We start from the raw sequence: 115,343 nt of genomic DNA on the forward strand, positions 1-115,343 counted from the left end.
CGGGCCAATATTTAGGTGGATCAACTGTTACGGTAACCCAATTAGGTAACGATTTCGTTTCATGGGAGGAAGAAGAAGCAATCAATATTGGTATTGATTACTCTTTACTTAATAACAGATTATTCGGTAATGTAGATTTCTGGAGAACTAACAACAGAGATTTATTATTTGCTGTGCCATTCTTCCAAAATGCAGGTGTTGGTAATAACTCTATTTTTGATAACGTAGGAGCATTAAGAAACCAAGGTATAGATATTGAGATTGGTGGTATAGTGGTTGATCAAGGAGGATTTAGATTTGATTCAAGATTTAATATTTCCTTCTTACAAAATGAAGTGACGGAATTAGTTGGTGGTCAAGATACTATTTTTGATTCAGGTACTGGGGTACCAGAATTAATTGTAGGTGAACCTGCTAGTTTTTTCTATCTTGCTGAATCTGCTGGTGTGAATCCTGCTAATGGTCGCCAAATGTTTAAAGACAAAGACGGAAATTTATCATATACTGAAGACTTTGAAGATGGATATATTGCTGGAAGTGCAATTCCAACACACTTTGGTGGATGGAGTAATACTTTCTCTTATAAAGGTTTATCATTGGACGTTTTCTTCCAGTACCAATATGGTAATAAAGCCTTAAATGGGGATTTATATAATTTGCTTGGGCCAGGTGGAGTCGGAAATAAAAGACAAGACATCATGAATAGATGGCAAGAACCTGGTGATGTAACCAACTATCCTCAAGTAACACCTAATCAGACTATAGCTGGAGTTTCTCAAACTAGTAACAATTTGGATACTGATAGATTCTTATCTGATGCTTCCTACATTAGGTTGAAAACTTTAACATTGTCATATGATCTTCCAAAATCTATTTTGGATAGAGTTAAAATGAGACAAGCTAGAGTATTTGTTCAAGGAGTTAATATTTTAACTTGGACAAAATATGATGGTATAGATCCTGAAGTAGTAGCCAATAATAATGGTACTGGTGTTTCTTCTTTCGGAGCATATCCTTTGGGAAGACAATTCTCTGCAGGTATTAATATCGGATTATAATTTTTAAACAAGAGATAATCATGAAGAAATTATTATATATATTTTTAATAGGAGGAGTCCTTTTCACATCTTGTACAGATTTAGATGTTGAAAATAAAGCGGCACTTCCTCAAGAGGTGGTATTAGCCGATCTAGGCGGCTTTGAGGCAGTTTTATTTTCTGCTTATGAAAGTGTTAATGATTTTGGGTATTATGGTCAAACCATGATGATAGGACCTGAGATTTTAGCCGATAACATGCAATTAGTTCAGTTTACGGGTAGATATGAGGCAGACTATGTGAATGCAGTGAATTCAGGTATCGACATCTGGTTTAATAGATATGTTGGTATAAACGAATGTAACATTGTAATTAACCTAATTGATGGTGAAGAAGTAGCTGGAGATCAGGCAGCAAAAGATGTGTTAAAAGCTGAAGCTAAATTTTTAAGAGCTTTATTTTATCATGATTTAGCCAGAACTTTAGGTTATGAGCCAGGTCAAGAGGTAAATGGTTTCAATTTGTCCGCAATTTTAAGAACAGAACCAACGGTAGGTTCTGCTGATGCAGATGATAGGCCAAGAGCTACTAATGTTCAAGTATACGAACAAATTGAGCAAGATTTATTAGAAGCAATTGCTGCTTTACCAGAAGCAGGTGCAGGAACATCTGCAGTTGCTAGAGCTAATAAAACTGCTGCTCGTTTATTGTTAGCAAGGGTTTATTTATACTGGGGTAGAAATGCAGATGCAGCTAATTATGCTCAACAAGCAATTGCTGGTGATGGTTCAGATTTAGTAGCTGCTCCTGATTATGTGGCTTCTTGGGACGATGCTAGCTTTGTATTCCATCCAGAAGCAGTGTTTTCATCTGATTTGCAAGTTCCAGATTGGAATTCGGTAGACGGTGCTAATAACAGTTTACATTCATTATTGATGAATGATACTGGTGGTAGTCAGTTTATCATTACTGCAAGTGACGAGTTAATAGCGGAAATAGAATCTCAAGCTGGAGATGTTAGAAGAGGTCTATTTAATACTGAAGCCTTAGGTGAGGAATTTGCTAAATGGCAAGGGAATAAAGGAACAGTTCCTTTTCAGGAAAATCTTCCAATCCTTAGATTGTCTGAAGGTTATTTAATCGCTGCTGAGGCTTTAGGTTCAGGTGCTGGAGATCCTTTTCTTAATGCATTTAGAGCTGCTCGTGGTTTAGCGGGTGGTGTTTCAGCTACGGTTGATAATGTGCTTAGAGAAAGAAGAATCGAGTTTATGGCAGAAGGTCATAGATGGTTTGATTTAAAAAGGTTAGGTAGAGATATCACTAAGCCTGCAGATGCTGGTACTGGTACTTTAGATTATGAAGATTTCAGAATCCTTCCAAGAATACCTCAAGCTGAGATTAGTTTAAGTGAGGACATTTTGGTAAACAACCCTGGTTATAATTAATAAATACTTTAGATATGAAGAAAATATTATATATAGTATATATAGCGGTTCTTACACCATTCCTAACGGGATGTTTTGAAGAACCTGGAACTGCAAAATTAATGGATGGACAGGATGATGCTTTTGTGGAATTAGCAGATGTATCTTTACCTGGTGGTTTAAATAAACAGTTCAATGTTGTGTTAGATGGTGAGACAACTACTGGCGAAATAATGGTTGCATTTGGGGGTGCTGTTCAAACATCTGATGTAACGGTAGACTATGAATTTGATGCAGAAAATTCAACAGCTATTGAAGGTGTTGATTTCACTTTTACTTCAACAGGTTCAGTTACAATACCTGCTGGTGAATATTCTGCACCAATAGTTTTCGAGGTAAATGATGATATTTTGGATCCTTCTTTAGAACCTAAAACTATTGCTATTAGAATTACCAATGCTCCAGTGGAGATTAATCAGAATTATGCAGAAGGTACTTTTAACCTTGTAGGACTATGTCCAATCAATGCTGATTTTACTGGTGACTATCTTATCGAAGACGTAACAGGTAGTCCTGCCGGAGGCGGAGGTTCTGTATTTGGTAATGTTGTAGTAGAAGTTGAATCAACAGGAGATGCTTCAAGAGTAATAAAAGGAGTAACATATCTTCCTGGAGCAGGTATAGGTCAACCAGCAATTGATTTTGAATTTGAATTGTTCTGTTCGCAGGCCACTGCTTTAGGAGAACAAGAATCTGCTCTTGCTTGTGATGCTGGTATTCTTTTTGGGCCAGCTGAGGAAGGTGGTATTTTTGACCCTAATGACGATTCATCATTTGAAATTACATTTATAGAAGATGTAAATGACGATTGCGGTGGTGGAGCTAATCCAGTTACAATACGTTTAGTTAAACAATAGATATAAATTTTAATTATTATAAAAAGAGGGGTTTTGCTCCTCTTTTTTTTGCGTATATTTTCAATTTAGTTTAAATGTTAAAGTGAACTATTTATCTGGTATAGAAGTTATATTTTGGCATTATAGAAATCACTACAATTATGAAGAAAATAATTACTACTCTGTGGATGATAATGATTGCAATTAACCTTTTATTTGCTCAAACATTCAACCCCCAGAAATTACAAGAGATAGCCTCAAATGAAAAACAAAATTTAATTGAGCGTAAAGAACGAGTATTAGAATTTTTAAAAACCTCTAATTACAAAAAATCAATCCAATTTGATGATGGAACGAAAGCAATTTTAGTAGATGTCATAGACGGATATCCTCAATATGTGACCACTCATAATCTTCAAGCACGTTACACAACTGGGGTAGAATTTGTACAATCAGAATCAGGCTTAAACTTACCTTTTTATGGTAAAAATATGACAATTGGAGTATGGGATGGAGGTCTTGTACTGAATAGTCATCAAGAATTTGAAAAGAGAATAAAAAATAAATTAGGATCAGAATATAGTAATCACGCAACACATGTTTCGGGTACTATTGCAGCTTCTGGGGTAAATCCTGAGGCAAAAGGGATGTTACCTGAAGTAACTATTCATTCATATTATGCCTTTGAAGATGATTTAGGGCCTATGGCCGAGGAAGCTGCAAATGGATTAATCTTATCAAATCACTCTTATGGGCTTATTTTAGGTTGGCGATATAATGGTGATGCTTGGCAATGGTACGGTCAAGAAAATGGAAAAGATAATCGTTTTGGTTCTTATACAAATGATAGTAGATCTATTGATAATATCGCTTACAATGCACCTTTGTATACCATTGTATGGTCAGCTGGAAATGATAGAAGCGATGTAGGTGATGGAACAAGACCTCCAGATGGTCCCTTTAATATTGTCGGGCCAGCAGCTTCTGCAAAAAATATTATTACAGTAGGTGCAATTACTGGCTTTGAAGAGTATGAAGGACCAAGTTCAGCAGAGATAAGTGGCTTTAGTTCTTGGGCCCTACTAATGATGGTAGAATAAAACCAGATATTGTTGCAGATGGTGTAGGATTACTGTCAGCTGCATCATCTGGTGATGATGAATATGCAACACTGAGTGGAACTTCCATGTCAGCACCTAATGTAACAGGATCTTTAGGGATGATACAAGAGTTTTACAGGCAATCTGCAGACACATTCATGACTGCTGCACAATTAAAATCTTTAGCCATTCATACAGCTAGAGAAGCTGGAAATTCAGATGGCCCAGATTATAAATTTGGATGGGGGATTTTGAATACTATAGATGCTATAAAATTATTGCAAGGAAGAAATAATAAGGACACTCTTTTAACAGAAGCTACTTTAAATAGTGGCGAAGTTCATGAATATGAATTAATTCCTGATAATAAAACTAAACTTACTGCCACTGTTGTTTGGACTGATGTACCTGGTCAAGTAACAGATTTAGGATCATCTACTCCACATTTAGTAAATGATTTAGATCTCCATCTGGAAGATGATGCAGGGAATATATATTATCCATGGAAAATGGATCCTGAAAATTTTGGAGGCTCTGCTAAAAAAGGCGTTAATAGCTTAGATAATGTAGAAAAATTAGAATTTAATGTTCCTGATGTTAGAAAGTATAAATTAGTAGTAAGTCATAAGGGTGAGTTAGAGAATGGTTCTCAAACTTATGCCTTAGCATTGACATACAATAGTACTAATATTGATAATGATCTAGTTTATTGGGTTGATGGGAATGGTGATTATCAATCTGGTTCAAATTTCGCTAGTATTTCAGGAGGAAATAATGAATCATTGGATTTAGCCAATATTAAATCCCTAGCAATTGATGAAAATTCATTTGATGTGGATGGGGATTTAACCCTATCTAATGATTTGGAGCTCGATAATATTATATTTACATCTGATAATGTAATCAATTTTGATTTAGGAGGTAATACACTTATCGTAAATAACGCCATCCATTCAACGGGTCAAAACCTTAAAATTTCAAATGGCAAATTGATTGTAAAACCTATACAAAACAAAAGTATTTACTTAGATTTTGATGGTTCAAATAATTTGACTGTAGAATTGGATAATGAGGGAAGCTATTCAATTGAAAGTGATATCAATACAGCTCAATTAAATATAATTTCTGGAGAGTATGATTTCCGTAACAGATCATTATCCTTAGGAGGTATTAATTTATTTGAGAATTCTAAAGCTCTATTTGAGAAAAATATTATAAACTTGACAGGATTGTTATACAATTCTACAGAAAACACTGAATTTAATGAGAATAAGTGGTTTTTAAATGAAGCTATAATAACATCAGATTTTCCTCTTTCAACAACTGATACACTTGAAACAGCTGGTGATAATTCTGTTACAGGAGATTTAAAATTCAGTAAGATTATAGCTAATTCGAAAATTGAAATTTTCAATAAATTACAGGTAGATAGTATTGAATTTAATGATGGCTCGGATTTTGTAATTAATAATGAAGATTCATTGATTGTCCATAAAGGAATTTCCTTTAATGGTAGTCAGGCTAAACGTATTTCTGGTTCAAATACTAATCTTTTGGCTAATTTAGAATTTACTTTTAGGTCTAAACTTTGCGTAGATAACTTATCAGTTAGTAATATTCATTTCACATCACAATCAGTTTTGAATTTAGTTTCAAATGCATCTATAAGCAATTCTGTAAACGTATTAGAATTACCTTGTGAAGAATTGATTTTTCCAGATTTTAGAGTTTCATCTAATTGTGTAAATAGTCTGATTTATTTGGAAAACTTTTCTGATGGAGACATTGAAAATTTTGAGTGGGACTTTGGAAATGGTATAGAATATGAAGGAGTAAATAATGTAGAAAATCCAGTTGTTTGGTTTGAGGAAGCAGGAGAATATGAAATAAAGCTCACAGCATCTAACGAACTTCAAACAGCTGAATATGTAAGGAACATTAATGTTTCAGAAAATAGTGTGGATCCAGTTGAAATTATAGAAAACCAACAAGGTTTAGTTGCTACTGTTTCGGGAGCAGAATATCAATGGTTTAAAGACGGCATAGAAATTGATGGGGAAACTGAAAGAGTGTTAAGTATTGACTTTGAGTCTGGAATTTATAACGTAGCATATTTTAGTGATTCAGAGGATGGTTGTAAATCAAGGGTTTCTGATTCATTTGAATATATTGTTACTTCAAATACTGAGAAAATTGATGATAATGTTAAGCTTTATCCAAATCCAGTTAACAATACATTAACCGTAAAAAACTTTGAAAATTTCGAAAATTTTCGAATTTTTGAATTCCAAGGTAAAATGGTACATTCGGATTTTATAGAAAATGGATCTAATTTAATTGAAATAGATGTTAATGAATATAATTCTGGCTTATACTTTATTGAACTTTTAGGAAAAAATAAATCTATCAAACTTAAATTTATAATAGAATAAATATGAAATTATTAAAAACAGGTGTTTTACTAGTAACAGTTTTTTTATTTAGTCAGTATTCTTATTCCCAAATCAGTAATGTATCGGAAGTAGGAGGTAAACCTATTATGACTAAAAAATATAACAAAATTGAAGGTTCACCTTATTACTTCGGCACTGATACATGGATGGACGGTACATTACATACTGCAGATGGTAAAAAAATTGAGGATATTCCTATTCGTTATAATGGCTATGATAATGAAATAGAGTATAGAAAGGATGGTAACGTTTTAATTATCGATAATTACAATTTAAAAGGAGTTGATTTTTATCATAGTTCAGATAGTGATGGGAAAAAGACTAAATATGAATTTAGAAATGGGTTTCATGTAGCTGGTGAAATTGAAAAAACAGATTTCTATAATGTCATCTATCAAGGTGAAAACTTATCTTTAATAGAGGAGTTTAAGGTGATTGAAACCAGAGTGACCCCTGCATCTTATGGTGCCAGCGAGTACAAAAAATTTGTTAATGATAAGAGGACTTATTTAATCGTAAATGATAAATTAGATAAGTTTAAGAGTCGAAAAAGAGATTTTTATAATATTGCTCCAGATCAAAAATCAGAAATTAAGAAACAAATTAAAAAGAATGATCTAGACTTAAATAATGAAAATCACATTTACTTTTTATTGGAATATATCGACAATAATTTAATCCAATAATATAATTAGAACCCCAAAATTTTATCAGCCAACCTAAAATTATTTTCGTGAAGAATTTGAAATTATTGTTGAGCATTGTATTAATCGTACAATGTTCAACTACTTTTGCCCAAAAATTTTCTGCACAGGAAGTAGCAGATTCTATAAAAAATCATTTTGATGTTAATCCTATAGAAAAGGTTTATCTGGATTTAGACAAATCTAACTATGTTTCCGGAGAAACTATTTGGTTTAAAGGATATGTCACAGCTGGTTATTTCAATCAATTCTCTCCTTTAAGTAAAGTTGTTTATGTTGAATTAATCGATCCTAAAAATCAATTGGTTAAGAGAGTAAAATTTTATTCTGATAATGGAATAGGAGATGCTTTTATTGAACTCCCTAAAGATTTAGAAACAGGAAAGTATTTGCTAAGGGCTTATACGACCTGGATGAGAAATCGTCCCGAAGAGTACTTTTTTCTAAAAGAGGTAAATATTTTTAATTTATTTGAAGAAGAGACTGAAACTCAAGTTTCTAGTCAAAAGGAAAAGTCTCCAGAAGTTAGTTTTATGCCTGAAGGTGGAGAATTAATTGATGGAATACAATCAAGAGTCGCATTTAAAGCGTTAAATTCTGAAGGCTATGGAGAAGAGGTTTCAGGTACGTTATTCGATAAAAATGATGAAACAGTTACCAGTTTCAAAAGTATGCACCTCGGAATGGGTGAATTTTCTTTTTTACCTGATATAAATAATAGCTATTATGTTGTCTTGGATAACAATCCTGAAACAAAAATTCAATTTCCAGAGGTAAGAAAAGAAGGGCTATCCATTTATTTGATGAATTTACCACAATTAAAAGATGTCAGATTCAAACTATCATCTAAAGGTATTAATGAAGAGTGTTTTATCATTACCCATAGTAGGGGAGTGCCTACTTATGTTGCAAGTACAAAACTAAATGGTGCAGCAGTTTCTGGAATGATACCAAAAGACAATTTTTTACCAGGAGTAAACTACATGACCATATTTAATAAAGATGGTATCCCCTTAGCAGAAAGGTCTTTTTTCATTAATTCAGTTCCTTCTTTTGATTTACAAATTGAAAGTGATAGAGAGGTTTATAATAAAAGAGATAAGATAAAGTTAAAAATATTGGCGGATAATGCAGGTGAAGGAATTGAGAGCTATCTATCCTTATCCGCAACAAATAATAATGAAGTATTAATTGATAATGAGGAAGATAATATTAAATCATATTTTTATTTAACCAGTGATTTAAAAGGATACATTGAATCTCCAGCTACCTATTTTAACGAAACTTATGATAATAGCTGGAAAAGACTTGATTTATTAATGATGACCCAAGGTTATACTTCTTTTAATTGGGATAAGATTTTAAGAAATGATGCAAATCAATTAAAATTTAAAATAGAACAAGCACTTTCTGTAAGCGGTAATTTAAATACAGATATATTTAAAAAACCAGCAAAAGGTGGCTCAGTTAGCTATATCATCCAAGATAGTTCTAAAATTTTCAATAAAGTAGATGTAAACGATGACGGTAGTTTTGAAGTTAATGATTTGTTTTTCACTGGAGAAAAGGCCATTGTTTTAACTGGAAAAGATAAAAAAGGAAAACCTAATGTTGAAATTTCAATAGATTCGATTAAAAATTATCCTAATTTAGCAACAGCTCAACATCAAATTTCAGGTACTCTTTCTGAGTTCCAGAGGAAATCAATTCAAAAAACATTGGAAAGGAAAGAGATCGATGCTTCATACAATTTTGAAAATAATTTTGAGACCTTAGATGAGGTTACTGTAAAAGCAGATAAAATCACTAAAAAAGATGAGGTAAATAATATTTTTGGCCCAGGTGATAATTCTCTAGATCTTACAGAATTAGATATAAGCGAAACAGCTCAACACCCCTTAGAATTAATTAGGGGAAGAGTAGCGGGGGTTCGTATTTCGGGTAGTGTTGTAAATTGGCAAGTCGAAATAAGAGGTCCTGGTTCTATCAATTCAAGTACCACCCCTTTAATATTAGTTGATAATGTTCAGGTCCCTTTAGATTTTTTGAATACTATTCCTGCAAGACAAATTCAATCTGTTGAAGTTTATAAAGGTGCCTCTGCAGCTATATTTGGTGTGAATGGTGCCAATGGCGTATTATCATTTTACACTAAACCAGGTGGAGAAGATTTTAGTACTTATGAAGCTGGAAATGCTGCAACTACTATAATAACAGGATATCAGGAATTTAGGGAGTTTTATAGCCCTGATTATTCTGTGAAAAAGGATGAACATGCCAAGCCAGATAAAAGAGCAGTTTTGCATTGGGATCCTATGATAAAAACTAATGAAGATGGTGAGTATATGGTTGAATTCTACACCTCTGACGAAGAAATGGACATTACTGTCATGATAGAAGGGATGACGCAAGCTGGACAAGTAGGAATGGCTACTACCACCCTCAAAGTAAGAAATTCTTCAGAATAAATTATAACTCATAAAAAATGGAAGGCATTTATTGCCTTTCATTTCGCTATTTATCTATTATCTTAGAGTTGTGAATAGACTCAAACCCATTTTGTATTTGTTTGGAGGAGCTTTATTGCTTTATCTGATAAGCTTACTTTTTTCTGATATATTAATTTATATCATCATTTCTTTAATTATATCCACTATTCTGCGGCCACTTGTTGGTTATCTGAATAGCCTATATTTCTATGGCTACAAATTGCCAAAAATTGTAACGATTTTCTTGGCATTTTCAGTCCTAATAGGTTTTATCGTACTTTTTATCGGGCTTTTCATTCCTTTAGTGTCTGAGCAAATCCAGATTTTGAGTAAGCTGGATTATGACAATTTATACAGTAAAATCACCACCCCATTTCAGTCAGTAGAGGCTTTTTTAATATCTTCAATACCTAATATTGGCAACGAAGGTTTTATTATAGATAGACTTAAAGAAAGCATTGTCAAATTTGTGCAAACTGTAGATTTTAGTTACGTGATAAATAATTTTATTTCGATAACAGGAAGTATTTTTGTTGCTATTTTGGCTGTAGTTTTCATTTCCTTTTTTCTTTTGTATGAAAAGGGCTTAGCTAGAAGAAAATTTATTCAACTAATTCCAAATAAATATTTTGAAGTGTCAATTGGCGCTATTTATAAGATTGAAAAATTATTATCCAACTATTTATTAGGTCTGTTATTTCAGATGATTTCTATTTTTACAATTGCCTCTGTGGGCTTAAGTATTTTTGGGATAAAATATGCTGTTACGATAGCTGTTTTCGCTGCTGTAGCCAACCTGATTCCTTATGCAGGACCTATTTTAGGAGCAAGTTTTGGAATAATAGTAGGTGTAACTACAGGAGGGATTTTTGAATTTAGTAATGAACTGTTGTTTTTGGTAATAAAGATTGTCTCAGTTTTTGCCGTAGTGCAGATTACAGATAATATAGTTTTGCAGCCACTTATTTTTTCAAAAAGTGTAAAAGCACATCCTTTAGAAATATTTGTTATTATCTTTGCAGGTGCATCCTTGGCTGGGGTGATTGGTATGGTAGCGGCCATACCAGTTTATACAGTTATTAGAGTTGTTTTGATTGAGCTCTATCAAGGATACAAACAATATAAAATATTTCAGAATTAACTAAATTATTTTCATGGGATTACAATGCGGGATAGTAGGTTTACCAAATGTAGGTAAATCAACCTTATTTAATGCGCTTTCAAATGCAAAAGCAGAAGCGGCAAATTTTCCATTTTGTACGATAGATCCAAATGTTGGGGTTATTAGTGTTCCTGATGAAAGGTTAACAATTTTAGAGGAATTGGTTAATCCTGATAAGGTAGTGCCAACTATAATCGAATTTGTGGATATAGCAGGCTTGGTTGAAGGCGCTAGTAAAGGCGAAGGTCTAGGAAATAAGTTTTTGGGTAATATTAGAGAAGTAGATGCTATTGTTCATGTAGTGAGATGCTTCGAAGATGATAATATAACTCACGTTTCTGGCCGAGTGAATCCTGTGGCTGATAAAGATATTATTGATACTGAACTCCAATTGAAAGATTTGGATTCAGTTGAGAAGAAAATCCAAAAAACTGAGAAAATAGCTAGGTCTGGGGATGCTAATGCCAAAAAAGAAATGGCAATTCTAAATCAATATAAAACAGTTTTAGAGGATGGTAAAAATGCAAGGACTTTAAAGCTTACCAAGGAAGAAAAAGAACCTGTAAGAGATTTGATGCTGCTGACCGACAAACCGGTTATCTATGTCACGAATGTTGAAGAATCGGCTGCAGTTAGCGGGAATGAATGGGTTGAGAAGTTTAAAGAATATGTAAAAGATGAAGAAGCAGAAGTTATAGTAGTAAGTGCTGCTATTGAGGCCCAGATTGCAGAATTTGATGATCTTGATGAAAAAGCTATGTTTTTGGAAGAGTACGGCTTAAAAGAGTCAGGTTTAAATAAATTGATTAGAGCTTCTTATTCTATTTTGGACTTAATCACATATTTCACTGCAGGTAAACAAGAAGTTCGAGCATGGACCATCAAAAAAGGTTGGAAAGCTCCACAAGCTGCTGGAGTTATTCATACAGACTTCGAAAAAGGCTTTATCAAAGCGGAAGTAATTAAATTAGACGATTATCAAAAGTATAAAACGGAACAGGCTTGCAAAGAAGCTGGAAAGATATCAATAGAAGGTAAAGAATATGTGGTTAAAGATGGTGATATCATGCATTTTAGATTTAATGTGTAAATTTTCTTAGAAATTTTAAAACAATTTTATTTCACGGGTGGTCTTAAAAATAAAAGAAGGTCGTGAGAGTAAGATTAATTTTTAAAAATAAGGAGAAAGGTGCTACGGTTCCATTCCATCACCAATACTATTTGTTTAGATTTTTTAAAGGGCTGATTAAAAAATGTGGTAAGGAAGAATTTAATAACTTCAATCATTACAATTTTTCAGGACTGAAAGGTCAAACAACCGTTAGTAAATCAGGATTGCATTTTTACAGTTCTAAGATAACTGTGGTTTTTTCTTGCTCTAACCAAGATTTTATTGATTCCATAATTGAGGTATTATTTACTCTTCCAGAAATTAAACTAAATGGATTAACCATAATTCCTGATTCTGTTGAACTTGAAAATGAAATTGAATTTAAGGTAGAAACAAAATACATCTGCATTTCTCCTTTAATTTTGTTAACTCCAGAATTTTCAAGTGATGAAGGTAAAAAATTCATTCACCCAGATTCAAGTGAATTTGTAGATAAATTAAGAAAAGCCTTGTTAGACAAGAATGAATTAAATGATTTTGGAGGCTTTGATTTTTATCCTGATGGAAATTATTTGAAAAAGTTAGAAGATAGAGGTAAAAAATATTCAAGGGTATACCCCCTTTTTGATCAAGACATTCCATATGAGGTTAGGGGATATACTTTTCCCTTTACCTTAAAAGGATCTCCAGAGCTTCATAAATATCTGTTTGAGTGCGGACTAGGTTTGTTTAATGACAAAGGCTTTGGAATGTTAGATTTGGCTGAAGTAACCCCAGGAAGTAAAACTCAACCGTATTTCACTGGGCAGCTCGCGAATTAAATTTGGTATAACCAATTAATCTATCATATCTTAATTGAGAATTTTTATAATATATTAAAATGTCATAAGTGTTTTCAGTATTGAAATAACTACCATCTATAGCGTTAATATCTTTATTTTCAACATAGTAATTGTACTCGTAATAACCCTGTTTTAGAAGTAGACTATTTTGATACATACCAGTATTAGTGTTATATTTCATTCTATTAACATTCTCTAACTGCCAATTATTAAATTCACCAACAATATAGATGTCTCCAAAATCTTGAGAGGCATTTAGTTTAAACTCAGTTATGAAATAGTCTGAAACCAAAGCAGTGTTGGGTCTTTCTCTATTTCCAATTGCAAAAGTTCCATTTCTATCTTCCCATTCCCGATATGCTTCTGAAGCTCTCACTCCATCAGCTCTTAGCGTAATAGATATTGGTTTAGTCTCTTTATTGATATTAGCCACTCCATTACCTTTAAAATTAACAGTCGAGATATCGATAAATCTAAATTCATTATTTCCAGGGAAATTTAATTCTCCATTATAGAATTCATAAACCAAGCGCTTATTACCATCTGTAATCCGTAATGGCTCAGGAGCTTTTTTGGAATATAACCAATTGTTGTTTTGCCTGATTACTGGATAAATATCAGTTCCAGCATTTATTACATTTATGTTGTTGAGAAGAACTTCAAAATCAAGTTCTTGATGTGTTCTTCTTTTTGAAACCACATCTGAAGCCGAAATCTTATAATTTATACCTGCTTTGTTCTCATGAACCATAAAGCGTTCACTTAAGATGATATTTTCTTCATCATTATCTTGAAAAACTACTATAAGGTAATTTCCAGAAAGTTTTACCCTAGGAACCTCCCATTCATAATGGATATAACCTAATTTGGTATCAAAGGAGAATTCGAATTCGCGTATAGGAAATTGGTTGAATTCTTCAAGATAGTCCATGGATTGGATATTGCTTTTTGAGGTCCAATCCTTATTACAATGAATTATCTTAGCCGAATATTGCTGTTGTTGATCATTAATATCATCGAAAGTCAAGAGTAAACGATCATTCCCTCCTAACTCTATGACAGTGTTATTGGTTGATACCATTTGACTTCCTTTAAAATGCACAAGCTGAACAGTTTTAATTCTCTCCTTGTAATTTTTGTTCTCAAAAGACAAATCTGGATAATAATTTGTTCTAGGAGTATTAGTGCTGTTAGTAGATTGTACTGGTACACAGGCACTAAGCGAGCCAAAAATATATAAAACTGTAATTAAATTATAAAAATAATGTTTCATTCCAACCTTTAATTTGTAATTTGGGTCTAATATAAACAGAATCCTTAAGGTTTTGTCATGCCTAGAACCAAAGAACTTATAAAAGGTTGCCAAAATGGTGACAGAAAGAGTCAATACGAACTCTACCAGCAATTTTCCTCAGGGATGATGGCGGTAGCATTGCGTTATTCAAAATCAACTTTAGAAGCAGAAGATATTTTACAAGAAGGATTTATTAAGGTATTTGAAAACATTAAAAAATTCAGAGGTGATTCAAGCTTAGGTTATTGGATTAAAAGAATTATAATTAATACGGCCCTTAATCATCAAAGAAGTAAATTGTATCTATATCCGATGGTTGACGTAGAAGACGTAAAGGAAGGAATCAACTCACTTTCGGTAGATAATTTGGCAGTAGAAGATTTAATGGATTTAGTTCAATCTTTACCAACCGGTTGTCAAGTAATTTTTAATCTTTATGCAGTTGAAGGTTATCAACATAAAGAAATTGCAGAAATGCTTGAGATAAGTGTTGGGACTTCAAAGTCTCAATATGCAAGGGCAAGAAAAATATTAATGGAACAATTAGATAAGCAAAATAAGTGGGGGAATGAAAGATTTCAATAAAGATAAATTTAATGATTCTATTCGCAGAAAATTTTCTGAAGCTGAAGTTCAGCCAGGAAATAATGTATGGGAAGGTATAGAAGCTGAACTGCTGAAGCAGGATAATAAGATAATGAAGAGAAAAGCAATGTTCTACAGAAATGTGGCAGCAGCTGTTATTTTTATTGCTTTAATTTCTATTTATTTCAATTTACAGGATTTCACCTTTGCTAATACTCAAAATACTACTTTAACACCAGTTGAAATAGATTCAAAAAACGAACAAATATTTTTTAGTGAAAATGATGTGCTTCTAAGTAAACCAGAGGCTTTTGATAACTCAGAAGATGTTGGTAAAGAAATATATATACGAGAAAAGAGCTCAGAGAAATCTACTTTTGCTTCATTAGATAATGTTAATACTAATAATGATTTTTCAGGTCAAATAGTAGGGATTACTGATAATGAAAAAATAGTTTATGGTTCTTCAAATAACAATTTGATTGCCTCTATAGCTAAGGTTGAAAATATAACTCCTAGTGTTTTTGAATTACCTGAGTTAAAGGTTGAAGTAAAAGAGGTATCTTATTTTGCTGTTAGTAATTTGGATAAACCTAAAGACAAATCAGGAGTTTCTTGGAATACGAATGTAAATATTGGCTCAGGTAATTTTAATCCAAATTCGGAAATTACGGAATCACCATTGTTTCCTGCAGTAAATACTTTGAATAATCCGGGATCAAGTGCTCGTACAACAGGTGATGATGCTTCATATTCTAATCAAGAAAGGAATGCAGTTGAGGACTTAAGTTCGGCTCCTATGCAAGGAAATATTTCCTTTACTTTTGGATTGAATTTTGGAGTTGATTTAACTGAAAAATGGAATATTAAATCAGGCCTGCAATATGGAGCATATCGTACTTCTTCCTCAAGTAGCACTGTTTTAAGAGATAGAAATAGCGATGAGTTGTATCCTTTTCATGGCGCGAGTAGTTCAACAGCAATTTCAGACGGAAGAGTTGTTAACGTTACCTCAGAATACGATTTACAAAGTGATTTTCAGATATTAACCATTCCTTTAATGGCTTCCTATAAAGTTATTGATAGGAAATTTGATGTATCACTGGTTGCTGGCTTGTCAGCTGATTTTATTATTAAAAATACTTTAAAGGCAGGAAGTGATCAGATAAATGAAATTAAATTTCATCAAAATGATAAGCAGTCTTACAAAAATTTATTTGCAAGTAGCATGGCTGGAATTGAGATAAGTTATCCTTTTGCTGATAAATATGCAGTTAGTATAATGCCTACTTATAAAAGAGCGTTGTCAAATATTACAACTGATGAAGCTACTTTTAATAGTATGCCAGCATTTATAGGCTTAAATATGAGCTTGGCATACATGTTTTAATCAAATCAGAAAACAGAATTAGTTATTCATCAGATTCGCCTTTATTAGCTAAGTGGTTTTTGATTTCTTCAAAAGCCATATCCATTTCATTAAAGTCATAAGGAGACTTTATAAAACGAGCATATTTTGCTGAATCAATAATAGGGGTTTTGATGATTTGAGGATGATCTTTTATCATTTGTAAAAGATCATTATCATCAAAATCCTTACCTTCTAGTTCATCTTGGTAGTAATCATTATTTTCATCAATCAAATCTTTAACAGCTACCTTAAGTTTTTGAGCAAGTTCAGCCCATTGTCGTTCGGTTATAACTTCCTTGTCCAAGTCTATTGCATTAATGTAATGCTGATCTAGAGATTTTGCATAACCATAGGCTTCACGCTCCTTTATTTGAGTGCTGTTATATATAAATTTGATTTCCATATCTGATTTATTATTTGTTTCCATATTTATAAAACTGACTAAGTTGATGGAAGTTTCAATTTCCTATTGTTTATAAAAGTTTTAATAAAAAAAGCTCTATTAAATTGCTTAATAGAGCTTTTTCGATGATTGTGTATATAATAATTTATCTTATATTTATTCTACTAGCCAAATTGAAGCATTTATATCATTAGAACCACCAAGTTTATCCACAGCATCATTGTAATTGGCAGCATTTAAACTTTGTTCTTGCCCAGGGTATCTAAATCTCATGGGTAAATTATTATTATTAAGATTATCACAGGGAGCACTTAAAAATGGAATTCCATTAAAGCTCATTCCGCTTTCTACATACCATCTTCTTAGTTCGAAGAATGGTTCTAATCCTACAAAGTATAATGAAAGCCATTTTTGCTCCCATATATCTGTCACTTCATTGTAAGCTACTCCTGAGTTATTGTAATAGTCATTGAAATCAGTATATCCATAAGGAGTATAATTTACTTGATAATAATCCATTGAAGCCTGAATACCTGCCTGGTAATGGGTTTCTATATCATCACTGATCCATCCTTTTGCAGCTGCTTCAGCTAATAAAAATTCTACTTCTGAATAGCTGAGAATAATTCCATCTGCATTACCTATTCCTAAGCTTTCAGCCGTAGTTTGCGCATCATCATTATAATATGCTGCCCCAATTCTTGATCCTGACTTCCCGCATGATCCAGCTCCACTTACAGCTCCTGAAAATTCAGGATTGTCATAATTATCGTTGTCTGGTCTTGCATATCTGGACAATCTAGGGTCTCCATAATTTTCCATTACGGTTAATGATGTTTCGCTTAAAGCTACTGCATCAAAATCTCCTGTTTTTAATTGTATTAGTGGAAATTCATTAGGAAATGTATTTAAATATTCTAAAATAGCATTGTCTTCATTAGAGGTAAATATATTTCCTGCTGAAACAATGTTATTAAACTGATTGCCAGCATTGCTGATGTTCTCGCTTGCTGTCATCAATAATCTTAATCGTAGAGAGTTAGCAAATTTTTGCCACTTAGCAGCATCCCCACTGTATAGAATATCTCCTTCTATGCTTCCACTTCCATTTGCAAGAAGATTGCTAGCCCTTTCTAATTCAGACAGAATATCTGTGTAAATATCTTCTTGCGAATCGTAAGCAGGAGTTAAAGTATTATTATCTCCATCGATTGCCTCTGAATAAGGGATATCGCCATATGCATTTGTTAAGTTAGCAAATATCCAAGACCTCAATACTATGGCAGCACCTTCTTGCAGTTCATTTCCTGCTTCTATTGCTCCCATTTCTACTCCTTTAACATCGGTCAAACTGCCATACAAACCTTCCCAAACTGTAGGAAAAGCATTCCAATTATAGGTATCAGCCTCAGTACGCAAAGTTTTTGAAGTCAATTGACCAATGTTATTTCCCAATAGAAAGGATTCATTCACCATCGTATTAACGCTTTGACGAATTGCAGATGGCATAAGTACACTTGGAGCTACTTCAGTAGGCTCATTCGGGTTTTCATTAAATTCTTCAAATTTCTCGCATGAAGTGAAAATGAAAACCCCGAGAAATATTAAAATAATTTTATCGAGTTTCATATCTATAATGTTTTTAAAGTTTATCATAATGATTTAGAAGCTTAGGTTAATATTAACTCCATAACTTCTGGTAGAAGGCAACTGAGTACTTTCAAAACCATTAACAAAAATTCCATTTCGAATAGAATATGTTTCTGGATCAATTGTAGGGACTTTAGAAAATAATAAAAGATTTCTACCTATCAATGATACTCTAGCACTGCTTAAACCAAGATTTTTAATCATATCTGTGGGTAAATCATACCCTATTTTTAATTCTCTTAATTTAAAATAAGTAGCATCATGAGTTGCGGCTTCTATATTATCTCTATTGAAACCATTACCATAATAGTTGTAGAAATAACCTGTATAGTTAGCTCCACCTATTGGAACTACCACATCATTTTCTACTAAGTTTCCATCACCATCATATTTCCATCCTGGTTCCAACTATTCCTCCTTCTTGTTCTAATGTATAAATAGGATCTCCATTGGCATCATAGGATACTGAATAAACTGTTCTGCCATCTAAAGAAGATAATGGTAAATTAGGATCATTATTATTGGTGATGGTACCTCCTGTATTATAAAGAGCATGTGATCTATTGTATATTTTACCACCAATTTGTCCATCAAAAAGAAAGCTAAAATTCAATCTTTTATATTGGAATGAATTGTTGATTCCTAATCTTAAATCAGGTTGAAAACTACCTGCTGATACTTTCTCTTCCGTATTAAGAGGAAGACCGTTTTCATGAATTACTCTGCCATCAGGCCCTCTTTGGAAACCTAATCCGTAAAGTTGACCTAATAACTCACCTTCTTCTGCTACATACTCTAAGTCAGCTCCACCTTCGTCTCCGGGGAAAACATCCGCTACAATTGAATACCTTCCACTTTCAATTACATCTGGTAAAGATTCTACTATTGCTCGGTTTCTACCAGCATTTAAAGTAACATCCCAGCTAAAATCATTTGTTTCAAGTACTCGAGCGGCTAAAGTTAATTCTAAGCCTGAATTTCTGATTTCACCACCATTTGTTAAGTTGAAATCATATCCACTAGTTTTTGCTATTGGCAATCGAATAACTTGATTGAAACTCAACATATTATAATAAGTAAAATCTATTCTATATCTTCCTTTGGCCAATCGGGTATCTATACCCACTTCAGTAGCTCTGGTTCTTTCATTTCTAAGATTTGGATCAGCAATGGTTCTACTCGTTGTATAAGCTGCCTGTCCACCAAAGGCTGCTTGTGGAGTGTAAGTGTTACCAAAAGCATAAGGAGGAGCACCATTTCCTACTTCAGCATAAGAACCTTTAAGTTTTACAAATGAAAAAGGCTGTGGCATATCCAATAGATCAGATAAAATAGCACTCATGGCAACTGAAGGATAACCGAAACTATAATTGGAATCCTCTATACCCTTTATTGGACTAACTAAAGTACTGTTCCAGTCATTCCTGTAAGATGCATCCAAAAATAGACTGTTTAAATAGCTTAAAGTAAATGTTCCAAACAAGCTATTAATACCTGTTCTGGTTTTCTGGGATTCAACCAAAACTCCTGATCTGGCATTGGTTAAGGAATAAATACTAGGCCCTGTACCAAAAACTTCAAGCTGAGGATTGTTGGCAATTAAATTATCAGCTTCTTGTCTCATAATATTACCACCTAGTTTCACATCAAAATCAAAATCAGAGTAATTATCTGTATCAGTATGATAGCCCACTAAAAATTCAGCATTAGTTTCGTAGAAAGATATCTCATCTTCTCTATAGCTACCTAATAAAACTCCTTTAGTAGATGGAGCTCTTCTAAATTGTCTTCCTTCGTTTAAAACGTCAGCTCCGTATCTGAATCTTGCACTGAAGTTTTTATTGAATTCATATTCAATTTTAGCATTTGAAATAAATCTACTGCTTTGAAATGAATTGGTGTTTTCCTGGGCAATTAACCATGGATTATTTACCCAAAGATCTTCCACATATCGTTGCTGAATACCTTCTCTACCTGGTTGCCAATAATTTCGTAAGTCATCGATTTCAACTTGTCTTGGATACCAAAGCCATCCGTACATTACTGAAGAAGATTCATCATAACCCGCATTTGGGATATTTCCTGAGCCAGAATTAACATACATAGCATTAACACGAGCTTTTAGTTTATCATCTAAGAATCTTCTACCAATGCTTAATTGAATTGTATTTCTTTGTAAATTGGTGTTAGGAACAATCCCTTCATTACTTAAATTGGTATAAGAAATTCTTGAATCACCATCCTCAGTACTGTTGTTCAATGCAATATTATTTATTGAGGTAAAGCCAGTTCTAAAGAAATTCCTTACATTATTAGGAGCAGCTGTAAACGGCACTGCCTCACCATCTGAATTAAACTGTTTGATATTCTGACCATTCATCCTTGGCCTCCAGTTTTCTCCATAGGCTTCATAATATTCATTATCACCTATGTAATTGGAACCATCTAGGTAGCTATATTTACCACCTCCACCAAAGCCATATTCATTCTGGTAATCTGGTAATTTCAGAACGCTTTCAAACATATTACTGGAATTCACCTCTAATCCCCATTCACCTTCAGCATCTGCACCTGTCTTAGTTTCTATTAGAATAACACCATCGGCTGCTCTAGAACCATATAAAGCAGATGCTGCTGAACCTTTCAAAACATTTATAGATTGGATGTCATCAGAATTTACGATTTGAGAAGCATTTCCAAAGTCAATGGTAGTAGATCCATTTAAACCGTCATCAAAACTGTAAAGATCATTGGTAATTGGCATACCATTAACTACATATAGCGGTTGATTATTACCAAGTAAAGAAGAAGTACCTCTAATATTTACATTTGCGGAGGCTGTTGGGCCACTGCTACTCCCTGTAATATAAACGCCTGATAATTTACCTGCTAAAGCATTCATAGGATTATTAGCCTTCACATCAGATACTTGCCTACTATCCACTTGTTGTACAGAGTAACCCAATGCTTTTTCTTCTCTCTCCACGCCTAAAGCAGTCACTACAACTTCACCAAGTTGCTTTACATCTTCTTTAAGCATTACATTTATTTCAGATTTGGAGCCTACTTTAACTTGCTTCTTTTTATAACCGATAGCACTAAATACTAAAGTGTTTTGGTTTGAAGGAACTTCTATTTTGAAATTACCTTCAAAGTCGGTTACTGTTCCATCTTGTGTCCCCTTGATTAGAACTGTTGCTCCAGGAATTCCTGAGCCTGAAGCCTCTGTTACACTTCCGCTTACTACACGTCCTTGCGCTTGCAAGCTTTCATAAGTTAAAATTGAGAGGGTAAAACAGATAAGTAATACCCTTAAGTAAAATTTTCTCATAGTAATTAGCTTTTAGATTAAAAGATTAATTTTCTTGCTTATTGACTAATCGAAATACAAAGCTATTTAAAAAAATAGAGCATTAAAAAGAGTCTCGGGTTAGTAGTGATTTTGAAGTCACTTGGATATTCTTTTCAAAAGAATTAACCCGAAATTTGCCTTTTAGGTCTTAAAATTTAGCACCATAACTTATTAAAAGCAAAGATGTTTCAGTAAAACATGCTTTTAACAAGAGTTAGAGGGATTATTTATAGGGACGGTGTGATTAAAAAACAGGAATCCTAAATTTTACATATAAATTAAACTCAGGATTCAATTTGATATTAGTTCTACCATAACCTGGTATATTTTTCACTTCAAAATCATTGAAGGTATCATATTCTTGCAGTGATTTTAGTCGGAATTTAAAACCAATAGATAGAATATCAGGAATATCCATTTTTCGAATCTTTCTTACTTTTTTTTCAGAAGTTAATACAAACTCATACCAGGTGGTATTTAGGTTATTCCTGCTAATCTCTCCTCTATCATTTTCAAAAACAGGGTTGCCTATTTCGTAAACTATATTTTCGTTAAAAGAAGATTGGGCATATCTAATTCCTAAGAATAAAAAGTTGTTTGGGATGACTGTAAAATGATAATCTAGTCCAATTCGGAAATAGTTTCCTTCCGAGGTGTATTCTGAATTTTTATAGGCTTCCTCAGGGGTGAGTTCAGCTATCCCATATTCTCCAATTACCGAAACTTTATCTAAAATTCGAAAATTGACAGCTCCTTCCCATTTTTCGCTTTCATCTATTAATAATGTGTGAAGTTTTAAATAATCAAAAGCAATTCCTATGCTTAATTTTTGAGCTGTTTCAGTATTTTCAACTTCTTCAACTTCCTCAACTTCCCCTGTTTCTTCAGTTTCCTCTATTTCTTCCTCTACAGATACAGAATCTTGCGCAATTACTTGATTCATAAATATTGGAAATAAGAATAACAGGAATAGTAGTTTATATCTCAACATATATCTCAAGTTCATTACTAATGCATCTAGGTCTTGGCCTGCATCCAAAAGGGCCTCTTAAAGAATCAAATTGATGCTCTATCACTTTTAACTCTTTAGCAGATTTTGTGATTTTGCTATTTATAGTAGTATCAGTTAATTGATATTCTAATTTTAGATAATGTGTGGTATTCGAAAATTCAATCTGGAATTCATATTCTGATTCATTCTGAGTAGTTTTTAATGGTATCTTAAATCTCGTTAAACTATCGCCTCCATTTCTATTCTCAAATAAATTGGTCTCTCCATTGATTGATTGAATACTTATGGAGCCATTATTAGTTGTTGTAATCAAGGCATTTATCAATGCTAGAGAATCAGTTTTAACTACTTTTAAATTATTCAAAGAATCAGCAAGAGGTGCATTTTCCGGATTTTCTAATGCTGTATTTACGGCCTCTATTTCACTATTAATTCTTGTTTTGTATTGGTTTAAAGTATCTAATGAAGTTTTATTTAAAATACTTAAGTTGAAATAAGGGTATGCATTATCAGGCCCACAGTCATTACAAGGTTCACAAGCCCAAAAAAGGCTTAGACTTGTGATTATGACAAAAATATACTTAGTGGCAGTGTTAATCATAACTGCAAAATTAAACTTTCTAATTGATTTATAATATGCTTTTTTTCTAATCCTGAGTGAATGCAAAACTCACAATGTTTGCTCCCATTTTTAAAGCTTTCATTCTGACCTCTTCTGGATCCTTGTGGATACTTTGATCTTCCCAACCATTTCCTAAATCACTTTCATAGGAATAAAAACATACCACCCGCCCTTCATAAATAATGCCAAAACCTTGTGCTGGTTTTCCGTCATGTTCATGAATTTTTGGTAAACCATCCTCAAATTTAAATTTTTGATGATATATAGGGTGATCAAAAGGAATTTCTACAAAATCTGATTCTGGGAAGACCTTTTTCATTTCTAACCTGATAAACTGATCCAGTCCATAATTATCGTCAATATGAAGGAATCCGCCCGAAATCAGGTAATTTCTTAAGTTTTGTGCCTCATCATCCGAAAAAACTACATTTCCATGCCCTGTCATATAAATATAGGGGTACTGATAGATTTCTTTACTCCCTACTTCTACTACATAATCCTTATTATCTAAAGGGATATTTAATTCCTGTTCGCAAAAATCAATCAAATTGGGTAGAGCGGTTTTATTGGCATACCAATCTCCACCTCCATTATATTTTAACTTGGCAATTTTAACCTGCTGTGAGAAAGCAGTAAAAATCAATAAAAGTAGTGGCAGTATGAGTAAAACTCTTTTTTTCATTTCTTATACTTAATGAAAAGACCAATAATCTTTCCTTATTAGCTTACATTTAATTCGTGAAAATCTTTGATTTTCAATAGAAGCCCGTCAGGTAATTCTTCCTTTTTTAAGGATGTATATAATCCAATCACATCCATCCCTGCATTTTTAGCAGATTGAATACCAGCTAAGGCATCTTCCAATACAACGCAATTTACAGGAGAAATATTCAATTCTTCAGCAGCTTTTAAATAGATCTGAGGGTCAGGTTTTCCTTTTATGACCATTGTGCTGTCAATAACGGCATCAAAATAATTTCTGATATCTAATCCATCTAATGTGAAATCTGCATTGGCTGTGATGGCTGAAGTGGCAACGGCCATTTTTAATCCAGCTTTTTTTGCCAAAGGTAGAAATTCCATTAGCCCAGGAGTAGGAGCTAAATCAGCACTATATAAATCTCTGTATATTTTTTCTTTTTCTTCTGCTAATCGCATTACTTCCTCATGATCAGCCTTAGGCTTAAGCCCTAGGATCACCTCCTGTATAGTTCTGCCATTATAATGATTTTGGAATTCTTCATCGGTAATCTCTTTACCAAATTGTTTTAAAAACTGTTTAAGAGCTTCTATATGGTAAGAAATATTATCGATTATAACACCATCCATATCAAATATGATGGCTTTTTTATTAGAGAATATAGTATGCATGATCTAATTTTATATATGCGAAATACGGCAAAATCTTATTGATTACCTTATTAAGCTTTTGTTTTCTTGTGATTAAGGCAAGAATAACTTAGTTTAAGTATGTAAGATTACATAAATCGAAAAAGTAAAGAAAGAAGATTATTTTAAACAATTTTACTTTCCGAGTCTTACTTAAGTAGCATATTTTTTAATTCTAATAATCATATTATGAAAATTAGATTTTTTATTTTGCTCTTTTCTATTGCGTCATATTCTTTTGACGGAAATTCTCAGGCTCTAATAGATGATAAGGATACTACATTTATCGACATAGGTGGAGCAGTTAGGTTTAATACAATGTACACTATTTACGAAGGGGAGACTTCTCCCTTGCCAACTGAAAATAGAAATGGATTTTTCTGGGATACTTGGAGATTTGAGGCGCGAGGGCAAACCAAAAACATTGGAATTGATTTTGAATATCGCTTCTATCCAGGCTTTAACACTCATTTTGTAAAAAAAGCATTTTTATATCATGATTTTTCCGATAACCTTCAAATGCAATTGGGGGTTACGCAAGTCCCGTTTGGTAAACTGGAATTCTCAGGGAATTCATGGTGGTTTCATTTACCTTATTATTTTGGTTTGGAAGATGATTATGACACAGGAATTAAATTTAAATGGCAAAAAGAAAATTGGACTTATCATTTTGCTTATTTCCTGATGGCTGAACCAAGAGGTGTAAGTGAGCCTGGATATGGAAGTTTCCCATCAGCTCGGTATTCTTATGATGTTATTCCAGAAGATGGTTATAATGGTAATAAAGAAAGAAACCAGCTCAATGGACGAGCTGAATATGAAAAAGGTAAATTTTTAATGGGGTTATCTGCCCAATTTGGTGAAATATATAATTCTAATAATGACGATAGTTTCAATCAATGGGCAACAGCCTTCCACTCTCAATATGCTTTGAAAGAAGAAGCAAAAATTAAATTTCAGTTTACTCACTACGACTATCCTAATAGTTTAGATGATGATGGAAATCCTGTAAATCATGTCAACATGGGCGCTTATGGTTTTAATACTTATCAAGTAGCATCTAGTGCCAGTACTTTTTCTTTAGGCTTATCCTACGAGTATAATGTGGACTGGGGCCCATTTCTAGCCTGACTTTTTATGATGATTATTCTTATATGCATAAGTATGGTAGCATTGAAATTTTGGGCAGAGATTACAAATTCATAAATTCCCATCAAAACATATTGGGATTTATGGTTACAGCGGGCAATACTTTTACATTTTTTGATATCGCTTCTGGAATTAATCAGCCTTGGTTAAGCAGTGCTTTTGGAGGTAATGCCTTAAGTAGCGGAAGAGGAGAAAATGTAAGGGAAACAGTAGGAATAACAGAAGAAGGGGCATTAAATCCTCCTCTTCCAAATCCAACTATCAATACTCGTTTCAATATTAATATTGGTTATTATTTCTAAATAGAAGAAAATACTATGAAGAATTGGTTAAGTAAATATTTTGATGTGCATAAGCCTGTCTTTTGGCCAGCAACTATTTTGATTGTGGTTTTTATTGGCGTTACGCTCTATGTAGGCGAGCCAATGGAAAAGGTGTTTGCTGATATTCAGGGAGGGCTCTCTGATTATGCTGGTTGGTTTTTTGTGCTTGTTACTAATTTGTTTCTGATATTCTGTATCGTAATTGGCTTTAGTAAGCTGGGTAAAATCAAATTAGGCGGTAAAGATGCCAAGCCAGAATTTAGTCGAGGCTCTTGGTTTGCCATGCTTTTTAGTGCTGGTATGGGAATTGGAATCATTTTCTGGGGTGTGGCTGAACCCATGACACATTTTCTTACTACGCCTCAGGGTGTAGATACCCCTGGTGAGGCAGCCTCTCAAGCAATGCAATTTAGTTTTCTCCATTGGGGATTACATGCTTGGGCGATATACGCTTTAGTTGGATTATCTTTAGCCTTTTTTGCCTTTTCCAGAAAATTACCTCTTACTATTCGATCCGTTTTCTATCCAATTTTAGGCGATAAAATATATGGTTGGATAGGGGATGTGATTGATGTCATCGCAGTTTTAGCTACATTATTTGGTTTGGCAACTTCACTTGGATTAGGCGTGAAGCAAGTCAATGCTGGTTTAACTTACCTTTTTGATATTCCTGATACGGTCACTACCCAAGTTTTATTAATAGGTGGAATTACACTGGTGGCCACTATTTCGGTTTTTTCAGGAATTGATAAAGGAGTCAAAAATTTAAGTGAATTAAACATTAGAATAGGGGCGGTTTTCCTGATTTTCATAATCGCAGTAGGACCAACTTTATATATCTTCGATTCCTACATTCAAAACATAGGAAATTACATTCAAAACTTCTTTAGTATGAGCTTCTGGACAGAATCTTATGCACAAGAAGGAGAAGGGGGCTGGCAAAATGGTTGGACAGTTTTCTATTGGGCTTGGTGGATTAGTTGGTCGCCATTTGTAGGAATGTTTATTGCCAGAGTGTCCAAAGGAAGAACGGTAAAAGAATTTATTACGGGGGTTTTATTAGTGCCTACTTTATTGACTTTCTTATGGATGACTGCTTTTGGTGGAACTGGTATTTGGATTCAACTGAATGAAATAGCAGACATTGGGCCTGATATAGTAGCAGATGCTTCTACTAGTTTATTTGTATTACTAGAGCAATTTCCATTTACGGGTATTGCCTCTGGAATTGGAGTCATTTTGGTAATTAATTTCTTTGTTACCTCATCTGATAGCGGATCTTTAGTAATTGATAGTATTACTGCTGGAGGGAAATTAGATGCTCCAGTTGGACAAAGAATATTCTGGGCTGTATCCGAGGGTGCAGTAGCCGCTGTATTATTAATAGGTGGAGGATTAACTGCGCTGCGAACTGCAGCTATTACCACAGGCTTACCTTTTGCTCTCATTTTGATTTTAATGATGTTCAGTCTTTACAAAGGTCTTATGAAGGAACATGCACGCAATCTTGCAGAGGCTAAAGAAACAGATTTTGTCTCTTATCAAGAAAAGCTTAAAGATGTAATTGGGAAGAGAAGTTCAAAAACCGAGAAAACTAAAGAAGGATGAAGAATGTAATCGTATTTATGGATATGTCCAAAATGGACGAAATTGTATTGAAGCAAGTAAAGCAACTTGAAAAAGTATGGGGCTTTGATAAAATATGTCTAGCCCATTATATAGAGCTTCAGGAATTAACAGATGATTTTTCTTCTCAATTTCCGGATTTAGATAAACCTTTGGAAGAAATATTGGAGGAGGAGATTATTGAGAAGGCAGCTCAGGCAGGATGGGATGCTGAAAATTATACTGTGAAAATTCATAATAAAGGTGGGAAAGATGACTTGACCCAATGGGTGAATAATAGTGATTATAATCTTTGTGTTTTTGGTAAAAAGGTGATTAATCCGGGTTCCGGTATTTTTGCTTCTAAAATTGCCCGATTGATAGATAAATCTATTTTATTCACTACAGAAACATCTCGTCCTAATTTTGATAATGTGATGCTATGTGTAGATTTCTCTAATTATTCCAAGAAAGCAGTAAAATTCCTAAATCACTTTATTCCAGATTCAAGTTCTAATTTCAGCCTTTTTCACGTTTATAAAGTTCCTGCTATTTATTTCCCTTTTGTAAAGCAGAAATCTGAAAAATTGGTAGAGGAAGAACGAAAAAAGGCAGAGAAAGCTTTGGATCATTTTAGAGAGAAATATACCAAACAGCCAAAATCCAATGCCTGGGTGGAATACAATGATGACCAGCCTTCTGATAAAGTGATTTATAATTATGCCCGAACGCATCATGTAGATTTAATAGTGTTGGGCATAAAAGGAAAGTCAGATGATGATGATTTATTGATAGGCTCAGTGGCAGAAAAGCTTATTCAGCCTGATCGTTATGTGCCTGTTTTATTGGTTCAGTGAGTGTTATTTTAGAATGAAATACAAATACAAAGTTTTTATTATGGCTAATAAATAATGAAAGCCGATCATTATCAGCTTTCATTATGATGAGTAGTTAGTTCGTGTTTAAGCAAAACCTGCATCTAATATTGTAGCTCCACCATCCACATCCTGCCAGGCCATTCCTGGCTTTTCTTGAAATGATACTTTATTGCCGCCATCTTCATGCGGTTCGTTACTTATAATCCAAGTTGCACCATCTGGTGCAACGCTTATTTCCCTTGCAAAACCATCCCCCGTTAATTGCTCGTGTTTTCCATCTTTTTCAAGTTGGGCAATCATGCCATCAGTATTTATTATTAATGCTTTACCATCTGGAGTCCCTGTAATTTTAATGGCTCCCATTTCAGAAGGTACTTTAACCCATTGGTCATCTGTTAAATATTGGATATTCCCACCTCCATGGATGCCTTCTTGGCTTATCACCCAAACAGTGCCATCGGCACCAGCACTTATTTCCTTTGCAAAACCTTCTCCTGATAATTGAATTGGTTTTTCGCCTATCTCAAGTTGCCAAACTTCACCTCTATTGTTAATAATATAAGCTTTAGACCCTTTAGGTCCCCCATCAATTTTGATGGCTCCACCTGAATCTATTGAACTCCATTTTTTGGCAGAAGGCTCTTTATATTTCACCGGTCACTCCTCCTGAATCTTTTTCAGTGGCATTTTGATCTAATATAATGGCCCAAATAGTTCCATTAGCACTTATGCTCAAGTCTCTAATGGATTCGTCCATTGTTTTGCCAACTCCATCTGGGGTAATTTCCCTTACAGAATTATTGTTTGTAAGGCTTAAAATTTTGGACTTGTTTTTCATTGTAAGTAGTTGTTTTGGTTTAAAATATATAATGCTTATTTCCTTTATTACTTTAAATAAACAGGAATAGTAAAACTACAATTATTATATTTAATAACAAATATTGATTTAATAATTAAAAAGAAAGATGTAGTATATAATTTTACAAATATTTTTTTGATTATTTGATAATAGTGTTTAAGTTTAAATTTGTTAATGTTCTTTGTATTTTAATTCAGCCAAACCTACTAATTTGTGTGTTTACTAATAATTTAAAATTGGTGAAGTATAAGTGTTCTCCCATCATTTGATTATCGATCATTGTTAATGAATAATGTTTCTTCGTAATACACCTTTTTAATTTGTGAAGTTGAATTAATTCCATCGAACTAATTTTCACTTTAAACATTTTAAATTCAAAACCTTATGGAAGGAACAATTTCAGAAATCCGATATTTCGGACCAAATTGGGCACCTAGAAACTGGATGCCTTGTGACGGTAGATTATTACCTATTTCACAATACACCGCATTTTTCTCATTAATCGGGACACTTTATGGGGGAGATGGCAGAACAACTTTTGCAATCCCTGATTTGAGGGGGCGAGTACCAATTGGTATGGGAAATGGACCTGGCCTTACTCCCAGGTCAAATGGTCAAATGGGAGGTTTTCAAAGTGTTACTTTAAATGCGCTTGAAATGCCAGCTCACAATCATACAGCTCAAACGAGTAATCCTACAGTTAGTAGTGCGACAGCTACTATAAGAGCCAATACAAGTGCCTCTAGTGGGACAAATCCATCAGGGAATTACCCTGGTATTGATCAGGTAGGGCCTATTTATAATTCTACAGCTAATGGAACTATGGCGAGTGATGCTGTACAAATCAACAGTATTGACTTTAACCCTATTAATACCACAATCGGAATGGCAGGAGGCAATCAATCGCATGAAAATATGCAGCCATGGACATGCTTGAATCCAATCATTTGTTATATAGGGATTTATCCTTCAAGAAATTAATTTATTATTAATATTAACATTCAATAAGAAGCGAAAGAGGGGAGTAACCTCTTTTGCTTTTAATAACCAAAATGTTACAAAAAAAAGAAAGTAAAAATAAAATAAAGGTCGGGGTGTTTGTTCCTCAATCACCCGCATATCCAAGTGCAAGTCTAAATTTCGTAGATGGTATTAAGCTATATTTTACTCTTTTCGAAAATAGTTTTCCAAGAGGTGCTGTAGAATTGGAAATTATAGACATTGGTTCTGGAAGTGCATCCAAGGTAAAAGAAAAAGCACAAGCGCTTTTAATGAATTTTCGACCAGATTTTATTTTGGGTTATATGAATTCTTCTATTGGTATTGAATTGGCAAATATGGTGAATGCATTTGATATACCAGTACTGATTTCTAATTTGGGAGAAAATGCTGTTGAGCCATCCGAAATTCCAGAAAATTTATTCTTCAATACTTTCCAATTTTGGCAGTCCTACTTTCACTTAGGGCGATACCTTTCCTCTAAATTTGAATCTGATTGGTTAATCATTTCATCTTTGCACGATACAGGGTATGATCCGTTGAGAGCTTTCAGATTAGGGTTAAAATCTAACTATGCCAATATTGCACAGGAAATTTACCTTAATGCTCATACTGCTTCGGAGTTGATAGAGGAATTTAATAATCAATTTAAGGGGGTAAATAAATTAATTCCAGCAGTATTTTTTCCACCTAACTTATTAGAACCTGTAATAGAAGAATTAGGGAGCAAATTTGATAAAGTCATTTCAACTCCCTTCTTTAAGTCTGACAACGATACCATAAAATACTGGGCCATTCCACATGGTCAATTGAATGTAACAGAGCCAAAAATTGTAAAAGGAGCACAGGAGTACCTTGAAACTACACCGGACCTATTTCATATGTTAGGCTATCGGGCTGGAGGGATGCTTTATGAAGCGGCTAGTAAATTGGAAGATCCAGGATATGATTATCAGAACATCTTAAATGCTTGGAAAAACTTTGAATTTAAAGTAAGTAGTGAATTTTTTTCTGTTGATGCTAAAACGAGTGAATTGTGTGGGTTATCAAACGTCTTTAAAGGAACATCTCCTCAAGGATCCTATGAGTTGATTCACTCAGTCCACTCAAATAAAATAGATGATTCAGTTTGGGAAGAAATGACAGAACAAAGATCTGCATTTATAAATCCTTATATGTTTTATTAAGAATGAATAATATGAAATTTAAAGCTGTCATTTTTACGAATAGTTCTTGGGGTTTACCCCTTATAAATGAATTATACAAAATGGATATTCTATATGGGATAGTTATTCCAACAAAAGTACATTCAGAAAATGATCAGATCATACAATTTGCAAGACAAAATAGAATTTCTTTAATTTCGGTAGGTAAAGAACATCTCAATCATGAGTTAAAAGATTGGTTGATAGAAATAAATCCAGACGTTGTTTTATGTATGACCTTTCCTTACCTGATTCCTCAAACTGTCTTAGATATTCCAGCTAAGGGGATCATCAATTTCCATTTTGGCAAACTCCCAGAGTATGCAGGCCCTGATCCAGTGTTTTGGTATTTAAAGGAAGGGAATAGAACCATAATCATTACTGCGCATAGGATGGGGGGTGATTTTGATGAAGGTCAACTTTTAATCGAAAAAGAGGTCGCAATAATACCGGGAGAAAATTGGGGTATTTTAGGGTCAAGACTCAGTCTTGTTTCAGTCTCCATGATTTCACAAATTCTGAGTAAAATTCAAGAATCTTCTGAAAATTTGAGAGAGATCGGACATGCAATGAATTCAAAGACTATAGACTTAAAAAGTCTTCAGATTGATTGGGCAAAACAAACCGCTGATGAAATTGAAAATTTAGTCAATGCATGTAATCCCAGGTATGGAGGTGCCATTACAAACTTTAGAGGTGTGGTAGTACGAATTCTAGAAGTAAGTCCTGCAGACTTGAGAAATGTCCACTCCTTTACACCTGGAAATATAGTTTTAGCGGATGCACAGCAAGGGATATTTGTACTTTGTTCTGATTATAAGTTTTTAAGAATAAATATATTGTGGACCCCTGAGGGATATATGTCAGGACAAAAACTGGTTGCTTTAGGAGCTAGGGTTAATGAAAAATTTTATACAAATGAAACAATAGTGGAAAGTAATGCAACTAGGGATGCTATGCTTTCATAACATGACAATTGATAATAATTTTCAACATTCAATTTATTCTATTTGACTAAATATTGTAGAGAACTAATACTAATTAAATGAAGGTGTTTTTATTTGAAGCTGAATCTTAAGAACTAAGTCTTAAAATATATACTTCGATTAGTTCCTTAAATTATTCGTTTAAAATTATTATTTATTAAAAGATTAAAATCATATTTGTAATATATATATATATAATCGGATATATTATATAATTAAATATAGTTGCTACTAGATGATGTAGTCTTGGTAGTACATGCGATACCTTTTTTTAGAGATACTAATAGTTTTTATTGAAAACCAAAAGATTAGTATCTCCTAAAGTATAGTTGAAAGGAGATAATGGCTTAAAAACTATTTTCTTAACAGTAAGAATAATACAATATATTTATAAGAGAATGAAGAAAGCAATACAAAATTTACTATTCATCATCATGACGATAGTGATAAGTGCCACTGGTCTAATAGCTCAACCTACTATTGGAACTACCACTTTTGATGGTGCAAGTGTTCCAGGTACTGGCTTTGGAGTTTTACCGCAAAATTTAGAGGTTCAAGGCTGGGATTTTTTAATAACTGGTAATGTAGGAACTAGTGGATCTATTACTCACAATGGTGGATTTAGCCCTGCGAATGTTTCTATCTTTGGACAATCGGGTACCACCACTATTAATATAGGTAGTAATGATGGGTCTGAATTCAACTTCGATAACTATGTTGTTCAATTTTTCAACTTTGCAGGGGTTTATACGATAACCTCTTATAAAGATGGAGTCCCTGTTGGCTCAACAACAGCCACTGCAGTAAGTACATATAGTGTAGTGAATCTTTCAGCAAATACCAACTTCGATAATATAGATGAAATTAGATTAACAGGTTTTGGTGGTAGTAGTGTGACATTTCAAGTTGATGAAATAACTATAAGTGCAGCCGCAACCCCAAACACAGTACCAACAGCTTCCAGTTTTACTGCTTCAAATCGGTCCGATTCGAAGACCTGACTTATACTTTCTCCACTTCAGATTTTGGTTATTCTGATGGAGATGGTGATCCTTTGAATAACATTTTAATTGAATCAATACCAGGTGCAGGAACACTTTATGTCGATGCTGATAATGATAATACTTATGATGGAGGTGAAGAACTAACCATAAGTGATCAGATAAGTAAAGCCGACCTTGATGCAGGAAATTTACAGTACATACAAAATGGATCTACAAATACTTCTTTTCAGTTTGAAGTAAATGACGGCACAGAGAATAGTACAGGTAATTATATTGCTACATTAAATGTGTTGCCTGTGCCAACAGTAACCTTAGGTCTTTCACCTAGTTCCAGAAATGAATCTATTTCAACAAATAATACGATAACGGCTACCCTTTCCAATGCATATGGAACGAATACAACGGTTTCATTAGCATTTTCAGGTACAGCAACAAACACTTGGGATTACAGTAGAAGTGGTACTTCCATATCAGTCACTGCAGGCTCCACAACAGGTTCAATCACCTTAAGCAACCAAAGCGATGCAATGTATGAAGGTGATGAAACAGTAGTTGTAGATATTTCAGGTGTCACCAATGGTACTGAAAATGGTACTCAACAAGTTACCTATACTATTACTGATGATGACCCCCAGCCTTTAGCTACATTATTTTTGCGTAATGAATATAATCCTATAACTGATGAAAGTGGCGGTGATGCCTACATTGTAAGTGAACTAAGTGCAGTTGCTGGAGTTACAGTGACAGTACCACTAACTTTTGGTGGTACAGCCACAGGAGGAGGCACTGATTACGGTATTTCAGGCTCTTCAATTGTAATTAGTCCGGGAGAACCAAGAGATAGTATTCGTGTTACATCCATTTTTGATGGTATTGAAGAAGGTGATGAGACCATTATTATTGACATGGACGCGCCAACCAATGCAACAGAAGATGGTACACAACAAGTAACCCTTACTATTGAAGATGAAGACGCAACCTTTCCATCGACAAGTATTTCATCGGCAATCGGAAATCCTACCAATAGTAGCCCATTTAGCGTGTCCATTAGTTTTAGTGAACCGGTAACGGGCTTTAGCTTGGGAGATATTACCGTAGGGAATGGAACAGCAAGCAACCTAAGCGGTTCAGGAACTACTTATTCGGCTGATATCACGCCTACCGGAGATGGGCCCGTAACAGTAGACGTAGCCGGGGATGTAGCTTTTGATAGCTTTGGAAATGGAAATACGGCAGCCACTCAGTTGAGTAGAGTCTATGATGGTACAGGACCATCAACTACTATTACTTCTACTGCAGGCGACCCTACTAACTCTACTCCTTTTCCAGTAACATTTACTTTTTCTGAAGCCGTAACAGGTTTTACCTTGGTAGATATCGCAGTAGGAAATGGTAGCGCTGCTAACTTGGCCGGATCTGGAACCACCTACACAGCTGATATTACCCCAGCAGTTGATGGAGCCGTGACCGTGGACGTCACTGCTGGAGTAGCTACTGACGGGGCAGGAAATGGAAACACAGCAGCCAGTCAGCTGAGCAGAGTTTTTGATGACACAAGCCCATCTGGCTATTCAGTTACTTTTGATTTACTTGGTGAATCAATAATCAATACAATTAATCAAAATATCATAGAATTTACTGGCACAGGTTTAGAAGTAGGAACTACTTTAAACTATTCCTTTAGCAGTGACGGAGGTGGTACGCCAGTTTCGGGTACAGAAACCGTCACTTCAACATCCGAGACTTTTGACAATAGTGGTGCTGGTTATGATTTAAGTAGCCTGACAGATGGTACTGTAACTTTAACCATTAGCCTCACAGATGATGCAGGAAATACGGGATCTGATGCTACTGCCACAGCAAGCAAAGATGCAGGGCCTCCAACAGGCTACACAGTTTCTTGGGATGATGCCTTAATCAATACAACAGAAGCTTCTACTGCCAGTTTTACGGTGTCCAATGCGGAAGTAGGAACCACTATTAATAATTCGATTTCTAGTTCAGGAGATGGTAATACCGCAACAGTTTCTAATCCTATCACGGTTACAAGTACTAATCAGGTAGTTACCATAGATGTCAGTTCATTAGATGATGGAGTGCTAACTGTTGAAGTGTCTTTAACAGATGCAGGAGGGAATACGGGAGTTACAGTCTCAGATAATACAGCTACACTTGATCAGACAACCCCTTCAGGTTATTCCGTATCAATAGATCAGGCGGATATCAATGCTGCCAACCAGACAGCGGCAAGTTTTACTTTTGCAGGGGCAGAATCTGGGGCAACTTATAATTATACACTAAGCAGCAGTGCAGGTGGAACTGATGTTACGGGAAGCGGAACAATAGCTTCTGCTATCGATCAAATAACTGGACTCAATATAAGCAGTTTAGCAGATGGTACCATTACCTTATCCGTAACACTTACTGATCCTGCAGGAAATGAAGGGACAGCTGCTACCGATGATGTTTCAAAAGATGCCACCGCACCGAATTTCATTTCCGTGGACGATGATGGAGGAGATAATTCCTACAAATCAGGAGAAAGCCTGAGCATTGTGGCTGACCTAGGCGAAACAGGCTTAACGGTTACAGCAGATTTGTCAGTGATTAATTCCGGCTTGAGTGCAACTGCTTCCATGACAGACAATACCGATGGGACGTATAGCATATCGGTAGCCGATGTTGATAATGGAGGCAATATGATAGAGGGAACATCCATTGCACTACCATTGACTGCTTCTGATGGGGCTGGGAATCAACAGACAGATAATAGCTTAACCTTGACACTTGATAAAACAGCACCTGCAGGTTACACCGTGAGTGTTGATCAATCCATTATAAATGCTACTAATCAAACAGCCATCAGTTTTACCTTTGACGGAGCAGAAGTGGGTGCAACTTACAATTATACCTTAAGCAGCAGTGCAGGCGGAACCGGTGTTACAGGAAGTGGGACAATAGCTACAGCAACTGATCAAATAACTGGAATAGATATAAGCAGTTTAGGAGATGGGACTATTACATTATCCGTAACACTTACTGATCCTGCAGGAAATGAAGGATCAGCAGCTACCGATAATGTTTCAAAAGATGCTGCTGCACCGAATTTTATTTCCGTGGACGATGATGGAGGAGATAATTCTTACAAATCAGGAGAAAGTCTTACCATCGTTGCTGATCTAGGCGAAACAGGCTTAACGGTTACAGCAGATTTGTCGGTGATCAATTCCGGCTTGAGTGCAACCGCTGCCATGACAGACAATACCGATGGAACGTATAGCATTACGGTAACCGATGTTGATAATGGAGGCAATATGATGGAAGGGACTTCCATTACAGTGCCATTGGTTGCTACTGATGGGGCTGGAAATCAACAGACGGATAATAGCTTGACGTTAACACTTGATAAAACAGCACCTGCAGGTTATACCGTGAGTGTTGATCAATCCATTATAAATGCTACTAATCAAGCAGCCATGAGTTTTACGCTTGGTGGAGCAGAAGTGGGAGCAGCCTATAGTTATACCATCACCAGTGACGGTGGAGGAACAGCTGTAACAGGCAACGGAACAATAGCTTCCGGTACCGATCAAATAACTGGAGTAGATGTGAGCGGTTTGGGGGATGGCAACCTCACTTTATCGGTTACACTGACAGATGTGGTAGGAAATGAAGGTTCTGCAGTAACTGATGATGTGACTAAAGTAACCACATCCATTGCTTTCAATACTACTGATAGCAATGGCGATGAATCTGTGGCAAATGCAAGCATTCAAGTCGATTTGTCCATTAATAGTGCATTTGATGTTAGTGTTGATTATACCATATCAGGTACTGCAAATGGTGGTGGGAGTGATTATTCTTTAACGAATGGCACATTAACCATTCCTTCAGGAAATGAAAGTGGGTCTATTGATATAACTGGTATAGTAGATGATGAATTGATCGAAGGGGACGAAACAATTATACTTACCCTTTCAAATCCAACAAATGCTTCATTAGGAACTAATACCGAATTTATCTATATTATTAATGATAATGATGAAGCAGAAATTAGTCTGGTAGCTACTAGTCAAGCTGAAGAGGATGATGTAGATGGATTATATACAGTTTCAACATCGAAGCAATTTGCAAATGATGTGGCCTTAACATTTACTATAAGCGGAACAGCTACAGAAGGTGCCGACATAGAGTCCCTTGGGACTTCAGTTATTTTCCCTGCATCAACTAATTCTATAAACATTCCTGTAGTGGTGATAGCCGATACGGAAGTAGAAGAGGATGAGACAGTTATATTAAACTTAGAGAGCACGGATAATACTGCTGTTTTGATAGGGTCTGAGAATTCAGCTACCGTTACCATTACTGACAATGATGAGAGGCATCCTCAAACCATAACATTTGACCCAATTGCTGATAAAAAATTAAGTGAAGGAGAAGTGATTCTAGAAGCCACTGGTGGCGATTCTGGTGAGCCAATTACCTATACAATCTCAACAGATCCTGTGAGTGGTGTGGCCACTTTATCGAATGGAGCAATTATGCTAGAAGGTGTTGGTGCGGTAACAGTAACCGCCAGTCAAACAGGTAATAATTCCTATCTACCGGCAGAAGATGTTAGTCAAAGTTTCTCTATTCTTTCAGATGAATTATTGTTGCCAACTCTGTTCACACCTAATAATGATAGGATAAATGATGTGCTACTCATTAGAGGGGACGCAGCTGTTCAATCCGTTAGTTTTAGAATCTATGACCGAAACGGTAATCTCGTTTTTGAATCCGATAGTTTTCAGGAATTAACAGAAGTCGGTTGGGATGGAATGAAAAACGGGGTCAATCAGCCTGCTGGCACCTATGTATGGGTGATCTCAGGTAGGATGACAAATGGTGAACCGATAAAGGTTAATGGATCAAATAGAGGAACAATTCTTATCGCTAGATAATAACTGAAAAACATTCAAAATAGATGAAAAACTTTATTCAATATATAGCATTAATAGCCTTAATTGTAGGATTAAGCAATGTCTCAGTGGCTCAGGAAGGTAATTTCTCCATGTATAGGTACACGCCTTTTTATGCCAATCCAGGACAGATATCGACTACAGACCAACTGAATTTTATGCTAAATAGTAGAATTCAACCGCTTAATACTGGGGAGAATTTAACAACTACTATTGTTTCGGGATATATGCCCATTCATTTTTCGAATAATCATAAATTGGTAGTGGGTGCAAATGTCAGTTCAGAACAAAATGCGAGTTTGTTAAATTCTAATGGTGGAATGTTAGCTGTGTCCTATTCAGTTCCTTTAAACGACAGGTCTGAATTGAGTTTAGGAGCGCAAGGCGGTGTATTTCAAAATAAAATTGGAGGCGATTTTATTACAGATGGGCAGATAGAAGGTGGCGTTCTAGATCCCGGAGCAGGTCAGCTTGATCCAGTTTTAAACCAACAACATGCCTACCCGACCTTAAGCAGTGGAATTTATTATAGGTTAAAAGATGCTAATTATCAGGATAAAGCATTTATCGGAGTTTCATTATTCAATATGATTGAACCTAATATTTCTTTTGTTGAGAATGGAGATGCAGCTAAACTCCCTATGAGCATAAAAACTATAGCAGGATATAAAGTGTATGATAATGCTACCCTGTCGGTATCCCCTACAGTAAGGTGGATTAACCAAGCTCAAAATAATGCATTTGATTTGGGTACTGATGTCGGCTACAGACTATCTGGAGATGCAGAAGATTTCAAAAAGTTAATTTTAAGTCTATGGTATAATTCCAATTCAATTGGTGTGATGAGTCTAGCCTATGAGCAAAAAAGAATTGCCGTTGGTGTTAGCTACGATATCCCAGTTGGAACAGGATTTAACATGGCACAAAATGGAATTTTTGAATTTGCTATTTCGTATAAATTAAAGAATAGTAAGCAAGCAGAAGAAACGCCAAGAGCAATACTAAAAGAAGAATCAGTTCAACAAGAAGAAGTTGAAAATGAAATAGAACAGCCACAAAGGAAAGAGGTTGAAGAAGTTGTAGAAATAGAAGAGGCTGAAGAACCTCAAATAGAAGAGCCGGTTAAGGAAAAACCAGAAATAAAGGAGCCAGTTAAAAAAGAACAAAAAGTTAAAGAAAAAGCAGCTGAAGTCACTGTTCAGCCACTTACTGAAAAAGAAAAAGAAACCTTAGCCAAGACGGTTCGATTCAAATTAAATTCAGATGATTTAAACGAGGATTCAAAGGCTTTTATAGACCAAGTAATTGATATTCTATCTAAGAAAGAAAACTATAATATTACTTTAATTGGTCATACTTGTAATTTAGGTGAAAGCTCATTTAACGGTGAATTGGGTATGGATAGGGCAGAGATCGTAAGAGACTATATGGTAGCCAATGGTATAAATAAGACTAGAATAAGCACCAACTCCAAAGGTGAAACAGATCCTATTGCAACAAATGAAAACAAGTTGGGTCGAGAAAAAAATAGAAGAGTGGAGTTTGAAGTTACGTATCAATAACTTAGTATAGTATTCAATATCGATTCAGTTGATAATTCTGTCAGCTGAATCGATTTTTATGCCACCAAATACCGTTTTCCCGGCAAAGATTTAATTATACCCTGCATTTCAAGGTTCAACAAAATGCCGGCAAGTTTATTAAGATTAATTTGACTTTTGATACTTAAAATATCAATTGGGAGCTCTTTATTGTTCTGCAGCAAAGTATTCATCACACTTTGCTCTTCTGCATTCAAGGAGGATAAATCCAATACCTTTTGTTTGATGGCGGCTTGGTTTTCTAATTCCCAATTCATAATATACAAAACATCATCAGCAGTTTCCACCAAATGAGCTTTATGTTGCTTGATGAGTTTGTTACAGCCTTCCGAATAAGTATCACCTATCCTGCCAGGAAATGCGCCAACTTCTCTATCGTAAGAGTTAGCTAATTCTGCAGTAATTAAGGCACCACCTTTCTTTGCTGCTTCCACTACAATCACCAAATCTGCCATGCCCGCTATAATTCTATTTCTTGCAGGAAAATTAAAGGCATCCGGTTTGGCACCAAAAGCTTGTTCTGAAATGATTCCACCAGATTTCTGCATTTCTAAAGCAGTGGTCTGATGAGCAGAAGGGTAAATAACATCCAGACCTGAACCCATTACGGCATAAGTAGGAAGTTTATGTTTTAGTGCAGCTCTATGGGCATGAATGTCGATTCCATAAGCTAATCCGCTTAAAATAATTGGTTTTAATGGACTTAGTTTTTTAATCATTTCTTCCGTGAGCTTTTTGCCATAAGGTGTAGCATTTCTTGTGCCCACAACGGCTACTGTAGGTTGCCTTCTATCAATAGGGAATTGGCCTTTTGTATAGATTAGAATGGGAGCATCGGGGATTTGCTTTAAGCGAAAAGGATAATCTTTATCTAAGTAACTGATGATTTTTACACCTTGCTTTTCTGCTTTTGCAAATTCTTGTTCGGCATAATTAGTGATTTCCCTGCTTTTAATATTATCTATGGTTTTCTGACCAATGCCAGGGATTTTTAAAAGTTTGGATTGGGGTAAATCTAAAACTGCTTGTGCTGAACCGCAATGACTAATCAGGCTTTTTATGGTGATGTTACCAATTTTGGGGATTAAATGCAGGCTTAAAAGTGCCTTTTCCTCTGCATTCATAAGGGGTTGTTTTGGTTGTTATTATATATTCTCCTTTATTTCAGTTAAAAAAGTTCTAATATTTCTTAGCGAATCCAACATTTCCATTTTGTCCCGAACCTCATTGGAATCATTTTTAAGCATATCTTTAGCACCCTGCAAAGTGAATCCTTTTTCTTTTACTAAATGATATATCAATTTTACATTTTCAATATCTTCTTTGGTAAATTGTCTGTTGCCCTTTCTGTTTTTCTTAGGTTTGATAATATCAAACTCCCCCTCCCAGAATCGAATCAAAGAAGTCGCAACATCAAATTGTTCAGCTACTTCACCTATGGTGTAGTATTTTTTCTCTATGGTTTTTTCCTTGTATGGCACAGTGTATTATATAAATTCTGTAATTTAAAATACTTAAAAATTCTCACTCAGTACTCAACGGTACTACAACTAGCATTCTTAATAAATACTTTATAAGCCCAAATTAAAATTGGTCTTGAATATAGCGAATATTCCCTTCTGGGTCAATTAAAATCTTAGATTCTGGAAAATCGGCTTCCGTTAATTCCTTTATTTTTTGTGCAGCAGCGTGATTTATATCAATCTCAGGCACTCCAGCACCTTTTTGAGCTGCAGAAATTATTTTTCCTTTTACGAAACTTCCGTCTTCTGTAATCCAAACTTTTGCAATAGGAGCAAGCCCATTTTCACCACTTAAATTGAATCTTCCATAAGTAGCGAAATTCCCTAAGCTGTATGCTATAAATCTATTTTTATAAACTTCTATTGCTCTGGCTACATGAGGCACCATGTCCAAAAATAATATCGGCACCGGCATCTATCATTTCATGAGAAAACTCATAGACATTTCCTCTATTCTCCCCATAGAAATATTCTCTTTCACGCGTAACATGTTGGTATTTCTTCCCTTCAGCTCCTCCGTGAAAAGAAACGATGATAATATCTGATAGACTATCTAAATGTTGAATTATTCCTTTTGCTGCATCTAAATCGTTAATGCTTTGAGTACCATTATTTGGAGAGAAGGCCACAAATCCATATTTGATTCTTTCATGTTCAAAAATGGTAAAAGGCTGAGCCAATTGACCGGCATGATGAATTCCCAAGCTATCTAAAACTCTCATGGTATTTTTCCTGCCTGTTTCCCCAAAATCCCCAGCATGGTTGTTGGCTAAACTCATCATATCAATTCCAGCGTCTACATAATGACTAGCTAAATGTTCTGGGCTTCGGAAAATATAGCATACCGATGGATCAGAACAACTTTTAGCTTCTCCTCCTTCATTTAAAATTACTCCTTCTTGATTTCCGAAAGTTAAGTCTGCATCTTTTAAAACATGAGCAACGGAAGAAAGCATGTATTTACCTGAATCTGGCGGCAAGTAGCCTTCATTTGGGAAATTGGTACCAATCATTATATCTCCAACCCCAATCACACTAATGGTGTCTGGTTTTTTAGGATGGATTTTTATGGTGACTTCTTCCTGAGTTGGGATAGTATCTTTAATGACAACCTGAACGGTTTCAATTTTCTGTTGAGTAGTATCAACTTGGGCTTGTGTATCAGTAGAGTTATCCTTTTGCCGTGTTTTTTGCAAAGATTTACAGCCTGAAAGGATGAAAAGCACAATAAAAAATGTGAAAATTGATTTAGTCATTATTTATGAGGCTAAAAAAAGCAGTCTCTCGACTGCCCTTCAATATTTTAAATAATTTTCAAGTTTATATGAATTCTAAAATTAAATTACACAGAGGCTATTCATTTGGCACTAATTTTCAGGTAGATTTCAAATGATTCTCTTGTAATTGCCTAATAGGCTCTATTTAACCTAGTGATTGGTTTTCTCTAGATGACAATTCTAATAATTTCTCATATTCTTCATCCGACACATCCTGATAGAAATAATGAACAGGATTTATTGGCTTACCATCTTTATGAATTTCATAGTGAAGGTGAGGTGCAGTAGATGTCCCTGTAGTTCCTACAAATCCGATACAATCTCCTCTTTTCACTTTATCTCCTCTTTTTACATTGAAGGAAGACATGTGAGCATATTTAGTAACAAAACCATAGCCATGATCTATTACTACTAATTTACCAAAGCCACCAAAAGTACTTTGAACTCTAATTACTTCCCCATCACCTGTAGAATAGATCGGAGTGCCTCTTGGAGCAGAGAAATCGCAGCCTTCATGTGGGCGAACTACTTTTAAGATTGGATGCATTCTCATTCCAAATCCTGAAGCCAACCTTTTTAATTCTTTATTAGGGATCGGCTGAATTGCTGGGATGGAAGCCATCATTTCTTCCTTATTTTCAGCCATTTCCAAAATCTCATCATAAGATTTTGTTTGAATATACATTTGTTTCTTGACCTTATCTAAATCCTGCATCATGCTAAGGATAAGATTTTCTCTCTCAAGTTCACTTTCAATGATATTTTTGTAACGCTCAGCACCACCAACTCCTGCAGCTCTAATGCTAGATGGTATTGGCTCAGCACCCATAATGTTTCGATAAACTTCATCATCCCTTTCTTGTAAGGATGATAAAACCTTCTGAACATTATTCACTTCTTTTTCCATCATTTCATAATAGAACTGAAGCTCTTTATTTTCCTTTTTGAGTTGAGCCTCCTTTGGAGAGTCAAAATATGAATTGTAAACAATGATAATGCCGACAGCTAGAATCAAGGATACAGACAAAAAGCCCAATAAATTTAAAAATATGTCCCACTTTGAAACCTTCACTCGCTCATATCTGCAAGTTTCGGTGTCGTAATAGTATTTAATTCTTGCCATTCCGTTTTAGACTAGTTAAAAACTTCTAATTTTGTACTCGGATTCTTTAATCCGCAAAAATGCACAAAGGTTCATCAAAAATCAAATTTTTTGATAAATCTCATTGATAAAGGCAAATATAAGTAATTATTTTTAAAGTAAAACATTAAATACAAATACTTTACTACATGACTTCCAGCGAGATACGTAAAAAGTTCTTGAATTACTTTCAAGAAAAACAGCACAAAATAGTGCCTTCAGCGCCTATGGTAATCAAAGATGATCCTACTTTGATGTTTACCAATGCAGGTATGAATCAATTTAAAGATTACTTTTTAGGTAATAAAAAAGCAGAAGCCACTCGAGTTACCGACACTCAGAAATGTTTGCGTGTTTCTGGTAAACACAACGATTTGGAAGAAGTAGGGCATGATACCTACCACCATACCATGTTCGAAATGCTGGGAAATTGGTCTTTCGGTGATTATTTCAAAAAAGAAGCTATTGAATGGTCTTGGGAATTGTTGACTGAGGTATTCAAATTGCCAAAAGAAAGATTATACGTAACCGTTTTTGAAGGAGATAAAGCAGATAATATCCCGTTCGATCAGGAAGCTTACGATTTCTGGAAAGGACATATTGACGAAAGCCGAATTTTAAAAGGAGATAAAAGTGACAATTTCTGGGAAATGGGTGATACAGGACCTGCGGACCTGCTTCCGAAATTCATGTGGATTTAAGAGATGAAGAAGATATCGCTAAAATCCCTGGAAAGGATTTGGTAAATAATGACCATCCTTTAGTGGTTGAAATCTGGAATTTGGTTTTTATCCAATTTAACAGAAAAGCAGATGGTAGCTTGCATCCATTGCCGGCACAACATATCGATACAGGTATGGGTTTTGAGCGTATATGCATGGCAATCCAAAATAAAAAATCTAATTACGATACGGATGTTTTCACTCCTTTATTGGATGAAGTAGCCAAAATTTCTGGTAAAAAGTATGGAGAGCTAAGCAAAATAGACATTTCCTTCCGTGTAATTGTGGATCACATCCGAGCAATTTCGCTTTCTATTTCTGATGGACAATTGCCCTCCAATAATAAAGCGGGTTATGTAATCAGAAGGATTTTAAGAAGAGCAGTTCGATATGGTTATACCTTCTTAGATTTGAAGGAGCCTTTCCTTTTCAAATTAGTCTCGATATTGGCTAAGCAGTTCGAGGAAGTATTTCCTGAACTGAAAGCTCAGCAAGAATTGGTAGAAAAAGTGATCAAAGAGGAAGAAACTGCTTTCTTGAGAACTTTAGAGAATGGATTGAAAAGACTGGACAGCATTAAAGCTGAATTATCTGAAAATCAAAATACTACCATTTCGGGTGCAGTAGCTTTTGAATTGTATGATACTTACGGCTTTCCATTAGATTTGACTGCATTGATTGCCAAGGAAAATGGATTGACTGTAGATGAAAAAGGTTTTGAGCAGGAAATGACCAAGCAAAAAGACCGCTCAAAATCAGCTGCCAAAATGGAAACAGGCGATTGGCAAATTGTGAGTGAAGGAAGTGATGTGGAATTTGTCGGTTATGATGAAGTAAAAGCGGAAGCGAAGATTTTACGTTATCGCTCAGTGAAAAATAAGAATAAAGAACAAATCCAATTGGTGTTGGACAAAACGCCATTTTATGCTGAAAGCGGTGGTCAAATTGGAGATACTGGTATTTTAAAAGTGGGTGATGAAACCATCAAGGTTTTGGATACCAAGAAGGAAAATGATCTGATAGTCCATTTTGTAGATAAAATTCCTGCAAAATTGGATGCTCCAGTTTATGCTGAAATTGATAATGACAGAAGAAGAAAGATAGTGTATAATCACTCGGCCACTCACCTTTTACATGCTGCCTTAAGAGAAGTATTAGGAGATCATGTACAACAAAAGGGTTCTTTGGTATCGGATAAATTATTGAGATTTGATTTTTCCCATTTCTCCAAAATGACAGATGAAGAAATCTTGAAAGTAGAGAGAAGGGTGAATGAGAAAATCAGGGAGAATATTCCGCAACAAGAAGAACGTAATATTCCAATTGAAAAAGCTAAATCAAAAGGTGCCATGGCGCTTTTTGGGGAGAAATATGACGATAATGTAAGAATGATTACATTCGATCCGAATTATTCTGTAGAGCTTTGTGGAGGAGTACACGTACCGGCTACCGGAAACATTGGTCAATTTAAAATCACAACTGAAACATCCGTTGCAGCAGGAATTCGAAGAATTGAGGCATTCACAGGAGAGAAAGCAGAAGAATATCATTTAAATCAAGAAGCAATTCTAAAGCAAGTAAATGCTTTATTGAAAAGTCCGAAAGATTTAGCTCAGGCGGTTGAGCAGTTGATGAAAGAGAAAAACGAGCTGCAAAAATCTTTAGAAAAGGAGCAATCAAAACAAGCAGGAGCTTTAAAGGATGAATTGATCAAAAATGCTGAAAAGCAAAATGATATTACAGTAATAATCAGCGAAATTACATTGCCAAATGCAGATGCTTTGAAGAAGTTATCATTTGAACTCAAAAATGAAGTGGATTCTTTATTTGCCGTTTTAGCTTGTAATGTGGATGGAAAACCGCAGATTTCGGTAGTAGTATCTGAAAATTTGGTCGAAAGCAAAGATTTGAATGCTGGGAAAGTTATTAGAGATTTAGCTAAAAATATCCAAGGCGGTGGTGGTGGACAAGCTTTCTTTGCCACTGCTGGAGGTAAAAAATTAGAAGGCTTGCCTGATGTAGTATCGCAAGCCAAAATTATGGCTCAGGAATTATAAAAATATGTCTTTAGACAAATCCATTAGAGATAAATATACGGTCGTAATCGGACTTGAAGTGCATGCGCAGTTGTTGACGGAAAGTAAATTATTCTGTTCTGACTCGACTGCATTTGGAGCAAGTGCTAATACGCATATTAGCCCGATTTCTTTGGGGCATCCGGGCACTTTGCCTATGCTCAATAAAAAAGCTGTGGATTATGCCATAAAAATGGGCTTAGCTTGCGAATGTAACATTACAGAAGAAAATATTTTTGCCAGAAAAAATTATTTTTATCCGGATTTGCCCAAAGGCTATCAGGTTACGCAAGATAAAGCACCGATTTGCGTAGGCGGCAAAGTGTGGATTAAAGCTAAAGGGGAGACAGAAGAAAAAGCGATTGCCTTAAATCGAATCCATATGGAGGAAGATGCAGGTAAATCTATTCATACTGAAGACGCTACTGATACTTTGGTGGATTATAATAGAGCTGGAGTTCCTTTAATTGAGATTGTGACAGAGCCGGATTTACGCAGTGCCGATGAAGCTTATGCTTTTTTAACGGAAGTTAGGAAGTTAGTGAGGTATCTGGAAATCTGTGACGGCAATATGGAAGAGGGGTCTCTAAGATGCGATGCCAATGTTTCTGTGATGCTTGCAGACGCTAAAAAGTACGGTAGCAAAGTGGAGGTTAAAAATATGAACTCCATCAGAAATGTTCATCGAGCTATTGAGCATGAGGCAGAGCGATTGATCCAATTGGTAGAAAATGGCGAGAAAATAATTTCTGAAACTCGCGATTTTGATGCAGCTACTGGGACTACTTCCAGTTTGAGGACAAAAGAAGAGTTAAATGATTATCGTTATTTCCCGGAACCGGATTTGTCGCCTTTGATTGTAGATGAAGCATGGATTGAAGAAGTGAAAGCACAATTACCTGCTTTACCAAGAGAATTAGCCCGAAAATTCACTCAAGAATATGGATTGCCTGAATATGATGCGCAGGTTTTAACTGACAATAGGGATATTGCCTTATATTTTGATTTTCTTTGCAAAGAAACGAAGAACTATAAATCAGCTTCTAATTGGATGATGGGAACGGTAAAGTCATATTTGAATGATAAAAATTTAGATATCACTAGATTTCCAATATCCCCTGAGAAACTAGCTGGATTGATTCAATTGGTGGATGATGGTAAGGTGAGCAATACCGTTGCCAATCAGCAAATATTTATTGAAATGCTGAAAAGTAAAGATTCTGATGCAGAAACTATTGCAATTGAAGCGAACCTATTACAAGAAAGTTCGTCAGACAGTATTCAGCCAATAATAGATGAGGTTTTAAGGGATATGGCTGAAAAAGTAAAAGAATATAAATCCGGAAGAAAAGGATTGATAGGATTATTCGTTGGGGAAGTGATGAAACGCAGCAAAGGAAAAGCTGATCCCAAAAAAACAAATGAATTATTACAACAAACTTTAAAATAGAATATGAAGAATATTTTGAGAAATAGCGCTTTAGCCATTTTAGCTACTTTATTTATGGTAGCATGTGGAAGTGATAAGGATGAAAAAGCCGGTACCATTATCAGTGGTACAGTTGAAAATCCACAAGATCAAGGTGTAATTACTTTGGCTAAAATTAGTGGAGGAAAGAGAGAAGTTGTGGATACACTTTATTTAGATTCTAAAAATACATTTGAATCTACAGTTGAAACTAAAGGGCCAGAGTTTTTTCAACTCAATTTTTTCAATAGTCAAGTAGCTACTTTAATTGTAGATGATGAAGATTTAGAAATTGTAGCAGATGGAGGAGATAGAAATGGGAAACTAGAAATTACTGGTTCCAAGGATATGGAATTTATGACGGAGCTGCAGGAAATCATGAAAACACAAAATGAAGAAGTGCAGGAGATCAATAAAGAATTCATGGCTGCCCGTAAAGCTCAGGATGAGGAGAAAATGAAAAATATTCAAGATGATTTTCTTTTGATGCAAGAGAAGAAAAAGGAGCAAATTAAAAAGCAGGTAGAAGAAATGATTCCTTCTTTGGCAGCGATTCAAGCAATGAATTTTTTCAATCCTAATGAGGATTTTCAATTTATGAAGTCTGTGGCTGATAGAGTTGCTGAAGCTCACCCTAATTCGGATATGGCTACTTTTTACAAAAAGCAAATGGATGATATGGCAAAGATTTCGGTTGGAGCACAAGCACCTGATTTCACTATGCCTACTCCTGATGGAGAAGAAGTAAGCCTTAAAGATTTTAGAGGAGATTATGTGTTGGTAGATTTTTGGGCAGCCTGGTGTAAGCCTTGTCGCCAAGAAAATCCTAATATTGTAGCTGCATACAATAAATATAAAGATGAAGGCTTTCAGATTTTAGGAGTTTCATTGGACAAGAAAAGAGAAGATTGGATTAAAGCAATTGAAGATGATAATCTAGAATGGACGCAAGTTTCTGAATTGAAATTTTGGCAAACTCCCATCGTTCAGGAATATAAAATCAATGGTATTCCATTTTCATTACTACTTGATCCGGAAGGAAAAATTGTGGCTAAAAACTTAAGAGGTGAAAGGCTTCATGAGAAATTAGCCGAGATTTACGGAGGTTAATTCAAAAAAAAAGTAAAATCTTAGAGAAGGCCCTGATTCAGCAATGAGTTAGGGCTTTTTTTGTAACTAATATAATCTTAATTCATTGTAAAAGAATTTAAGTTTCTAACTGTGTTCTGTGCGTCATCCCTGCGAAGGCAGGGATCTTGTCTTATTGAAACGAAGTTTCAATAAATTATCCTTTGCCAATTCATTAATCAGATATACATTCTGCACTTCAATAAGCAATCCAAATATTTTAACCAAAGGTTAAAATCAATAGATTCCTGCCTTCGCAGGAATGACGCTCGGATTAAATTTGGTAGTTATATTTTAGGTAGAAAAACGATAGGAAGATATCAAAAACCCCTCACCTCAATACCTTGTTAAAACTAATAGTAAATTTAGTCCCTTTATCCACTTCACTTTCAACTTTAATGTCTCCACCCAAACTGGTAACATGAGTGTGAACCAAATATAATCCAATCCCTTTGCTGTCTTCATTATGATGGAAAGTTTGATGTAAACCGAAAATCCTGTCTTTTACTTTTTCTATGTCAAATCCAATACCATTGTCTTCATAGGACAATACGATTTTAGATGTTAGATCTTGAGTTTTAATCTTTATTTCAGGAGTTTTTTCAGGTGCAGTATATTTGATGCTGTTAGTGATGAGATTTAGAAATATACTTTCTAAATAATCTCTGTTAAATTCAACTTCCGAGCAATCCTTAAAATCAATTATAAAATTAGCACCAGATTTACTCACTAAATTATTGATAGATTCTAATACGGAGTTGAGACTTTTTTGAAATGATATTTCCTCTACTTGAATCTCAAAACTGTTAGTTTCAATAAGTGAATTAATGTAAAATTTCATTTTGTCTTTCAACTGCTCCACTCCTTTTTTTATTAAGCTGATCAGTTTTTTGTTTTTTTCATCCGCAATTTTGTCCATATCAATCATCTCTATGATTGAATTCAGATTATTTACAGGAGCGCGTAAATCATGGGAAGTTTTATAATTAATTTGCTCAAAATTTTTATTGCTTTTGGAAAGTTCTGCCAACTGCATATTTCTTTCTGCTTCAAGTCTTTTCTTGTGTGAAATGTCTTTTGCAATGGCAAAAATCACTTTGTCTTCCTCAGAAGGGATCGATGTCCAGGCTAACCAGACAATTTTGCCTTTTTTGGTAATATATCGGTTTTCAAAATAATGGAGATCGTGGGCTTTGGTCAGGTTTCTCCTTGCTGAGGCAGTTGTATTTTGGTCATCAGGATGTACGAAATCGTTGATGGGTTTTGAATACAATTCTTCAAATGAATAACCTAGCGTCTTAGAAACGGCAGAATTTACTTTTTTGAAATAGCCATCGTAACTGGCAATGCAAACTAAATCAGTGGTGAGTTCAAAAAATCTTTCAAAATTAAAAGTAGTAGTACTCATTAAAAATATTCCATTGAAAATATGATTCTTTAAAGATACTGTTTTTTAAATTAGGGTAGAGAATTATTTTAACTGAATAGAAGAAATTGTGTAAATTGACCTTAAAAGCCGATTGTCGGGTTAAAGTCGGCTTTAATCCATTTTAATTCGTTTTATTTTAAGTTAATAAAAAGCTACTTGCCATGGTCAACAAAACAATGTATAACATGAAACAACCTGAATTAGGCCATAAAATCCAAAATTGGAGAAAGGCACAAGGACTTACGCAAGAAGAGCTTGTAGAAAAATGTAATTTAAATGTTCGTACCCTTCAAAGAATTGAAGCGGGCGAGGTACTTCCAAGAAGTTATACAGTAAAATCAATTTTGGAAGTGCTAAAGGTGGACTTTTCTGAACTGAATTTAAAAGAAGATCAGAAAAATCAATTGTCTGTTTTATTGGAAAATAGAAAATCATTTTTGAAATGGGGAGCAATTGTAGGAATAGTGTATCTATGCCTGTCTTTTGTCGAAGGCTTTATGGAGATTGGATTCTACGATGAAAATTTAAGTGGTATTTCTGGCTTAAATTATAGCCTTGTGAAAATTGGAGTGATGCTGACTTTTGTCGTATTTTACTATCCGATCTATTTAATGGGGAAGGCTTTAAGTGATGATTTTTTGAAAGTCAGTTCGCTATTTTTGATAACCCTTATTCTTATTAGTAATATTAATGATATAGCTGTTTTTTATACAAACTATCTATCTGTAGAAGTTTTATTGATTTTGAGAAGTGTGATGTTTGGGATAGGGTACATTTTGATCGGGACAGCTTTTGCTTTGAGGCAAAAATCCTTAGGAACACTTACACTAGTGACTGGGATTTTTGGAGTTGTTACTGGTTTAGGATTTGTAAGTATTCTATTGGCAGTCCCTGCATTGTTTACATTAACGGTATTTGAAATTCTTATGCTCGTGATGATTTTTAAGGTGATGAATGCTGATGGGCTTTCTGAAGGAAATAAGAAGAAGGATTTCTCTACTGCACTGTCGTAGTTTGCTTTCATTCAGGTAATTACTGAGAAAAATCAAGGGATTCCCGTTTAATAACAGAATCCCTTGCTACATTTATGCTCTTCTTTCCTTTATTGAAGGGGACACTTCTTCTAAATATTTTAGGATGAAACAATTATGTGCTGTTACGTTAATGCAGCTTTAATGCCCAGTATTTGAAATTCTTTGAACACACTTTTCTTAGCGTAACAAAGGGAGACCTTTTTTAAGTTAGGAAAGTGTTTTGCATCTTCGGCAGATTCAATATCAAACTCATCTCCTTCTCCATCATGGAAGCGCAACATGCTAAAATATATGTCATCTGACCCATCTTGACTAAGGTTGGTTACATACTTGGCCAGCGATTTGGGTATGGGCAATTCTTGGAAGTATCGGGTTACTTCTGGTATAAAGTCGTAGCCTTCTTTCTCTATATCTATTCTCCGCTCTTGATACCAATCGACAAATTCATACAGATCAAATTTGGGTTTTAATACTTCTTGAAAATACATGAGTTCTTGTATTACAGACAATTTGAAATTGAAATCCTTAAACTCAATGAGCTCTTCCTTGATTTCAGGTATTTGGTATTTGTCATTGGGTACAGTACACACTCTATCATCAACTGAATCCTGTGAAATATGATCTGATTCTGCTTTGGGCTTGCTTGTCATATTTGTGCCTACAGTCTCTGTACCAGTTTTCAACCACTTAACCAGTTTGGACTCGGTGCTTAGATGCTGTTCCATACTTTCGAATAGGCTAACATTGGCGTGTTTGATGAATTTGATACCTAAAGATTGTTCTATTTTCCGGATTAACTGCGGAAAATCTTCAGGGCTTTCTACTGGTGGCCACGGTATGAGTCGTCTATACTTTAGCTGTTGCGATTCTACCTGAAGATTGTTATTGGGTCTCCATTGTACACAGTATAAGCCATCGTGTCTGTCTAACTGCACCAACCAGCTATCATCAGCAGACACACGTAAAGTCAAACAGACATCCTCAGCTTTTAGCTTGTTTCTGCTATACAGCCAGTTATCTATTTCGCAGGTAGATACGGTAAATACGATTGATTGATAAGACGGTAATGTAATGTCTTTAGTAGCTAAAAAGTTGTTCATAGTAAGAGATTTATTTGGCTTTAAAAATAGAGTTTGGAACTGTTTCGGAGTTAGAACTTCTTAGAAAAGCTTTGGTGGGTGACCCTACCTTTTAAAAAAGTCCCCATATAAAAGTTATCATTTTGATTCAATTTCTCAGCAAATTCTTCGCTTGGGGTGACCTTAAGCCCTAATTGGAGAAATGAAGGAAGATGGCTCCAAGATTTTTTTCTAATCAGTCTTAAAGCTAGCTTATTTTCAGTTTTATTGTAGCCTAATATGGCATAGCTAAATAGCGTAAAGTGCGTGTATGGGGATGCTAATTGATCATTTAGCAAAGTCAGGACGTCTTCGAATGTTTTGGCTTGCTGCAATTGCAGGCTATCCACACCACTTGAGTTCGTCACATAAGAGTCATTTTTAATGGCGTTCAGTAGGGAGGCTTCCTCCGCTATATTGAGAATACTGTAAGGTTCTTGGGTGGCTACATTGATGACGTTAATGTCAATAGAAATCCCAGTGGTACCACCCCAATAATCATCTTGCATACGTTCGTAAGAAAGAATAGTACCTACCAACGATAAAGGGGCGTACATGATATTCACATAAGGACTTACCTTTACATCGAGCAGTTCTTGTACAGTATCTTCTTCTCTCTTTAAGATTTTCTGCTCTTCTTCATGTGCATTGTAGATAGAAGTGCCATTATAGGTAGCGGTCTTCAAAGTCAGTTGTAAACCATCGGATTGGTAGAGTAGGCTGTCGTAGTTCTGCTCCTGCCCATACGATAGCAGCGGGAATAGGTTGAGCATCATTATTAAGAGGATACAGTGTTTTAGGTTCATATCGTTAAACTATGTTTAGTAGATTACAAGTGATAATTTCCAATCATCCGCTGCTTTGTCATGGAGCTTTTGATACAGGGTGTTGACTTGTTTTGAATCGTAAACAAAACTGGCGAAAAGTTGGATAGAAGTTGAATGGCAACTGTCGTTCGTAGAGATAGTCAATTCTTTGTTGTCAATTGTAAAGTCTTTTAGGTTGCTCTCTTGTGCTGTTCTTTTTAGTGTCTTTATACAGTTTTCGAACAGATTGCCTGGACTAGCTCCTTTATCTAGACAGGAGTTGTAACTAATTGACAACATTGCAGAAGTACTGTTTTGCTCATACTTGAGGCTGTTTTGGTCTTGATTTACGGTCGTATTGCAACCAAGCAATACGACTAAGGTAGCTAGGGGAAGTATTGTTTTCATCATTCGTTATTTTCATCAAAGATATTGCGTTATGCACTTAATTTTTTCCCTGAATGCAGTGATTTTCATTCAACCTGTACAAGCAAAAGGTAGGAGCGGTCGTATTCCTGTAAATAGTAACTAGTGTTCAATATTTTTAGCGAGCTTTCAAGCTGTATCTCAGTTGGGGTTTTGGTTTTCCACTTGCCGGTGATGGGAATTGAATCTGTCGTCATAATCACATCGAAGTGCTCGCTAGTGAATGTGAGGGTGTAGAACTGATTAGTAGAAGGTTCGGGTTCATGGTAACTGCTTTTTGTAAATGGTATATATTCAAATCTTTCACAGGCTCTTGTTTTGCAGTATTTTGCAAAGTTTTCCCGTACCATAAATATAGAATCATTCGTGATGCTATTTCTTACTTTCCATGTTCCTTGCAGTAGTCGTTTTGTTTCTGACTGTAAAGGCTTTTCCTTCACTATATATATGGTATCCAATTCTCTTGAAGCACCTTTTTTAATACCACCACCGTATTGATGGAAATATGCGATAGTTTTTGCTTTATATCCCGTCTTAATAATGTCCTCGGTGTACATAACGGGTGGCGCCTCATGAATAAGGAATTCAGTTAGTAAGAATTGGTTGTACCGTAGCTCTGGAAGAAAGAAGTGCCCCGCACTATCTGTTTTGGTTTCTCCTACTGTGCAGTGAGCTATGGGTTTTTTGTTGATGTCAACAATGACCCCTGATAACGAATGCCTTTCCAACCTAGAGATGCAGCTGCTAAGACTCCATGATAATAGACTATAGAAAAGCAAGTGTTTGATTTTCATTCGTTTAAATCTTCAATAGCATTTTCAATTTCAGAATAGAAGAACTCAGCAAAGCTATTGGCGAGTACCTTCTTTTCGCCTGTGATTTTGTATCCAAGTGCTACCTCTACTATTTTTCCTTCCCCATATTGATCTGCTTCAGACATATCAATAGCGAATATGGGACCATAGCCAGATGATTTTATGGCAATCATACGTTCTGATAGTTGCCCCAGGGCTCTATTGTTTTTGGTCACAAACAAAACACTGGGAGCGCTAGTTGCCTGCATTCCTTTTTGGGTAGTACCGTAGAAGGTTTCTCCAAAAAAAGATAGATTCCCATACTTGATGAGAAAATGGATATAAGAGAGAGGGAATCGTGTGTCTAATTCCTTTTCAATTTCTGCAATCAGTGTGTGTTCTGCTGGGTTTCCTGTATGAATTTTCTCATCTGTCTGAAGTGCCATTCGATACGCTTTGTCAATGAGGTTTTCTTGCAATTTATTCATCAATAATTAAACTATTTTTGAAGTTGGTGAAGGAATTGGACAGAAAATACATATTCGGAGAAATTTCAGTTTCATCTTCTATATGTATTTCCTCTTCATGATCCCAAAAGTAGATATGCCCAATACTTGCGGTGTTCGACACATCAAGGCAATATTGATTGCCACCAGGGTCACCACCAATTGCAATGCATCGTTTAGGTATTCTTCCATCAAATATTCCTAAGTTATACGCTAGGTCATCTTGATCATCTATGGTGAGCAGTCCATAGAACTCATTAAGTATGAGATAGCCCAATTCTTTATTTTTAGTAAAAAGACAAGCTTCAGGGCTTCCTCCATTATGCGTTAGCAAATAGTCGATATAATCTTCTGGTAGTTGAAGGCCGTACTTTTTTTCAAAAGTTTTGATATCAGATGTGGTGGGTTTTTTGTCTGGTTGCATTTTTCATTTGTTTACATGTTTCAATAAATACATAAAGCTAGATTTCAGTCGTTTTCCCTCTTCATCCAAATAGTATTGGGCAAAGGGAGCACCACAGTCTAAGTCGCTTATTTGACGAATTAGTATGCCGTTTTCAAAAAAGCTGCGATCTTTTATCAGCTCGGAGTCTTTGCTCTCTGGCTTGCTACTATCATCCCCACCTATTGGTCGGTTGTATTCGTGTCGTTTTTCTAGTACAAATGAAATTTTTCCCTCTAGGGTATAAAATTCCTGAATGACTTTGCCCAGCTCACCGTAGTGCGTAGCGACTATTTTCAAAAGTTTTCCATTGAGGTAGTAGTAGGTGGCAGTTCCTCCTTCAGTTGATTGCTTGATTGCTTTTGTTACTGTAGCTGACCATGCTGTAATGGTATCGATTTGATTATAATTCTGACGGATGGGGGCTAACTTTGCTCCCAGATACTCATCGTAAACAGTGTCGCTTTCTTGCAGCAGATGGGTATCGATCTTGGGGGTAGATGCTGTCGGTTTTTTTTGAGCCGTGGCAACATTTTGGCTACCGACAAAAAGAAGTGGGATGGAAAGTATGAAGAGCTGTTTCATAGTGAATTAGGTAAAGGTTCTGTGTCTGGATGCTTAATTTCTTGCCAATGCTTGCCGTTGTATTTGAATATAGCACGATCACAAACCACCCAAATCGTTTTGTTGACTACTTCTACTTTCATAATAGGTAATGTACCTCCTCCTTTATCGAGCTTGGTGTGGGTAATGAGTCGTTTGATTATGCCATCCGTATAAATAAACAGCCCTTCCCAAGCGCCAAGAATTAGGTCGTCACCATATCGGCAGATTGGCCCAAAACATTGGTCATTATCATTGCCTGCCATGTCTCGAAATCCATTTTGTTTATTGCCATACAGCAGTACACCACCTGATCCTGTAATCCATACATTGCCATTATCTGCCTCCAAGATACCTAAGTAATCTTCTTGATAGGGCATTTCTATACGCTCCCATTGCAAATCTGAATCTGCTACGGCTACGAAGCCCTCATGACCCACCGCCCAGTACGAGCCGGTGACAGTCTTGGTAAGGTTACATATTTCGACCCTATTTATGAGGCTATCTGCCATTTCGTTAATGCTATCTATACGATTATCAGTATCATAATCAGGCATTTCGAATGGCTGGTATATATTTTCACTGATCAGTTTCCATTGATTACTCTTCTCTCTTCTGAAAATGGCTGCGTCTGAACCAACTGCATATAGATTGCCGTCAAGAAACTTTAGTGCATTGATGGTAATGTCTCTTAGGCTTTGAGGTTTATGAATAGTCTCAAAATAGTGTTCCGTACTATTGAAGAACTCCACCTCATTTGCATCAGCAACGAGGGCGCATCCCACCCTTGGTTTATTGTGCATAGGGGGCATAAAGCAAAGGTCAATGACCTGACCTTCTACATCATGATAAAACCATTCTCCTTCCATATCAGGATTATAGACATACACACGAGTGGCCTGTGTGATGGGGTCAATGGGGTCGTTATAGAAAGCTCCAGCTACGTAAAGCATGTCTTCCGAAATGGCTGTAGCGGAAACGAAACCTACATAGTATTGGTCTTCTGTCATTAGCTCTTGATTTTTACTCTTCTCGTTTGAATGACTCATACTAGTTTATTGTTTTTCGTAAAGAACAAATGAAAACTCCCAATCATCTGCTTTTTCATTATTGAGTTCTTGGTAAAGAATGTTGAATTTTTTCGAATTGTAAATAAAACTTACGGACAATTGAATAGAAGTCGAATAGCAGCTGTCTTGCTTGTAAATAGTCAGTGCTTTGTTTTCAACTTTAAAGTCTTTTAAATCAGTTTCTTGAGCGGTTCTTTTTAGTGAATTTATGTGGTTCTCAAACAGATCGCCTGGATTAGCATTTTTTTCTAAGCAGTAGTAGTAGTTGAGGGATAACATAGCAGAACTGACAGTGCCTTTAGATTGTTCACTACTTTGCGCCTGAATAGGAGCATGAAAGCAAACGATTAAAACGAATAATGGAAATATCATCTTCATAATTGCATTTGTTTTACATTGTCAGTTGAAACACAATGTCTAGATAGACTTGAGCATTTCCTTTCTTTAGATATTCAAGCTTCATTTCGCCACCTAATGTCAAAATAGGCGTGACAGTAAACACTTCGTTCTTGGCTAAATGACCATGTTGAGCAATTGCCTTGTTGAGCAAAGTTTCTCTTAACCATTCTTCTCGGTTCTCTTTATCGGTAAGAAAATCTTCGAAAAATGATTCCAGGCTCCACTCCACTACTTCTACTTGCCTATACTGAATATCTATCATACAGACATCTTCGTCTTCTTCTGTGAGCTTTCGATAGTAAAACAATTCGCCAAAGCTACTAATAGCAAAAGGGACATAGTTTTCTACTTCTCGCCCTAACCAAGTCCATAAAGTAGGCTCAAAATCTTTTGGATTTATTAATTCTATTAAGCCATTGCTGTATCTGCCTAAGCCCTTTGATTTCCATAGGTCAATCAAATATGGCGGGACTTTAGCCTCGTATGCTTTGATGATATCGTCTGAAATAGCTACGGTATTTTCTCTCATTTTAGACGCTTCACTTATTTTCTTCTTGGCACTAGCAGTCTGTGTCTCCGTGTTTTTTTTAAATATTTTATTAAACAGGTTCATTATGTGATTGAAGAGTAGATGAATATTTAGTGTGTTTTTTTGTATAGCTATGGACTGCTTTTGAAATCATCAATTGTTATCGTTTGCTTCTATTTGCTTGGTTATCCATTCGTTAAATGAACTGTCATCAACATCCATTATTTCATTTCCTTTGGCAGGTACACTGACCTTGAATTCAGTCTCCACCCATTCCATGAACTCAGGGTTAATTGATTCGCAGTCATCGTCATCATTCCATTCTTCAGCAGTCACACTCATATCTGCCGAGCCGATTTCTTCATACCCAATTGCCAACAGTCGCAAAAAGTCGATGAAATTATCTGCAAGTATGTATAGCTCTCCACCTTCTGAGCCGAGATGAACCACTTTTTGGTTTCCATCATCGTCAATCCAAAGTGCATAGAGTGACCCGTCAGGACCAGCACCAAAAACTCCAAACCTATTCGAAACCTTATCAGTGTCCATCCAGTATTTTATGGTTTCGCCATCGTCCTCTCTTAATTCAAAAAGACCGCTGATGGGGTAGTCGTTTTCATCTACCCAGTCGCATAATTTTTGCAACTCATTAGGGATAGTAATGGTGTTCGGGATTCCTTGTTTGATTTCTTGAAATATGCTCATATTCAGTTTGTTGTTGTTTTATTAAATTTATTTTGGAGAATAACGGAGAAGGAAACTCGTGTAATTTGTGTCTTCTTTTAAGAATGCTCGCCCTTCTGAAGCATCCCAGGCTATTTTAAAATAACTGTATGCTTCTGCTTGATTGTGTTCAGTATCAAGAAAGTATTTGCCTAGCAGGAAATTTATTCTGGAGTCGGTATCTCCGTGCAGGGCTGTTTTTGCTCGTTGAAGGCTGCGAATACCTTCTTCGATTTGCCCCAGTTTTTCATAGCTGGCATAAATCTGTATCAAAATAACTTTAGCTAATGGGTCTTTTAGCTTTTCGTCTGGGATTGAATTCCACGAGCTGATATAAGACTTTAAAGCTTCTTTATAGGTACCGTTGCTTGCGAAACGATCGCCTTCCTGACAAAGAGTGATGGTTTTACTCAGTTTTACAGCCATTTTTCTTGTTGAGACTTGATTCTGTGTAAAAGTAGTGACAGATGTTGAGCTGTCTTTCCCTGAAAACAGTGATTTTCACTCAATCTTGACAAGCAAGAGCTAGGAGTGAGCGTGTCTTGTAAAGAGTAGCTGCTCCTATTCTTTTTGATGGGCAGTAAAAATATTTATATAATGTTGCTGAATGTCTGATTTACGCTGTTTGTTAAAATTATAGCTTTTGTAAGCCAATGGCGCATGAATAATTAGTAAGATTAAGTTTAAGGCCATAAATATTGCGGGTGCATAGAGTTTCAATTGTCTAAAAATAGAATGCTCTGCATCATGTCTTATATCGTTAGTTAACTCTGGTGCCATAAATAAGCCTACAATAAGTGCTACGGAAGCAATTACCGTCATGATAACATGGCGATACCAAGGTTGAGAAGGAATCTTTTTTTCTTCTTCTTCTAATGATAAATAAGGACCAAAGCGCATTAACCAACCTTCGGTAGTAACATCAACTTCAACAGGCGTATCGTCTTTATCATCATTTCCCACCATGAAAGGGAGCCAATACCTCTTTTCAAAGTTTAGCTCTGTAGTACCCATAAAGGCTTTTACACTTTGTACATTTTCAGAGGCATCTAATACTGCTGAATATTCAGGTACACCTTTAAGGGTGCGCACATCCTGTGGTTTGGAGTATTTTGGTTTGCGCCAAAGAAAGTAAAGTGCTAGTAAAAATAGGATTCCACCAGGGATTGCTCCGTAGGGGCTATAAACGTCCCAAAGTGCTGTTAATGCCATAAGAAAAATCGCGGGAATCATTAGGAAAGCACCTATTGTACCTTTCCATTGTTTCTCAACCGATTGTACTTCCAGAGCGGTTTGTTTTCTACTGTTTATTAGTGTGACTTTACCATCTGCCATCGTGCCTACCTCTCCTTTTTCTAGTTGTTTTTCTGAGCCGATAGTATTTAATAAGGAAAACGAATTGTTTAGGGTTAGCACTACGGGTATTTTATCTGTTTTTATCACCTCTGCTACATTTTCGTGCTGAACGAAATCTAACCCTCGATCGTCTAAAACTACCTCAAGACCACCGATAAGGTTGTGCCACACCTCATTATGGCGAACCTCAATCCCATGGCGATTAAATGTTCCTTTTAACAGATATACCTTATTATCTATGCGTTTGTGCGTCTTTTTAAATCCTTTTTGTTCTTGTATTGCGTCAAGCAATTTGCATTCCTTGTCGGTAAGTTCTCTGTGGTAGGCTAAAGTGTTAATAGCTTGTTTTGCTACTTTTTTATCTTTATTTCTTCTCTTGGTATAGGTAATAGCGTTGTATAGAGAATAAAGTAACACAGCGAAAACCAGTATAATGTAAAGTGTATTCATTGGATTGTGGGCTTTAAAAAGTTTATAATTATTGTATTAACCTGAGTTCGACTCTTCTTAGGAAATTCAGATTTTCATATAATTCAATAGACAAGGCGTCTTTTTGAAGATATAGCGGGCTATATCGAGGGAAGACAACGCAGTATATTGGATTATATGGAAAAGTTTTTCCCCTTTACACCTCTAAACATCGATTTTCTTCCTAAAAATCCCTTGCAATAGCTCGCTATTGCTTCAGAATTTTTAGTTGAAACTCATTGTTTATAGGCGTTCTGAATCCTAAATAAGAATCGAACTCAGGTTATTAGCTATTGTCTGCTTCAAAACGTGTGATGACATTTTGGTGGTCTTTATTGGTGCCATGCGCCCAAAAACTGTTTTCATAATGATCAATTATATGATGGCTTTTGTAGCCTCTAGGCAACTCAATATCAATAAGTTTCTCAGTATCTAAATCAATTAATTTCTCTCTACTTTTCCAAGCATCAGAAGTTGTGAAAACAGGGGTGATGATACAGTATTTTGCGGAAGCGGTAAACCGTCCTTCCTTTCCGTTCTTACCACTGTCCAATTCATCTTCATCTTGAAAGAATAGCGTCTTTTTCACAGAATATCGCTTGTTGAAAAGGCTTTTTTCAAGTATGCTTAAACAGACATAATCCATACCGTATTTCATGTAATTTGTTCTTCTTCCTGTTGAAAAAATGTAGAGTTTGTTGTTTTTAAACAGTGCGCGGCTAAACAACATTTGCGCATGATGGTCATAGTAATTATCTAGTACACCATCGGTTCTTTTTTCTTCACTGAAAGCCCAGTTTTTATCTATGGAGCTCATATCATAACCTTGGTGTTTTAACAAATCATAATAGTTAAGTGTGATAAACTGATGGTATTTGTCAAATACAATAGAAGCCTCTTTTTTATCAAAATCTAGCTTTAAGAGAGATAATTGCCTGTTCAACCTGAAACTTTTGTACGATACATTTACAGGGATAATGTCGCAATCAGACAAGCCTAATGTGCCAATTCTAGGTGTTACACTTACGGTTTCTATATTCGTTATCCACTCACGATTTTGAAACGTAGCATCGAGTTTTATTTCAACCGCATGGTTAAGGTCGTTTTTGGGATGCCACCACAATTTTTGGTCTTTGTACACTAGCACCCCTTTGGGATGATTGATATACTGCTCGTATGCATTGATTGAAGAAGTACTGCTTTCCTTATTGTTTATGTGGAATCTAATTTTATAATCAGATTTCCAATCTTGATGCCCTTGAATAATGAATTCACTACTAGATAAAGGCAGAAAATACTTGCTGAATACATTTTCTTCAAATGTATAGGTCTCTTTCTTTATAAGTTTTAATGTACACATGGTATGGTGTTTTAAGCGGTGGTTTTTAGAGTTTCGTGTTTTTGTGATGGTCCTGAGTTTTTTCTTAATTGACGTTTCGTATTCTTTTAGCTTCTCTATTCTTGTTCTGTGTAGATGTTGTTAAAATACATTGGTTTCGTATGCTTTGAGAAATAGTTGGGAAGGGCGAACATATAAACTGTGCCCCAATTTTAACTTGACAATGCGCTCACTGTAGTTTTTGTATAAGCCGATGTTAACTGTGCCTTCAAAGCTCATTTCGTTTTCTTCATTGTATGTTTTTATGGTAATGGAATCTCCATCACGGTGGAGATGAGCGTAGGATTCAGCTTGAAAGCCATTATTATGAGTGACCCATACGCTGCCGTCTATTAAATATCCTTTTTCAAAAACTGCATTGTAGGCAATGTCATTGTTTTTATAATGGTATAGGGTGTCTTGCAATTGTCCGTTACGCTCTGTGTAGCTAAGTACTTTCTGATTGGATTTATCGTAAACAATAGTGCTTGTTTCATCTTCGGACGAGTAGCTGGTTTCAATGGTCAAGTCAGCATTTTTACTGAACTCCTTTATGATTTCCCCCTCTTTATAGACTTTACCTTTGCCATAGAAATCGATATGTGTTCCTTCGTAGGGTTCATTATTTTTATACAATAGTCTGGCAGTTTCATTTCCTTTTTTATCGTAGGAAATAACGTAGCCCTCTTTTTGACCATTTTTGTAGTTTACTGTTTTCTGTTTAATTCCGTAGGAAGAATAGGTGAAGGTGCCGTGCTTTTCACCATTTTTGTAGTTTCCCTCATTTTGGATTGTTTTTTCATCCTCTTCGTACGAAATGGATTTCCCGTGCTTCTTGCCTTTTTTATATTCAATGAATTCATGCCTACCCAATGAATAGAGAGTGCCAGTCGGTTCTCCATTTTTGTAAGTGGCTTCTGCAATCAATTCGCCCTCTCTTGAGTAAAACTTTGCTTCACCATTGTAGTCAATATCTTCTCTTAGTACGACTTTATTTTCTTTCAAATCAGTATCATAATACCTTTCATATCTTTTTTGTGTCAAGGTTTTATCATTTTCCTTTTCAATGATGGATTTTGGAAAATCGGATTGAGGGAAGTACTTATATATTGTTCCTGTATTCGTTTTGTAATCGTATTCAGATAGTTTTTTTCCTGATTTATCGAAAAATATGGCAGCAGTTTTTATACCAGTCGTACCTTCTAGATAATGAATAATACTCTTCACTTCTCCATTGCTAAAGTAGGAGATACTTTTATGGAATTCTTCATTTTCATTGTAGAAGAGAGTTTCTTTGTAGGTTTTGCCTTGATAAAATATATACCTGCTTTCACTTCTTTTTTTGCCCTCTTCAAATACCAGTTCATCCGTTATTTCATCGTTGTAATTTTTTTCAAAAAGGGTGCCTTCAATAGGTCTGGGTAGGTAGGCACTGTTTTCTAGTTGATGCAGTCGAAACTCACCTTCCTCTAATTCAACTGTTAATCTTCCTAGCACGTTTCCCGTGCTATCGTAAAATGTAATCTGAGAGTTTTCTAGAGAAGCAAAAACCTTCTTTGTCATGCGGTATGGGATTATTGCTTTTTGCACGAGGTTGTCTTCATATGTAATGATACGGTTGTCTTTTGTGCGTATGGTGCCATTTCGTTTTCCATTTTTCTCTTCATAGACACCTATTTTTTTGCCTTCATTCGTATAGCTGACAATCTTTATGGTCTCATTTTCTTCATAAAATTCTTCTCTAACTAACACGCCTGTGAGGCTAAACTCTTTATGACTAGTCTGATAACCATCAGCATAAGTTGTTTTGCTTTTGATGATGCCGTTGTAATAGAAATCAAAAGTTTCGCCCTCTTGGTAGTAGAGTAGTCCGTCTTCACGTGTGTATTGGATGACTCCTATCTGCTGTCCTTCTGGGTTATAAAAAATCTCTTGAAGTTTAGTGTCATTAAAGCTTACTTGTTTGTTTCCATTTTTATAAAATGCATCGAAGTAAAGCTGTCCTCCATTCTCAAATACTTCTATAATTTTGACACTCATTGGGTCGTTGTAATAGGTGACTCTTTTACCATTTCCATTCTGATACTCATCCTCGCTTTCATAGTAGGTGCCAATGAACTTTCCTTCGGATCCATAATAATCAGTCTTCACAATTCTGCCATCTTCGTAATAACGTTTGTATCGTATGCCATCACGATTTTTGTCAAAACGGACATCACTTATCGTTTTTCCCATATCGTAGGTGATTTCACGTGATAAATCTTTAGAATTTTCTCGATAATAGATGGCTACTCCATCCAAAGTGTTATTCTTGTAAGTTTCCTCTTGATTTACTTTTCCATTTTGAGAGTACCATACAGCCTTTCCTTCCAGATGAACTGAGTCTTTGAATCTGCTGGTTCCATTCATTTGTAAAGATCCATCTATGTAATAATCCTTCATTTTATACAAATCCCCTTCCTTTTCGAGAGGTGGTCTATAGAATGAAGCATTTTGCTTAGTAGATTGGTTCCAGTCTTTATCGAACCAAATCGTGTCGTTTTGTGCTTTTGATAGAATACTACAATTAACGATGAGGAATAGTGTAGTAAATAGAGTCTTCATTTTTATGGGTTTAGTATTGCGTGCTATGTTAAGTTTACAAATAACTCAATTTCTAGAGCGTTGACCATCCCTTTTTTCAGTGAAAATATATTTTTTAGTGCATGAGATACAAAGTTTAATCGTTAGAAAACTTGTACCTATTGAAAAACTGTAGTATCAAAAAAACGAACTAGAATTGACTGTAAACACATTTTTGCAATATTAACTGTTTTTAAGCGCACTCTAGAGTAGGGTTTGTGCCGTAGGCAAATACAGCCAGTGCAGCTCCACATAGAATATGTTGTGAGGCTATTCCTCCATGTTTTCTATAGCAGAAACTACTTCATTATAGAGAAATTCAGCAAAACTATTCGCAATTACTGTTTTTTCTTGGGTGCTTTTATAAGAAAGTGGTGTTTCCACTACCTTACCTTCTCCATTCTCGTCCACGTCTGACATATCAATTGAAAACATAGGGCCATAACCAGAAGATTTCACCTTAATCATAGTTTCAGATATGTCGCCACGTTTACGAGCATTTAATGTAGCAAATAGCGTACATGGCGCGCAATTAGCAGGTATCTCTCCAGATATGATTCCATAGAACTCCTCACTTTCAAAAGATAGTGCTCCAAACTCCCTTAAATACTGTTTAAAAGATGGAGGGAATTTTGTTTCCAATAAACGTTCACCTTCTGTAATTTCTTCATCTGTTACTGCTCCAGTGAAGTCAGCTTCTGAACTATACTTATCAATTAATTTCTTTGTGTCAATCAAGGTGTCATGTAGTTAGCATGTAAAATTATCCGTGCAAGGTACTTATTTTGCAACTTGTCATCTATCCCTATTTTCAGTTATTCTGAATCCAAAATTTGAATCGAACGCAGATTATCAAGTAACATTCCTTTTGAGAATTCTACCTTAGCCTTTTTTAAGCAGACCTACTCTATAGTGAGGCTTATGCTAGACTTCAGATAGTTGATGTATTTGACATCTTCATCCTCAAAGATATCTATTCCGTCAAGCATGTAGGCTCGGAGTAAATTATCAATTGCTTGTTGTTTATTTGCTAATTCATAAGCGCATTGCCCAATTCGTAGATAAATAAAAGGATTATCTAAAGCTTCAGCTCCTTTTTGTGCAGTTTTGAATCGTATAAGCGCACTTTCATAATCGTCAGTTTCAAAATACACGTCCCCAATGGCAACAGACAGCCAGGTAAATGCCTCCCATGAGGATTTCGGCTCCGGCAAAAGTTCTAATGCACGATGGTAAGAGTCGATAGCCTCTTCGTATTTTGAACTTTCCATCAACGCATCACCTTCAGTGCTAAACGCTACTACTTGGTCATACAAATTTTCTTCTAACTGCATTTAATTAATCCCTCAAGTTTTAGTGGTGTATATCTTTTGTTTTCCGTGTTATTGGATGGCTTCAAATGTCAAGAAAGGCAAACGACTCTCTATCCCCATTTTCAGGGAAAATACAGTTTTTTAAGAGTGAGATGATGATGTTTTCACGGAAAACAGGGATAGTCTATGTTTTTGTGACACCTACCTTTGTTGTTGTAACAAAAGAAAAATACAGTACTTATGAATAACACATTAAAAGTTGTCGTTTTTGTCTGCCTCGTAATGGTAAGCTGTGGGAGAAAGCCAGAATGGAATGAAGAAATAGCCAAGATGACGAACAAAGATATAAAATCATGGTTAAAAACAGCTCCTTTTGAAGGGCTTTGGGATCCTCACGGTAACGCCAGTAGTGACGAGATTGTATTCACAAATGTACAATCGGTATTTCCTTTTATGGGGAAATATAAAAATAGTGGAGATAGTCTTGACGACAAAGAGGATATCTATTCAAAAGATTTTTATGTGTTTAAAGATTCTACTTTTGGCGAGTCGTTCGTGCATGCCACCTTGCTGTACGAGGGGCAGCCTTTGTATCTTGAAAGCTCCTATAGGGAGAGTGCCAATATCATATTTTCGGGTGCCGCATCTGCGGGTCAATACACTAGTTCTAGCCTAGAAGAGACGAAGCTTATTGCTGAAAATAAGCAGTATCGAACAGGTGTTTATTGGGTGGAGCAAAATTATGACTACTTCTTGATGGGCTTTTACCAGAAAGACAACTTGGTATTTCAGGTGGCATTTCCGTGTCCCAAAAAAGAAGCTTCTAAGGGGCTAGATAAGCTGAAAGAGGTGTCAAGTGTGATGAACCTAAATATCAAAGAATGGGAAAATGCATCCGTTAAAGATTTAAGAAAATCCCACAAAACCTCAAGCTTCTGGAAGCGAAAGTAGTCAAGACTAACTATAAATGGCTATCAAATTTTGATACAGACATGAATAAAATACAAAGAGTGAATCTCATAGTGCTGCTACTTCTTGGTTTAATAGCTTGTACGGATAATCAAGCGGACAGAGAATCAATAGTTAGGGGCCAGAAAACAAAGTTCGTATTGACAGAGAAAGACGAAGATGGTAGGGTAATGAGCGAAGAATATATAATGCTAAACAAGGAAGAGGCGGATGAGTTTCAAAAGCAAATCCTTGAGGAGGAAGAATTGAGACGGAGAATTAAAGAACTAGAAAAAGGCTTAGCATACACGCAGTTTGATAATAATTCAGAACGAATGGTCATTTCTATCACATTAGAACATGACGGAACAGGCGACTTGTTTAGTGCCAGAGGGATTACTAATTTTGAATGGGAAGAGAAAGATAGTGTTATTTCTTTTTCCAACTTCGACCGTAGGTTTCGTTTTTCTGAATTTAGACGAATAGACAGTAAAACATTGTACACAGTAGATGAGGGTGATACGCTTATTTTTAATGGTGTCATTTCTACAAAGGATGAATTAAACATTCTTCGTATGCTAGAAAACGATAAAGATTCATTGTTGACACAGAAGTCTGAATAAGAGAGGAGATTAACCGTAGTATAGGATTCAAGAAGAAAACTGCTGTTTACTTGATAGCAGAGGCAATTAAATTTCTTAATTTTATGACTTCTTGATAATATGAAAATTGTTAGTATAATTATCTGCTTTTTATGGGTTGTGCCTAGTGTGGCTCAATTGCCTGATGCTGATGCAGCAGCTAGGGGAATGCTACATAAAGGTATTGCTCTGATTGATAGAGACCAAAATTACGAACAAGCAGAAGCAGTACTTGATTCGGCTTTAGCGTTGTCACCCACCAAAGAGACGACCATCCAAATACAGTTTGCGAAAGCGACAATGTACAGTTTTACAGGTGCTTACGATTTGGCTATCCAATACCTAGAGGACAATATTCCGCTTATTAACAACTCGGATAAGAAACAGAGGACAAGATTTCATACCAATAACTATAAGGCACTTGGCGATGCATACATGGCGAAAGGAGAGGGTACAAAGGCTATGGATAGCTACAAAATGGCTTTAAACTACGCGCAAAATCATACGAAGCAAAGCCAAGCTTTTATTTTGCATCAAATTGGGGTGCTACTTATGGGGCAGTCCTCCTATCAAGAGGCAGAAAAGTACTTGAATATGGCTACGGATGAGTATTTAAGTCCCGATTTACAAATTGGTAAGTATATCAATTTGGGTGAGATATACTTAGATAGTGATAGAGAAATAGAGCAAACAGCAGATTATTTTTTGAGAGCCAAGGAAGTTGCACTCAATCAAGATAATCTGAGAGCACTTTGTTATATTTATAATGGGCTAGGCGAAGTGAAGGTGAAAGAAGGGCGGAATCAAGAGGCGATTGTATTATTCGACAAATCGTATCAGTTAGCGGATTCTTTAGATTTAACCCCGAATACACTCACGCCATTGCTTAATATGGCAAAGTCTTATCTGAAAATAGGCGAGCTAGCAAAAGCATTCGAGCAGCTAGGCAAGGCCGAGAAAGTGGTGCTCATAGTTCCGTCCAAAACTAAACGGCTGGAGTTTTATGATACCTACGCTCAGGTACATGAAGAAACTGGGAATTATGAGCAAGCAATAGTCTTTATGCGAAAGGCGAATCAATTAAAGGACATCCTGTTTAATAAAGAGAAGGCCAAGCAGATAGAAGAACTGAAGATTGCTTACGAAACGGAGAAAAAGCAACAGCAAATTGCACTTTTGAATTTGCAGAAAAAAAAGAAAGAGCTAGAGTCTAGTCAGCAAAAAAAGGCGTTTGATAATTTGTTGCTCAAGAAAGAATTGGAGACTTCGAAACAAACCAATACCATTTTATCCTTAGAGAAAAAACGGCAAGAAAGTGAGAGTAAAATTCTGTTGCTAAAACGGGCGCAAGACTTGGCAGCCGCAAAGATTGAGCGCACTGAATTGCTAAAAAATGCGTATATTATTGGGTTTTTGGTGCTTTTAATACCTATTATCATCTTGCTGTACTTTTACTATCAAAAATTAAAAGCACAAAAGGCGCTGACACGACAGCAAGAACGAAATGCACAGCAGCAGCTCAATGAAGTGCTGAAAGAACAACAACTACAAGTGATTAGAGCATCGGTAGATGGGCAAAGTAAGGAGCGGAAAAGAATAGCATTGGAGTTGCATGATTTTGTGGGCGGAAACTTAGCAGGCATTAAACTACAAATGCAACAGTTAGAAATAGAGACAGCACTGACAAGTGAGATTATAGGGAATCTTGATATGACCTATAATCAGGTTCGAAATATTTCCCATGATTTACTTTCTGATAAGATTAGCAAGAGTACTTTTATTGAAGTGCTATCACAATATATTTCTGAATTTGAAAGTGCGACTACCTTGTCGATTTACTTTCGGTATTTCAATGAAGCACGACTGGAGGCAATGGATAGTGGAATACAAACGACTCTATTTAAAATTATACAGGAATTGCTGACCAATACGCAAAAACATGCCGATGCCAAGCGAGTGGATATTCAGCTTGCAGCTCATGAAGATAGTATTAACCTGCTATTCGAAGATGATGGAACGGGTTTTGATCAGCGCTCTAAAATGAATGGAATTGGGCTCAAAAGTATCAAGCATCGTTTATCACAATTGCAGGCAGACTTGAGAATTGAGTCGCTACCTGGACATGGCACAATCGTTAATATAGACATACCCTTAATATATAGCTAAAAGACACTATGAAGTACAATATAATCATTATTGATGACCATAAGATGTTTTTGGATGGTCTAGTGAGTATCTGTGCAGCCGAGCCACATCTGAATGTAGTATTGGCTACTTCTAGCCCAAAATCGGTCTTGCCTTTTATAGAGGATTCGACTGATGTTCATCTTGTGATATCTGATATTTCTATGCCAGAAATGGATGGCATAGAACTCAATAAAGCAATAAAAAAGAAGCATCCGCAGATTAAGACTCTGATTGTCAGTATGCATAACAACCCTAAGAAATTCGATGATTTGAGGAAGGGTGGAATAGATGGGTACTTACAAAAAAATGCACCTAAATCGGAACTGTTATCGACTATCAGCAAACTACTGCATGGTGAAACTTACTTTGCCGAGGAGGTGCTCAGCCATTATAAATCTAGTATGTTTACCACGCAAAAGGTAAAAGATGAACAGCTGAGTTTAAGAGAGGAGGAAGTGCTTACTCTTATTGCTAAAGAATATACCACACAAGAAATTGCTGATCAGCTTTATATAAGTAAACATACAGTAGAAACTTACAGAAAAAATTTAATGCTGAAACTTGGCGCAAAAAATCTTGCGGGTTTGACCAAGCATGCAGTTTACCTAGGGTTGGTTTAACGGGATGAGATACTCCTATTAACCAGTAGACATCTTCTTTATTAGGTTTTAAAATTGTTTTACCATCTAGAGTAACTCAAACTGCCAACAATCCTACATTAAGCTCTTTTGATTTGCAGTACCCGAGCTTACGGTAAAGTAAGTAATCATAATCCTGCTAGTGTGTCTTGGTTTAAAGATTTGCCAGTAAGCTGATCATGATTTGAGGATGTGATGAACCAGTTTCTATTTTCTAGACAAATTCAAAAAAGATCCATTTTCCAATACTCCTAATTAAAAAAATAGAATGACATTTAGTAGCATTTTGCAAGTGTATGCATAACGAAGAAAATAAAAGTATTTTATTTAGTACATAAAAGGGATTCTGACTTAAATCAGAATCCCTTTTTTCATTTTAAATAGGGTTAAAAATCAATCCTTTTGAACGCCTGGAACATTCTCAGGCTTTTTGGTTTGCCATTCGAAATCTTCTGCTTCTTTTTCAATAGGAGCTATTTCATTTAAATTATCAGCATTATACACCCTACCATTTTTTACTACATGAGTTAAGGTATTTGAGTTTCTGATTTCTTCCAGTGGATTTTTATCCATAATCAATAAATCAGCTAATTTACCTTCCTCTATGCTTCCTAAGTCACCTTCTAAGCCTAAAGCTTCTGCTCCTAAAATTGTGGCAGTTTTCAAGGCATCCATATTGCTCATGCCTCCACTTGCCATCGACCACAACTCCCAGTGATAGCCCAATCCTTGCAATTGACCATGGCTACCCACTCCGCCAATACCATCTGCTTCCACTAAATCTTTCATGAACTTGGCATGCTTAGGGAAAACATGCTCTTCTTCCATAAACCAAGCACCTCTTCTGCGAGATTTCTGTGCTAATTCCTCATAAGGAGTAAAATATTGAAGCTTTTTATCGTGATAGACATCTTCTGTAGCATAATAAAACTCTTCCGCCCATGGGCCACCGTAAGATACCAACAGGGTAGGAGTTACAGCCATTTTGGATTCTGCTATCGTCTGGACTGCATCTTTGTAAATTCCCACGATTGGCAAACTATGCTCATGACCTGGATAGCCATCCAATAATTGCGTCATATTCAGTTTGTAATCCAAACCGCCTTCAGTAGTTGGCATCAATTCTAGTTTCTTAGCGGCCATAATGATCCACTGTCTTTGCTGACGGTTACCAACTAAATACATTTTAATGCTCTTAGTGTCATAGTATTCACTGTATTGCTTTAAAACTTCTTTAGCATGCTCAAGCGACTTGATTTTGTACATCCAATAGCCAACGCCAGGGCCAGTACTGTACACTCTAGGGCCATGAATCATTCCGGCATCCACCATATCGGAATAAGTCAAAACATCGGTGGTTGCCGTTTGTGGGTCACGAGTAGTGGTTACACCATAAGCTAAATTGGCAGAATAAATCCAAACCTGATTTTTATGTAATCCCCAGTTTGGCCACATGTGCGCATGTGTATCTACAAATCCTGGTGTGATGGTTTTTCCGGATACATCAATGGTTTTTGCTCCATTTGGAATGTCTAAACTACCACTTTCTCCAACAGCCTTGATACGGTTGTTTTCAATTAAGATATCTCCATTTTCAATCACACCCTGATCAGTCATGGTGATGATTCTTGCACCTTTTAAAAGGATAGTGCCTTCTGGGATATCTTTTTCATAGGCTACTTTTATTTTAAGTTCTTTAGCAGTGAATCCTTCCTCTTTCCCTTCTTTGTCTTTTTTATCTTCGGATTCGTCATCACTGTCTTTTTCATCATCATCTTCTTCTTTATCCTCTTCTTTTTCTTCCTCTTTCTTTTTAGCAGCTTCTTTTTTAGCCGTAGCTACGCTATCCGCATAAGCTTTACCTTCTACTAAATCATAAATGAAATGACTGGCTCCCAATGACCAATGTACTTTTTTGCTGTCACCGCTCCAAGCAGGGAATTCACCGCCCATTACGGTTAATTTCATAGCAGGAAAAGCGGCATTATCTGCTTTCGCTAATGAGATTTTAGGAGTTTGACCATATTTAGGAATGGTCACCGAATATACATCATTATTGATTTTTGCTAAAGCCGTTTCTCCATCTGGTGAAATTCTAATTTCAGATGGTTTTGAGGCTTTATCTTTTGCTCTCCATGCTTTCTCATCACCAGGCAAAATGTTGTGAGAACCATCGTGCGCATGAATCATGTCAATAGATGAACCATAAGTGGTAATACCTGTCAATTGAAGATGCTCTTTTTCATCTGTCCCATCCCATCTGATTGAGATTAATCCTTTAGATCCATGATTTAAATAGATTCTGTCCGACACTTTTGAGAAATGAGGAGTGCTTCTTCCTTTTGCTTTGTCAATGAGATTTAGTTTTCCGCCATCTGCAGAAATCCAGGCTAAATCTTCCATCATTAATGAACCGAAGGGATCAACTGCATCTTTATAAACCTGATTGGCTCCTCTATTGAATACAATTCGGTTTTGAGTATAAGACCATTCGGGATCAAGGTATAGAGCAGGGTTTTGTGTCAGCTTTACTGGCTTTCCTCTGCCATTAGAATTAATTTTATATAAATGTCCGCCTTCTTTTTCTTCCCAGGTTGAAAATACAATTTGACTACCATCTGGTGACCATGCGGGCATTGCTTCAGTGAAATTTTGCTTGGTTAATCTTTTTGGTTCACCATCAGGCAAATCCATTACATACAATCTGTTTAAAGCAGTAAAGGCTAATTGGGTTCCATCAGGAGACGGCACACCATCTCTTATTTGCGTTACAAAAGCTTCTTTATTGTCTGAAATCGGATATTCGAATTTCAATCTTGGGCCTAATTCCAATTTCAAATCTACTTCGAATGGAATTTCAGAAGCCGTTTTTGCATTGATGTCGATTTTATGGATTTTTCCCCCATAAGTAGCGATTAGAAATTTGCTATCAGGTGTGAATGACATGGCAGGATAAACGCCTAGTGGTGCAATAGACTCTTGCTCATCTCTTTGTACCGGATACGCTAACCATTCTTCATCACCTGTTTTTAAATTTCTTCTTACTAAACCGGTTTCAGTTTCAAAGCGAGTTCCATACACTAACCATTTTCCATCAGGAGAAAGGGTAGGAGTAAAGGCTGATCCGTAGCGAGAAGTGATAGTAGCCATATCACCATCTTCCATATCGTAAGTGCCGATTTGATATTGCGGGAATTGCGCATTGTAGTTCCAAGCCGAATTTCTTTTGGAGAAGTAAACCAATTTCCCATCAGGGCTAACCGTAGGATCTGTGGTTTTTAGGTTATCGGGTTTATCGATTAATTGAGCACCAGAACCACCTTCTTTGTGGTAAATATGCAGTTTGATGTTTCTTCTGCCTTTAGCGCCTACTATATATTCTCCATCTGGGGTCCAGTCGGCTGAGAAATAGTTTTGGTTATCATCTTTGGTGATTTGTGTCATCTCTTCAGAATTCAAATCCATTGTCCAGATGTTGTCTGAACCGCTTTTATCAGAGATAAAAACAATCGATTTACCATCCGGGCTGTAACGAGGATGCACATCATAAGGCATTCCTTCTGTGATTTTAGTGGCTTTGCCACCCGTAAAAGGAATGGAATAGATATCCCCCATCATATCGAAAAGGATAGTTTTTCCATCTGGACTGACATCAACAGAAAGCCAGGTGCCTTCTTTTGTGTTAAACTCAATGGTTCTTTCCGGCTCAAGCGGAAGTTCTTTGGTTGCTTTTTTAGTGCTATCTGCCTTTTCGTCCTCTTGGGCAAAAGCACTAAAATTGATTGCGATTACCGCAATCAATAGGCTTAGTATGCTATATTTCTTCATAGATTAAATGGTTATTTATACTAGAAATGTAGTGAAATTTGTCCGTTATGCGCACAGTTATTTTAGGAATGGTTGATTTGTTAGGCCAAAGCAGCCCAAAACCCACATGCCATCAGCTATTCAGATTATACTAAAGTGGAGGGTATTCCCTTTGCGAAGCAATGGAAGTTCTGGAATTGGAGTGAAGAAGAGGGTTTACAAGATCAATTAGGAGAAGCCACTATTTCTAATATTCAGTTCTCAGATGATGCTTCGATTTTTGATAAGAAAGAGGGGGCGGTGAAGGTGGCTGAATAATTGGAGCTATAAATGATTGAACTGGCACAAACAATAGGTTTGTGCCAGTTATAAAGTGGTAAGCTTATTTTTCTCCCACTATTTTTTCATAGTCCACGCTGGCTTTTGCTCTGCCTTTTGGGTTTGGATCTAAGTAGAGTTCGTAGCCTTTTAAGAGTTTTACTTTTTTTACTTCATCTTTCAGGATTGGGATTTCTTCGATAACTTTTCCTTCCTGCTGGACTCTAATAGAGAATTCCCTTTTTCCAATGTTTTTGACAATGGCATAGCAATCTTGTCCGAAATAAGGGTTTATAGTGGCATCCTGACCAGTTCCTTTTCCTGTCATAATCATACTCTGAGAGGACTCCAGTACAAATTCGGTTTGAGCACTTCCTTCAAAATGCAGGAATAATAAGAGCGAAGTGGCAAGGATTATGATTCTCATGGGAGTAGGATTTAGGGTGAAAGATTTACTAAATATATCTTAATATTTGATATCTAAGTAGTTATAAAGCAATTTGTTAATTCATTTTCTGTATTCACTTGGGCTCCTTTCACTTTTATGTGTTGCTTGAAACCATAATAATTAAAATTATTATGCTAAATAAGGCAATTCCAACGAATGCGTTTAAAAAGACATTATCATTCCAATAGGCTTTAAGAGATCTCTTTCTCCCGCATAAAAGCCAACGGATAACTGCACCTGGGAAACTGAACAGGAAATTTATGATGCCTTCGATGAAAATGGTTGTGAGTAATTCTGCTGTTTTAATTTTTAGGGATGACCGTTTGTGTATGGCGCGTATCCCAAAGGGTATGCACCATACACATTGTGTGTGCCTAGCATGGCACGAGTTGAAAGATACTCAGATTATCTTGAGGGTGCAAGTCCCTTGTATGCGAGCAGCGAAGCATACTAGCAAGTGGCAAGGTCGGTTGAAGCGATTCATTGACTGAAGGAAGCCAAACGGCAAATCCCTGTTCTGACGAACAGAAACTACATACGGAGGCTCAACAACCGTGGTCGAGCAAGCACATCATTGCAAAGGCCGTGCTGTCAGTGGTATTGAGTAGATGTAGCAGAAATAGGGAGAAAGATAAGTGCCTTACCTAGGGAGGTCTCTAGATGTCTGGAACATCAAAGAGAAGTCAGCAGAGGTCATAGTAATTGACAGCAACGAGCCTTGCAAAGCAGGGAAGCCTCACAAGTCAATGAAGGACCGAACATTGAATGCTGTTTTAATTCGGATAGGAGTCCGCTAATTGTGGGTAGCCTATCCTTAAGCTAACAGCTTGTAACAGATTAACGCATATGATAGAACAAGTATTTAAGCGTAAGAATCTGCTCAAAGCGTACCGCCAAGTGGTGCGCAATAAAGGAGCATCAGGAGTAGATGGCATGCCAGTCCAGGAATTAACCTCACATATTGAGGCTAATCGGGACAGGATATTGACCGACATCCTGAACCATCGCTATGTACCGCAAGCTATCAGAGGTGTTGAGATTCCCAAAAGCAATGGTAAAGTAAGACTGTTGGGAGTTCCCACAGTAACAGACAGGTGGCTGCAACAATCCGTTAGCCAAGTGTTGATGAGCAAGTATGAACTTGACTTTGCAGACCACAGCTACGGCTTTAGACCAGAGAAGAATATCCATAAGGCAGTGACACAAGCCTTGAAGTACATCAATGATGGATATCAGGACATAGTGGACATAGACCTTAAGGGATTTTTCGATGAAGTAGACCATGCTGTCCTACTGGAACTCCTCTACCAAAAGGTCAAATGCCGTACTACCTTGAGGTTAATCCGCAAATGGCTTAGAGCCCCGATATTAATTAACGGGAAGCTAATGAAGCGTAGGAAAGGAATGCCGCAAGGTTCACCCCTTAGTCCATTACTATCCAATATTATGTTGGATGTGCTGGACAAGGAATTTGTAAGAAAAGGATACAGATACGTCCGCTATGCAGATGATTTCAGTATATACACGAAATCAAAAGCAGAAGCCAAGAGGATAGGGAATGAGGTTTATTTGTTTTTACAAAGTAAGCTAAAACTACCTATCAATAGGGAGAAAAGCGGAATCAGAAGACCGAGCAACTTTGAGTTGCTTGGTCACGGGTTTGTACCCACTTACAAGAAAGGTGAAAAGGGCAAATATCAATTGGTGGCAAAGAAAAGCAGTTGGGGTTCGCTCAAGCGTAAACTCAAAGGGATTACCAAGAAAACCAGACCCTACAAGTTTGAAGAACGGCTCAAGAAACTGGCAGAAATATGCAGGGGGTGGGTCAATAATTACCGACTCGCCAGCATACAAGCCAAGCTCAAAGCCCTCGATGAGTGGCTACGGAACCGACTTCGATACTGTATATGGCATGACTGGAAAAAACCAGAGAGGAAACGTAAAAACCTGATTCGACTAGGAGTAGATAAAGATCATGCTTATGCATGGAGCAGGACGAGAAAAGGAGGATGGGCAATAGCCCAAAGTCCAATCTTGATAACCACAATCACTTTGTCAAGACTTAGGAGAAAAGGGTATGAATCAATGCTTTCCTATTACTTAAGGACGCAAGTAGTCATTCAATGAACCGCTGTATACGAGACCCGTACGTACAGTGGTGTGAGAGGCGCACCGTGGGCTCATGGCTCACGGCCGTCTACTCGATTAGCCATTGTTATTTTCTATCCCCATTCTCCATCTTGAAAATCAAATCTCATTATCTCCGCTCCTGGTTCTATAGTTACAAGTGCGGTCGTATCAAGGATAGTCCACTTTTCAGAAAATCCTGCCGAAAAATCAAGGGTATTATTACTCAATGTTACTTGAACAGATTTAGCCGTTTTATGCTTAAATACAATTTCAGAACCTTGTTCAGATTCTATTTTATAAGGCTCTTCTGTTGTTAAATACTTAATGATTGCATCTCTTGATTCTTTTGTAAATTCTGGAACAAGCTCAGGTGATTCCTCTAAAATCTGCCCTAGGTCTTTGTGTTCAGACCTACATTTCATAGCAAAATTCCTTTCAACAGCAGTAATATCGTAACTCATAGTTAATTATATTTAAACACAAGCAGAACCTCATCAGCACCAGAATCTGCTTGTCCAATTTTCAAGTTTTCCAAAAGTATTTTTATATCGCAAATATTGTCATCAAGATATGATCCATTCCAGACTGTATGTAAACCATTTTGTTTTTCTAGTTCCATCATCTTTAATAGTTTTTCAACAGCAGTTTTAATATCTTCTATGCGACACCATGTTTCATGATCTTTGAAGTCTTCTTGATAAATAAATTTTTCGGATTCATAATCGTATTTCAAATAAGTCGCTTTATATTCTTTTGGTAGTTTTTCACCAACAGATTTTCTATACTCCAATTCTTCATTTGTAAACGCATAGTCATTATGAATAACTAAGGATTGGTGCTCAATTTGTGTCAAAGTTTCAATGGAAGCTTTATCAATTTGTTCCAAAATCTTTTCCTCATACTTCTCAGAATTCTGAAGTAAGTTTGAAAGACAAAAATCATCATATAAATTCAAAGGAAGGGGTTCCTTTATTTGACCTTCTTTTTTTAATATTGCTGCTATAGTACTCATACTGCTTTTTTAATAATGGCTAACGATTAGGCTAAGAAACGTGGGGCTTTTCGAAGCAATTCTCTGTCTAGCTTAACCAACAGTTCCTGTGGAAAACTAATCTTGCTAAAACTACTAATTGCCCATGTTTTCTTAGGTATTGTGTGTGCCTAGCATGGCACGAGTTGAAAGATACTCAGATTATCTTGAGGGTGCAAGTCCCTTGTATGCGAGCAGCGAAGCATACTAGCAAGTGGCAAGGTCGGTTGAAGCGATTCATTGACTGAAGGAAGCCAAACGGCAAATCCCTGTTCTGACGAACAGAAACTACATACGGAGGCTCAACAACCGTGGTCGAGCAAGCACATCATTGCAAAGGCCGTGCTGTCAGTGGTATTGAGTAGATGTAGCAGAAATAGGGAGAAAGATAAGTGCCTTACCTAGGGAGGTCTCTAGATGTCTGGAACATCAAAGAGAAGTCAGCAGAGGTCATAGTAATTGACAGCAACGAGCCTTGCAAAGCAGGGAAGCCTCACAAGTCAATGAAGGACTGAACATTGAATGCTGTTTTAACCGTCTGCGCAGGCAGGTTCGAATAGGAGTCCGCTAATTGTGGGCAGCCTGTCCTTAAGCAAACAGCTTGTAACAGATTAACGCATATGATAGAACAAGTACTTAAGCGAAAGAACCTGCTCAAAGCGCACCGCCAAGTGGTTCGCAATAAAGGGACATCAGGAGTAGACGGCATGTCAGTCCAGGAATTAACCTCACATATTGAGGCTAATCGGGACAGGATATTGACCGACATCCTGAACCACCGCTATGTACCCCAAGCTATCAGGGGCGTTGAGATTCCCAAAAGCAATGGGAAAGTAAGACTGTTGGGAGTTCCCACGGTAACAGACAGGTGGTTGCAACAATCCGTTAGCCAAGTGTTGATGAGCAAGTATGAACTTGATTTCGAAGACCACAGCTATGGGTTTAGACCGGAGAAGAATATCCATAAGGCAGTGACACAAGCCTTGAAGTACATCAATGATGGCTATCAGGACATAGTAGACATAGACCTAAAGGGATTTTTCGATGAAGTAGACCATGCAGTATTACTGGAACTCCTCTACCAAAAGGTCAAATGCCGTACTACCTTGAGGCTAATCCGCAAATGGCTTAGAGCCCCGATATTAATTAAAGGGAAGCTAATTAGGCGCAGGAAAGGAATGCCGCAAGGTTCGCCCCTTAGCCCATTACTGTCCAATATTATGTTGGATGTGCTGGACAAGGAATTTGTAAGAAAAGGATACAGATACGTCCGCTATGCAGATGATTTCAGTGTATACACGAAATCAAAGGCAGAAGCCAAGAGGATAGGGGATGAGGTTTATTTGTTTTTACAAAGCAAGCTGAAACTGCCTATCAACAAGGAGAAAAGCGGGATCAGAAGACCGAGCAACTTTGAGTTGCTGGGTCACGGATTTGTACCCACTTACAAGAAAGGTGAAAAGGGCAAATACCAGTTGGTGGCAAAGAAAAGCAGTTGGGGTTCGCTCAAGCGTAAACTCAAAGGGATTACCAAGAAAACCAGACCGTACAAATTTGAAGAACGGCTCAAGAAACTGGCAGAAATATGCAGGGGGTGGGTCAATAATTACCGACTCGCCAGCATACAAGCCAAGCTCAAAGCCCTCGATGAGTGGCTACGGAACCGACTTCGATACTGTATATGGCATGACTGGAAAAAACCAGAGAGGAAACGTAAAAACCTGATTCGACTAGGAGTAGATAAAGATCATGCTTATGCATGGAGCAGGACGAGAAAAGGAGGATGGGCAATAGCCCAAAGTCCAATCTTGATAACCACAATCACTTTGTCAAGACTTAGGAGAAAAGGGTATGAATCAATGCTTTCCTATTACTTAAGGACGCAAGTAGTCATTCAATGAACCGCTGTATACGAGACCCGTACGTACAGTGGTGTGAGAGGCGCACCGTGGGCTCATGGCTCACGGCCGTCTACTCGATTGGGGGCAGTTTCTATTCTCTTTTCTCTACAGTTACCCATGATTTATCAAAACCGATTGCATTTAAAATTTTTGTTTTATCAAGAGCTTCTGGTTGTTTCAATTTTAAAATTAAACTACTTTTAGGAACCTCTTCGATAATTGTGAATTGAGAGCCATGCGGTTGCCAAACAAATTGTTTATCGGAAGTTCCTTTAACATACCCTTCCAAGTTTCCATTTTTATTCCAAAAAAAATCGAAGAGTTCAGGGTCATAGCGAATGGTGTCAAATTCGAAAACTGCAACTTGCGAGAGGTCATCTGACTTGACAAGAACAACCGTTCTTAGATGCTTAAATTTTTCTCGAATGGAGGAAACTCTTTCATTCCAAATTTCAAGAACTTGTTCACCTACTTCATTAGGGTCGGCAGAAATGTCAATGGTGCCACCGTATGAGTATACTATTGAGTTTCTACCAGAAATTAGACGAACCTTTTTTAAAGTTCTAAAATCCTTAACTCCTGACTTTACTGTTTTTGCACCCCAAGCAGTATTACCAAATACGACATCATCAAGCCCTACATTAGAAGGCTTCCAATCTGCTCCAATACAGTGAGCAAAAATCTCTTCCCATTCTGAGCCTTCAAGAACTCCTTTACCTTTTGAAGCTAATAGATAGACAATTTCTCTGCCAAGTATGTACGGAAAATCAGAGCCAAACTCATTGAGTGGATATGGTGGCAGAGTTTTGTTTACTGTTCTGAGTTTTGGGGATTGCTTTGCCATTAACTCGGATTATATTTTAAATCGTATTCTCTTAAAACGGTTGCTTGGTCAAGAGAATTTGCAACATAAGGAAGAAGTTTCTGCACAACTGCTTTTATCATATTAACTGGAACGGCATTACCTGCTTGTTTTTTAGCTTGACCGTCACTTACGACAATTTTATATGAATCTGGAAATCCTTGTAATCTAAACATTTCTCTAGGAGTCAGTCTTCTTTCTCCATTTACAAGCAAGTAATTATAGGAGGCTCCTGCTCTCAATGCGCAAGAAAACGGATATGAGCAGATATTTCCTGATTTATTTTCATGCCAAATTGAAGGATAGAAAGAAGATTTATGACTTCCTTCTCTTTTTGAACGTATGTATTCAGAAGCATAATGTTTTTCATCAACTGACTGTTCTAAAATTTCCGTGAGTGGCTTGTAAGGTCGTATAGGTTCGGGAAAAGTGAACATTATTGGTTCTTTATGACCAACAATAACTATCCTTTCTCTTTTCTGTGGCAAGCCGTAATCAAGAGCATTTAAAACACTATATTGTACGTGATACCCAAGTTCTTTTAAAGACTTCATAATAACTTTGAGAGTGTTTCCTTGGTCGTGTCCAACAAGTTGTTTCACATTTTCAAGAACAAAAGCTTTTGGTTTTTTCTCTTTTATTATTCTAGCAATATCAAAAAATAAAGTCCCGCGGGTGTCATTTAGACCTTTCATTTGACCAATTATACTAAAAGGTTGGCAAGGAAAGCCCGCAAAAAGAATGTCATGGTCTGGTATATCCTTTTCGTCAATTTGAGTTATATCTCCATAAGGTCGTTCGCCAAAATTTGCCTCGTAACTATCTTGAGCAAACTTATCGATGTCAGAGGAAAAAACACATTCCGCTTTTATATTAACTTCTTGGCAAGATTCTTCAAATGCAATTCTGAAACCACCAATCCCGCAGAAAAGGTCAATAAATCGGATTTGTTCTCTATTATCGTACATGTGCCAAATTTACTTTTTTATTTTCTTTTTTAAAAGTGCTTTCTCGTTCTTACCAACAGAGTATCGTTGGCTTTTGTTAATTTATGCTTTACCAAACTTTTGGCAAATTACCTTTTGTATTTTCAGGTTTTCATTTATTATAACTGCTCTTCTGCTTGCTATCGAAGTCAATGGTTTAGCTATAATCAACATTGCCCCCAACGGTTAGTATATGAAAAGTAGGCGATTTCGATGCACTTCACTTTCGGTTAAGCATAAACTTTGATTCGAGCCAAAAGCCTTTAATTTATTACTGTTTCGCCTATTTTTTATATACATTGTGTGTGCCTAGCATGGCACGAGTTGAAAGATACTCAGATTATCTTGAGGGTGCAAGTCCCTTGTATGCGAGCAGCGAAGCATACTAGCAAGTGGCAAGGTCGGTTGAAGCGATTCATTGACTGAAGGAAGCCAAACGGCAAATCCCTGTTCTGACGAACAGAAACTACATACGGAGGCTCAACAACCGTGGTCGAGCAAGCACATCATTGCAAAGGCCGTGCTGTCAGTGGTATTGAGTAGATGTAGCAGAAATAGGGAGAAAGATAAGTGCCTTACCTAGGGAGGTCTCTAGATGTCTGGAACATCAAAGAGAAGTCAGCAGAGGTCATAGTAATTGACAGCAACGAGCCTTGCAAAGCAGGGAAGCCTCACAAGTCAATGAAGGACCGAACATTGAATGCTGTTTTAATTCGGATAGGAGTCCGCTAATTGTGGGTAGCCTATCCTTAAGCTAACAGCTTGTAACAGATTAACGCATATGATAGAACAAGTACTTAAGCGTAAGAATCTGCTCAAAGCGTACCGCCAAGTGGTGCGCAATAAAGGAGCATCAGGAGTAGATGGCATGCCAGTCCAGGAATTAACCTCACATATTGAGGCTAATCGGGACAGGATATTGACCGACATCCTGAACCATCGCTATGTACCGCAAGCTATCAGAGGTGTTGAGATTCCCAAAAGCAATGGTAAAGTAAGACTGTTGGGAGTTCCCACAGTAACAGACAGGTGGCTGCAACAATCCGTTAGCCAAGTGTTGATGAGCAAGTATGAACTTGACTTTGCAGACCACAGCTACGGGTTTAGACCAGAGAAGAATATCCATAAGGCAGTGACACAAGCCTTGAAGTACATCAATGATGGATATCAGGACATAGTGGACATAGACCTTAAGGGATTTTTCGATGAAGTAGACCATGCTGTCCTACTGGAACTCCTCTACCAAAAGGTCAAATGCCGTACTACCTTGAGGTTAATCCGCAAATGGCTTAGAGCCCCGATATTAATTAACGGGAAGCTAATGAAGCGTAGGAAAGGAATGCCGCAAGGTTCACCCCTTAGTCCATTACTATCCAATATTATGTTGGATGTGCTGGACAAGGAATTTGTAAGAAAAGGATACAGATACGTCCGCTATGCAGATGATTTCAGTATATACACGAAATCAAAAGCAGAAGCCAAGAGGATAGGGAATGAGGTTTATTTGTTTTTACAAAGTAAGCTAAAACTACCTATCAATAGGGAGAAAAGCGGAATCAGAAGACCGAGCAACTTTGAGTTGCTTGGTCACGGGTTTGTACCTACTTACAAGAAAGGTGATAAAGGCAAGTACCAATTGGTAGCAAAGAAAAGCAGTTGGGGTTCGCTCAAGCGTAAACTCAAAGGGATTACCAAGAAAACCAGACCCTACAAATTTGAAGAACGTCTCAAGAAATTGGCAGAAATATGCAGGGGGTGGGTAAACAATTACCGCCTAGCGAGCATACAAGTCAAGCTCAAAGCCCTCGATGAGTGGCTAAGGAACCGACTTCGATATTGTATTTGGCACGACTGGAAAAAGCCAGAGAGAAAACGTAAAAATTTAATTCGCTTAGGGATTGATAAAGGCCAGGCATACGCATGGAGCAGGACGAGAAAAGGAGGCTGGGCAGTAGCCCAAAGTCCAATCTTGATCACCACTATCACTTTGTCAAGACTTAGGAGAAAAGGGTATGAATCAATGCTTTCCTATTACTTAAGGACGCAAGTAGTCATTCAATGAACCGCTGTATACGAGACCCGTACGTACAGTGGTGTGAGAGGCGCACCGTGGGCTTATGGCTCACGGCCGTCTACTCGATTAGGTGCTGGTGTTCTTTCATTCCGTATGTTTCTATTTGAAAATTAACCGAATAAATCTGTCTGAAAGTTATTTTGCTTAATCGCCTTTTCTTTATCTATTTCAATATTGTTTATGAGTTCTTCCAAACTTTTTTGAGTCAAAACTGTAACAGATTTTCCGTCATTGATTAACTCCCGATTTAAATCAAACATTGGATTATTTGAGTCAAGATTTTGGTCATACATAACGGCTCTTGGAATATTATAGTCTTTTGCAAATCCCATTGCCAATCTTGCTCCACTATCCAATTTTTGACCAAATAATTTCCATCTTTCAGCGGTGTCTTGAGCATAACTTGCGGCCAAAATTATAGTATCACAATATAATGCTTGTAATCTGTCACGGTCTTTATATCGACTACTTAAATCCATTGCTGATTTATGCTCGTCAAAATATTCAGATACCAAAAGTCCACCTTGTTCGACTATTTCAAATGCTAAACTCTTATTCTTTGCTGGCATTATTTTATAAAGAGGACTTGGTAAAATAGCAACAGTTTTTCCGCCAATAAGTGCTTGTTTATGAGCAATACTATCACATCCAAAGGCTAAACCACTAACGATTGTTATCCCTTTTTTGACAATTTCTGAAACTATTTTTTGTTCTCGACTTTCAATTGTTTCGTCTGGATTGAGAAGTCCAATTACAGTAACGTTATTATTTTCAAAGTCAATCAGACTTAAATCTCCTTTGTAAAAAAGAAATATTGGTCTTTCACTTTCCTTTACATTTCCTCTATATTTTGGAAAGTTTGTATCGCCAATTGCAACAAGACCATCACAACTTTCTTCAAATGTTTCGATTTGATTTATTATTTGATTTCTATTGAATTCAAAATCATCAAAAGTTATTAATTCGTCTTGTTTTGTATTGCTATTTATTAATGAAACAATTTTATCGACACTTTCATTTCCTTTCAAATATTTAACAATCCAAGCCCTACCAATTCCTTTATAGGTTTTTGCAGTTAAGATATTGATTGCGTTGTCTGTGTACTTCATTTGAATTATATTTTAGTGATTAAAAACAGTTTTTCCTATTGCATAGAATGAAACCGATTTTGCACCTTTGCTTATCAATGCTTGAATTGCATCTTCGTCAATATTTACTGTTCTTGTATAAATATCGTCAATTAGCAAAACATCCTTACCAACAACATTATTTGAAATATTACAAGTAGCATTTGTTATTCCAACATAAGGATTTGAACCATCATTATTATATCCGTCAATTGGTTGGCGAAGGTGTGTTGTTTTTGTATTTGTATGTCGTTGGATATAATTAGTTCCATCAATAAAACTATTGCCTAACGTAATTATTGCATTTCTAACACCTGCTTTGAACAGTAACTGATTTGGGTTGTATGTATTGTCAGCCTTTGCTCTCGGAACAACACATATTGTTAATGGATTTTTACCAATATGATTTTGTACTTCTGGAAGGTCAATTAGCAATACTCTATATAACTGCTCTTGTGATTGTCGTATCCAATCATCTGACCAATTGTGGTGTGGGTCGTTTTTTAACTTATACAAATAATTTGGATTATTTGGCAAGTTCACTCCACCAAAATCTGTATGATAAAAACCTTGTGTTTCTTGTGTTAAATATTGATTTGTCTCAATTGTAAATGGCGTCATAATTTAAAAACTTATAATATTTTCAATCGAAATTCCTGCTTGAATAGCATCTTCAATTTCAGGTCTTTCATTTTCAAAAACAATAACAGTTTGAGCCGATAGGCTCAAACTTGATATTGCATTTTTGTATTTATTTATTCGTTGTCCATTTGTCGAAATGTTTCTAAAAAATATGCTGCTAAATTTGTCAGTTAGGTTATGAAAGTTTAATGTCATCAATGCTCTGTCTTCACGACAATTAGTTACCAATACTGTTTTATTTGTTTTGGAATATTTTAGTAGAATGTCCGCAACTGATTTATTCATTTTTGTTTCCGATAAATGTTCTTTATAATTTTCCTCTTTCTTTTGAATTATTTTTTCATAATCCGTCTCTTTCAGATTTGGAACTGCAATTTTTAGTGAAGCACGATTAAATCTTTCATTTGGGTTGAATTCAATTTCATTTTCGGATTGAATGAACGATTGTATAGCTTTTTTATAAGATAAGAAGTTTGCAAAATCTGTGTCCACCAATGTTCCGTCCATATCAAAGAATAGAATGTCATTTTCTGTTATGTTCAGTTTTGGTTTGTTCATCTGCGGTTTTTTTTCACTTGCACCTAACATTATAGCGTTTTATTCATCGTTCTCTAAAAGTAAATAAAAAAAGATAAAATCCCCATTTCTGTTAATGTGATTTAAGAGCATTAAGAATGATGAATAAAACGTTGTTGGACTGAGCCGATGGGACTATGGGCATTGTATGTGTGTACTAGCTGCCGAAGCCTCACCCTGCCAATAGATAGCAGGGTTTTTGCCAGTTGGATGCTGATTTTGAGGGCTCGGTTTCATGCTAAGCTTTATTTATTAGACGTAGTTTTCCTGTTGAAGCTTTTCTCGCTTCTTGTAAAAGCTACAATCTTTCAAAGAACTGTCGGTTAGTTTAATACTAGCCAGGTGTTTTCTGTTTTGGCAACGGTACTGCCTTCATACTTTTTGTCTTGCATTTAGGACATTCAGCAGGGTCGTTCCCTGTTATTTGCCTGTACACTTCCAGGCCGTTGAGCCCTTCCAGCACAGGAAAGTAGGTGACCTTATTAATGATAAGGTTACAGTCTTCCCTGGCCTGTTTAAGGTTGGACAAGGACATAAAACCAAAATACCTGATTTTGCAAAACCCGTCAGGCAGGACATGCTGCATGAACCTTCTTATAAATTCTTTCGCCTCTAGGCTCATCACTTTTTTCAAGCCACCACAACGGTAGTCTTTATACCAAAAGCTCACCTTTCCATTTTGATGGCTTTTGATCCTTTGGTTACTTATGGCGACCCTATGGGTGTAATTACCTAAGTAATTAATGAGATTTTCCGAGCATTTAAAAGGCTTTTCGCTGTAAACCACCCATTTGGTCTTATAACACTGCTGTTTTAATTGTTCAAAGTGGGTGCCTTTAGGTATTTTGAGCCGGTCATTCTTGAAGGATGCTTCTAACAGCTTGAGTAAAAGACCCCTAAACACAGCACTTAGCACCTTCACGGGCAAGAAATAGTTGGGGTTGGAAGGAATCCATTCCCTTCCATCTTCGGTCAATCCTCCCGCAGGCACTATCATATGGATATGCGGGTGATAATCCAGGTTTTGTCCCCAGGTATGTAATATTGATACCGCACCTGCCTTTGCCCCCAGATACTTGGGGGTTTTGGCGCACTGCATCAAGGATTGGCCAGCTGCTTTAAAAAGTGCGCCATAAGTCAATTTTTGATTAATATAAAACAGCTTGTTCAAGCAGTGAGGCACGGTAAAGACCAAATGAAAATACTTGGTGGCAGGCAGGTTTGAAGCCAGTTTGTCGACCCATTTGGCCTTTCTTATAAATTGGCATTTTGGACAATGTCGGTTTCTGCACGAGTTGTAGGCCTGCTGATTGTACCCACAATTATCACAGCTGTTAATATGCCCTCCCATAGAGGCACTCCTGCATTGGGTGATGGCCTGATAGGCTTTCTTTTGTACGGGGCAGAGTTTTGCGGTATTCAAATAATCCGCTGCGTGTTCAATGAAGATATCAGCCAGTTCTGTTTTCTGTCTTTTGTTTTCCATCGCACCATTTTTAAACTTTCATATTGTCTAGAGGGGAGCAAACACTAGCTGGGTCTAGCTTAGTAAGATGCAGGTAGGCCGTAGTGGTCTTTAGCGAGGTATGCCCCATAAATTGCTGTATCAGCCGTAAGTTCACGCCTTGCTCCAACAGGTGTGTGGCAAAAGTGTGGCGCAGGGTATGGAAGGACACCGCTTTTTTAATACCGGCAAGTTCGAGCTTGTTCTTTACGATTTTAGCCAGAGTGGTTTCTGACAGAGGCTTCCCTTTGCTGTTTTGAGGTTCAAACAGGTACTTCTCGGGACGTGCAAATTTATAATAAATACGCAGTACCTCAAGTGTCTTGCGTGAGAGTAATGTGTAACGGTCTTTCTTGCCTTTACCCTGCATGACCCGAACCTGCATTCTTTGAGAGTCGATATGATTAGGCAGCAGGTTCAAAAGCTCATTTCTCCGCAAGCCTGATGAATAGGCCAACATAATAATAGCCTTATGTTTTAAGTTGCGGTTCACGTTGATCAGCCTTTCCATTTCCTCAATGGAGAGGACGATCGGAAGCCTTTTAGATTTTCTAGGACGTCTAATCTTAAAATCTTCCCACTCCCTTCCCAAAACATCGGTCTGCACTATTTTAAATGCACTGATGTACTGGTTCACAGTAGAGGCTGACAGGCCTTTTTCTATCACTACCTTGTGAAGGTAGTCTTTAAACTGTGAAAGGGTGATGGTCTCGAGCGGTAAACTGCTCACTTTGGCCATGTGGGACATCAGTGAACAATAGGTGTTTACTGTGCGAAAACTGTAATTCCGGAATTCCAGCTCTCTTTTGAGATGCTCTAAGGCATTGCTTTTTGTTTGAGTTTTCATAATGGTAACTTGTTTGTTTACCATTACAATTTAATCATACCTCATTTTACCGTTTCCAGGAAGAAACGGTTTAGTTCAACAATTGGCTATCAAAATTGCTGATATATATTATTATTCAATTGTTGATAGCCGAATATATTCAGTATATCAACATTATTAATACACCATAAATCCCCCTAAAAAACCGTTTTGAATATTTGTCAGGTGGGCTTTGTAGGCGTTAGTTGATAACTCTAATTACGAGATTTATTTATACTTTTCCTTGGGTCGATTCTATTATTTCTATGAACGGCTGAAATATAGCTATGAGTATTGATTTGCGAACGCTCAATAGATGCTTCATGATCTGTTCTCCTTTTCACTTCTTCGCCTTTTTAATAAGTTTAATTGCCCAGTCATAATGGCTTGAAGTAGCCGATACAAGGTAGGCACCTAGTGAGGTAGTTCCAGTCCATTTGTATCTTTTCTTTTCAAATAGTTCTTCATCACTATGTATCTCAATTAAACTCCTCACTTTTTTGTAGCTTGATTTGAAATCCTTCTTGGCATCTTCAAGAGGGGTATCCTTATATTTTTCCCAAATCCAGCTGTTTAATGCAGGAGTTGTTTTCCAAGTGTATCCTTTAGCAGGCATATCAGGTTTTTCTCCTTTCATTCCTTGCGCGTACCAATCAATCATCATTAAATGCCAATGGTGAAGATGCATCAGTACATCTCCAATATTTCGATTCATTGTTCCTTTCGGAAAAGGAGATTTTTGTTCTTCTTCGGATAAACTTTCAATGAAATCCATCAGAAGTTCAAAGTTCTTTTTGCTCAAATTCAGCAAATCAGCTTTATTTTTTGGTCGTGCCATATTTTTTAGAAATGTCTGTTAAATGTTTATGAATGTGGTGGGATACTACTTCTAAATGCTCGCTCCTTGAATAATCCCATGAACCCTTCTTGTAGGGGATCAGGTCTATTGTGTCATCAAATATGAATTCTTCAATGGTAGCTTGGGCCTCTTTCAATCGTTTGATTAGGCTTGCTATGGATTCGTTTTTTGTTGTTTCGACACTTTGTTTGTTAACTTCTGAAAGTTTCCCTTTTAAGGGTCTTGGTTTAATGCCCTTGCCTAAATCTGAAATATTCCTCGCAAAACTCTCATGCCAATAAGTGATATGTCCAAGAATGTCCTTTGCATTCCAGAATTCATAAACCATTTTGTGATAGTCAAGGCCATTCTCAAAAAAGTCAAAAAGCTGATCAAGTTCATTTCTGAGAATTTCAAGATTTGTTTTTATATGTTGCTCTTGGTCTGTCATTTATGCTTAATGAGGCCTGACGCCACTGTATAAATTCGTGGCTGATTAAAAGTATTGAAATTTCAGATAACTACCGAGGCAATGCTACGAATTTAATAGCTTTTTCCGCAGAACTACAGCTAGAATAGTCTGCTTACAGTCATGATTACACAGAATGTTGTATTCCAGTATTTAATTCAAATTCCTATATTCACTTGGGCTCATTCCTGTTTTTGTCTTGAATAGATTGCTAAAATGCTGTATTCTGAAATTAGAAAAATGGAAACAGCAAAGGATTGAATATCGGCCCCGAATAAAGCCTTTTACCTATGTGAACTGGGAAATATTAAACTAAGTATTTTATGCACTGATCAGTAAGGATCACCATTATTTTAAATGACCTGCGAAAATTAGATGCTTCAACTTCTTTAAGGATGCTTAGGCGCTTGTAGCTGATTTTTCGGTCTTACTTTTTGTTGCTGTCATCAACTCAAAGTTGAGTTAGGTGATTTATCCATTTTCACTTTCACCTAAGATCTCTATTTCGGTTCTTCTATTGATCTCTCTTCCACCTATTTCATCATCATTTGATACTAGGGGTTTATCTTCTCCAAAGCCTTTAGCTTCTAAACGTTCGCTATCAATACCATTTGCAATTAGGTAATCTACCACAGATTGAGCTCTTTGTTTAGAAAGCAACTTATTGTAAATTGAATTTCCTATATCATCAGTATGTCCATTGATCTGCACTCTAAGATCAGGTGAATTCACTAAAAGGTCTTTAATCACTTCAAGCTCACCTAACGACTCAGTTCTTAAATCAGAGCTACCGCTATCGAAGAAAATATTCTTAAGTACCATTTTAGTACCTACTTCCGCCTTATCCAGCAATATTGAAACATCTATTTCCTGATACTCAGAAAATTCGGGTAGCCTAAAATTGATTGAATTAAATAGATAGCCTTTTTTACTAGTGGATACACCATAATCACCTCCTTCTGTAACCACCAATTCGAATTCACCTGTTTGTGGATCAGAAAATGCTTCTGCAGTCAAGGTACTATTCTTGTTATCAACCATCTTAATTACAGCACCAACTGGTAAGCCCGTGCTGGCATCAAGCACTTTACCTTTAAATATAGTAATCACAGCTTTAGTTTCAGGCTCCGTCATCTCTTCATCAACCTCTTTGTCATTTTCAGAAGTTATCACAGTATTTTCTACTAATGCAGGTTCAGGCTCGGACTGGACGTTTTCCTCAACTTCTATTTTTTCTTCCATGTCTACATGATAGATATCTACCATCCCTGAACCACCTGGTTTTCTTGAAGCGTAGTATGCATGCTTAAGATCTGCAGAGATCACAAAATAATTATCATCATAAACTGTATTGATCGGATAACCTAAATTAACGGGTTCCAGAAACTCCTGACCTTCCTTTTTACTATAGTAGATGTCATATCCACCCATTCCTTGATGACCAGAAGAACTAAAATATAAGGTATGTCCATCCGGGTGTATCATCGGTGCGTCCTCAGCGGCTTCGGTGTTAACGGTAGGCCCAAGGTTTTGGGCATTACCCCATTCACCATCCTCTCCTTTAGTAGTCTTGTAGATATCTAAACCACCGTAACCTCCTGGACGGTCGCTTGAAAAATATAAGGTTTGACCGTCTGCAGTTATTGAGACCGATGTTTCCCAAAAAATGGAGTTGATCTTATTGCTCAGCGGTTGAGGATAAGTCCATGTTGAATCTACAAAATTTGAAAAATAAATATCTCCGTTTCCTTTCTCTGAATATACAAAAAGCGTTTTCCCATCAGGAGAGATAGAAGATACAGCATCATGATAATCACCATTTAATTTCTTACCAAGTTTTTTGGGTTTGCTCCATTGCCCGTCTTGTAAGGAAGAGCTGTAAATATCTTCATAAAAACTACCGTCCTTTGATTTCCTGCCTCCAGTAGAACCCGGTCTGTTTGATGTAAAATAAAGTGTTTTGCCGTCAGCCATTAAGGCAGGTGTGTAATCGTGCTGCTGTGAATTGACCGTTGCACAGGTTTTCAACAACCACAGGCTTAGGATTACTGTATAGAGAATCAGCTGTTAGGCATTCTTCAATTTTTAAGTCGGCTGTATAACGATTTTTCTTTTTTTTGTCACCGAAAAGATCGAAATACCTGACAGCCTCGTCAAAATTATAATTGAATTGATGAGCCAGCCCTAAATAATAGTCTATGTTATTTCCAATTTTAGGATTGAGTTGCCTAACTAATGTGAGCTTTTTGACTGCCTCGTCATTTTTAAAATCGAATAAGTAGGCTAGCCCCAAGCCGTAAGTGGCATCTGCATTCCCTGGCTTATGTTCCAACGCCTTTTTGTAATAACTTATGGCTTTGCTATAGTTACTTTCGTTTAGGTATTGATCGCCCTTTTTAAGACTTCTTCTAAAATTTTGCGCATGAAGGGCCGAACTACAAATGATAATTAACAAAAAAACTTTTAACCGTAGCATAATTTGATCTCATTAATCTTTTGATATAATTGATAGTATGAGCATTAAATGTCGAATTTAGTGAAAATTACGATTTTAAAGGCAAAATAACGGGCTTAAAAATAAATTGACTTCTTAGAGTATATCCGAGGGTACTTTTTATGGGGTTGCTATGTTACATTATATTGTGTGCCTATGTACTACTCTAAACTAGCTTATAAATAAATAACGTATAAGCTTAAATTTTTGGCTTATTAAATAAACTATTGGCAAGCCTGCTTAGCGGCAAAGTCAGGAAAGAAAGTACCAACAGTTGAAGCTGTTTATCATGCCTATGCATGGAGCAGGACGAGAAAAGCAGGCTGGGCAATAGCCAAAGTTCAATCTTGATAACCACCATCTCTTTGTCGAGACTTAGGAGAAAAGGGTATGAATAAATGCTTTCCTATTACTTAAGGACTCAAGTAGTCATTCAATGAACCGCTGTATACGAGACCCGTACGTACAGTGGTCCCGACCTTTGGTGCGGGATAAATATTAAGAGGCGCACCGTGGGCTTATGGCTCACGGCCGTCTACTCGATTAGCGGTTCGGGCTTTTTTCATTATTTTCTTATTAGTTCCCATTTCCAAATCAGTCCATCGTCTGGGTCATTGATTTCTTGAACTTTTTCAAATCCACATTTCTGTAAAACTTTTGTTGACGGGTTATCTTGTCCAAGTGTGTGAGCAATTATAGTTCGTACTCTCTTATCTTTTAAAGCATTTTCAATAAGTCCCTTTGTCATTTCAGTTGCAAGTCCACGATTACGAAAGGTTGGTGCAATTTCATAACCGAGTTCAACTGTCCCTTCTGCTGTCGGTTTGCCTTTATAGCCACCGCTTCCTATTAGTTTATTATTTTGCCTATGAATGGGAAAATAAGTCCACCATCCGTTTTCTTCTTCATTTTCTGTAAGTCTGTCAAGCGAATACTGTAAAGCACCAACGCCAAACTCTGTCCAATTTTCCAGGACAGTAACGTTGATTTTCTTAGCAAGTATATTATTTCCTTGAATTGCTGATTTTAATATTTCCTTGTCGCAAGGAATAATTTTTAAGTTCTCAGTTTCTATCATTTTATTCTAGTGGAAGTTTATGTAGTTTCAAAAAAGAAAGTTTATCCCAATAACCACGTTGGAAAACGATTTTGTCGTTTTGGATTTGAAAAAATCCGCATCCACGAAGTCCGTTTGGGTCTTTCCATTCTAAAATCGCCCATTCTCCGTCTTCAAATATATTTTCGGGAATACAGGTCATTTCAGCCGTTGAAAATTCGCCTTCAAACATTTTTCTAATCGCACTTTTTCCTTCAAGGGGGTCGTTTGCAACTTGGTGGTTAACAGCATTGTCAGCATACAAGTTGGAAATTGTTTCCACATCCGCTTTATTAAATGCGTCAATCCATTTTTGTAGTGTTTCTTTAGGTGTCATTCTTTTTCGTCTTATATTTTTATGCCTGACCGCTAACGCTAAATGTATGAATCATAGCTTAGGTTTGCGTGTTAGTTAGCCTTGAGTGGCTATGGTTTCAAACATAATGTTGGCAACTGTACTATTTTATTAGCTTGTAATCATTTATTAGAATTTGTACTGAAAGGTTTAACCTTAAAGCTAAATTTCGTACCATTTCAACGGTTAACTTTTTCTTACGATTAAGAATTTCTGAAACCCTGCTTTTCCCGCCAATTACACCTACTAAATCTTTCTGTTTCAAGTCCATTTCCTCCATTCTAATTTTAATTGCTTCAATGGGGTCTGGTGCTTCTATCGGGAAATGTTTTTTCTCATATTCATCAATAAGAAGTCCTAGAATATCAGCCTCATCACTTTCTGGTGTGCCTATTTTAGCATCAAAGATTTCTTCAAGTCTTTTCAGAGCCTTTTGATATTCGCCATCTGTTTTTATAAGTTTTAGTGTCATGATTATCTTTTTAAATGTTGTTAGCATCAATTTTATCGTATTCAGCATGCGTTCCTATAAATCGGATAAATATCCACTGCTTTTCAAAATTAAATTTTACCACAAGTCTGTATGAGTTTCCTTTGATGTTAAATACAACTCGTTCATCTTTTAGTATACTAGCATTTGCATACGTGTTTTTCACTTCAATCGGGGTTTTCCACTGACTATTCATAGCTGTATCATACCATGTTTTGAGATATTGTTCAGAGTCAGCATGTTTTTCCCAAAATTCTCTTAAGGTTCTTTTAGCAAATATTCTATACATGTAAAAGTTTCATAATTACGACAAAGATATGAATTTAGTTCTTAAAAAGAGAACTTTCGTTAGAGGATTTTGACAAGTAATACATTTGTTTTTTGAAAGCTGAATTGAATACCTTTAGCTTCATATGTTTACGAAATACAGAGTAGTAAGATTATAACTTAATGGGGTGGTATTTCATATTAAAGCTTATTGTTGGCAACGCTAAATGTATGAATCATAGCTTTGGTTTGCATGTTTGCCTTGAATGGCTATGATTTCATACATAATGTTGGCAATATTTACTATTCAACACGTTTAACCTTATTACCCTCTAAAAATCCGTCTAATAACATAACTTCGCTTACTTTATTGGCAGAATCTCTCAAAAATCGCATAGATGCATCCATTTGCTCCATATAAAATTGGTTTGAGGATTGAGGTACTAAATGAATTTTATTCGGTCCCATCACTACGTATAGACTGTCATTTTCATTAATAACCTCAAAATCTATATTCTCATTGAGGGAATAGATGCCTGAATAATCCTTTAATAAATTTATATCTATATCAATTTGTTTTCTTGCCAAAGGAAGAATGAACTTTTTATTTTCAAGTATCGCTTCAATACTATTTGAAATTTCCTTTGCAACGGGATGTCTGCGATTTGATAGAACAATAATTGCAATTTTTGTTTTTGAATTATATTCTATTGAATAACTAAAACCGTCATTTTCTAAATATCCATTCAGCTCCAATCTATCTGTGGAATCTGATATTATGATTTTTGCCAAATCATTTGCAGTCGATTTTAGTCCGTTGCTACTAAATGTAATTTCTAAATTTGAAACTGGGGCTTTTTGCAATTCAAGTCCGTTTCCTTGATTATTATTATATTGATAGCCAACAGCCAATGATGAATCATTTTTTTGGAAATAGGTATTTTCCAGACTCAATTCTTTGCTATAATTTTCAATATTCTCTTGATAGCTTTTACCGCTTATTTTTTCTATTAGCAATCCCAAAACATTATAGTTTAAATCGCTTCGCTTAGATTTATAAGAGGATTGGGCGGCTAAATTTGCGTAATCAGTAGTTGAATATTTCAATTCTGGATTTTGTTCTTGAATGGTCGGTATGCTTAGTAGATTCGTTTTGTGATATAGTAAATCACCTATTGTGAAGTCAGTTTTTATTTCTGGAAGATATTTAGAGACCTTATCAGACAACTGAAAGTTGCCATTTTCTGCCATTTTCTTAATAACATTGCCTGTAACTAATTCGGAAATCTCGCCAATCTTGAAAGTAGTTTTATTTGAAAAAGGCATATCATTTTCGTAGTCGGCTAAACCAAACTTATTGTTGTAAATAGTCGTTCCGTCTTTTGTTATCAAAATAACTCCACTAAAACGGTTTAATTCAAGATAGCGATTTGCAAGACTATCAATTTTTTCGCCTTTTGGTTTTTCGAGAATTTCATTCTTTGATTTTTTATCCGTATTGCAGGATATAAAACTAAATATCAAAATCAAAAGGTATGATTTATTTGCAGTCATTTTTTGCTATATCTTTTATATCCTTTGCAATCTACTGAATTAGTAGTTATTAAAAAAGCTATTGAGAAGCATTTAAAGGTGTAAATAGAGCCTTATTCTTAGATTTAAACTTTTATTAAACGTATAAATCTACACTTAATAAGATGGTAAATTTTATAGAAATAGTTAGAATCTCAGAGGATAGTATATTCCACGAGGCTTATTTGAACTATGGTAATTTTAATAATTTTGAGTAAACCAATATGGCTTTTAGAAAGAATATCTGGCGCTTAGTAAAAATATTCTGGTTTCTCTTTTAGAGTAATAAGTCTGTGAAAATGAATTGGTTAAGCGGTCTCCAGCATACCTTAAGCTATCAAAAATATCTCTGGCACTTAAAGAAATACTTCCTTTTTTGTCCAGAAAGCTTTTTTGAATGCTGGCATCTATATAGTACTGAGCAAGGTTGCTACCTTGTGCTTCAATTTCAGGAGAATCATAATTGCCTACCAATTGAATGGTAATATCATAAGGTAGTTTAAAATCAGAGGTTAATTTGCTGTTTAAGGCATATCCATTATTGGTAAATTCTTCACTGATATTGGAACCGTCAACTCTTATATTAAAGCCCGTAACACTTCCATTTAGTGTCCACCATGGAGTTATGTCCTTTAAACCTATCACTTCTACACCATAAGATTCCGCTGTATTCAAATTGGCAGGTTCTGAATAAGAAATCCCATCTTCTACTATTGTAATATAATCTAATCTTCCCTGTATTTGTCTGTAAAAAAAGTTAGTGGTCAAACTGGATTTTTTACCCTCAAAAATATGACCCAGTTCTATGGAGTTTATTAATTCCGGCTGAAGTTCAGGATTTCCTCTTCTTACATTTAGGGAATCAGTAATGTCAGGAAATGGATTCAATCTCCAGGCTGTAGGTCGGTCTATTCTCCGACTGTATGTGAATTTGAAGGATTGATTATCCGTTAGTTTATAAAGAGTTTGAAGGCTTGGAAATAAATTGAAATACTCCTGACTATTTTCTTCATCAGTATTATACAAATAAGTGTTCAATTGGGTAAGTTCCCCTCTTACTCCCGCTATGATATCCAATTTTGCAAAAGATTTAGAAAGCACCACATAGCCTGCATGAATCCTGTCTTGATAATCGAATTCATTGCTCACAGCAGGGTCATCCTCAAAATCCTGGTTTTCAAAAGAGAACCTTGAAAAGTCAAAATCATAAGTGAAATTCCTGATATTTGATTTAAGACCTGTTTCCAACTTTATTTTATCTTCAAAAGGATGAATATAATCAGCCTGAAATACATAATTATATCTTTTTTCATCTGTAAATGCCTGTTCTCTGCCATTAAGCTCTGACTCATCTGTAGTTTGAGTTCCTCTGAAGATCTCTATATTTTGGGTTTTAAATTGATTGGTATAGGATTGTGAGGCCGAAAATTTGAAAGACCGTTCTTTTTCTTTAAAATCCCTTTCATAGATAATGGCATTATCATAACCATCATCGGTTTCATTTTCACTATTTCTTCTGACATACTCCAAAATAAGGTCATCAGAATTTGTATCAGTCAATTGAGAGAAAAGTGTGTTTACCTGTTGGCTGTAACTGGTACTCAATACGCCTTCATAACTTAAAGTATTATTACCAAAATAATAATCTGCCCCATAGTTAAAGGTGTGGCCTTCTCTTTGACTTTCCGAATTAGTATTTTGACTCAGGTTTTCCGCATCTTCAAATATGGTTCTGCTTACTCTTCTATCACCAACATTTTTCCAATTTCTATAATTATAACCTGCATATACGTTGTATCTAATGTCGCGGTGGTTTATTTGACCGCCCAAACTGGAACGACCTCTGGTTCCATAAAGTCCATCTATTCCACCATTTGTCCCTAGTTTATCTCCTTTTTTTAACTTGATGTCAATAATACCCGCTTCAGCTTCGGCATCATATCTCGCATTTGGATTATTAATTACTTTAATTTCATCTATGGAACTGGCCGGAATACGATCTAGATTTCGAGTTAAAGAAGAGTTTCTTCCATTAATCAGCACATTGGTTCCTGAACTTCCCCTTAAGGAAATTGAGCCATCGTCCCCCACTCGTACTGAGGGCGTATTCCTTAAAATATCCAATAAAGTACCGCCAAGATTAGATAGGTTTTGGTCAGGATTTATGGTAATGCCTTCCACTGTAGTGCGCACCATGGGTTTGGTACCTGTTACTTCCACTTCGTCTAGTTGATTGTTCTCATTTATCATTTCAACCTTACCAAGTTCTATGTTTTCACTGAGCTGAATATCACTCAATATTTTATCTTTATACCCTATGAAAAATATTTTCAGCTCATATTCCCCTCTTTCTGCTTGAAGCATGAAATTTCCATTCTCATCAGTGTTGGTAAAAGTTTCAGGCTCCTTAGCATTTTCTTTAAAAAGGGCTACCTGAGCAAATTGAATTGGATTTTCATTTTTAGTGTCATAAGCTTGACCACTAATAGTAAAAGAATTATTTTGAGCTATTGCTTTACTGTAGGTAAAGCCTAATAAAATGATAAGAAAAAGATAAATGGAATTTTTCATGATTTATTATTAAAGCTTTTTCATCTGCATAATCATACAAACACTACCGTACAACCTTAAGATAACTTAGATTGTTAACAAGCACTGATTAATATTTATAGAAGGTTCAAATGGAATTTGACTGGATATGATAAATTAGTGCCAAATATATTAAATAAGTGTAACGCTATTTCAGGGCGGTTAATAGAGTAGGAATAAAAAAGCCCAACTTTTAAAAGTCAGGCCTCATATTCATCTATTTCATTAACTAATTTATTCCTCATCTTCATCGTCTTTCAATATCGAATAGGCGATAATTCCACCTACAAGCGCAACTCCACCTACAAAAAGTCCGATATTGAAATTTCTTTGAATTTTCTCTGCTCTTGATAAATAACTAGAGCCAATACCTTTTTTCGCAATAAAGTTTTCTAAATCGTGAACTTTATTCTCTAATTCCTTAAGTGTTTTTTCTTTTATAGTTGACATTTTGAATTGGTTTAAATTTTATAAAAAAACTTAATAATATATTATTCTACTATAGTATACAGGATTAATCCTGTCATTGTTACATTTCATTTATGTAACTCCATAAAGTTCTTTTAATAATTAATTCTTTCTTTCCACTATGCCTGCACCATATTCTTTTTTAACGATTTCCTTTGTGGCACCTTTAACAGAGATATTGCCACTTCCATAAATTTTAGCATCTAATTTTTCTGAGACATTTAATTTTATAGAACCTAAGCCATATAAGTTTACATCCGCATTTTGTGATTCAAATTCGAAGGCATCTAAGCTTCCTGCTCCGCTATTTTCTAAAATCAGATCATCAGTGTAGCCTTTGATGGTTAAATCACCTGGCCCTGCTAATTTGGCTTCGAGGGTTTTGGTTTTTACATCTACTTCAATGCTTCCAGTTCCGGCAACAAGTAAGTTAAGATTATCTGAAGCGATAGAGTTCTCGGTGATTAATTTCCCATTTCCATTTACCGATAATTTTTGAACATCTTTAATGGAGACATAAACCTTAAGTGTAGGCAATAACTTTATATTATCTATCTTTTGCCAAATGCTTTTACTGGTTTTGGAATCATCTTTTTTAATATCTATATGAAGAACACCTTCTTTTACTGTAATTTCAGTTAAATCATAAATTTCTTTTTCAGCTTCTACTCTTACCTCTTCCTTATTCGATTGTTTTACATAGACTGTATAAGCTGAATTCACACTTATGCTATGGAAATCCACAATATTCATTACATCATAGTTATTGACCTGTCCTAAAAGGGAGGGAGAAACAAATAACATTAGAATTCCTAGAATAAAAATTGATTTTTTCATCATCATTGTTTTTGGTGATGGTTATCAAACGTACTGATGAGTAAAATGTTAACTAATGTAAGTATTTAAGATAAAATGAATAATTATATCGATGAAAACTGTTTTATAACAAAAAAGGCATGCCAATTCAGCAAGCCTTTTACTCTAGGAGCTATGTTATAATTATCTAATTACTCTCTCAGGAAAAACTACAACAGATTCATTTCCATTTTTATCTACTGCTGCCACTCCGAAATAATAATTATCTATTACTATTCCTTCTAAAGTATGTTCATTTACCTTCCCAACATAGCGGAAATTATCCCAAGTAGGAGAGGTAGTTAATCTCCAATAAATTTTATAACCTACTATATTATCATCTTCTACTTCATCCCAAGCTAGTTTAGCAGATGGTTCTACCACTCCACCTATTCCTACGTTTTGGGGTGCTGGTGGTGCCCACGCCAATCCTGCCAAAGAAATAGCGTTTACGGCAGTGAGTTTTTTTGCATAATCAAAATTCACACCTTCCACTACATCACCATATTCAATTCCATCCTCCACTCTAATATCCTGGTGCTGACGGTTATAATTTTCGTGGGCTTCCATAATTCTTATACCTGCAAAGCCTAAATCATTAAAAGGTCTGTGATGGCCGCCTCTTCCAAACCTATCCAATCTATAAATCATCATCGGGTTCATTTCAGGCATATAAGTTTGGACTTGATTGTGTACATAGCGAGCCAATTGTCTAGAAATCCCATCCACTTCTCCGCCATAATATCTACGCATAGTACGTTCTCTTTCCGTTTCAGTAGGAGGAACAGGTTCTGAGAAAATTCTGAAAGTACGATTGTCAATTACACCATCCACACCTTCAATATTTCCAATCATGTCATTATTTAGGATACCAATAATATTCCATTCTTTTTCCTGAGCATATTTGGCTAATCCTGCACCGCCAAATAATCCTTGCTCTTCACCAGAAAGCCCAACATAAACAATGCTGTTCTTAAATTTGTATTTAGATAGCACTCTAGCGGCTTCAATTGTCCCCGCCATTCCTGAGGCATTATCATTTGCTCCTGGTGCATCGGTTTCAAAATCCATTGTATTACTAGCGCGGGAATCTATATCTCCTGACATTAATACATGATTATTAGGATAATCAGTCCCTTTTTGAATCGCCACTACATTCACAACCCAAGCATCTTTAGGAACTCTGTTATTTCCTTCTTTGGTGACAAAGTCTTTTTGGTAGAAAACTTCTAAGCAACCACCACATTCTTCAGAAATTTTATCGAATTCTGCTTTTATCCACCTTCTAGCAGCGCCAATACCGCGCTCATTGGACACCGTATCCGAGAATGTATTTCTGGTTCCAAATCCTGCTAAAGTTCTGATGTCACTTTCGATTCTATCTGCAGAAACTGATTCTATTATATCATAATGGCGAGTATCCACTTCTTGTGGTACTTGGCTAAAACCCATATAGGCAATAGCGCTTAACGCAAATGTGAGTATATGTCTTGTCATAGTATTAATTATTTTTTCTTAATATATGAATACCAAAATCAAAAAGTAAGGAAATTGTTGGGGAATGAGTCTCATCTTTGATGAGTGGAGGATTTGATGATGAATTAATTTACAGATGTGCTGATGAATGCAATAGCACGAAACTAGGTCAGTACCTAAGGTCTGCACCGGGATATAAAAAGGAAATAAAGTAGAGATAAGTTGAAATAAATAGAAATGTGATTGAATAGTCGTTGAATTCCAAACATCCAACATCTTTCACCCTACATCCAACACAAAAAAACCTCAGAGCATCAAAGAAATTGCGTGAACCCCGATTATTACAGGATTTGGGCTGCGTACCTGATCAGCCTTCCACTGTTATCCTGAATGCCGTAAAACGGCAAACGAGGTACCGACTAAAGTCGGCATGAGGCCTGGCTTTACAAGCTTGCTTCACCCGGTATTGTCATACTTGTTAGGTTCACCAAAATTTGTTTAACACCCTGAGGATGCTGCAAAATTACAGCTTTCAAAGATCAAACAAGAAGACATTGACGAAAGTTTTCCACAGCGGAATTATTATTTATAAACTAAAGTAATAAACGCTTTCAAACTGAATGATATGGTCCCGATTAGCACTTATTAAATCACTATTTCGGCTTACAACTGAGAATTGTAGCTTTTGTCCCTTTTTTATAAGTCGACCTATTCCTAATGAAAATCTATTTTCCAGTTCATCCCCCAATTGATTGAAGGCGTAAACCAATTCATTTCCTGCAATCAGATAGAATTCTTTTGGGTCTAAGTTTTCTCCTTGCAATGGAAAATCATTGCTAATGGCATATCTAAGTCTTGTTAAATAGTCGCTAGAACGGATTCTTTGCTCTATTCTAAATTTATTACCTAATCGATACCCACCGAAATTAGTAATGAAAGCAAATTGTTGTGTTATTCTATGTTCCCATCCGCTTTCTGACTCAAACGGATCATAAGTTCTGTACATATAGCCCAAACTTAATTTTTTACCTCCTAAAAGTGTGTAGGTTCCAAAAGCTTTAATTTCCCAGCGATCTGTCTTGAAATTTTTTTCCCCTTCACCATAGTTGGTGAATCTTTGTCTGCCCATTATGGAGACATTATAGCTCCATCTGGAATCTATTTTTTTAGTCAGAGAAATACCTGGTTCCCAGCGGATAGATGGACTATTTTGGGATTGCCCGATAAATGGAATTAAAAAGAAGCAAAAAAGAAGGCTTCTAATAAAGTACGTTGTCATCAGCCCTTTTAATGATTTTATTGATTTGTTCTACTTTTCCTTTAGCACCAAATAGAAACTCAAAGTATCCTCTTTCATTTTCCTCATCAACTACTTCAGCCTCAATTTCATATTTTATGATGAGGTCTTCCAAATCCATTTCTAAAAACTCCTCAATATATTCTTCATCATCATCGATTTCCAGTTCACCATCTTCATATTCTTCTTCCCTATTATATTGAATCTGGATTCTGTTGAGCTTATATTTCTTATAATTGGGCTGAAAATACTCCTGAATATGTTTTTGAATTTCTTCAGGAAGTTCTTCTATTTCTTTCAGGATTTCAATATCCAAAAGGCTTCCATCTTTATGAAATTTGATGCTTATTTTTTCATCCTTGTAGATGGTTTTGACTTCAAAAAAATAAGTATCCTTATCGAAATCCTTGAAATATCTAGTTCTTTTCCCTTTTTTGAGAATGGGCTTTATTAATTCTAAAGCAGGTTTTGGAAATTCTTCTTGCTTGATTTTTTCCTCCTTTTCAAATTTCTCTCCAATTTCCTGAGCATAGGAATTACTTGCAAAGGCGAAGTATGTTAAAAATAGTATTAAATATTTTAGAAAAGGTTTCATCACTTATTTTGTTAAGAGACTATCCATTTTAGTATTAAAATCCTGAACAAATTCATCATAGTATTTCCCAGTTCCAGGGCCACTAAACCCAGTGTGAATAGTAACCAATTCACCATTTTTATCAATAATAATCATGGTTGGAAATGAAATAACACGATTTAGCATGGGTAAAGTTTTGGATGCTTCTTCTTTGTCATTAGTGCCTGCAATGAGGAAATCATAGTTAACATCATATTTATTGATCATTTTCTCCACCCTGCTTTTGGCATATTCAAAATCATCTTTTGCTTCATAAGCCAAGCCAATAATTTCTACTCCTCTATCTTTGTTTTCATCATACCATTGAGTGAGGAATTTGGTTTCGTCCATGCAGTTAGGGCACCAAGTGCCAAAAATCTGAACAATCACTACTTTATCTTGATATTTCTCATCTTTTAGGCTTACTTTCTCTCCTTCTAGATTCGGAAAACTAAAATAGATATTGTCATAACCCTTCTTTAAATAAGTTAAAGAATCTGGATGAGGCAGCTCAGCATTTTCATTTTTAAAAGCCGTCCAGCTTTCATACCATTCTTTTCCTGAATAAAAATCACCTTTTAAGCTTTTATCATTTTGTAATTCTGCTTCAAAAAGGAAAGCATGATTTCCATCGAATGTGCTTAATTTCATTTGATTTCCTTCAGCTATTCCAACTAGATATCGATAATCGCCCAAAGGAGTTAAAAATGTTCCTTTAATGTCTTTACCATTTTGTTCGAATATTCCTACAGCCTCAGTGGTATCTTGTTCTTTCGGTTCAATGAAAGTTACTTCCCACTTTCCTGAGAAATCGGCAGGCTCTTCATCTGAATCACTTTTAAATCGAGTATCTCCTTTGTGAAATGTAATGGGTAATACATAGTCTTCTTCATAATGCTTAGTGTATGTTCCAGCTAATACATTATTGCCAATTTTAACATCTATAGTGATATCAAAAATGTGCAAAGGAATCTGAAGGGAGTCATTTTTCTTTTCGATTTCATCTAGAATAATTTCTTCTTCACCATTTATAATTCCTGCCTTAATGTTGCCATTTTTTTCTTCTTGAATTTGCATTTCAAAAGGCATGGTTTTACCCTGCATACTGATTTCACCTATCCATTTTCCTGATAGGTCAATCTTCTCTTTTTCGGGTGAGCATGCAAAAATTAATATTAGGATACTTAATAGGTAGAAATTTTTCATAGCGATATAACTCATTAAAGAAACAGGAGTTTCAAAATTTAAAAATCTAAAGTAAAATAGTTTGAATAAATTATGAGGAAAAATGGAATAATTCTTTGTTAAGGATATTAGGATTTAGCTTTTAAAGCTACTTTAAATTCTGCTCCTTTTCCTTTTTCACTTTCTACCCAAATTCTCCCGCCCATTTTATCAGCCATAGTTTTTACAATGTAAAGCCCCAAACCTGTTGACTCATCTGTGCCAATTGGCTTAGCTGAAAGTTGTTGGTATTTCTTAAATAGGCGGCTTTTATCATCATCTGTAAGCCCTGGCCCCTGGTCTTTTACAGAAAATATAACTTCATCATCTTCTTGGTAGATGGTATAGTTTATTTGGGTTTCATTAGGAGAAAACTTGATGGCGTTGGAAACCAAATTATCTACAATTCTTCTCAGATAAGTTCGGTCAACTTCAAGTTCAAGGTTTTTATCCAACACTTGCGTAATAAAAATAATATTCTTTTTAGCGGATAACAATTCATAAGGCATTAAACTGCTATCTACAAATTCTTGTACATCTATAACTTCAGGCTTGAATTTTTTATCATCCAATACCATATTTCCAGTGTCCAAAAAGCCTTTTACTATTTGTAAACCATCCGCAACCACCTGCTTGATCAGGTTAATTCTTTCTACTTGTTGGTCGCTTAAATTTTCTTGATTATCGCTCAATAATAACTGAACGATGGTGTAAACTTTGGCAAAAGGAGTTCTTAAGTCATGGGTAACTTTCCCTAATATATCATTATCATCATATTGCTGAATGATACGGGATTCTTCGGCTTCCAAATCTGTAATGCTTTTACTACTCGACTTGCTTTGAAATTCAGTGAGATTCGCATTAATTTCATTATATGCCACGTTAAGCTTTCTGAAAAGGGAATTGAGTCTTTCATTGGCAAAATATAATTCGCTTACATTGTCAAAAACCCATAATTCACCCTCTTTACCAGCGATATAAGCATTTTTCCGTATTACTTTCAATACAGAATTTTCAAATTTCCATATCCAATCTTCCCCAAAGCTGGAAGGTAAAGCATTTAAGCTTATCATATTATTACCTACCAATTCTACTTCCTCTTTATTGGTGACTTTAACCTTAAGTTCAGTTAATTTTTTGCTAAAATGTTCTGATGGGATAGATTTTTCATTTTTCTTTAGGCCGAAAATCTCAAGTGCCTCATTATTAAGCCAAGTATCACCGTTTTTATTTTCTGTGAATACAATGGCTTGAGGAAGTCTATCTAAAATAGTTTCTAATCGCTGAGACTTTGATTTTTCTTTCCTTTCATTATTAATCAATAAGATTAACTCTTTTAATCTTTCGGAAATAACATGAAAGAATTTTTTGTCTTGAGAAGTTAAATCAAACTTTTGCTGCGAGGAAAAACCTACATAAATTTTTTTATCATTTATATCTACAGGAAAAATTAGGTGATGTTTAAATAATAGAAATGGCTTTTTAATTTCAACAGTGAAAAAAGGATATTGACTTTTATCTTTCAATTCATGATTAAAAGGGATGCTTTCTTTTATTAATGGATTATCTAAATCCCACTTGAGACAATTATCCTTTTTGCTTTCTTCCACCACCCAATGCTCATCAGCTTCAAATTCATGAGTGATGAACTTAAGCATATTATTTAATGCTTTTGCAGGAACGCCTTCTGCTTCTACTAATGAACTTTCATTCATTATTTTAAGAAGAAGTTCTCCAGGAAGTTCTGATGCTATTTCAGCCGTATGTTCTAATTTATAAGCCATAAAGTATACTCAGGAATTTAAATTATTTTAATTCATCCCTAAAAACAACTTAAATATACGCTAAAAATCACATCTTATCGAAAAAAATAGAAATGAATATTTAATTTGGATCTATGAAAATGTGATAAAACTTAGTCTGTTTATAACTATAGAGCTGAAAGAATAGAAAGGATCTGAATGATAATTTAAATTGATAATGAGTTATGGATACTTTCCACTTAAAATATCAGTCAAAAAAACTTGTTCTTTTTTTGAAGTTTTCTTCGCTAGAAAAATTTTACGCTTTTCATCATAATAAATTTGATCAAATTGGTTATCAACCAGTTTTGTCCCCTTAGTAGTAAGTATCCTGAAACTGCCGTATTTTTTAACTTTAATAAAACCATTTCCCACAGAAATATTGTCATAAGTGGGATATGACAATACTTTACCTTGAATATTGGCAATTCCCCATTTTGAGCCTTTTCTTAATAAATAGAATCCATTTTCTTTTATGATTTCATCATATTCAGCTTCAATTATGAAGCTTCCATTTACATCAATCAATCCATATTTATTGTTGTATAGAACAAAGGCAGTTTTATTTTCAAAATCAGAAACCTCAGAATAGTAGGGCTGTATCACTAAATCTTCATTTCGATTAATAAAGCCCCATGAATTCCTTATTTTAATTGCTGATCTTTCATCATTAAATGAACGAACTGTATCATAACGATTGGCGATTCTTAGAATACCATCTTTGTTAATAAATCCCCAATGACCATTTTTCTGAATGGCAAGAAATTCATCATCAGAAAAGATGACGGTATCGTAATCATTAATTTTAAAAAGTTCTTTACCTGAATCATTTAATAAAATATGTTGGTTGTTATTACGAAATATTATTCCTGATTCTCCATGGCTATTATATTTCCCTTTTTTGAAACCACTAAGAGGATTTCCATTTATATCAATTAATCTAAATGTGTGATTAACATCTTGTTCTACTCCAAAATCACCATAGAAGTCATAATATAAGCGGGCTTCTACTTTTTCATTTCCGTCAGATATAGATTCTTGCAAATACTTATCTACTAATTTATATAGAGAATTATTGATAGGATTAATTTCTCTATATTGAGGAGGTATTATCCAATTATTATCTTGATCAATCACTCCAAACCGATCTTTGAAATTGACAATAAAAGATTGCCCATTTTTCTGAATGCTATGATATAGTGGCGGGATAACTTCTGATAAATTTTCATCAAAAATTCCCCAATTGTCATTAATTTTTAGAGCAATGTTTTGGTCTAAAAATTGATATGAATCAGCTTTTATAGTTTTCCCCTTTGTATTGAGAATGATAAATTCATAGCCTTGAAATATTTTCTTTTTCACAACAAAGAAATCTTTATTCCAAATAACCTTTCCAGAGTATTTTTCAGTGGTTACTTCATTGCTGTCTTTGGCTATGAAAGTCTGTTTTGATTTGTTGAGAATGAAACGGTTTCCAAATACGCCTATCAAATCAGCGTGAAAAACTTGTTTATTCTCATTAGTATATAAGTTGAAGATTTGAGCAAATTCAGAGGTGTTTTTTACTAATAAACTATCATTCAAATAGAAAACAGAATCTCCTTTTTGCTTCCCAACTTCTTCTCCAGTTTTATTTAGAATGCTCCATTCATTCAAAGGCGTAACAAAAATGTGTTTGCCATTATTCCACTCTATTCTTTTGTATTCAATAGGTAATAAAATTTTACCATCTTGCCTGATAAGCCCCTGTTTGCCATTTTTGAAAATTATTGCTACCCCATCACGGAAAGTAGAAACACTGTCCATGTTTTCAAAAAGGATTTCAGACTTAGGGTCTAGTTTTATCAGTTTTTTATTACCATAATTTTTAGTAACCGTAAAATTATTATGTCCTAAATAAGCAATATGAAAATATTCAAATGGAACAGCAGTCTTTCCTGATGAATTAATGATCCCAAAGTAAGTATCCTTTTCTTTTTTGGTTGCGGCAATGAGGTGATTTTCAGCGGGATAAATATTTCTGTAATTAGATTTTATTTTAGGCTTCCCATTAGTCTTTATTAGGCCATAAAATAAAACTTTGGAATATTTACTTTTTTCAGAAACAACGAATAAATCATCTCCAAATGGAATTAGGCTAGTGTATTTGGGTTTTGAAACCACCTCAAAATCATCCGACATCAAACCCCATAAATCACTTTGCTTATAACCTATATATCCATTTATATTTTTCGATTCTCCATCAGACCATCCAAAAGCCTGATATTTAGGATCAAGTAATATGTTTCCCTTTTCGTTTTTAACCCCTTTTTTTCCTTTTTCTGAAAAGATTTCCAAAGTACTGTCGTGTGAGAAATCAGCGTATGCTTGTGCTTGACTGGCATAGGCAAGTAGAGACCATGGAATTAAGAAAATATAAATTAATTTAGCCATATGATACGGTCTATGACCGACTTATTATTTGAGAGAAATACAATATTATTTACCCCTTTTTTTTCCCAAAAGGTATGAAGGGAGTCAAAATTTAATTAACTGAAATGTCAAAAATAGAAAAGTAAAAGCAGTATGCATAGTTTATGAAAGAAAAGAATGATTTTTTCGATAAGGTATATCAAGTTGTCCGATTAATCCCCAAAGGAAGAGTGACGTCCTATGGCGCTATTGCTAAATACTTGGGAGCTGCAAAAAGTTCCAGAGTAGTGGGCTATGCTATGAATGCCTCTCATTCCATGGAGGATATACCTGCTCACAGGGTGGTGAATAGAAATGGATTGCTCACGGGAAAAATGCACTTTGAAACTCCTGATGCGATGCAAAATGCACTAGAAGCAGAAGGAATTCAAGTAAAGGATGATCAAATTCAGGATTTTGACAAAATATTCTGGAATCCTATGGAGGATTTGGAAATATAATTTATAGCTATTCAACATTTGAAATCAGCTTCAAACTAATTAAAAATATTCTCTAGATATTTATTTCTGATATCTCGGTAGATATAAAAATCAGAATCTATACTAGCAATTTGATGAACTCCTTTTACTTCTGAAGCAACAATTAGGCTGGCATCTGCCAAATCCATCGGCACATCGTCATATTTTCTGGTTAATTCGGATAGACGACTGATTTTATCATGCTCCAATTCAAAAATTTTTAAACCACCTCTTTCTATCCATTCTAGAAAATTAGCTTGTGCTTTTGTACTGAAACTTAGCATATGAGAAGTCTCAGTAATTACTGGCCAGGTAGTGATCAATCCTCTTTCGAGTGTTTTAAGAAATGAAATGGCTTTTAAATGATGTTTGTCGCTTCTGTCAAAAAGCGCAATTAAAGGGCCTGCATCAATGAGAATGTTTTTCATTTAGCATCTTTTTTAAGCGTTTTTTATAGGTGGTTGAGCGATCAGTATCATTGCTTGAAGCTGCACCAAATAAATCCTGACCAGACTCATAAGCAGAAACTTCAGACTTTTTAGTAAGATATTGTGTAAGCGCTTCTTTAACTACCTGAGATTTAGACAGCCCATTTTTCTCACAGTATTCTGTGAGTTTCTTTTCCTCCGATGATGTTAATCTTGTGGTAAGCATCTTTTATATATTCAGTATTACAAATGTAATACAATTTTTTTAATCTTCAAGTTCCAATTTGTCTTTTTTAATCAAAAATAATCCAAAAAATGTAAGTAATCCATTGACTACCAATATTTCAAAACCAAATTTATAGCCGTAAAACCAAGCTTCAGAATTTTCATTAATAATATAAGAAAGTATAGGGGCCAGAAATGCAATCATTGGAACCCATTTGTCTTTCAATTGGTATTTTGTAATCAAGCCAAAAGTGAATAATCCCAAAATAGGACCATAAGTATATCCAGCGGCTTTAAAAACAGCAGTAATTACGCTTTGATCATTAATCGCTTTGAAAGCAATGATGACCAAAAACAGGATAACAGAAAAAGCTAAATGAACTTTAACCCTAATTTTCTTTGAAATCGGCTTATCATCTTGGCCTAAACCCAAAAAATCTACACAAAATGATGTAGTTAAGGCAGTAAGTGCTGAATCTGCGCTAGAATAAGCAGCAGCAATTATTCCTAAAAGGAAAACTACCCCTGCAATTAGAGGGAAATGTTCAAGCGCAAGCAAAGGATACAAATCATCGGTTCTGGTTGGAATAGCAATATTCATTTCTCCTACATAAATGTAAAGTAAAGCGCCCATGCTTAGGAACATGAAATTCACAATCACCAATACAATGCAAAACCAAAACATATTCTTTTGCGCATCTTTTAATGAACGGCAAGTGAGGTTTTTTTGCATCATGTCCTGATCTAAACCAGTCATCACTATTGCAATAAAAGCACCGCTAATAAATTGCTTGAAGAAATTTTGACCACTTTGCCAGTCCCAAACAAATATTTCAGAATAGCCCGAAGAAGAAACTTTTTCTGTTAGCTGTAACCACGACATATCCAAAGCATCTTTCATTAAATAAATGCTGATAGCAACAGCTGAAATCATAAAGAGCGTTTGAAGTGTGTCGGTCCTAAACGATAGTTTTAATCCCACCTCTGAAAGTGTACAGCCAAATTAAGGCAATGGTGATAGCAACCGTTACTGAAAAAGGCCAGCCATATGCATCAAAAATAGCAATTTGTAATACTCCAGCCACTAAAAATAACCTAAAAGAAGAACCTACTATCCTTGATAATAAAAAGAAAAATGCCCCACTTTTATAGGAGTATTTACCAAATCGCTGTTCGAGATAAGTATAAATGCTAATCAGATTCAGTCGATAATAAAGTGGGAGTAAAACTGTAGCAATCACAAAATAACCTACCAAATAGCCCAATACTACCTGAAAGTAAGCAAATGCAGTATTCCCAACTTCACCAGGGACACTTATGAAGGTCACTCCAGAAAGAGAAGCTCCTATCATCCCAAAAGCCACCAAATACCAAGGCGATTGCCTGTTGGCCGTGAAAAAAGTTAGGTTGTCATTTTGACGGGAAGTAAGCCAGGAAATCCCCATTAAAACAAGAAAGTAAATGGATATGACTGAAATGACAAGTATTGGACTCATATAGTATTTTTTATATTATTTATCCAAAAATACGATTGCACAAATCACAATTCCCATTGAATTGATATAATTTCTTAACCGGTTATTAAAATGGATTTTTAAATAAATCCGAAGTTGGTTAATTTTTCGTAAATTTGCATAGGAATTATGCTTAATTGTAACATTAGGCTTTTTTTTAAGTTATTGAGGCGTGATGGGTGATTTTAAAATATTTTATCAATTAGAAGAAGACAAGAGAGAGGTAGTTGTAGAAACCACCTCCGATGAAGATATCAATGATTTGATAGTCTATAATGATGATGTAAATACATTTGAACATGTAATCAATACGTTGGTGAAAGTATGCAAGCACACACCAGAACAAGCTGAACAATGTACATTACTAGTGCATTACAAAGGCAAATGTGCTGTTAAGAAAGGTTCTTTTGTTGATTTAATTCCATACAGACAAGCCATAGTTGATGCAGGGATTAATGCTGAGATAGAATAATATGGAGTTTTCCTCTAAATTAATTGAATCTGCAGTAAATGAATTTTCCAAACTTCCAGGAATTGGAAAGAAAACAGCTTTAAGATTAGTCCTTCACTTATTAAAACAAGAAGAAATTTTTACTACCGATATTGCGCAATCTTTAACAGAAATGCGTCAAAATATCAAATACTGTAAAAAGTGCCATAATATCTCTGATGAGGAAGTTTGTAATATCTGTAAAAGCCATAAAAGAGATAATTCAATAATATGCTTGGTAGAAGACACAAGAGATGTTTTGGCAATTGAAAATACCTCTCAATATAATGGTTTGTATCATGTTCTTGGTGGAATTATTTCACCAATCGAAGGAATCGGAACCGAAGACTTGACCATCGACAGTTTAATGGAAAGAGTCTCTACCCCAGATTCAGAAGTAAAAGAAATTATTTTTGGACTTTCTCCCACTATGGAAGGTGATACTACTGCATTTTACATCAGTAAAAAAGTAAAACAGTTAGGCATTAAAACTAGTACCATTGCTAGAGGAATTCCTATTGGAGGAGAGCTAGAATATGCAGATGAAATTACTTTAGGTAGAAGTATTGTGAGCCGAACAACTTATGAATAGGCTTCATTTTTAATCCTTTTCCTAAGAGGTAGAAAAAAAACTAACGATATTTCACTAGTAATTCATATTCCAAGTGATTGGAATTCAGTTAGATATAAATTAAACTTCAGTTTTGGCACAATACTTGGTTAACTCTTCATAACACCAAACAATTAAAGTTATGAAGAAGCACATATTACTTCCGTTCGTTTTAGGTTTAGGATTATTGTTATTCTCTAATTCTGCAAAATCTCAAAATTTTCAAATTGTGGCTTCTTTTGGTACAGCACATAACTGGGCAGTTCCAAATGCGGTACTTTATGAAATTGATTATTACTATCCTTATCATCAGATTGTACATATCAATCGTGAACGCAGAGGAAGAAATTTATTTTATAATGTTTTGCTAGAGAGAAGAGGCCAGTTTGTAGAATTGTTTTTCGGTAGACAAGCTATCATTTTGGATATCAATTATTATAATAGATATCCATTGGCGCAACATATTTGTAGTGGCCATTGTGGTTATCATGGTAATTTTTATAGAAATCATCAGGTTGTTTGTAATCATAGAGGACATGGCCATGGTCATCACAAAGGGCATAATCATATTGCTTATAGATCATCTAATAGAAACTACAATTCTTATGCAGCTAAAAGTAGTGCTGCAAATAGAAATGTGAGAAGTAGTCATGTTGCCCATAATAGAAGTAGTAATTCTAACAGATACATGAATAATAGGAATGAAGTAAAAAATGAATCCTTCAGAAATAATAGGAGTTCTGCTTCAAGATCTAATGATGGAAGAGTAGCTTCAAGGTCTAATGATGGAAGAGCAACTTCAAGAAGTAATGGCACCGCAATTAGAAAGGATAATGCAAGGGGGAATTCATCTATTAACAAAAGAAGCTCTAGTGGCAGTAGAAGTTCTCGTAATATTTCTTCCTCTTCTTCAAGGTCAAGAAATAAATAAGATTACGATTTTAAATTAAAATGGAAATACAACACCAATTAGGAGCAGTTTGAATTTTATTCAACTGCTCCTTTTTCCTGCTTTACTCGCTAGGACACCATAGTTATCCAATGTATTTATAATTATAAAGTATCTAGAAACAAGTTAAATTTGATTTAAATTAGAGAATTATAAGTTCGAATTTATTTGATGAGTTTATTAATAGCTAACTCCCCAACTTTCGCCTTAAGCGAAAAGGCGGGCTGGAGGGTAAAATGGCGGGCGGGCGTTGGCTTTTGCGGGAAGTAGCATCATTTTACCTAGATTTTTTGCATACTTTTTCATCAATGGAAAAAGTATGAAGCATAAAGCGAGCATTAAAATACAAAAATTCGCAATATAATGATTAAATCTGCTCTCTGTGACACCATTAAATAATTTAAAAAGCCTTTAAGTCAATAAAACGCATTTTTTTAGTTTTATCGAGGAAAACAGGAGATTGAATTTTATTCAACTGCTCTTTTTTTTGAGGAGGATACCTTTAAATAATTCATGTTATTCTAATGATGGATATTGAAGTTCAAGTTGTTTCCTTAAGGTTATTAAAGCTTCTAATACCATAGCTGTAGTAACGGCATCAGATTTCCAATGCAGGACATGCCTTACTAAAGTTCCGCCAGAAAAAAACACACCACCTTTCCAGAATATTTTGCCATCATGTTTAATTCCTTTAGAGAAAATATAATCAAGCCCATCTAAGATAATCGCTTGAGATTTCTCAGATCGGATTC

At 35.8% G+C, this 115,343-nt stretch carries 105 protein-coding genes and 2 pseudogenes (2 of these 107 running past the window's edge); 38 read left to right on the top strand and 69 right to left on the bottom strand.

The features are described from left to right. From ABWH96_RS04980 to cas6, 10 genes are all read left to right on the top strand, one after another. On the top strand, positions 1–1,058 hold the 3' portion of the coding sequence (locus ABWH96_RS04980) for a SusC/RagA family TonB-linked outer membrane protein (RefSeq protein WP_375580392.1). The gene continues 2,011 nt to the left of window position 1, outside the view; only the last 1,058 of its 3,069 coding nucleotides appear in the window; its start codon lies beyond the left edge, outside the window; it ends in the stop codon at positions 1,056–1,058. 20 nt (positions 1,059–1,078) lie between these two features. Beyond that, positions 1,079–2,482: a RagB/SusD family nutrient uptake outer membrane protein gene (locus tag ABWH96_RS04985; protein WP_375580393.1), complete on the top strand. Its 1,404-nt coding sequence runs from the start codon at positions 1,079–1,081 to the stop codon at positions 2,480–2,482. A gap of 14 nt (positions 2,483–2,496) precedes the next feature. Next, the gene (locus ABWH96_RS04990; protein WP_375580394.1) at positions 2,497–3,378 is read left to right on the top strand and encodes a DUF1735 domain-containing protein; all 882 of its coding nucleotides are present in this window, start codon (positions 2,497–2,499) and stop codon (positions 3,376–3,378) included. A 140-nt stretch (positions 3,379–3,518) separates the two neighbouring features. Next, on the top strand, positions 3,519–4,457 hold the full coding sequence (locus tag ABWH96_RS04995) for a S8 family serine peptidase (RefSeq protein ID WP_375580395.1): 939 nt from the start codon (positions 3,519–3,521) through the stop codon (positions 4,455–4,457). Further along, positions 4,430–6,889, top strand: coding sequence for a S8 family serine peptidase (locus ABWH96_RS05000; protein ID WP_375580396.1), 2,460 nt, complete (start codon positions 4,430–4,432; stop codon positions 6,887–6,889). The genes ABWH96_RS04995 and ABWH96_RS05000 overlap by 28 nt, the downstream gene beginning before the upstream one ends. 2 nt (positions 6,890–6,891) lie before the next feature. After that, on the top strand, positions 6,892–7,596 hold the full coding sequence (locus ABWH96_RS05005) for a hypothetical protein (RefSeq protein WP_375580397.1): 705 nt from the start codon (positions 6,892–6,894) through the stop codon (positions 7,594–7,596). 47 nt (positions 7,597–7,643) lie between these two features. Next, positions 7,644–10,082: a TonB-dependent receptor plug domain-containing protein gene (locus ABWH96_RS05010; protein ID WP_375580398.1), complete on the top strand. Its 2,439-nt coding sequence runs from the start codon at positions 7,644–7,646 to the stop codon at positions 10,080–10,082. 70 nt (positions 10,083–10,152) lie between these two features. Next, a complete protein-coding gene (locus ABWH96_RS05015) occupies positions 10,153–11,244 on the top strand; it encodes an AI-2E family transporter (protein WP_375580399.1) in 1,092 nt (363 codons plus the stop codon). A 13-nt stretch (positions 11,245–11,257) separates the two neighbouring features. Continuing rightward, a complete protein-coding gene (gene ychF, locus ABWH96_RS05020) occupies positions 11,258–12,355 on the top strand; it encodes a redox-regulated ATPase YchF (RefSeq protein ID WP_375580400.1) in 1,098 nt (365 codons plus the stop codon). Between the two features lie 62 nt (positions 12,356–12,417). After that, positions 12,418–13,197, top strand: a complete 780-nt coding sequence (cas6, locus tag ABWH96_RS05025; protein ID WP_375580401.1) for a CRISPR-associated endoribonuclease Cas6 — start codon at positions 12,418–12,420, stop codon at positions 13,195–13,197. On the opposite strand, the gene ABWH96_RS05030 is transcribed toward cas6, so the two are convergent. Continuing rightward, positions 13,175–14,491, bottom strand: coding sequence for a type IX secretion system plug protein domain-containing protein (locus ABWH96_RS05030; protein WP_375580402.1), 1,317 nt, complete (start codon positions 14,489–14,491; stop codon positions 13,175–13,177). The two genes, cas6 and ABWH96_RS05030, sit on opposite strands and share 23 nt — an antisense overlap. Positions 14,492–14,548: 57 nt before the next feature. Between ABWH96_RS05030 and ABWH96_RS05035 the strand changes: the two genes are divergently transcribed. Together ABWH96_RS05035 and ABWH96_RS05040 are read left to right on the top strand one after the other, a co-directional pair. Continuing rightward, positions 14,549–15,097: an RNA polymerase sigma factor gene (locus ABWH96_RS05035; protein WP_375580403.1), complete on the top strand. Its 549-nt coding sequence runs from the start codon at positions 14,549–14,551 to the stop codon at positions 15,095–15,097. After that, positions 15,081–16,487 (top strand): outer membrane beta-barrel protein, encoded by a 1,407-nt coding sequence (locus ABWH96_RS05040; protein WP_375580404.1) that lies wholly within the window; start codon positions 15,081–15,083, stop codon positions 16,485–16,487. Before ABWH96_RS05035 ends, ABWH96_RS05040 begins: the two co-directional genes overlap by 17 nt. A 22-nt stretch (positions 16,488–16,509) precedes the next feature. Here ABWH96_RS05040 and ABWH96_RS05045 read toward each other — a convergent pair whose 3' ends face one another. The 8 genes from ABWH96_RS05045 to ABWH96_RS05080 all read right to left on the bottom strand — a co-directional run bounded on the left by ABWH96_RS05045 (position 16,510) and on the right by ABWH96_RS05080 (position 24,918). Further along, positions 16,510–16,935 (bottom strand): arsenate reductase family protein, encoded by a 426-nt coding sequence (locus ABWH96_RS05045; RefSeq protein WP_375580405.1) that lies wholly within the window; start codon positions 16,933–16,935, stop codon positions 16,510–16,512. A gap of 132 nt (positions 16,936–17,067) precedes the next feature. Continuing rightward, positions 17,068–18,540 carry a SusD/RagB family nutrient-binding outer membrane lipoprotein gene (locus tag ABWH96_RS05050; RefSeq protein WP_375580406.1) on the bottom strand — a complete coding sequence of 491 codons (1,473 nt, stop codon included), beginning with the start codon at positions 18,538–18,540 and terminating at the stop codon, positions 17,068–17,070. A 33-nt stretch (positions 18,541–18,573) separates the two neighbouring features. Further along, complete coding sequence (locus tag ABWH96_RS05055) at positions 18,574–18,969, bottom strand: hypothetical protein (protein WP_375580407.1); 396 nt, start codon at positions 18,967–18,969, stop codon at positions 18,574–18,576. After that, the gene (locus ABWH96_RS05060; RefSeq protein ID WP_375580408.1) at positions 18,947–21,892 is read right to left on the bottom strand and encodes a SusC/RagA family TonB-linked outer membrane protein; all 2,946 of its coding nucleotides are present in this window, start codon (positions 21,890–21,892) and stop codon (positions 18,947–18,949) included. Before ABWH96_RS05060 ends, ABWH96_RS05055 begins: the two co-directional genes overlap by 23 nt. Positions 21,893–22,157: 265 nt before the next feature. After that, a complete protein-coding gene (locus tag ABWH96_RS05065; RefSeq protein ID WP_375580409.1) occupies positions 22,158–22,856 on the bottom strand; it encodes a DUF6048 family protein in 699 nt (232 codons plus the stop codon). Between the two features lie 34 nt (positions 22,857–22,890). Next, the gene (locus ABWH96_RS05070; RefSeq protein ID WP_375580410.1) at positions 22,891–23,526 is read right to left on the bottom strand and encodes a hypothetical protein; all 636 of its coding nucleotides are present in this window, start codon (positions 23,524–23,526) and stop codon (positions 22,891–22,893) included. A 46-nt stretch (positions 23,527–23,572) separates the two neighbouring features. Continuing rightward, positions 23,573–24,229 (bottom strand): DUF4159 domain-containing protein, encoded by a 657-nt coding sequence (locus tag ABWH96_RS05075; RefSeq protein WP_375580411.1) that lies wholly within the window; start codon positions 24,227–24,229, stop codon positions 23,573–23,575. Positions 24,230–24,267: 38 nt separating this feature from the next. Continuing rightward, complete coding sequence (locus tag ABWH96_RS05080; protein WP_375580412.1) at positions 24,268–24,918, bottom strand: HAD family hydrolase; 651 nt, start codon at positions 24,916–24,918, stop codon at positions 24,268–24,270. 207 nt (positions 24,919–25,125) lie between these two features. On the opposite strand from ABWH96_RS05080, the gene ABWH96_RS05085 reads away from it, so the two are divergent. From ABWH96_RS05085 to ABWH96_RS05100, 4 genes are read left to right on the top strand one after another with little or no spacing between them, the layout of a single operon-like run. Further along, on the top strand, positions 25,126–26,067 hold the full coding sequence (locus ABWH96_RS05085) for a hypothetical protein (protein WP_375580413.1): 942 nt from the start codon (positions 25,126–25,128) through the stop codon (positions 26,065–26,067). 23 nt (positions 26,068–26,090) lie between these two features. Continuing rightward, a complete protein-coding gene (locus tag ABWH96_RS05090) occupies positions 26,091–26,387 on the top strand; it encodes a hypothetical protein (RefSeq protein WP_375580414.1) in 297 nt (98 codons plus the stop codon). Between the two features lie 15 nt (positions 26,388–26,402). Next, positions 26,403–28,016, top strand: a complete 1,614-nt coding sequence (locus tag ABWH96_RS05095; RefSeq protein ID WP_375580415.1) for a BCCT family transporter — start codon at positions 26,403–26,405, stop codon at positions 28,014–28,016. Next, positions 28,013–28,870 carry a universal stress protein gene (locus ABWH96_RS05100; protein WP_375580416.1) on the top strand — a complete coding sequence of 286 codons (858 nt, stop codon included), beginning with the start codon at positions 28,013–28,015 and terminating at the stop codon, positions 28,868–28,870. The genes ABWH96_RS05095 and ABWH96_RS05100 overlap by 4 nt, the downstream gene beginning before the upstream one ends. Positions 28,871–28,975: 105 nt before the next feature. On the opposite strand, the gene ABWH96_RS05105 is transcribed toward ABWH96_RS05100, so the two are convergent. Then, the gene (locus tag ABWH96_RS05105) at positions 28,976–29,545 is read right to left on the bottom strand and encodes a hypothetical protein (protein ID WP_375580417.1); all 570 of its coding nucleotides are present in this window, start codon (positions 29,543–29,545) and stop codon (positions 28,976–28,978) included. Further along, on the bottom strand, positions 29,535–29,729 hold the full coding sequence (locus tag ABWH96_RS05110; RefSeq protein WP_375580418.1) for a hypothetical protein: 195 nt from the start codon (positions 29,727–29,729) through the stop codon (positions 29,535–29,537). Before ABWH96_RS05110 ends, ABWH96_RS05105 begins: the two co-directional genes overlap by 11 nt. Positions 29,730–30,134: 405 nt before the next feature. On the opposite strand from ABWH96_RS05110, the gene ABWH96_RS05115 reads away from it, so the two are divergent. The 6 genes from ABWH96_RS05115 to ABWH96_RS05140 all read left to right on the top strand — a co-directional run bounded on the left by ABWH96_RS05115 (position 30,135) and on the right by ABWH96_RS05140 (position 40,467). After that, positions 30,135–30,731 carry a phage tail protein gene (locus tag ABWH96_RS05115; RefSeq protein ID WP_375580419.1) on the top strand — a complete coding sequence of 199 codons (597 nt, stop codon included), beginning with the start codon at positions 30,135–30,137 and terminating at the stop codon, positions 30,729–30,731. A gap of 71 nt (positions 30,732–30,802) precedes the next feature. After that, positions 30,803–31,936 carry an ABC transporter substrate-binding protein gene (locus ABWH96_RS05120; protein ID WP_375580420.1) on the top strand — a complete coding sequence of 378 codons (1,134 nt, stop codon included), beginning with the start codon at positions 30,803–30,805 and terminating at the stop codon, positions 31,934–31,936. 11 nt (positions 31,937–31,947) lie between these two features. Continuing rightward, a complete protein-coding gene (locus tag ABWH96_RS05125; protein WP_375580421.1) occupies positions 31,948–32,922 on the top strand; it encodes a methionyl-tRNA formyltransferase in 975 nt (324 codons plus the stop codon). Between the two features lie 416 nt (positions 32,923–33,338). Further along, positions 33,339–33,941, top strand: a complete 603-nt coding sequence (locus ABWH96_RS05130; RefSeq protein ID WP_375580422.1) for a hypothetical protein — start codon at positions 33,339–33,341, stop codon at positions 33,939–33,941. Between the two features lie 53 nt (positions 33,942–33,994). Then, positions 33,995–38,887, top strand: coding sequence for an Ig-like domain-containing protein (locus ABWH96_RS05135; protein ID WP_375580423.1), 4,893 nt, complete (start codon positions 33,995–33,997; stop codon positions 38,885–38,887). 23 nt (positions 38,888–38,910) lie between these two features. Beyond that, positions 38,911–40,467 (top strand): PorP/SprF family type IX secretion system membrane protein, encoded by a 1,557-nt coding sequence (locus ABWH96_RS05140; protein ID WP_375580424.1) that lies wholly within the window; start codon positions 38,911–38,913, stop codon positions 40,465–40,467. Between the two features lie 56 nt (positions 40,468–40,523). Here the strand turns inward: ABWH96_RS05140 and dprA are convergent, their stop codons facing one another. The 5 genes from dprA to ABWH96_RS05165 form a co-directional block, all read right to left on the bottom strand. Continuing rightward, complete coding sequence (gene dprA / locus ABWH96_RS05145; RefSeq protein WP_375580425.1) at positions 40,524–41,630, bottom strand: DNA-processing protein DprA; 1,107 nt, start codon at positions 41,628–41,630, stop codon at positions 40,524–40,526. Between the two features lie 21 nt (positions 41,631–41,651). After that, positions 41,652–41,987, bottom strand: a complete 336-nt coding sequence (locus ABWH96_RS05150) for a MerR family transcriptional regulator (protein WP_375580426.1) — start codon at positions 41,985–41,987, stop codon at positions 41,652–41,654. Between the two features lie 103 nt (positions 41,988–42,090). Continuing rightward, the gene (locus ABWH96_RS05155) at positions 42,091–42,438 is read right to left on the bottom strand and encodes a CapA family protein (RefSeq protein WP_375580427.1); all 348 of its coding nucleotides are present in this window, start codon (positions 42,436–42,438) and stop codon (positions 42,091–42,093) included. Then, positions 42,380–43,285: a CapA family protein gene (locus ABWH96_RS05160; protein ID WP_375580428.1), complete on the bottom strand. Its 906-nt coding sequence runs from the start codon at positions 43,283–43,285 to the stop codon at positions 42,380–42,382. Before ABWH96_RS05160 ends, ABWH96_RS05155 begins: the two co-directional genes overlap by 59 nt. 166 nt (positions 43,286–43,451) lie before the next feature. Beyond that, positions 43,452–44,429: a M23 family metallopeptidase gene (locus ABWH96_RS05165; RefSeq protein WP_375580429.1), complete on the bottom strand. Its 978-nt coding sequence runs from the start codon at positions 44,427–44,429 to the stop codon at positions 43,452–43,454. 167 nt (positions 44,430–44,596) lie between these two features. On the opposite strand from ABWH96_RS05165, the pseudogene alaS reads away from it, so the two are divergent. From alaS to ABWH96_RS05180, 3 genes and pseudogenes are all read left to right on the top strand, one after another. Then, positions 44,597–47,226, top strand: a pseudogene (gene alaS, locus ABWH96_RS05170) (alanine--tRNA ligase). 4 nt (positions 47,227–47,230) lie between these two features. Next, positions 47,231–48,694, top strand: coding sequence for an Asp-tRNA(Asn)/Glu-tRNA(Gln) amidotransferase subunit GatB (gene gatB / locus ABWH96_RS05175; protein WP_375580430.1), 1,464 nt, complete (start codon positions 47,231–47,233; stop codon positions 48,692–48,694). Between the two features lie 3 nt (positions 48,695–48,697). Then, on the top strand, positions 48,698–49,822 hold the full coding sequence (locus ABWH96_RS05180) for a redoxin domain-containing protein (RefSeq protein ID WP_375580431.1): 1,125 nt from the start codon (positions 48,698–48,700) through the stop codon (positions 49,820–49,822). Positions 49,823–50,171: 349 nt separating this feature from the next. Here the strand turns inward: ABWH96_RS05180 and ABWH96_RS05185 are convergent, their stop codons facing one another. After that, positions 50,172–51,248 carry an ATP-binding protein gene (locus ABWH96_RS05185; protein WP_375580432.1) on the bottom strand — a complete coding sequence of 359 codons (1,077 nt, stop codon included), beginning with the start codon at positions 51,246–51,248 and terminating at the stop codon, positions 50,172–50,174. Positions 51,249–51,430: 182 nt separating this feature from the next. Here ABWH96_RS05185 and ABWH96_RS05190 point away from each other — a divergent pair, with 182 nt between their 5' ends. Then, complete coding sequence (locus tag ABWH96_RS05190; RefSeq protein WP_375580433.1) at positions 51,431–52,282, top strand: helix-turn-helix domain-containing protein; 852 nt, start codon at positions 51,431–51,433, stop codon at positions 52,280–52,282. A 143-nt stretch (positions 52,283–52,425) separates the two neighbouring features. On the opposite strand, the gene ABWH96_RS05195 is transcribed toward ABWH96_RS05190, so the two are convergent. The 17 genes from ABWH96_RS05195 to ABWH96_RS05275 form a co-directional block, all read right to left on the bottom strand. Further along, positions 52,426–53,403 (bottom strand): DUF6892 domain-containing protein, encoded by a 978-nt coding sequence (locus ABWH96_RS05195; RefSeq protein ID WP_375580434.1) that lies wholly within the window; start codon positions 53,401–53,403, stop codon positions 52,426–52,428. Positions 53,404–53,453: 50 nt separating this feature from the next. Continuing rightward, entirely contained in the window at positions 53,454–54,197 is a 744-nt protein-coding gene (locus ABWH96_RS05200) for a hypothetical protein (RefSeq protein ID WP_375580435.1), read from the bottom strand. Between the two features lie 45 nt (positions 54,198–54,242). Further along, positions 54,243–54,638: a hypothetical protein gene (locus ABWH96_RS05205; RefSeq protein ID WP_375580436.1), complete on the bottom strand. Its 396-nt coding sequence runs from the start codon at positions 54,636–54,638 to the stop codon at positions 54,243–54,245. A 62-nt stretch (positions 54,639–54,700) separates the two neighbouring features. Next, entirely contained in the window at positions 54,701–55,447 is a 747-nt protein-coding gene (locus ABWH96_RS05210) for a hypothetical protein (protein WP_375580437.1), read from the bottom strand. Then, the gene (locus tag ABWH96_RS05215) at positions 55,444–55,935 is read right to left on the bottom strand and encodes an SMI1/KNR4 family protein (RefSeq protein ID WP_375580438.1); all 492 of its coding nucleotides are present in this window, start codon (positions 55,933–55,935) and stop codon (positions 55,444–55,446) included. The genes ABWH96_RS05210 and ABWH96_RS05215 overlap by 4 nt, the downstream gene beginning before the upstream one ends. Continuing rightward, complete coding sequence (locus ABWH96_RS05220) at positions 55,928–56,377, bottom strand: SMI1/KNR4 family protein (RefSeq protein ID WP_375580439.1); 450 nt, start codon at positions 56,375–56,377, stop codon at positions 55,928–55,930. Before ABWH96_RS05220 ends, ABWH96_RS05215 begins: the two co-directional genes overlap by 8 nt. Positions 56,378–56,380: 3 nt before the next feature. Next, the gene (locus ABWH96_RS05225; RefSeq protein ID WP_375580440.1) at positions 56,381–56,980 is read right to left on the bottom strand and encodes a hypothetical protein; all 600 of its coding nucleotides are present in this window, start codon (positions 56,978–56,980) and stop codon (positions 56,381–56,383) included. Next, positions 56,977–58,047, bottom strand: a complete 1,071-nt coding sequence (locus ABWH96_RS05230; protein WP_375580441.1) for a hypothetical protein — start codon at positions 58,045–58,047, stop codon at positions 56,977–56,979. The genes ABWH96_RS05225 and ABWH96_RS05230 overlap by 4 nt, the downstream gene beginning before the upstream one ends. 6 nt (positions 58,048–58,053) lie before the next feature. Next, a complete protein-coding gene (locus ABWH96_RS05235; RefSeq protein ID WP_375580442.1) occupies positions 58,054–58,446 on the bottom strand; it encodes a hypothetical protein in 393 nt (130 codons plus the stop codon). 13 nt (positions 58,447–58,459) lie between these two features. After that, positions 58,460–58,996, bottom strand: coding sequence for a T6SS immunity protein Tdi1 domain-containing protein (locus tag ABWH96_RS05240; RefSeq protein WP_375580443.1), 537 nt, complete (start codon positions 58,994–58,996; stop codon positions 58,460–58,462). A 153-nt stretch (positions 58,997–59,149) separates the two neighbouring features. Next, positions 59,150–59,701 carry a hypothetical protein gene (locus tag ABWH96_RS05245; protein ID WP_375580444.1) on the bottom strand — a complete coding sequence of 184 codons (552 nt, stop codon included), beginning with the start codon at positions 59,699–59,701 and terminating at the stop codon, positions 59,150–59,152. 27 nt (positions 59,702–59,728) lie between these two features. Next, the gene (locus tag ABWH96_RS05250) at positions 59,729–60,145 is read right to left on the bottom strand and encodes a hypothetical protein (RefSeq protein WP_375580445.1); all 417 of its coding nucleotides are present in this window, start codon (positions 60,143–60,145) and stop codon (positions 59,729–59,731) included. 135 nt (positions 60,146–60,280) lie between these two features. Beyond that, positions 60,281–61,525, bottom strand: a complete 1,245-nt coding sequence (locus ABWH96_RS05255) for an IgaA/UmoB family intracellular growth attenuator (RefSeq protein WP_375580446.1) — start codon at positions 61,523–61,525, stop codon at positions 60,281–60,283. Between the two features lie 304 nt (positions 61,526–61,829). Further along, entirely contained in the window at positions 61,830–62,903 is a 1,074-nt protein-coding gene (locus ABWH96_RS05260) for a hypothetical protein (protein WP_375580447.1), read from the bottom strand. A 120-nt stretch (positions 62,904–63,023) separates the two neighbouring features. After that, entirely contained in the window at positions 63,024–65,525 is a 2,502-nt protein-coding gene (locus ABWH96_RS05265; RefSeq protein ID WP_375580448.1) for a hypothetical protein, read from the bottom strand. Positions 65,526–65,813: 288 nt separating this feature from the next. Beyond that, entirely contained in the window at positions 65,814–66,281 is a 468-nt protein-coding gene (locus ABWH96_RS05270; protein ID WP_375580449.1) for an SMI1/KNR4 family protein, read from the bottom strand. Positions 66,282–66,445: 164 nt separating this feature from the next. Continuing rightward, positions 66,446–66,877, bottom strand: a complete 432-nt coding sequence (locus ABWH96_RS05275; RefSeq protein ID WP_375580450.1) for a tetratricopeptide repeat protein — start codon at positions 66,875–66,877, stop codon at positions 66,446–66,448. A gap of 219 nt (positions 66,878–67,096) precedes the next feature. Here ABWH96_RS05275 and ABWH96_RS05280 point away from each other — a divergent pair, with 219 nt between their 5' ends. The 4 genes from ABWH96_RS05280 (at position 67,097) to ABWH96_RS05295 (ending at position 71,252) form a co-directional block, all read left to right on the top strand. Beyond that, complete coding sequence (locus ABWH96_RS05280; RefSeq protein ID WP_375580451.1) at positions 67,097–67,807, top strand: hypothetical protein; 711 nt, start codon at positions 67,097–67,099, stop codon at positions 67,805–67,807. Positions 67,808–67,848: 41 nt separating this feature from the next. After that, positions 67,849–68,427: a hypothetical protein gene (locus tag ABWH96_RS05285; RefSeq protein WP_375580452.1), complete on the top strand. Its 579-nt coding sequence runs from the start codon at positions 67,849–67,851 to the stop codon at positions 68,425–68,427. A 99-nt stretch (positions 68,428–68,526) separates the two neighbouring features. Next, a complete protein-coding gene (locus ABWH96_RS05290; protein ID WP_375580453.1) occupies positions 68,527–70,611 on the top strand; it encodes a tetratricopeptide repeat protein in 2,085 nt (694 codons plus the stop codon). A gap of 8 nt (positions 70,612–70,619) precedes the next feature. Beyond that, positions 70,620–71,252 (top strand): response regulator, encoded by a 633-nt coding sequence (locus tag ABWH96_RS05295; protein WP_375580454.1) that lies wholly within the window; start codon positions 70,620–70,622, stop codon positions 71,250–71,252. A gap of 411 nt (positions 71,253–71,663) precedes the next feature. Here ABWH96_RS05295 and ABWH96_RS05300 read toward each other — a convergent pair whose 3' ends face one another. Then, the gene (locus tag ABWH96_RS05300; RefSeq protein WP_375580455.1) at positions 71,664–75,098 is read right to left on the bottom strand and encodes an amidohydrolase family protein; all 3,435 of its coding nucleotides are present in this window, start codon (positions 75,096–75,098) and stop codon (positions 71,664–71,666) included. Between the two features lie 135 nt (positions 75,099–75,233). On the opposite strand from ABWH96_RS05300, the gene ABWH96_RS05305 reads away from it, so the two are divergent. Then, on the top strand, positions 75,234–75,395 hold the full coding sequence (locus tag ABWH96_RS05305) for a hypothetical protein (protein WP_375580456.1): 162 nt from the start codon (positions 75,234–75,236) through the stop codon (positions 75,393–75,395). Positions 75,396–75,459: 64 nt separating this feature from the next. Here the strand turns inward: ABWH96_RS05305 and ABWH96_RS05310 are convergent, their stop codons facing one another. Continuing rightward, positions 75,460–75,822 (bottom strand): hypothetical protein, encoded by a 363-nt coding sequence (locus tag ABWH96_RS05310; protein ID WP_375580457.1) that lies wholly within the window; start codon positions 75,820–75,822, stop codon positions 75,460–75,462. A gap of 867 nt (positions 75,823–76,689) precedes the next feature. Between ABWH96_RS05310 and ltrA (ABWH96_RS05315) the strand changes: the two genes are divergently transcribed. Then, positions 76,690–77,970 (top strand): group II intron reverse transcriptase/maturase, encoded by a 1,281-nt coding sequence (ltrA, locus tag ABWH96_RS05315; RefSeq protein WP_375580458.1) that lies wholly within the window; start codon positions 76,690–76,692, stop codon positions 77,968–77,970. Positions 77,971–78,065: 95 nt separating this feature from the next. Here the strand turns inward: ltrA (ABWH96_RS05315) and ABWH96_RS05320 are convergent, their stop codons facing one another. Together ABWH96_RS05320 and ABWH96_RS05325 are read right to left on the bottom strand one after the other, a co-directional pair. After that, positions 78,066–78,434 carry a hypothetical protein gene (locus tag ABWH96_RS05320; protein WP_375580459.1) on the bottom strand — a complete coding sequence of 123 codons (369 nt, stop codon included), beginning with the start codon at positions 78,432–78,434 and terminating at the stop codon, positions 78,066–78,068. A gap of 2 nt (positions 78,435–78,436) precedes the next feature. After that, positions 78,437–78,985, bottom strand: coding sequence for a hypothetical protein (locus tag ABWH96_RS05325; protein WP_375580460.1), 549 nt, complete (start codon positions 78,983–78,985; stop codon positions 78,437–78,439). Between the two features lie 638 nt (positions 78,986–79,623). Between ABWH96_RS05325 and ltrA (ABWH96_RS05330) the strand changes: the two genes are divergently transcribed. Next, on the top strand, positions 79,624–80,904 hold the full coding sequence (ltrA, locus tag ABWH96_RS05330; protein ID WP_375580461.1) for a group II intron reverse transcriptase/maturase: 1,281 nt from the start codon (positions 79,624–79,626) through the stop codon (positions 80,902–80,904). Between the two features lie 91 nt (positions 80,905–80,995). On the opposite strand, the gene ABWH96_RS05335 is transcribed toward ltrA (ABWH96_RS05330), so the two are convergent. Beyond that, positions 80,996–81,748, bottom strand: coding sequence for a hypothetical protein (locus tag ABWH96_RS05335; RefSeq protein WP_375580462.1), 753 nt, complete (start codon positions 81,746–81,748; stop codon positions 80,996–80,998). After that, positions 81,748–82,734, bottom strand: coding sequence for a DNA cytosine methyltransferase (locus ABWH96_RS05340; RefSeq protein ID WP_375580463.1), 987 nt, complete (start codon positions 82,732–82,734; stop codon positions 81,748–81,750). Before ABWH96_RS05340 ends, ABWH96_RS05335 begins: the two co-directional genes overlap by 1 nt. 799 nt (positions 82,735–83,533) lie before the next feature. On the opposite strand from ABWH96_RS05340, the gene ltrA (ABWH96_RS05345) reads away from it, so the two are divergent. Further along, positions 83,534–84,814: a group II intron reverse transcriptase/maturase gene (ltrA, locus tag ABWH96_RS05345; RefSeq protein WP_375578447.1), complete on the top strand. Its 1,281-nt coding sequence runs from the start codon at positions 83,534–83,536 to the stop codon at positions 84,812–84,814. Positions 84,815–84,936: 122 nt separating this feature from the next. Here the strand turns inward: ltrA (ABWH96_RS05345) and ABWH96_RS05350 are convergent, their stop codons facing one another. The 25 genes from ABWH96_RS05350 to ABWH96_RS05470 form a co-directional block, all read right to left on the bottom strand. Beyond that, positions 84,937–85,854 carry a DNA-processing protein DprA gene (locus ABWH96_RS05350; protein ID WP_375580464.1) on the bottom strand — a complete coding sequence of 306 codons (918 nt, stop codon included), beginning with the start codon at positions 85,852–85,854 and terminating at the stop codon, positions 84,937–84,939. Between the two features lie 93 nt (positions 85,855–85,947). Then, positions 85,948–86,574 (bottom strand): hypothetical protein, encoded by a 627-nt coding sequence (locus tag ABWH96_RS05355; protein ID WP_375580465.1) that lies wholly within the window; start codon positions 86,572–86,574, stop codon positions 85,948–85,950. 3 nt (positions 86,575–86,577) lie between these two features. After that, entirely contained in the window at positions 86,578–87,153 is a 576-nt protein-coding gene (locus ABWH96_RS05360) for an HAD hydrolase-like protein (protein WP_375580466.1), read from the bottom strand. Between the two features lie 352 nt (positions 87,154–87,505). Beyond that, entirely contained in the window at positions 87,506–88,657 is a 1,152-nt protein-coding gene (locus ABWH96_RS05365; protein WP_375578886.1) for an IS91 family transposase, read from the bottom strand. Positions 88,658–88,667: 10 nt separating this feature from the next. Next, on the bottom strand, positions 88,668–89,522 hold the full coding sequence (locus tag ABWH96_RS05370) for a tyrosine-type recombinase/integrase (protein WP_375578887.1): 855 nt from the start codon (positions 89,520–89,522) through the stop codon (positions 88,668–88,670). A gap of 233 nt (positions 89,523–89,755) precedes the next feature. Next, entirely contained in the window at positions 89,756–89,884 is a 129-nt protein-coding gene (locus ABWH96_RS05375; RefSeq protein WP_375580467.1) for a hypothetical protein, read from the bottom strand. Then, positions 89,881–90,378, bottom strand: coding sequence for a ClbS/DfsB family four-helix bundle protein (locus tag ABWH96_RS05380; protein ID WP_375580468.1), 498 nt, complete (start codon positions 90,376–90,378; stop codon positions 89,881–89,883). Before ABWH96_RS05380 ends, ABWH96_RS05375 begins: the two co-directional genes overlap by 4 nt. Beyond that, on the bottom strand, positions 90,359–90,829 hold the full coding sequence (locus ABWH96_RS05385; protein WP_375580469.1) for a DinB family protein: 471 nt from the start codon (positions 90,827–90,829) through the stop codon (positions 90,359–90,361). The genes ABWH96_RS05380 and ABWH96_RS05385 overlap by 20 nt, the downstream gene beginning before the upstream one ends. 171 nt (positions 90,830–91,000) lie before the next feature. After that, on the bottom strand, positions 91,001–91,123 hold the full coding sequence (locus tag ABWH96_RS05390) for an AraC family transcriptional regulator (RefSeq protein ID WP_375581506.1): 123 nt from the start codon (positions 91,121–91,123) through the stop codon (positions 91,001–91,003). A 195-nt stretch (positions 91,124–91,318) separates the two neighbouring features. Further along, positions 91,319–92,875: an OmpA family protein gene (locus tag ABWH96_RS05395; protein ID WP_375580470.1), complete on the bottom strand. Its 1,557-nt coding sequence runs from the start codon at positions 92,873–92,875 to the stop codon at positions 91,319–91,321. Continuing rightward, positions 92,814–93,323, bottom strand: a complete 510-nt coding sequence (locus ABWH96_RS05400) for a tetratricopeptide repeat protein (protein WP_375580471.1) — start codon at positions 93,321–93,323, stop codon at positions 92,814–92,816. Before ABWH96_RS05400 ends, ABWH96_RS05395 begins: the two co-directional genes overlap by 62 nt. A 583-nt stretch (positions 93,324–93,906) precedes the next feature. Then, the gene (locus tag ABWH96_RS05405; protein WP_375580472.1) at positions 93,907–94,419 is read right to left on the bottom strand and encodes a GNAT family N-acetyltransferase; all 513 of its coding nucleotides are present in this window, start codon (positions 94,417–94,419) and stop codon (positions 93,907–93,909) included. A 1-nt stretch (position 94,420) separates the two neighbouring features. Further along, positions 94,421–94,774, bottom strand: coding sequence for a nuclear transport factor 2 family protein (locus ABWH96_RS05410; RefSeq protein WP_375580473.1), 354 nt, complete (start codon positions 94,772–94,774; stop codon positions 94,421–94,423). Positions 94,775–94,895: 121 nt separating this feature from the next. Then, the gene (locus ABWH96_RS05415; RefSeq protein ID WP_375580474.1) at positions 94,896–95,264 is read right to left on the bottom strand and encodes a type II toxin-antitoxin system HigA family antitoxin; all 369 of its coding nucleotides are present in this window, start codon (positions 95,262–95,264) and stop codon (positions 94,896–94,898) included. 10 nt (positions 95,265–95,274) lie between these two features. After that, complete coding sequence (locus ABWH96_RS05420; protein ID WP_375580475.1) at positions 95,275–95,571, bottom strand: type II toxin-antitoxin system HigB family toxin; 297 nt, start codon at positions 95,569–95,571, stop codon at positions 95,275–95,277. A gap of 281 nt (positions 95,572–95,852) precedes the next feature. After that, the gene (locus ABWH96_RS05425; protein ID WP_375580476.1) at positions 95,853–97,103 is read right to left on the bottom strand and encodes a serine hydrolase domain-containing protein; all 1,251 of its coding nucleotides are present in this window, start codon (positions 97,101–97,103) and stop codon (positions 95,853–95,855) included. 249 nt (positions 97,104–97,352) lie between these two features. Beyond that, positions 97,353–99,692: a TonB-dependent receptor domain-containing protein gene (locus tag ABWH96_RS05430; RefSeq protein WP_375580477.1), complete on the bottom strand. Its 2,340-nt coding sequence runs from the start codon at positions 99,690–99,692 to the stop codon at positions 97,353–97,355. Between the two features lie 252 nt (positions 99,693–99,944). Further along, entirely contained in the window at positions 99,945–100,160 is a 216-nt protein-coding gene (locus tag ABWH96_RS05435) for a hypothetical protein (protein WP_375580478.1), read from the bottom strand. Positions 100,161–100,280: 120 nt separating this feature from the next. Further along, a complete protein-coding gene (locus tag ABWH96_RS05440; RefSeq protein ID WP_375580479.1) occupies positions 100,281–101,015 on the bottom strand; it encodes a head GIN domain-containing protein in 735 nt (244 codons plus the stop codon). A gap of 162 nt (positions 101,016–101,177) precedes the next feature. Then, on the bottom strand, positions 101,178–102,530 hold the full coding sequence (locus ABWH96_RS05445) for a M28 family peptidase (protein ID WP_375580480.1): 1,353 nt from the start codon (positions 102,528–102,530) through the stop codon (positions 101,178–101,180). A gap of 565 nt (positions 102,531–103,095) precedes the next feature. Continuing rightward, a complete protein-coding gene (locus tag ABWH96_RS05450) occupies positions 103,096–103,788 on the bottom strand; it encodes a DUF2490 domain-containing protein (RefSeq protein WP_375580481.1) in 693 nt (230 codons plus the stop codon). Continuing rightward, positions 103,769–104,401: a hypothetical protein gene (locus ABWH96_RS05455; protein WP_375580482.1), complete on the bottom strand. Its 633-nt coding sequence runs from the start codon at positions 104,399–104,401 to the stop codon at positions 103,769–103,771. Before ABWH96_RS05455 ends, ABWH96_RS05450 begins: the two co-directional genes overlap by 20 nt. Before the next feature lie 3 nt (positions 104,402–104,404). Further along, a complete protein-coding gene (locus ABWH96_RS05460; protein WP_375580483.1) occupies positions 104,405–105,625 on the bottom strand; it encodes a TlpA disulfide reductase family protein in 1,221 nt (406 codons plus the stop codon). Positions 105,626–105,732: 107 nt separating this feature from the next. Further along, a complete protein-coding gene (locus tag ABWH96_RS05465) occupies positions 105,733–107,427 on the bottom strand; it encodes a sensor histidine kinase (RefSeq protein ID WP_375580484.1) in 1,695 nt (564 codons plus the stop codon). Positions 107,428–107,628: 201 nt separating this feature from the next. Then, positions 107,629–109,878, bottom strand: coding sequence for a WG repeat-containing protein (locus tag ABWH96_RS05470; RefSeq protein WP_375580485.1), 2,250 nt, complete (start codon positions 109,876–109,878; stop codon positions 107,629–107,631). A 143-nt stretch (positions 109,879–110,021) separates the two neighbouring features. Here ABWH96_RS05470 and ABWH96_RS05475 point away from each other — a divergent pair, with 143 nt between their 5' ends. Further along, positions 110,022–110,357, top strand: coding sequence for an MGMT family protein (locus tag ABWH96_RS05475; RefSeq protein ID WP_375580486.1), 336 nt, complete (start codon positions 110,022–110,024; stop codon positions 110,355–110,357). A gap of 35 nt (positions 110,358–110,392) precedes the next feature. Here ABWH96_RS05475 and ABWH96_RS05480 read toward each other — a convergent pair whose 3' ends face one another. From ABWH96_RS05480 to ABWH96_RS05490, 3 genes and pseudogenes are all read right to left on the bottom strand, one after another. Next, positions 110,393–110,803: a type II toxin-antitoxin system VapC family toxin gene (locus tag ABWH96_RS05480; RefSeq protein ID WP_375580487.1), complete on the bottom strand. Its 411-nt coding sequence runs from the start codon at positions 110,801–110,803 to the stop codon at positions 110,393–110,395. Further along, the gene (locus ABWH96_RS05485; RefSeq protein ID WP_375580488.1) at positions 110,784–111,029 is read right to left on the bottom strand and encodes a ribbon-helix-helix protein, CopG family; all 246 of its coding nucleotides are present in this window, start codon (positions 111,027–111,029) and stop codon (positions 110,784–110,786) included. The genes ABWH96_RS05480 and ABWH96_RS05485 overlap by 20 nt, the downstream gene beginning before the upstream one ends. A 39-nt stretch (positions 111,030–111,068) precedes the next feature. Next, positions 111,069–112,524 (bottom strand): annotated as a pseudogene (locus ABWH96_RS05490) (sodium:solute symporter). Between the two features lie 193 nt (positions 112,525–112,717). Between ABWH96_RS05490 and ABWH96_RS05495 the strand changes: the two are divergent. The 3 genes from ABWH96_RS05495 to ABWH96_RS05505 all read left to right on the top strand — a co-directional run bounded on the left by ABWH96_RS05495 (position 112,718) and on the right by ABWH96_RS05505 (position 114,573). After that, the gene (locus ABWH96_RS05495) at positions 112,718–113,014 is read left to right on the top strand and encodes an ATP-dependent Clp protease adaptor ClpS (protein WP_375580489.1); all 297 of its coding nucleotides are present in this window, start codon (positions 112,718–112,720) and stop codon (positions 113,012–113,014) included. Between the two features lies 1 nt (position 113,015). After that, positions 113,016–113,624, top strand: coding sequence for a recombination mediator RecR (recR, locus tag ABWH96_RS05500; protein WP_375580490.1), 609 nt, complete (start codon positions 113,016–113,018; stop codon positions 113,622–113,624). A 160-nt stretch (positions 113,625–113,784) separates the two neighbouring features. Further along, complete coding sequence (locus ABWH96_RS05505; protein WP_375580491.1) at positions 113,785–114,573, top strand: hypothetical protein; 789 nt, start codon at positions 113,785–113,787, stop codon at positions 114,571–114,573. Between the two features lie 534 nt (positions 114,574–115,107). Here ABWH96_RS05505 and ABWH96_RS05510 read toward each other — a convergent pair. Next, on the bottom strand, positions 115,108–115,343 hold the final stretch of the coding sequence (locus ABWH96_RS05510; protein ID WP_375580492.1) for a hypothetical protein. Its footprint extends 1,195 nt past the window's final position; the window shows 236 of its 1,431 coding nt (coding positions 1,196–1,431); the start codon falls outside the window, past its right edge; its stop codon occupies positions 115,108–115,110.

Source organism: Marivirga tractuosa, from assembly GCF_042140215.1.
Lineage (GTDB): Bacteria > Bacteroidota > Bacteroidia > Cytophagales > Cyclobacteriaceae > Marivirga > Marivirga tractuosa_A.

Coding starts and splice junctions, on each gene's coding strand:
- ABWH96_RS04985 (WP_375580393.1), top strand. CDS start 1,079: ATGAAGAAATTATTATATATATTTTTAATAGGAGGAGTCCTTTTCACA.
- ABWH96_RS04990 (WP_375580394.1), top strand. CDS start 2,497: ATGAAGAAAATATTATATATAGTATATATAGCGGTTCTTACACCATTC.
- ABWH96_RS04995 (WP_375580395.1), top strand. CDS start 3,519: ATGAAGAAAATAATTACTACTCTGTGGATGATAATGATTGCAATTAAC.
- ABWH96_RS05005 (WP_375580397.1), top strand. CDS start 6,892: ATGAAATTATTAAAAACAGGTGTTTTACTAGTAACAGTTTTTTTATTT.
- ychF (WP_375580400.1), top strand. CDS start 11,258: ATGGGATTACAATGCGGGATAGTAGGTTTACCAAATGTAGGTAAATCA.
- ABWH96_RS05030 (WP_375580402.1), bottom strand. CDS start 14,491: ATGAAACATTATTTTTATAATTTAATTACAGTTTTATATATTTTTGGC.
- ABWH96_RS05035 (WP_375580403.1), top strand. CDS start 14,549: ATGCCTAGAACCAAAGAACTTATAAAAGGTTGCCAAAATGGTGACAGA.
- ABWH96_RS05040 (WP_375580404.1), top strand. CDS start 15,081: ATGAAAGATTTCAATAAAGATAAATTTAATGATTCTATTCGCAGAAAA.
- ABWH96_RS05045 (WP_375580405.1), bottom strand. CDS start 16,935: ATGGAAACAAATAATAAATCAGATATGGAAATCAAATTTATATATAAC.
- ABWH96_RS05050 (WP_375580406.1), bottom strand. CDS start 18,540: ATGAAACTCGATAAAATTATTTTAATATTTCTCGGGGTTTTCATTTTC.
- ABWH96_RS05060 (WP_375580408.1), bottom strand. CDS start 21,892: ATGAGAAAATTTTACTTAAGGGTATTACTTATCTGTTTTACCCTCTCA.
- ABWH96_RS05065 (WP_375580409.1), bottom strand. CDS start 22,856: ATGAATCAAGTAATTGCGCAAGATTCTGTATCTGTAGAGGAAGAAATA.
- ABWH96_RS05070 (WP_375580410.1), bottom strand. CDS start 23,526: ATGATTAACACTGCCACTAAGTATATTTTTGTCATAATCACAAGTCTA.
- ABWH96_RS05075 (WP_375580411.1), bottom strand. CDS start 24,229: ATGAAAAAAAGAGTTTTACTCATACTGCCACTACTTTTATTGATTTTT.
- ABWH96_RS05080 (WP_375580412.1), bottom strand. CDS start 24,918: ATGCATACTATATTCTCTAATAAAAAAGCCATCATATTTGATATGGAT.
- ABWH96_RS05085 (WP_375580413.1), top strand. CDS start 25,126: ATGAAAATTAGATTTTTTATTTTGCTCTTTTCTATTGCGTCATATTCT.
- ABWH96_RS05090 (WP_375580414.1), top strand. CDS start 26,091: ATGCATAAGTATGGTAGCATTGAAATTTTGGGCAGAGATTACAAATTC.
- ABWH96_RS05095 (WP_375580415.1), top strand. CDS start 26,403: ATGAAGAATTGGTTAAGTAAATATTTTGATGTGCATAAGCCTGTCTTT.
- ABWH96_RS05100 (WP_375580416.1), top strand. CDS start 28,013: ATGAAGAATGTAATCGTATTTATGGATATGTCCAAAATGGACGAAATT.
- ABWH96_RS05110 (WP_375580418.1), bottom strand. CDS start 29,729: ATGAAAAACAAGTCCAAAATTTTAAGCCTTACAAACAATAATTCTGTA.
- ABWH96_RS05115 (WP_375580419.1), top strand. CDS start 30,135: ATGGAAGGAACAATTTCAGAAATCCGATATTTCGGACCAAATTGGGCA.
- ABWH96_RS05120 (WP_375580420.1), top strand. CDS start 30,803: ATGTTACAAAAAAAAGAAAGTAAAAATAAAATAAAGGTCGGGGTGTTT.
- ABWH96_RS05125 (WP_375580421.1), top strand. CDS start 31,948: ATGAAATTTAAAGCTGTCATTTTTACGAATAGTTCTTGGGGTTTACCC.
- ABWH96_RS05130 (WP_375580422.1), top strand. CDS start 33,339: ATGAAGAAAGCAATACAAAATTTACTATTCATCATCATGACGATAGTG.
- ABWH96_RS05140 (WP_375580424.1), top strand. CDS start 38,911: ATGAAAAACTTTATTCAATATATAGCATTAATAGCCTTAATTGTAGGA.
- dprA (WP_375580425.1), bottom strand. CDS start 41,630: ATGAATGCAGAGGAAAAGGCACTTTTAAGCCTGCATTTAATCCCCAAA.
- ABWH96_RS05160 (WP_375580428.1), bottom strand. CDS start 43,285: ATGACTAAATCAATTTTCACATTTTTTATTGTGCTTTTCATCCTTTCA.
- ABWH96_RS05165 (WP_375580429.1), bottom strand. CDS start 44,429: ATGGCAAGAATTAAATACTATTACGACACCGAAACTTGCAGATATGAG.
- gatB (WP_375580430.1), top strand. CDS start 47,231: ATGTCTTTAGACAAATCCATTAGAGATAAATATACGGTCGTAATCGGA.
- ABWH96_RS05180 (WP_375580431.1), top strand. CDS start 48,698: ATGAAGAATATTTTGAGAAATAGCGCTTTAGCCATTTTAGCTACTTTA.
- ABWH96_RS05185 (WP_375580432.1), bottom strand. CDS start 51,248: ATGAGTACTACTACTTTTAATTTTGAAAGATTTTTTGAACTCACCACT.
- ABWH96_RS05190 (WP_375580433.1), top strand. CDS start 51,431: ATGGTCAACAAAACAATGTATAACATGAAACAACCTGAATTAGGCCAT.
- ABWH96_RS05195 (WP_375580434.1), bottom strand. CDS start 53,403: ATGAACAACTTTTTAGCTACTAAAGACATTACATTACCGTCTTATCAA.
- ABWH96_RS05200 (WP_375580435.1), bottom strand. CDS start 54,197: ATGATGCTCAACCTATTCCCGCTGCTATCGTATGGGCAGGAGCAGAAC.
- ABWH96_RS05205 (WP_375580436.1), bottom strand. CDS start 54,638: ATGATGAAAACAATACTTCCCCTAGCTACCTTAGTCGTATTGCTTGGT.
- ABWH96_RS05210 (WP_375580437.1), bottom strand. CDS start 55,447: ATGAAAATCAAACACTTGCTTTTCTATAGTCTATTATCATGGAGTCTT.
- ABWH96_RS05215 (WP_375580438.1), bottom strand. CDS start 55,935: ATGAATAAATTGCAAGAAAACCTCATTGACAAAGCGTATCGAATGGCA.
- ABWH96_RS05220 (WP_375580439.1), bottom strand. CDS start 56,377: ATGCAACCAGACAAAAAACCCACCACATCTGATATCAAAACTTTTGAA.
- ABWH96_RS05225 (WP_375580440.1), bottom strand. CDS start 56,980: ATGAAACAGCTCTTCATACTTTCCATCCCACTTCTTTTTGTCGGTAGC.
- ABWH96_RS05230 (WP_375580441.1), bottom strand. CDS start 58,047: ATGAGTCATTCAAACGAGAAGAGTAAAAATCAAGAGCTAATGACAGAA.
- ABWH96_RS05235 (WP_375580442.1), bottom strand. CDS start 58,446: ATGAAGATGATATTTCCATTATTCGTTTTAATCGTTTGCTTTCATGCT.
- ABWH96_RS05240 (WP_375580443.1), bottom strand. CDS start 58,996: ATGAGAGAAAATACCGTAGCTATTTCAGACGATATCATCAAAGCATAC.
- ABWH96_RS05245 (WP_375580444.1), bottom strand. CDS start 59,701: ATGAGCATATTTCAAGAAATCAAACAAGGAATCCCGAACACCATTACT.
- ABWH96_RS05250 (WP_375580445.1), bottom strand. CDS start 60,145: ATGGCTGTAAAACTGAGTAAAACCATCACTCTTTGTCAGGAAGGCGAT.
- ABWH96_RS05255 (WP_375580446.1), bottom strand. CDS start 61,525: ATGAATACACTTTACATTATACTGGTTTTCGCTGTGTTACTTTATTCT.
- ABWH96_RS05260 (WP_375580447.1), bottom strand. CDS start 62,903: ATGTGTACATTAAAACTTATAAAGAAAGAGACCTATACATTTGAAGAA.
- ABWH96_RS05265 (WP_375580448.1), bottom strand. CDS start 65,525: ATGAAGACTCTATTTACTACACTATTCCTCATCGTTAATTGTAGTATT.
- ABWH96_RS05275 (WP_375580450.1), bottom strand. CDS start 66,877: ATGCAGTTAGAAGAAAATTTGTATGACCAAGTAGTAGCGTTTAGCACT.
- ABWH96_RS05280 (WP_375580451.1), top strand. CDS start 67,097: ATGAATAACACATTAAAAGTTGTCGTTTTTGTCTGCCTCGTAATGGTA.
- ABWH96_RS05285 (WP_375580452.1), top strand. CDS start 67,849: ATGAATAAAATACAAAGAGTGAATCTCATAGTGCTGCTACTTCTTGGT.
- ABWH96_RS05290 (WP_375580453.1), top strand. CDS start 68,527: ATGAAAATTGTTAGTATAATTATCTGCTTTTTATGGGTTGTGCCTAGT.
- ABWH96_RS05295 (WP_375580454.1), top strand. CDS start 70,620: ATGAAGTACAATATAATCATTATTGATGACCATAAGATGTTTTTGGAT.
- ABWH96_RS05300 (WP_375580455.1), bottom strand. CDS start 75,098: ATGAAGAAATATAGCATACTAAGCCTATTGATTGCGGTAATCGCAATC.
- ABWH96_RS05310 (WP_375580457.1), bottom strand. CDS start 75,822: ATGAGAATCATAATCCTTGCCACTTCGCTCTTATTATTCCTGCATTTT.
- ltrA (WP_375580458.1), top strand. CDS start 76,690: ATGATAGAACAAGTATTTAAGCGTAAGAATCTGCTCAAAGCGTACCGC.
- ABWH96_RS05320 (WP_375580459.1), bottom strand. CDS start 78,434: ATGAGTTACGATATTACTGCTGTTGAAAGGAATTTTGCTATGAAATGT.
- ABWH96_RS05325 (WP_375580460.1), bottom strand. CDS start 78,985: ATGAGTACTATAGCAGCAATATTAAAAAAAGAAGGTCAAATAAAGGAA.
- ltrA (WP_375580461.1), top strand. CDS start 79,624: ATGATAGAACAAGTACTTAAGCGAAAGAACCTGCTCAAAGCGCACCGC.
- ABWH96_RS05335 (WP_375580462.1), bottom strand. CDS start 81,748: ATGGCAAAGCAATCCCCAAAACTCAGAACAGTAAACAAAACTCTGCCA.
- ABWH96_RS05340 (WP_375580463.1), bottom strand. CDS start 82,734: ATGTACGATAATAGAGAACAAATCCGATTTATTGACCTTTTCTGCGGG.
- ltrA (WP_375578447.1), top strand. CDS start 83,534: ATGATAGAACAAGTACTTAAGCGTAAGAATCTGCTCAAAGCGTACCGC.
- ABWH96_RS05355 (WP_375580465.1), bottom strand. CDS start 86,574: ATGACGCCATTTACAATTGAGACAAATCAATATTTAACACAAGAAACA.
- ABWH96_RS05360 (WP_375580466.1), bottom strand. CDS start 87,153: ATGAACAAACCAAAACTGAACATAACAGAAAATGACATTCTATTCTTT.
- ABWH96_RS05365 (WP_375578886.1), bottom strand. CDS start 88,657: ATGGAAAACAAAAGACAGAAAACAGAACTGGCTGATATCTTCATTGAA.
- ABWH96_RS05370 (WP_375578887.1), bottom strand. CDS start 89,522: ATGAAAACTCAAACAAAAAGCAATGCCTTAGAGCATCTCAAAAGAGAG.
- ABWH96_RS05380 (WP_375580468.1), bottom strand. CDS start 90,378: ATGGCACGACCAAAAAATAAAGCTGATTTGCTGAATTTGAGCAAAAAG.
- ABWH96_RS05385 (WP_375580469.1), bottom strand. CDS start 90,829: ATGACAGACCAAGAGCAACATATAAAAACAAATCTTGAAATTCTCAGA.
- ABWH96_RS05400 (WP_375580471.1), bottom strand. CDS start 93,323: ATGCTACGGTTAAAAGTTTTTTTGTTAATTATCATTTGTAGTTCGGCC.
- ABWH96_RS05405 (WP_375580472.1), bottom strand. CDS start 94,419: ATGATAGAAACTGAGAACTTAAAAATTATTCCTTGCGACAAGGAAATA.
- ABWH96_RS05410 (WP_375580473.1), bottom strand. CDS start 94,774: ATGACACCTAAAGAAACACTACAAAAATGGATTGACGCATTTAATAAA.
- ABWH96_RS05415 (WP_375580474.1), bottom strand. CDS start 95,264: ATGACACTAAAACTTATAAAAACAGATGGCGAATATCAAAAGGCTCTG.
- ABWH96_RS05420 (WP_375580475.1), bottom strand. CDS start 95,571: ATGTATAGAATATTTGCTAAAAGAACCTTAAGAGAATTTTGGGAAAAA.
- ABWH96_RS05425 (WP_375580476.1), bottom strand. CDS start 97,103: ATGACTGCAAATAAATCATACCTTTTGATTTTGATATTTAGTTTTATA.
- ABWH96_RS05430 (WP_375580477.1), bottom strand. CDS start 99,692: ATGAAAAATTCCATTTATCTTTTTCTTATCATTTTATTAGGCTTTACC.
- ABWH96_RS05435 (WP_375580478.1), bottom strand. CDS start 100,160: ATGTCAACTATAAAAGAAAAAACACTTAAGGAATTAGAGAATAAAGTT.
- ABWH96_RS05440 (WP_375580479.1), bottom strand. CDS start 101,015: ATGAAAAAATCAATTTTTATTCTAGGAATTCTAATGTTATTTGTTTCT.
- ABWH96_RS05445 (WP_375580480.1), bottom strand. CDS start 102,530: ATGACAAGACATATACTCACATTTGCGTTAAGCGCTATTGCCTATATG.
- ABWH96_RS05450 (WP_375580481.1), bottom strand. CDS start 103,788: ATGACAACGTACTTTATTAGAAGCCTTCTTTTTTGCTTCTTTTTAATT.
- ABWH96_RS05455 (WP_375580482.1), bottom strand. CDS start 104,401: ATGAAACCTTTTCTAAAATATTTAATACTATTTTTAACATACTTCGCC.
- ABWH96_RS05460 (WP_375580483.1), bottom strand. CDS start 105,625: ATGAAAAATTTCTACCTATTAAGTATCCTAATATTAATTTTTGCATGC.
- ABWH96_RS05465 (WP_375580484.1), bottom strand. CDS start 107,427: ATGGCTTATAAATTAGAACATACGGCTGAAATAGCATCAGAACTTCCT.
- ABWH96_RS05470 (WP_375580485.1), bottom strand. CDS start 109,878: ATGGCTAAATTAATTTATATTTTCTTAATTCCATGGTCTCTACTTGCC.
- ABWH96_RS05475 (WP_375580486.1), top strand. CDS start 110,022: ATGAAAGAAAAGAATGATTTTTTCGATAAGGTATATCAAGTTGTCCGA.
- ABWH96_RS05480 (WP_375580487.1), bottom strand. CDS start 110,803: ATGAAAAACATTCTCATTGATGCAGGCCCTTTAATTGCGCTTTTTGAC.
- ABWH96_RS05485 (WP_375580488.1), bottom strand. CDS start 111,029: ATGCTTACCACAAGATTAACATCATCGGAGGAAAAGAAACTCACAGAA.
- ABWH96_RS05495 (WP_375580489.1), top strand. CDS start 112,718: ATGGGTGATTTTAAAATATTTTATCAATTAGAAGAAGACAAGAGAGAG.
- recR (WP_375580490.1), top strand. CDS start 113,016: ATGGAGTTTTCCTCTAAATTAATTGAATCTGCAGTAAATGAATTTTCC.
- ABWH96_RS05505 (WP_375580491.1), top strand. CDS start 113,785: ATGAAGAAGCACATATTACTTCCGTTCGTTTTAGGTTTAGGATTATTG.